Raw genomic sequence first — 114,066 nt, forward strand, 5'->3', positions numbered from 1 at the left:
AGACCACTCGAACTCCGTCAGATCGAAGCGCGCCATGAGAAACTCCCTCGTTTGGGAGTTTGAATCACGACACGCCCGATTCGGGAATCCCCTTTATGGGTTTATCACCTAAACTGCTTGACGCGCTTTTTCGCCCAGTCTCTTGTCGAATTGTCCGGCTCGGTCACCATGATTGACCCCGACGCGGTGCGGCGAGAGCTTGCCGCCAAGCTCGAAAGGATCCCAAGCACCCTTCTTTCATCGAGTGCAAAATCATGATCAATCATTATCGAACGCAGCTTGATGCGCACGATAACGATGCGTTCGCGGCCGCCTGCGATTGGCTCGACTTGGGGCCAGAGGACGCATTTGAGGGGCGCCTCACAGGAACGCGCCTGCTTTCCATGACGACGGCAGCCTACCGAAAGTCGTCGGGGACGCTTTTGCTGGCTTAAACATTCACCAGCGAGAACCGAACGCAAACGCGTGCTGCCGGTCCTCTTCCGCTACGCCGATGTCAAGCCAACCGTTCCCGTCAATCGACAGACGAAGGCGGCCTGCAGATGGTCATTCGGTCAACCAAGCTTGAGCTTGGGTGACAGCAGCTGAATTGTTTGCGACAACCCGATAAGGATAAGGAAGAAACGCCTTGTTGAGAAGGCTTATTGCTTTGACAGTTAGCGACGCTCGGCGACGGTCGTCAGGCTCGACCCGTACCGCCCCGGCACAAAGACGCTGCTGCGCTGCCCGGTTCCGCTTGAACCATTCGCGATAGAGCCTCAGGAATAACTTCGAATTCTGTGGCATGTCGGGGCCGTGCATGATCAGCACAAAACGTTCGTTGCGCGCAAGAAGCGCATCGAACTCGGCGATGCTCTCTTGGGCCAGATCGTCGGGCACCCGATCAGGCATGCGATAGCGTGCAATGGGCCATGAGGAATGGTCGAAATTTGGTGGTGAAGTCATGATCGTAGCCCCGGCCATTGGAAACATGATTACTCAATCGCTTCACCTACGTACGGCACGGCGCACGGCGCACGGACACGAGGGCGAAGGCGACGCGGATTTGTTTGGGGATGCATCGCTCCAGAGGTAACATGGAGCGATGCATCTGCTGGAGCGGCCCCGCCGTTAGAAGCGCTTGCTTATCGAAATTCCCACCAAGCGGCCCTCGCCAACAGTCGAGATGACGGCAGGGCTATAATCGAAGCTTGAGGTCCGATAAGCGGTATCCGCGATGTTGTCGACGAAGACCCGGAATTTGGGCCCGTTTTCCGGGACGAATTCAATGCCCGCATCGAAAGTGGCGTAGCCTGCTTGCGACAGTGTATTCGCAGGGTCAAAATAGACCTTGCTGGTGAGATGAGCCGCTCCCGTCACGGCCACTTCACCGGGAAGCAGCGACTGGTTCAGAACGTAACGCGCGGACAGGTTGGCCGTCGCGTTAGGCGCGTAAGGAACGGCCTTGCCGCTATAGGTAATTCCACTTAGCGGGTCGGTCATATCAACAAACGTCGATCGTCCGAGGTGTCCGCTTAACGTCAGGGTCAGGTTGTCAGTCGGCAGAAAGGTAGCTTCACTTTCGATGCCGTAGCTTTCTCCTTTCCCCGCATTGCGGATAACCTGATTGGCGACGGCTCCGACGTAAATCTGCTTGTCCGAAGACTCGATATAGTAAACCGCCGACGATATTTTCAGGATGCCGCCGAACAGCTCGGCTTTGCCGCCAACTTCATAATTGAGCGCGGTTTCCGGTTGGTAGGAGACGGCGTCCAGCGGGGTTGAGACGGCGTGGTTGAAGCCGCCCGCCTTGTAGCCTTGCGAGACGAGCGCGTAGACCCGCGTGGCGTCAGACACCTGATAGCCGAGAGAGACCTTCGGCTGGATGCCGGTGAAGTCGGCCGTGTTGTCGAATGAGAAGCCATAGCCGTTGGCGAACACGTCAGGGCGGTTGTAATCGATAGACGCCCAATCGTAGTTGGCACGAGCGCCCGCAGTAATATCGAGCGCGCTCGTCAGCGAGTAGGTCAGTTCCCCAAAGGCAGCAGAACTCCGACTTTCGACCTTGTTTTTTGATGATCCGTAGAAGCCGGGATAACCGTCCGCATCGCGAGTGAACCAGTCGTTCGAATAGGAGAGCCCTGCCACACCCTTCAATGAGGCGCTGACGTATGCCAGCTTCAATTCCTGATTAAAAAGGCTGTCCGTCTCCGGAAAATGTGATCCGAACAGAAGACGCTTCAGAGTAATGTGCTGATAAGACGACGTGTTGGAAATAGTGAAATCGCCGAAACGGTAGTTCCAGGAGAGCGCGCCGGTTGTGGTTTCGCGATTGAGGAGATTGTAACCGCCGAAAAGCGAACTTCGATATTTGCGCGCCTTGACGTCCTGATCGAGGATGAAAGTTTCCTCGCGCGATCGCAGGTAGTCATGCGAAACCCAGGCACTGGCATCGAACGGGCCCGCGGCGGGTGCATAGCGCAAACCGAGGCGGCCTCTCAGATCGTTCCACCCGTCGATATTCTCGTTATCGCGATCCACGTCGGTAATCTGCCCGAGCCTGTGAGTTTCCTTGATCGCGACATCGACGAAAAGGGTGTCAGGCACCACTACGCCGGTGGCGACCGCTCCGATCCCGAACAACCGATTGGAAGCTGTAGCGTCGACAGTCACCGTCTGTTCCCTGGGCGCTTTTGAAATGATGTTGATGACGCCGCCGAGGGCGCCGCGTCCGTACAACGTTCCCTGCGGACCTCGCAAAAACTCGACGCGTTCGACGTCGCCGAGAGTCTGCGACAGCACTGAAGCGGCTTGCGGCACTCCGTCGACATAAACCTGAACTGCGGGGTTGTAGTAATCCGGCGACGAGAGCCCGCGACTGGTTATGTTGGCGTAGGCGCTGTTACCCCGGTTATCGATCGTCAGTCCGGGAAAGACCTTTTTCAGATCCTCCACCGTTCGCACATCGTTCTCGCGAAGCTGTTGCGAGGTTACAACCGAAATGCCACCGTCGACCTTTTCAAGTGACTGCGGCCGCTTGTTAGCTGTAACGGTGATCTCCTCTAATGTAACGGTATTTGTTACCTCTTGCGCTAGAACATTAGAATTATAATACGTAGCAAAATAGCCAAACAAAACGGTGACGGCGAACCTTCGTGACAACATGTTAGACCCCATTCCCAAACTCAAAGTGCCCATGGAGTCGTAGACTATATTCTGGTTCTGTTGTCTAACGTGAACGGGTCTGCTATTGACAGAAGCGGAACAGAGTCTGAAGCTTACTCGTCATCGGAGCCGAGCGTGTCTTTTTATCAACAATCGGGTTTGCATCGGACGTGGCGGGAAGCCGTCGAATGCAGCATCGATGACGTGGGTTGGAGGCGCTTCACCCGTGTCGACCAGCCCGACAGGGATGTCACGATTTACACGGTTGACGTCGCCGCCCCCCGCGCTTCCAAGTTTCGAGCCGAAGGGCCGCCGACATTTTCCTTAAGTGTATGTCTCTGCGGCTCGGGGACATTCGCGATAGACGGTGCGCTCCCGTTGGCGGTAAAACCGGGCCTGGGGGTGCTTTTTGCGAGCAACCGCTATACGCTGGGCGAAAACACGGTCAAAGCGACCGAGCGGTTTCACGTCATCGATGTGCGTTTCGAAAAGCGGTTTCTGGTCAAGGCAGGCGGGGCTCCGCTCGCGCAACTCGGCTGCGATCTGTTGAGCGATCACAGCCTACCCGATAGAGGGCTTTTTCTCGTCGGATTTCCGGCACCCCCTCCGCTTCTGCAGGCCGCGCGCTGCATCGCCGGATGCCGAATTGCGGAAGGCACCGCTCGAAAGCTCTACCTCTACAGCAAGGCGATCGAGTGCTTAAGTCTCGTCATCCACTCGTTCTCGCTCCCCTCGCCACAAAGACCTGCGTTACGCGGCGAAGATTATCGGCGCGTCCAGCATGCGCGGGAGATTGTCGAAACGCAATATGACGTGGACTGGACCATCGCGCGTCTCGCGCGCGAGGTGGGGGTCAACGAACGCAAGCTCAAGGAAGGATTTCGTGAGATCGTTGGCAACTCGGTGCACGCCCATCTTCGCGACATTCGTATCGAAGCCGCAGCCGCGCTTCTAGATGAAGGAAAAACCGTAACCGAAGCCGCCCTCGCCGTGGGCTTCAGCAACCTGAGCCATTTCAGCAAGACATTTTCCGCAAAGAAAGGGATGCTGCCAAGCCGTTATCGCAGGTAGTCCCATGATCGCGCAGCAATGACTCAGTCATTGAGATTAATAAATCCGGTCGGCGCAAACGCGTAGTGCGCAGATTTATCGGGCCTTATTGACAATGCGCCGATGGCCCGGCCTTTTTCCGCTTTCGCAAGATAAAGCCTTGTCGTCAGCCTATCCGCCACTGCGCCGCTTCGGTCCAATGATGCCAGAGACCTTGATAAAGGCCACCCGCATCGACGAGCGTTTCGTGGCGGCCATGTTCGACGATCCGACCGCGATCCATGACAAGGATCTGGTCGGCGACGCGGATGGTCGATAGTCGATGAGCAACGACGATGAGCGTCTTGTCTGCGACGAGCGACTGAAGCGCCGCCTGGATGGCGCGCTCGTTGGTCGGATCGATCGCCGCCGTCGCTTCGTCGAGCAGCACAATGGGGGCATCCTTGAGGATCGCACGCGCGATAGAAACGCGCTGGCGTTCGCCGCCCGACAGCGCAGCCCCGCCTTCTCCAACCCGCGTTGCATAGCCATCCGGCAACGCCATGATGAAATCGTGCGCCCGAGCGGCGCGGGCCGCTGCCTCTATTTCTTCGAAGCTCGCGTCTTTTCGGCCAAAAGCGATGTTGTCGAGGATCGTGCCCGAGAAAAGGTAGACGTCCTGAAACACGACAGTGATGAGCCGGTTCAGGCTTTCTGCCTCAAGGTCGCGGATATCGACGCCGCCGACGGAGATTGACCCGCGATCGACATCCCAGAACCGAGGAATAAGATTGAGGATCGTGCTTTTTCCGGCACCGGAAGGGCCCACGATGGCCGTCATGGAGCGTTCCGGGATCTCGAAAGACACACCGTCGAGCACCGGGCTTGCTGCCGTATAGCCAAAGCCGACAGCGTCGAAAGATACGGCGAACCCCTTCGGCTCGCGGGCGGCTTGCGGTAGCGGCAAAGGCTTGGCGGTGAGAATGCGGTCCATGCGCGTCAGCGATGCATCGGCCATACGCGTCAGCTCCATCACGGCAACGAGACCGACGAGTGGGCCGTAGAGCGCAAACACCAGCATCAGGGCCGCGAGAGCAGTTTGCGTATCGATAGCCCCGCCAATAAGCCTTGTTCCGGCAACGCAAATCAGGAGCGGCACGCCGAGCATGATGGTGAGACCGAAGCCGATGAGCGGCACGGTGAGTTTCATCACCATGTTGACGGACATGTCGCGGAACGCCTTGAGAGCGGCGCGGAAATCTTCCTGTCCTTTGGCGATGCGGTTGAAGGCGCGAATGACGGCGATGCCCTGCGCATATTCGATCATGCGCGCGGCCGCTTCGGCTTGCATGTCTTGCCGGTGAATTCCGAGCGCTGCAAGGCGACGGCTCGACCACAAATAGATCGGCACTCCGGCGGCGATGGACGCTGTAGCAGCGAGTGCCACGGCCCAGTCGAGCCATGCAAGGTAGAGAAGCACCGCCAGTGGAAGCCCGAACGCTTGCGCGATGCGCGGCAAGGCGTCGGACATGAAGCTTTCCAACATCTGCATGTCGGAGGTCAGCACCGTGACCGTATCGCCCTTGTCGCGCGCAAGATGGAAGCCGAGCGGCAGAAGGCGCAGCCGGTCCAGCATCGAAAGTCGCAACTCGCCCGCAAGCTCAAAGCTCGCAAACCAGCTTCGCGTGGCGGAAAGATAGCCGAACAGCAACTGACCGGCGAGCGACAGCGCAACCAGCCCCGTGACCTGCCACGCCCAAGCGTAAGTTATGGTCGCCCCATCGGCCAGCGCCCCGACGACGGAGATCGCGGTGGCGAAGGCAAGCCCGAGGCAGAAGGACTGCGCGAAACGAAAGACGATGCCCGCAAGCACGCGCCCGCGCAATGGTCCCGCCAACGCCCAGAGCCGTTTGAAGCTTTCGAGATCGGAGCGGACCTCTGTTCCTGTGGGATCGGTCATAGCCGCGACTGTGTCAGTCATGATCTTGTCTCCCGCCTCTAGCGCAGCGCTTGCGAGCGCGCGGCCGTGTGATCGGCCCAAAGGCGCGCGTAAAGGCCGTCCTGCGCGACAAGGTTTTCGTGCCGGCCGGTTTCGGCGATACGTCCATGGTCGATCACGACGATAGTATCGGCGGCGGAGATGGTGTGAAGTCGATGGGCGACGATGATCAGGGTGCGCCCAGCGGTCAGTGCCTCAATCGCCTCCTGTATCGCTGCTTCGTTATCGGGGTCGGCGAAGGCCGTGGCCTCGTCGAGAACGATAATGGGAGCGTCCTTCAGAATGGCCCGGGCAATGGCAATGCGCTGACGCTCGCCACCCGAAAGCGTGGTTCCTTTCGCGCCGAGGCGTGTTGCGTAGCCATCCGGCAGCGCCATGATGAACTCATGCGCGCGCGCTACCTTGGCGGCGGCTTCAACCTCTTCGTCGGTCGCGTCGGGATTTCCGAACCGGATATTGGCGGCGATGGTGTCCGAGAACAGAAAGGTGTTCTGAAACACGAAGGCGACCGTATCCATGAGGTCGTCGAGGCTCATGTCGCGGACATCGACGCCACCGACGGTCACGCGGCCCGACCGCACATCCCAGAAGCGCGGGACAAGGCTTGCGATTGTGCTCTTGCCGCCTCCGGACGGCCCGACGAGGGCTGTCACAGCCCCCGCGCGCGCCGTGAAGCTGACGCCGTGCAACACGTCTTGCTCGCCATAGCCGAAGCGCACATTCTCGAAGGCGACATCGTTTCCCTTAGGCTTCGGCCCGTCCCGCCGGTCTGCCTGCGGGGCCGTATCGAGAACCTCCGCGATAAGCATCGACCCCATGCTGATATGGGCGAGGTCATGGAACTGGTTGAACAGCTTCAGCAGCGGCTGGCTGTAATTAGCGCCGAGGATGATGAAGAAGACGAGCGTGGGCAGGTCGAGGCTACCAGCCGCCATAAGGAACAGGCCGACGGGCAAGATGAAAACGATGTTGGTGAGAACCAGGCTGAAGAAGGTGCCGCCAAGCGGAAGATAGTCGCGCGCCCATTCCGTTTCGATCTTCGCGTAGTTTCGCACCGCCTCGCTGGTCGCGGCAAAGCTCTCGCCGGTGCGGTTGAAGATCTTCACAACCCCCATGCCCGCAAGATACTCGACAATCGCGGCGTTCATGCGTTGTTGAGCCGCCTGATAGGCGCCGGCGCGTCGGCCCCCCCGCGCCATCGCCGTGATGAGGAGTGCGAATGAAACGGGTGTCACGATGATCGCCGCAAGCGCCATGCGCCAGTCGACCACGAACAGCCAGACGGAAACCGCTAGCCACGTCGCCAGCGCGCTGACGCCTTCCGGCACACCGTGAGCAACGATGAGTTCGAGCTTTTCGGGCTCGTCGATGACAAGTTTCTTGGCGTCGCCGCTTGGACGGTCGGCGAAATAGCCGAGCGGCAGCCGCGCCATGTGTCGGGCCACGCCAAGACGCATGCGGTAGATGGCGTCGAAAGCAACGATATGTGACAGCGCCAGGGCGAAGCCCATCGCCGCAAATCCCATGAGGACCGCCAGCAGCGAAACTCCCGCATAAGCCAGGACCGAGGACCACGCCAGCGAACCCGCAATGATCTCGCAAACGAGCCGATAAACCGCCCAGACGGGGACCAACTCGCAGGTAACGGCGAAAGTCGCGATGACGACAGTCGCGCCGAGCTTGAGCCGCGCGCCCTCCATGAAGCGCCCGACAAGCCGCAGGCTCGCGAAATAGTCGGGGCTCGACGTTTCGCCGCTCGATGCCTTGGGATCTCTCGGGTCTGCGTCTACTTCGAAGCCGACACTTGTCGTTGTCATGGCTCACGCACCCCCGACGCCTGTTTCTTCCCGACTGAACGAAGCTCTTTTCGGATGGCGATGTCTAACGCGATCGGGACTTTTATTGATCGAAACGGACGACAAGGCCGAGCAGCCTATAGCCTTCAGTTCTTCGCCGACGCTCTTCTTGAGACACTTTTTACGTCTTTTCTTTTCGGACGCTACAAAGGAATGGTCTGGAACCTAATCGGACATTCCGCCATGATACGCAAAGCTCCACAGCCCAGAACCTTTGGTTACGCCCGCGTCAGCACAGCCGACCAGGATCTCACGATACAGCAAGCCGCCCTCGAAGGAGCGGGCTGCTTGAAAATCTTCTCGGAGAAGAAGAGCGGGACGCGCCGCGATGGCCGCACGGAGTTATCGAAAGACAACGCGCCATCGATCGTTGATGCGCCCGCCTGCGAGATGATGTCGTCACGCTGTCGCAGCATAAAACGGGCGTTCCGTTGCGCATTCCACTCCTACCAGAGCTTCGGGCGACGCTTGCAGCCGCGCCCATGATCGGAACCGAAACAATTCTTGTTACGGCGCTTGGACACCCCTTTTCTCAAAAAGGGTTTGGCAATTTTGTAAAGGATTCCTGCGTTGCCGCAGGTCTCCCTCATTGTTCAGCACATGGCCTGCGCAAGGGCGCTGCCGTACGACTTGCCGATGCAGGCTGCACCGCGCACCAGATCGCGGCGATTACCGGCCATCAAACTCTCAAAGAGGTGGAACGATACACCTGCGAGGCGAACCAGCTTCGCCTTGCCAAGGCGGCTTATGCGATCCTCGGTGAGAACGGTTGACGAACAAAGGGTGTGAAACCACGGCTCGATGGTTTCAAAAATGGAGAAGCAAGCCGTTGATAGCACGTATCTTTTTGGGATGGATGGCGGAGAGGGTGGGATTCGAACCCACGGTACGGTTGCCCGTACTCCGGTTTTCGAGACCGGCCTATTCAACCACTCTAGCACCTCTCCGCACCGAAAAAACTAGTGATTTCAAATACGTAACGCGTTCACGCTTCGCTATCATGCTTCAGTTTGCATTTCGGTTCGCGTTTCCTATCAGCGAAGCCGGATTTGCGCAACCCGTCACTGTCTCATTTTTCGCCTCGCGGCGTCGCTAAACGCGCGTCCATGCCAGGCCTTCCATTGCGATCCACATCCGGCATGGCGTGGCCGGTGGTGCCGATGATCTCGGGACGATGGAACCGTTCTCGCGAGTCACGACCTTGCCACCCCATTCGATACTTGTGCAAATCGGGAAGCTTTCGTTCCGGATTTGTGGATAGCTGCCATACGCGGAGTCTTGACGTCAGCGAATCGCGCTAGGCAACTTAGACATCGCTATGCCCTAATCTTGTGGTTGCGTGGTCGTCCGGGTGCGTTAGCGCATGTCTTATCATGATAGAACGGGCATTGCTTTCCCATGGGGCTTGGCTGCATCAGATTGTTTGTTGTCGTTTTCGGCTTGTCCTTCGGTCTTTCCGCAGGGTTGCCCTTGGGCTCGTTTAGCGGAGCCTTCGCGCAGAGCGGCGACAGTCGCGGTCTGTATCTCCTGAGCCGCGCAACCAGATCCTTCGACGCCGGAGCCTATTCGGACGCTTCGTCCCTCATCGACGCCGCCTTTCGCGCCGGTCTCAATGGAGAACTCGCGGCGCGTGCGATCCTGCTTCGCGCCCGCATCAACGAAAGAAGCCGCTCCTATGCCCGCGCGCTCCAGGATTATTCCAACGCGCTCTGGATGGAGAGCCTGCCCGCCGCCGACCGCAAGACGGCAACGGAGGGCAAGGAACGCGTCATGGCGGCAATGGGTTTGGCCCCGCAGCAGCAGCAGCAAGCGTCGGCGTTGCCGCAATCGCAGGCAGTTCAAGAGCGCTCCAGGCAGGCGGGGGCACCGCAGCCCTCTCCTTATTATGCGCAACAGCAGGCCCCGGCCTCCTCGGGCGGCATAGGCGGCTTCTTCGACAGTATTTTCGGCGGAGGATCGTCAGGCGGTCAGCAGGCCGCTCAGGCGCAGCCCCAGCAGCGGGGGTGGCAGGCATCCGCCGCGTCACAATCGGCTGCCTCCGCGGTTGTCATGAGCCCCGCGGCGACGCGCCGCGCCGCGCCAATTCGCGTCGATCCCTCGCTTCAGGCAGATGCTCCGGTGAGGCCCCCGCGGGTTGCGAAATCACCCCCCGCACCGACCGTCCGCACGTCCGCCGTGACCCCGGTTTCGACCTCGGCGTCGGCGGTCGTGGCACCGGCCGACGGGTTCCTGATCGTTTTCGGCTCTTCGCCGAGTCAGCAGTCCGGGCTTGCCACCGCTCGCCAGATCAAGGCGCAGCTTTCAGACATCCTCGTGAACCGCAATCTCGATGTCGAGAGGGGTTCGGGGGGCTACCGCATTCAGGCCGGGCCATACAAGGCGAAGACCGCGGCGACAGCGTTATGCCGGGCGATCACGCAGCGCGGCATCTCCTGCACTGTCACACCGTAAATCTGTTGACGTCGCGTAACGATTTCGGCGTGCGCGCACAGGCCATTAAGCTGATCGACAACAAAAATTTACAGCGTTGTGCCGCATCCGATCTGCGGCACGACGCTGTAGCCACTTCGCTAACGCGTCGCACGCGCTACATTATGTTCGTACTCTTTCACGGGAGCGGACCGCGTGCGCAATCTCATCACCGATGTGGAGGGGCTGAACGTCGGCAACGCCGAGGACGCCCGCATCGCTAGCGGCACAACGGTCATTCTGGCCGATGCGCCGGTGGTTGCGGCGGCGACGGTGATGGGCGGCGGCCCCGGCACGCGGGAGCGCGATGCGATCAGCCTCGAAGGGACGGTCGGCGCGGCGGACGCAATCGTGCTTTCCGGCGGCAGCGCCTTCGGCCTCGACGCGGCGAGCGGCGTGCAGATCTGGCTTCGAGAAAACGGACGCGGCTTTCAGATCGGCCCTGTGCGCGTGCCCATCGTCCCGCAAGCGATCCTGTTCGACCTCATCAATGGTGGAAACAAGGATTGGGGACGCGCAGCGCCCTATCGCGAGCTTGGTTTCAAGGCGGCGGAGGCAGCAGCGGGCGATTTCGCGCTCGGTTCGGCGGGCGCGGGCTACGGCGCGACGGTCGCGCGGGGGGCAGGGCTTTCCATGCGCGGCGGCCTCGGAAGCGCGTCGGAGCACCTGACGTTCGACGGCGGATCGGTGGTCGTCGGCGCGCTCGCGGCCGTGAACGCGGCAGGCGCCGTGACGGTCGCGGACACGCCGCATTTCTGGGCCGCTCCATATGAGCGCGGCGGCGAATTCGGCGGCCTCGGCCTGCCTCATCCGCTCCCGGCAGAAGCCGCGCGGCCCGTGCTTAAATATGGGGCGCTCGCTGGCGCAAACACGACGCTCTGTGTCGTCGCGACCGACGCGCCGCTGACGCAAATGCAGGCGAAACGCGTCGCGACGATGGCGGCGGCTGGCATGGCGCGCGCGATCCATCCGGTTTTCTCGCCGCTCGATGGCGACATCGTTTTCGCGCTGGCCACGGGCAGGGCAGGGCTTTCTGATCGCGACACGGCGCTGCCCTTCATCGGTGCTGCCGCCGCGAATTGCCTCGCACGGGCCATCGCGCGGGGCGTCCATGAGGCTTCCGCATCGCTGCCGGACGGCACGCAGAGCTATCGCAACCTTTTCGCAAGCGCATGAATGCAGTATGACTCGCGCGGATTTCGCGTGACCGCGCGGGGCTATCCCTGCGCGCGAAGGGCCGAGAGGCGACGGGCGACAGCATGAGCGACAGCAAACGCGCCGCGAGGCTTCTTTTCCTCGACTCGGGCCTTGGCGGTCTCACCGTGCTGAAGGCCGCACGCGCGGCCATTCCTGAGGCAGAAGTGCTGTTCATCGCCGATGACGCCGCCTTTCCCTACGGCTCGAAGCCCGAGGGCGAACTGGTCGAGCGGCTTCTCCATCTCGTCGGCGAAGCGCTTGCCGCGTTCGAGCCGGATTGCGTCGTCCTCGCCTGCAACACCGCCTCGACGGTCGCGCTTTCGGCGCTCAGGGCGGCCTTCGCCGTGCCCTTCGTCGGCACCGTGCCCGCGATCAAGCCCGCTGCCGCCATCACCCGAAGCGGCCTTGTTTCGGTGCTCGCCACGCCCGGCACGGTCGCGCGGGAATACACCCATACGCTGATCGAGACCTATGCCTCGGGCGTGCGCGTGACGCTCGTCGGCGCGGCGAACCTCGCGGAGCTTGCCGAAAGCTTTGCCAGCGGCGAGCCGGTTTCCGATGCCGCCATCGCGCGGGAGATTGCGCCGTGCTTCGTGGAAGACGGCGGGGCGCGCACCGATGTCGTGGTGCTCGGCTGCACGCATTACCCGCTTCTGCTCGAACGCGTCGACGCGCTTTCGCCGTGGCCCGTGATATGGCTCGACCCCGCGCCCGCCATCGCGCGCCGCATCGCGAACGTCCTTTCTGAGCGCGGCCACGTCGTCGGCGTCGGCGCGAAACGCGGTCACGGCACCATCGCGTTCACTTCGGGACGCACACCCTTGCCATCGCTGCTTGCACTTTTGCAGGCTCATCAGTTAAGCATCGCTGCAAAGATCGATGCAGAAGACGGCGCAGCCGCCGCAGCCTGAGAGTTTTTCCATGATCCCGCGCTATTCCCGCCCGCAGATGGCCGCCATCTGGTCCGACCAGTCACGCTATGAAATCTGGCTCGAAATCGAGACGCTCGCCGCCGAAGCGATGGAGCAGCTCGGCACGATCCCGGCGGGCACGTCCAAGGTTTTGCGCGACAAGGGCGCGTTCGACATCGCCCGCATCGACGAGATCGAGCGCGAGGTGAAGCACGATGTCATCGCCTTCCTGACGAGCGTCAGCGAACATACAGGCCCCGAGGCGCGCTTCATGCACCAGGGCATGACCTCGTCCGACGTGCTCGACACCTGCCTCGCCGTGCAACTGACCCGCGCCGCCGACATTCTGCTTGCCGACATCGACGCGGTGCTTGCCGCGCTGAAGCGCCGTGCGCTCGAACATAAATACACCGTCACCGTGGGCCGCAGCCACGGCATCCACGCCGAGCCGACGACGTTCGGCCTCAAGATGGCGCTGGGCTATGCGGAGTTCACCCGCGCGAAAGAGCGTCTCCTGCGCGCGAAGGAGGATATCGGCACGGCGGCGATTTCCGGTGCGGTCGGCACCTTCGCGCATCTCGATCCGCGCGTTGAGGCTTACGTCGCCGAAAAGCTCGGCCTGAAGCCGGAGCCTGTCTCGACGCAGGTCATCCCGCGCGACCGCCACGCCATGTTCTTCGCGACGCTCGGCGTCATCGCGTCGTCGGTGGAGCGGCTCGCGACCGAGATCCGCCACCTTCAGCGAACCGAAGTAGGCGAGGCGGAAGAGTTCTTCTCGGAAGGGCAGAAGGGCTCGTCGGCGATGCCGCACAAGCGCAATCCGGTGCTGACCGAAAACCTCACCGGCCTTGCGCGCCTCGTGCGCGGCTATGCGATCCCGGCGATGGAAAACGTGGCGCTGTGGCACGAACGCGACATCTCGCATTCGTCGGTCGAGCGGCTGATCGGCCCGGACGCGACCGTGACGCTCGATTTCGCGCTGGCACGGCTCGCGGGCGTGATCGACAAGCTCGTGGTTTACCCCGATAAGATGAAAGCGAACCTCGAACGCGGCGGCGGGCTCGTGCATTCGCAGCAGGTGCTGCTTGCGCTGACCCAGGCGGGCGTCAGCCGCGAGGACGCCTATCGCCTCGTGCAGCGCAACGCCATGCTCGCGTTTCGTGGTGAGGGCGAGTTCCTCGCCTTCCTCAAGGCCGACGCGGACGTGACGGCGGCGCTCCCGCCGGAGAAGATCGAGGCGCTGTTCGATCCGCAGCATCACATGCGCAATGTGGATGCGATCTTCGCTCGGGTTTTTGGTAACTGACGACGGGGGCCGCATTTACTCATGCGGCTCGTCGTACGGGATGCTAGAGGTTTCGCTTCGACATGGAAGCTAGGCGGAGTACCAAGCATGAACCGACATTCGTTGCATGTGGCGGGGCGCTCATTGCGTCAAAAGCTCCGCAGCGCGCCGGTGGCGGAAAACGTCATCGTTTCTCTGACGAGTTTCCCAAACCGATTCGGCAATTTGCATCTGTGTATCAAATCGCTTCTCACTCAGAACCTGATGCCCGAAAAGGTCATATTGTTTCTGGCGAAGAGCGAAGTTGAATCCGCGCAGATTCCCCGCTCTCTCCGAGCGCTTGAGGGCGAACGCTTCGAAATCGTCATCTGCGAGGAAAATTTTCGGCCATATAACAAGCTCGTACATGCGCTTGTGGCTGAACCCGACAAAACGATCATCACCGTAGACGACGATCTCGTATATCCGCCCTATCTCGTTCAACGTCTTGTTGAGGCTGGCGCCCGCCATCCGGGTTGCGCCGTGAGCCTCGGTGCAAAACTGATGGTGGCAAAAAACTACGAAGAATTCGTTCCGTACGACTGCTGGTCAGATGCCAGGAATATTGTCGGAATGCAGGTGTTCGGCAGAGGCGTGGACGGCGTTCTTTATCCGCCGCGTTGTCTTCACTCCGATGTTAGCCATGGCGAGTTGTTCATGGCGCTGGCTCCCACAACGGACGACTTGTGGTTCAAGGTGATGCTTATGATGGCGGGAACCAAAGTTGTGTCCATTGCTCGAAAAAAACGAGAGAAGCGTAAGTCGCTGCGCTACAGGCGACACAACGCTCTTAAGGATATAAACGGATTAGGAGCTAACGACAAAAATTTGGCGGCGATCATGCAGCACTACGACCTCGCCGCTCGCGACTTCCTATTCGCCGAAGAGCTTAACATCCAAACCCTTGTCCCGCCGCCGCCGAAACAGTTGCGTCTTTGACAACGTCGGCATATTCTCCCCGGACCGAGCCGCCCGGCGCATTTCAGGGCATGCCGTGGCGGCTTTTTCGTGCTTCTCCAAAAGCGAGACGCGCAAGCGGCTTCTTCAGCCGCAAAAGCTGTTTCGTGAGAGCGAACTAATAAGAAAGGAAGCAAAATGCCCAAGATGAAGACCAAGAGTGGCGTGAAAAAGCGCTTCAAGATCACCGGCACCGGCAAGGTTCTCGCCGGGCAGGCCGGCAAGCGACACGGCATGATCAAGCGGACACCGAAGTTCATTCGCAACTCGCGCGGCAGCGTCGTCCTCGAACCGGGCGATGCGAACCATGTGAAGAAGTGGGCCCCCTACGGGCTTGACTGATCACTCGAAAAACGCAACGATTGAGCTTGGAGACGACGAACAATGTCACGTGTGAAGCGCGGTGTAACCGCACACGCCCGTCATAAAAAGGTTCTTGAGCAGGCGAAGGGCTTTTACGGCCGCCGCAAGAACACGATCCGTATCGCGAAGCAGGCGGTCGAAAAGAGCCTGCAATACGCTTATCGCGACCGCCGGACGAAGAAGCGCAATTTCCGCTCGCTGTGGATCCAGCGTATCAACGCCGCCACGCGCGAGCATGGCCTCACCTATGGCCGCTTCATCGACGGCCTCAACAAGGCGGGCATCGTGATCGACCGCAAGGTTCTGTCGGATCTTGCCATCACCGATCCGGCTGGCTTCGCGGCGCTTGTCGGCAAGGCGCGCGAGGCTCTGCCCGCGGAGCTTAGGTCTGCATGAAACTTGACGAACTGACAGTGCCCGAGTTGCTTGCGCTGGCAAACATCCTCCTTCGGATTGCCGACGAAATTCCGAGGGAGGACGCCCGCGCCACGCGGGATGCGCGCGACGAGATCACTTATGTTCTGAAGCTGATTTCGGAGAAGGAGGGCAGGAAAGAGCCCTCCTCCCACGCGCGGCTGAATTAACGCTTTCGACTAAGCCCGCCTCAAAGAGTGCGCCTTCACCCCCCTTCCTGTTGCATCGATAAGGCCGCTTCCGGCGGAATAGCCGCGCGGGTTAGCGATTGGTCGTTGCCAAGAAAGACCGGGCTCGCTAGAGCTAAGCCGTTTTTATGACGCAGGCTCGCGTCTGGTTCGGTTTTTCAAACGTAGGGAAGCAACGATGCCCACTTCCGAGCAGCCCAAAGTACCTTTTGCGGTGGTTGTCTGCACCGACAAGAACATGCTGCAGCTTGCATGCGCGACCCTTTATTCGGCGCACCTCGCTTCTCCGGACATTGCGTTCGACAAGATCATCGTAGGCCTCGATATTCCGCCCGAACAGGAAGCCCAGGTTCTTGAATTTGCGGAGAAGAAAAATATTCCCATAAAGCTTATAAACCTCAAGAGAGACGAATTAGGCGAAGCTGCAAGGAAGTATGGGGGTACTGCTCTCCGCTTGCGGATCGATCAATATATACAAAATTCATACGAGAGAATTCTTTACCTCGATTGCGATGTGATTGTTGTCAAGTCTCTGTCCAATCTTTTTAAAGTTAATCTGAACGGCTATGCGGCGGCGGCCGCCGCCGATTTGATGAAACCGTGGAAGGGGAACTACGAGCGTTTAAACGCTTTAGGTCTCTCTTATGGCAATTACTTCAATGCTGGCGTAATAATGTTCGATATGGCGCGGTCTCGCGCCGAAGGAATATGGGAACGATCCGAGAGTGAACTGGAGCAGTTTCCCTGGAGACGGCGGGACCAGGATGTCCTCAACAAGGTTCTGGCCGGTCGATGGCTTCGGCTTCCCGTGATCTGGAATTTCACCAGCCCCTTTCATTATCGGCGCTCGATCAAGCCGGCGATCGTTCACTTCGCCGGGTTGGGCGAGCGTCCCTGGCACCCCGGCTCTTTGTGGCTTCACAGGGAGTACAGGAATTTTTACCGCGATGCATTCAAGGATACGGCTTGGAGCGACTACATCCCCGACTTGAGCTTTCGAGCGCAGCTTCGTGGGGAGTATCGCTATTGGCTGTCCACCCTTAGAAGGCATGGCCCCGTATCCTCCCACCTCAAGAGGAACTATTCCGGCAAGGAAGTCACGCCAGCCTGAACGCTTGCGCGAAAATCGAGGCCGCGAGGAATATTCGCCCTTAGCGCTTTGCGCCGCTGAAGCGACAGCCTTGACCCCTCCGGCCAAAAGTGGCACGCCATCGCACATCGCCTCACCATTCCCGAACGAGAAGCACCCATGGAAACGCTTGCGGAGTCCGCACCCGACCTTGACGCCCTGTCGAACCGGCTGCTTGAGGCGGTGGGGGGCGCGGGCGACCTCGCGGCGCTCGATGCCATCCGCGTGTCAGCGCTTGGCAAGAAGGGCGAAATCTCGGAGCTTATGAAAAAGCTCGGCGGGCTCCCGGCGGAAGAGCGCAAGAGCTTCGGGCAGGCGGTCAATGTCGTGAAAGACGCGGTCGCCGCCGCGCTCGATGCGCGCAAGGCCGAACTCGAAGCCGCAGCGCTTGCCGAAAAGCTCGCGACCGACCGCGTGGACGTGACGCTGCCCGTGCGCGCGAACCCCGCCGCCGAAGGCCGCATCCATCCCATCTCCCGCGTCTGGGAAGAACTGATGGTGATCTTCGCCGACATGGGCTTTTCGGTTGCGGAAGGCCCGGACATCGAGACCGACGACAACAATTTCACGCGGCTGAATTTCCCGGTCGGCCATCCGGCGCGCGAGGCTCACGACACGTTCTTCTTCAATCCGGACGAGCAGGGCGAACGCCTCCTGCTTCGCACGCACACCTCGCCCGTGCAGGTGCGCACCATGATGGCGAGCCAGCCGCCGATCCGCATCATCGCGCCGGGCCGCGTCTATCGCATGGATTCGGACCAGACGCACACGCCGATGTTCCATCAGGTCGAGGGCCTCGTCATCGACCGCGCCACGCATATGGGCCACCTGAAATGGGTGCTTGAGGAGTTCTGCAAGGCGTTCTTCGAGGTGTCGGACGTGAACATGCGCTTCCGCATGTCGCATTTCCCGTTCACGGAGCCGTCCGCCGAGGTGGACATCCAGTGCGACCGATCCGGGCCGGAGTTGAAGATAGGGCAGGGGAACGATTGGCTCGAAATCCTCGGCTGCGGCATGGTGCATCCGAACGTGCTGGGCTCCTGCGGGATCGACCCGGACGAGTGGCAGGGCTTCGCCTTCGGCATGGGCATCGACCGAATCGCCATGCTGAAATACGGCATGCCCGACCTGCGCGCGTTCTTCTCCGGCGATCTGCGCTGGCTCAAGCATTACGGCTTCTCGCCCTTGGCCGTGCCGTCGCTCGCCGGCGGCCTTTCTAACTAAGGAAAACCTTCCAGCAAGCGGCGAACAGGCGTATATGACTGTCTCTCGACCGGGAGGACAGCTGATGTACGATATTTCAATCAAGACAATCCAACCGAAGCATCTCGTCGGACTTAGCCATCGGGGACGTTATCAGGACATCGGAGCTACCTTCGGCCGTCTTGCCGAGATCGCGGGTGCCCGCGGAATCGACGCCGTTATGACTGGATGCGTGGGCGTCTATTACGACGATCCGGGCGCAGTTCCGGCTGAAGAGCTTCGCTCGCTGGCGGCGTTCGTCGTCGGTGCTCCCATGGCGGTCGAGCCTCCACTCGAGTCCGCGATGATCGAAGGCGGCCATTATGCCGTGCTGCGCTTTGTCGGGCCTTATGAAGGTTTGGGCGACGCTTGGGCCTGGCTTTATAGCGACGGGTTGTCGAAACTCGGCCGCCCTATGCGAGAGGGGCCCGCCTTCGAGGATTATGTCAACGATCCGATGAACACGAAGCCGACCGATCTTGTAACGGACCTTTACGTCCCGTTGGCTTGAAAACAGGCATCCAACGCTATCATCCCGCCTGCAACAGCCGCATGGCCTCGTCGCGCTCGAACAGCGCGAGGCAGGTGCGCGCGGCCAATCCCTGGTCCGACTTGAGGTTCGGATCGCGGCCCAGCAAGTAACGGACGGCGGTCGCCGCGCGTTCGATCAGCGGCGCGGCCTCGGGCCAGCCCGCGATGCGGAAGCCGGGATCGCCGCTCTGCTTCGCGCCCAGCACCTCGCCGCCGCCGCGAAGTCGCAAATCCTCCTCCGCGATCACGAAGCCGTCGTCCACCTGCCGCAAGATGTCGAGCCGCGATTTCGCCGTCTCGGATAGCGGCCCCTTGTAAAGCAGGATGCACGACGATTGTGCCGAGCCGCGCCCCACGCGCCCGCGTAGCTGGTGCAATTGCGCGAGGCCGAACATCTCCGCGTTCTCGACGATCATCACGGTCGCGTTCGGCACGTTCACGCCCACCTCGATGACGGTGGTGGCAACAAGGATCGACGTTTCGCGCGCGGTGAAAGCGGCAATCGCGGCGTCCTTCTCCGCGCCGGAGAGCTTGCCATGCACGAGGCCGACGCGCTCGCCGAAGATCTGGCGCAGATGCGCGGCGCGCTCGGTCACGGCGGTCATGTCGCGGGCGGTTTCGCTTTCGACGGCGGGACACACCCAATAGACCTGCGCGCCTTCGCCGAGCGCGCGATGCAGGCCCTCGATCACATCCTCCATGCGATCCTGCGGCACGGCGCGGGTGATGACGGGTTTGCGGCCCGCGGGCTTTTCGGCGAGTTGCGACACGTCGAGGTCGCCGTGCAGCGACAATTGGAGCGTGCGCGGGATCGGCGTCGCGGTCATCACGAGAATATCGGCGTCGCCCGCGCGCGCCTTTTCCTGCAACGCAAGCCGCTGCGCCACGCCGAAGCGGTGCTGTTCGTCCACGATCGCGAGGCCGAAATCGCGGAAAACCACATCGGGTTGAAACAGCGCATGAGTGCCGCAGATCGCGCGGATTTCGCCGCTCGCGAGCTTGCCGAGAAGCCGCCCGCGCGTGCGGCCTTGTTCGCGGCCCGAGAGATAGCCGAGCGGAATGCCTGCCGCCTCGCAGAGCGGCGTCAGCGTTTCGAGATGCTGACGGGCGAGAACGTCGGTCGGCGCCATCAGTGCAACCTGCGCCCCCGCTTCCACGGCGTTCGCCATCGCCAGCGCCGCGACGACCGTCTTGCCCGAGCCGACATCGCCTTGCAGCAGCCGCAGCATGCGCCGCGACGACGCCATGTCGGCCTTGATTTCGGCGAGCGCGGTTTCCTGCGACCGCGTCAGCGCGAAGGGCAGGGATGCGCGCATCTTCGCTGCGAGACTGCCGTCGCCGACGAGCGAGCGCCCGGCGAGCTGGCGGTGGCTACGGCGCACCAGCGCGATGGCGAGTTGCGCGCTCGACACCTCGTCACAGGCGAGCCGTTCGCGCGCCTTGTGCCACAGCGCGAGGTCGGCGTGGCTTTGCGGGCGGTGCAACGTTATGAGCGCGTCGCGGAAACCCGGCCAGCCCTGCGCCTCGACAAGGGCGGGGTCGAGCCATTCCGGGAAGTCGGGCAGTTTCGCGAGCGCGTCGCCGATGACGCGATAGAGAAATTTCTGCGTGAGGCCGAGCGTCAGCGGGTAGACCGGCTCGATGGCGGGCAACCGATGGCGCTCGTTCGGCGCGAGCACGTAATCCGGGTGCGTCATTTGCAGGCGCGCGCCGTGGCGTTCGACGCGACCTGAAACGAGGCGCGGCTCGCCGAGCGGAAGCAGGCGCTTGATCGCCGCGCGGTCGCCGTGGAAATAGACGATGTCGAGCGCGCCGCTTTCGTCCTCGCACACGATGCGCACGGGCGCGCGCGGTGCCGAGCGCGGCGGCGCGCTGTGCTTCACCGGCGTCACGACGAGCGTGACGATGCCGCCGGGGAGCGTTTCACCGACCGATGGCGTGAGCCTGCGGTCGAGCGTGCCGGTGGGCAGATGCCAAAGGAGATCGATCACGCGCGGCGGCGTCAGCGGCTTCGCGAGCAGCTTCGTCAAAAGCTCCGCGCCGCGCGGGCCGAGTCCCTTGAGGCTCGTCAGCGGCGCCTGCAGCGCGGCCGCATCGGTGCCATCTCGCGGGCGGTCTGTGTCCGGGGAAGCCATGCGTTCCAGAAATGTGGGCTTGGGCGCGCCCTGCCAAGGAACCGGGGCTTCAAACAACGCCATTTGCGACTGCGATTCGCTCATGCTCGCGAGTTTGGGCGCAGCGCGCCGCCCGCGCAATCCGGGCGGCGATTTTTGCACCGCGCCTTGCAGGTGCGGATCTTTTTGTCTCCCGGTGTTGCGGTAGCAACCTTGACCTTGTCCGGCTTTGTCGGTTGGGTGCGGGCTTGGGAGCGCTTTAGGGGATTGTCATGACCGAATTGCCTTTTGGGACGTATGTAAAAGATACACATTGGAAAATGCATTTTCAAAAAATCGCGGGGAATAAATCTCTACCTGGCTGGCTTCGGCGGTACCTCAAGTCCTATCCAGCCTCAATTGTGGCAGACGTCGAACTCGATGGAGTGAAATTTCGCTGCTTCCCCGGCCAGAACCATCACGACAAGCTCATATTTCTTGGAACCTTGTTTTCGTTAGAACGAGAAGAATTCGAGTTCATGACGACTAAGGTAAAAAGCGCGGAATATGTTGTCGACATCGGAGCCAATACAGGTACGATTTGTATCCCGCTTTCGTTCAAGATGCCATCGCTGAAGCGTATCCTCGCCATCGAGCCAGATCCGCTGACTTTGCAGAGGCTTCGATTTAACCTAGCAATCAATGGAATTTCGAATATTTCGGTCGTTCCGTGCGCCGTGGCGGATCGCGAAGGAGTTACGCGCCTTTGGAGGAGCAGGAAGGAAAATCTCGGGCAAAATTCTCTCCTCGATCCCAAACGTGACTCCAAGCATTACGTCGATATAGAAACAAAGACGCTGACGAGCATTCTCGCGGAGCATGACGTTCCGCGGATCGATATTCTGAAAATTGATGTCGAAGGATTCGAAGATCGGGCGCTTATGCCCTTTTTTAGGTCCAGCACGCGTGCTGTGTGGCCGAAGGCAGTCGTTATCGAGCATAAATCACAAGGTGAGTGGGCGGAAGATTGCATGGCCTTCATGATCGAGAATGGCTATTCGTTAGACGGGAAGAACGGGCAAAATTCGTTCCTGTCTCTTTCTGATGCCTGAGATCCCCGGTGATGAACCGGATGAAATAGCCGTTGGCTTTGTTGGCGGAAAGTGTGAAAGCCGGGGTATGAATGCGCCCGCTTGGCGACTATATTGCGAGCAACGGCGCGCCCGCGCGCCATCGCGTATTATACAGGGTTTTTCATGGACGGGCTTGAGCTGAGGCGCAAGCGCGCGGTTTATCGCGCGCTTCATCGCGGCACGAAGGAACTGGATCTCATTCTCGGGCGCTATGCGGAGGCGCGTGTGCCGGTCATGGACGAGGTGCAACTTGCGTCCTTCGAGACGGTGCTCGCCGCTCAAGACCCGGATGTGGACCTCTGGATCAGGAAGGGCGACGCGCCGGGCGAACTCTCGGCCATCGTCGCCGAAATTCGCGATTTCTACAGGCTCTGACGCTTCGCAATGATCCGCAAAAGGGAACGCCGGTTTGCGATAAGGATCATGCTCAAATAAATACGGCGCTCGCTCGATTCCCTCGACGGCGAAAACGCTCAACATCTCCAACGCGGCGGCCCGGGGCCGCACACATCATGCCAGGCGAAACCGATATATTGGACAAGAAGGCGGCGGGAAAGCCCACCGCGCTCGACAGGCTCGCGGGCGGAGAGGGCGCGATCCTCGCCTCCGGTGTGCCCGAGGGGCACGACGCGTTCCTGATCGCGGCGATCGCGCGCCGCCTTCCCGCCGACACGGCCTATCAGCAGGCCGTTCTGCACGTCGCGCGCGACGATCACCGCCTTGCCGAGATCAGGAGCCAACTCGAATTCTTCGCGCCCGGCGCGGATGTGCTCTCTTTTCCGGCGTGGGACTGCGTGCCTTACGACCGCGTTTCGCCCGACAGCGACATCGAAGCCCGCCGCATCGCGACGCTGGCGCGTCTTGCGCATGCGAAGGGCGGCAAGCCCGCGATCATCGTGCTGACAACGGTCAACGCGGTGCTTCAGCGCGTGCCGCCGCTCGCCGCGATGAAGAAGTCCGCCGCGCGGCTCACTGCCGGCGGGCGCGTCTCCATGGAACAGGTGATCGCCCGGCTCGAAGGCTCGGGCTTCATGCGCACCGGCACCGTGATGGAGCCGGGCGAATACGCCGTGCGCGGCGGCATCCTCGACCTCTACGTGCCGGGGCATGCGCGGCCCGCACGTCTCGACTTCTTCGGCGATACGCTGGAGACGATCCGCACCTTCGATCCCGTCACGCAGCGCACGCAAGCCGCGCGCGATGGGTTGACGCTGCTGCCCATCAGCGAAATTCCCTCGGGCGACGCAGCGGTGAAGATGTTCCGCCAGCGCTATGTCGAGCTGTTCGGGCCGAGCAAGGGCGACGACGCGCTTTACGAGGCCGTCTCGGCGGGCACGCGCTATCCGGGCGTCGAGCACTGGCTGCCGCTGTTCTACGACAACATGGACACGCTATTCGATTATCTGCCGAACGCTGTCGTGACGCTCGATCATCTGGCGCACGATGCAGCCCAGCGCCGCCTCGAAACCATCGCCGATCATTATGAGGCTCGCCGCGAGGGGCTGGAACAGCGCTCCTTCGGTGCCCCGCCCTACAAACCGCTGAAGCCGGAAGCACTCTATCTCACGGCAGAGGAATGGGACGCGAAGCTTGGCGAACGCAAGGTGCGCCGTTTCGAGCCGTTCCCGCAGCCGGACGCGAAGGCGCTCGTGCAGATCGACTTCAAGGGCAAGCAGGGACGCAGCTTCGCGCTGGAGCGCGCCGAATCTTCCGACAAGCTCATCCCGGCAGTCGCCGATCACATCCGCACGATGCAGAGCCTCGGCAAACGCGCCGTCATCGCCTGCTGGACGAACGGCGCGCGCGAACGCCTCGGCAACATGCTCTCGCCCCACGTCTCGCGTATCGAGAAGGTGGCGAGCATCGCGGACGTGCGGAAGGCCGACAAGAGCGCGGTCAGTTTCGCGCTGCTCGGCCTCGAGTCGGGCTATGAGACGCCCGACCTCGCCATCATCGCCGAACAGGACATCCTCGGCGACCGCCTCATTCGCCGCCGCAAGACCAGGAAGGCGAGCGACGTGCTGGTCGAGGCGTCGAGCCTTACGCCGGGCGACCTCATGGTGCATGCCGACCACGGCATCGGGCGGTTCATCGGGCTCAAGACCATCGACGCGGCAGGCGCGCCGCACGACTGCGTGGAACTCGAATATGCGGGCGGCGACAAGCTGTTCCTGCCCATCGAGAACATGGAACTGCTCACCCGCTATGGCTCGGACGAGGGGACGGCCCAGCTCGACAAGCTCGGCGGCGCGTCCTGGCAGGGCCGCAAGGCAAAGCTCAAGAAACGCATCCGCGCGATGGCGGAGGAACTCATCAAGGTGGCGGCGCTGCGCGAGATGAAGCCCGCGCCCGTGCTTCAGGTTTCAGACGGAGCCTATAATGAGTTCGTCACGCGCTTTCCCTATGAAGAGACAGACGACCAGCTCGCAAGCATCGAGGCGGTGGCGGACGATCTCGCCAAGGGTCGCCCGATGGATCGGCTTGTGTGCGGCGATGTCGGCTTCGGCAAGACCGAAGTGGCGCTCCGCGCGGCCTTCATCGCGGTGATGGAGGGCAAGCAGGTGGCGGTCGTGGTGCCGACGACGCTGCTCGCCCGCCAGCATTATCAGACCTTCGTCAATCGCTTCCACGGCTTCCCGGTGAAGATCGCGCAGGCTTCGCGGCTCGTCACAGCGAAAGAGATGGCGCTGATGCGCGAGGGGCTGAAAAGCGGGCAGGTCGACATTGTCGTCGGCACGCATGCGCTCCTCGCGAAATCCATCGGCTTCAAGGATCTCGGCCTCCTGATCGTCGACGAGGAGCAGCATTTCGGCGTGGCGCACAAGGAGCGGCTGAAGAATTTGCGCGAAGAGGTGCATGTGCTGACCCTCACCGCGACGCCGATCCCGCGCACGCTGCAACTCGCGCTGACGGGCGTGCGCGAAATGTCGGTGATCGCGACGCCGCCGGTGGATCGCCTCGCGGTGCGCACCTTCATCACGCCGTTCGATCCGGTCACGCTGCGGGAGGCGCTGCTGCGCGAGCGCTATCGCGGCGGCCAGTGCTTCTATGTCGTGCCGCGCATTTCCGATCTCGACGAGGTGGCCACGTTCCTGCGCGAGCACGTCCCCGAAATCCGTTACATGCAGGCGCACGGTCAGATGGCGCCGACGCAACTGGAAGACATCATGTCGGCTTTCTACGACAAGGAATTCGACGTGCTGCTTTCCACGACCATCGTGGAGTCCGGCCTCGACATTCCGAACGCGAACACGCTGATCGTGCATCGCGCGGACATGTTCGGCCTCGCACAGCTTTACCAGCTTCGCGGGCGCGTCGGCCGCTCCAAGACGCGCGCCTATGCCATGTTCACCATTCCGCCGAACGGCAAGATCACACCGCAGGCCGAGAAGCGGCTCAAGGTGCTGCATTCGCTCGACAGCCTCGGCGCGGGCTTCACGCTGGCGAGCCACGACCTCGACCTTCGCGGCGCGGGCAATCTGCTCGGCGATGAGCAATCCGGCCACATCAAGGAAGTCGGCTACGAACTTTACCAGTCGATGCTGGAAGAGGCAGTCGCCGCGCTGAAGGCGAATGGCGGCGAGGAGCGCGAGGAAGAAGAGCAGTGGTCGCCGACCATCAATGTCGGTCTGCCGGTGCTGATCCCGGAAGCCTACGTGCCCGATCTTCAGGTGCGGCTCGGCCTTTATCGCCGCCTTTCGGGGCTCCATGAGAGCGCCGACCTCGAAAATTTCGCCGCCGAGCTTGCCGACCGTTTCGGCCCGCCGCCGGATGAGGTGAAGCACCTTCTGACCGTGGTGCAGATCAAGAATTACTGCCGCAAGGCGGGCATCGCGCAGGTGGACGCCGGGCCGAAGGGCGCGGTGATCAGCTTCCGCAACAAGAAATTCGCGAACCCGCAAGGGCTGGTGAAATTCATGTACGAGCACGGTGCGCAGGTGAAGCTGCAAGTCGATCAGAAGCTCGTCTACAAGGAAGAATGGGACGACGGCGTGGAGCGGCTGCGCGGCGCGCGAGCGCTGGTGCGGGAGCTAGCGGCCATCGCGAAAGGCGAAGTCGAAACCGCATCCGGCGGAGCGGCAGGCGAGGGGAAAGCCGTCCACGAGATGCGCCTCGCGCTGCCGAAGAAGCCTGTAACGCCGCCCGCTCCGCCGAAGCATCAGCCGAGGCCGGGCGCGGGCGCGGCGCAGTTCCGCCACGCGGCGGCGGGGAAGGGCGCGCAGCCGAAGCCGCCATCGAAGGGCGGCAAGCCGCGCTATAATTAGATCGGCTATTCAACGCCAGCCATTGCCTGCTCTCGCAATGCGGCTTACCGCCCCAGAGCGCGGGCAAAATCGTTAGACTACGTCTGGCATCCCTTGCTCTTCATCTTTGTGAATTTGACCCAAAGGCTGCTGCCCAATTCATCGGAACTCGCTGCTGCTTTTCGCCAAATATTGACACGACGTGGAGCGGAAAGCGCGGCAAAGACTGCTCCGATGAGTTTGCCATAACTTGCCGACCTCAGTCTGCGTGACCAGTTCTCCATTGTCCCCTTTCGTTGGCTGCGGCGAAGGTAAGAGTAGGCGATATCTTCCTTAATGAAGCCACTAAGCGAGAAAGGCTCAGTTTCATGCAGATCTAGCCTGAGGCGATGCCTAGCCCCAAGCATTTGAAAGGCCACGGGGGACCAGAGACCTATATGGTTAGGTGGAACGTCAAGCAGACTACCATTCTGCTCGTTGAACTTAATACGTTTTGGATTTGGGACAGCGATGAACAGTAAACCGCCTTCTCGCAGTAAATACGAAATGCGATCGAAAAGCTCATCTAGGCCGTCCATGTGCTCTACGACTTGGAACAAAAAAATTGCGTCAAAACCTTCAACAAGATCGGCATTACGTAAGTCTTCTTGACGGGCGATGTATCCCTTGCTGCGAAGCGTCCTGATTGCCTCGTTACTGTAATCCAGTGCAGTGATTCCTGTTCTACGAACGTAGGTGTCGACAATCTTGTCGATGAAATAGCCAAATCCAGCACCCGCTTCCAACACGCGCTCCGCGTGGAATTCTATGGATGACAGCTCTTTGATCGTGCGTTCAAATTCCCATTTTTCGCCAGGATAGCTTGAACGCTCATAAGCGAGATTATAAAAGGTTGCGTCGCCAGAAACGTATGGGTCCGCGAAGCCGAACCCGCAATCTTCGCATTCACGAACGGCACAATCTCGACCGCCCCAAAGATTGCGAATGTGGGTTGCCAGCTCCAAATTACGTTTCGAATTACCCTCACTTAGAATGAAGTGTTGTGCCGCCTGTTCTGCGGACAAACTGAATCGCGTCGACGTATGCTGGGAAGAGCAAACAGGACACTTCGCCAAGGCAACCACGTTATGATTATCGTTCAAACAATCTACGTCCACCAGATGTCCTCCCATCGAGATCAATAAATTGCTTTTCTTTATGAATCGTATCGCCTTGGTAATTATATGGAAATCCCCGCCAAGCCAAGAGAAAGTTCCACAACTTGTGGCCATCCCCAGTAAGTGCAACGACATGAATCTCAGCAACAACGCGCAAGTAACTGCCTCAAAGCGTGTGCCTGGCTCCTGTCTTGGGCCGCCCGATGTCCCGCCAGCACAAAAAAAAGGCGCCTCGCCGAAGCGAAGCGCCTAATTGTCGTGGCGGCCGTTGACCGCGACGTTTGAAGCTCGAAATCTTACTGGATCTGCTCGTAGTTCTTCTTGCCCCAGCGATAGAACACATAGGACGGCAGGTTCGGGTCGCCCTTCGCGTCGAACTTGAACTTGCCGAGCGCGGTGTCGAACTCAAGATCCTTCATCGCGGCCACGACCTTGTCGCCGTCGATGGAACCGGCCTTTTCGGCGGCCTGCGCCCAAGTCTGGATCGCGGCGTATGTGTAGACGACATAGCCTTCCGCGTTCAAACCCTTCTTCGCAAGCGCTTCCACCACTTCTTTCGCGGCGGGGTTCTTGCGCGGATCGGGCGAGAAGGTCATCATCGTGCCTTCCACGTCCTCGCCCGCGATGGAGCCGAGTTCCGTCGAGACGAGCGCATCGCCGCCGACGAGGATCGTCTTCATGCCCTGCGCGCGCATCTGGCGGATGATGAGCCCGGCTTCGGTGTGGTAGCCGCCGAGATAGACGACATCGACGCCGTTCTGCTTCAGCTTGGTGACGACGGCGGTATAGTCCTTCTCGCCGGGCGTGATTGCCTCGTAGAAGACTTCCTGCTTGCCGGCGGCGTTCAGCGCCTTCTTGGTTTCGTCGGCGAGGCCCTGACCGTAAGCCGTCTTGTCGTGGAGGATTGCAATCTTCTTGTCGGCGAATTCCTTCGCGAGGTAGGCACCCGCGACGCCGCCCTGCTGGTCGTCACGGCCGCACATGCGATAGGTGAAATCGCCGGGCCGCTCGTCCGTCAGCTTCGGGTTTGTGGAGCCGGGCGAGATCTGCACGATGCCCTGTTCGTTATAGACGCTCGAAGCGGGGATCGACGAACTCGAACAGAAGTGGCCCGCGACGAAAGCCACGTCGGAGGACGAGAGCTGTTCCGCGACCGCGCGAGCCTGCTTCGGGTCGCACTGGTCGTCGCCCATTTCGAGTTTGAGCTGCTTGCCGAGGACGCCGCCCTTTGCGTTGATGTCGGCCACGGCTGCCTCGCCGCCCGCCTTGAACTGCGCGCCGAAGGTCGCCTCCTTGCCGGTCATCGGGCCTGCGATGGCGATTGTGATCTCATCATCGGCCCAGGCCGGAGCGGCTGCCGCCCCCAGACCGAGAAGGGCCAAACCTGCCAGAACTTTGCGCATATATCGTCCTCTCCAAGTGCTTTTGCTACGGAATGCGGTATGTCAGTCTCGCCGGGATTGCGGCAGGCTCTTGGCATCGGGCAACGGCCGCCAGGTGAGCGGACTCGTTTCCACAGCGAGCCAGCCATATTGGCGAAGCATTTGCACCGTGCGTTGCCGGGAAAACCCGATTGCCGCGAAAACGAGCAGTACGGCTGCATCGACGAGATAGTAATGCAGCGATAGTAGCGAGCCCTGCGACTGACGCCAGCTTTCAAGCGTCGCACCCGCGAACAGTCCCCAATGCAGGAAGCGCACGGCAGCCGACAGCAGCATCACTTGAAGGGCCGCTTGCCAGAACGGGTTCCAGCCGCGTGCCGCCGCGCGCCCGATCATGAAGGCCGCGCCACCGCCCGCGAATACGGTCACGAACAGGAACGCCCAGAACGAGGTTTCCCATATCACGCCCATGACGCGGCCTCCCTTGGCGGGGGGCTTACCGGCAGTCCCTCACGCATGAACGCCCCCTTCGAGATAGGCGGCCTTGATGTCGTCGCGCGCGAGAAGCTCGGCGGCGGGGCCGGACATCGTGATCTGGCCGTTGACCATCACATAGCCGCGATGGGCGAGCTTCAGCGCGTGGAAGGCGTTCTGCTCGACGAGGAACACGGTGAGACCCCGCCTGCGGTTCAGGTCGCGGATGACCGAGAAGATTTGCCGCACGATGAGCGGCGCGAGGCCGAGCGACGGCTCATCCAGAAGGAGAAGTTTCGGCCGCCCCATGAGCGCGCGGCCAATCGCGAGCATCTGCTGTTCGCCGCCCGACAGCGTGCCGCCGCGCTGGCCCTGCCTGCGTTCGAGCACCGGAAACAGGCTGAATACGGTGGCGAGGTCTTCCTTGACCGACGCATCGCCGCCGGGGCCGAGGAGCGCGCCCATCTGCAAATTCTCGTAAACCGTCATGCGCGGGAATATGCGGCGGCCTTCCGGCGACTGCGCGATGGACAGGCGCATGATCTCGTGCGTCGGCATGGCGGTGATGTCGCGGCCGTCGAACACGATGCGGCCGGAGCGCGCGCGCGGGTCGCCGCAGACGGTGTTCATGAGCGTGGTCTTGCCCGCGCCGTTCGAGCCGATCATCGTGACGATTTCACCCTCGAACACGTCGATGTCCACGCCCTTCAGCGCGCGGATTGCGCCGTAGTACGTCTCTACGCCGCGCACGGTGAGAAGCGGTTTCATAGGCCCACCTCCGCCTCAACGTCTTCCACTTCGTCGTCGGGCACGCCGAGATAGGCTGCGATCACGCGCGGATCGGCGCGGATTTCCTCGGGCGTGCCTCCCGCTATCTTCTGCCCGTAGTCGAGCACGGCGATGCGGTCGGAAATCTGCATGACGACGCCCATGTCGTGCTCGATGAGAAGGATGGACAGCGCATGTTCCTCGCGGATCTTGAGAAGGAGCGCGTTCAACTCGGCGCTTTCGCGCGGGTTGAGCCCGGCGGCCGGTTCGTCGAGGCAGAGCAACACGGGATCGGTACACATGGCGCGGGCGATTTCGAGCCGCCGCTGCGCACCATAGGGGAGGTCGCCCGCCGGGTCGTCGGCGCGGTCGATGAGACCGATTTCGCGGAGCCAGTAGGCGGCCTTGTCGATGGCTTCGGCTTCGGCGCGTTTGAAGCTCGCAAGGCCGAGCAAGCCGCCGATGGTGTAGCCCGATGCGGCGTTCAGCACCGTGTGTTGTGCGACGAGCAGGTTTTCGAGCAGCGTCATGCCCGCGAACAGTCGGATGTTCTGGAATGTGCGCGCCACGCGGGCGAGCCGCGCGATTTCGAAGCCCGGCATGCGTTCGAGGAGAAACACGGCACCCGCCCCCTCCGCCTTCGACCATTGCTTGCCGCCGAATGTGGCTGCGGGGAGCGCCTCGAAGGCGGCTTGCGAACCGTGAGCAAGCGCGACGCGCCCTTCGGTCGGCTTGTAGAAGCCGGTAATGCAATTGAAGAAGGTGGTTTTGCCCGCGCCGTTGGGGCCGATGATGGCGGTGATGTCGCCGCGCCTCGCGGTGAAGGACAGCTTGTCGACGGCGACGAGTCCGCCGAAGCGCATGGTGAGGTTCTCCACGCGCAGGAGATCGTCGCGGGTTGCGTCGCTTGCGCCGTCTGCCATCAGCCGCGCCCTTCCTTGACGAAGCTGCCCGATATGTTTTTCCTCGCCTTGAGAAAGGCCGACGGCGTGCGCCCGGACATGAGCCCGCGCGGACGCCAGATCATGACGAGCACCATCGAAAGCCCGAAGATGAGCATGCGGTAATCTTCGAGGTCGCGGAAGCGCTCGGCGCTGCCGATGAGGATCACGGCCGCGATCACGACGCCGAGTTGCGAGCCGAGGCCGCCCAGCACCACGATGGCGAGCACCAGCGCCGATTCCATGAAGGTGAAGGATTCAGGGCTGATGAAGCCTTGGCGCGCGGCGAAGAACGAGCCCGCGAAGCCGCCGAACATGGCGCCGATGGCGAACGCGGTGAGCTTCGTCGTCACCGTGTTGATGCCGACAGAACGGCAAGCGATTTCGTCCTCGCGAAGCGCTTCCCAGGCGCGGCCGATGGGAAGACGGCGCAGGCGCAAGGTGATGAAGTTGGTGAGGAGAGCGAGTGCGAGGATCACGTAATACAGGAACACCATGCGGTGGAGCGGGTCGAATTTCAGCCCGAACACGCTCGCGAAGGTGCCCTCGCCGGTACGATCGAAAGGCAGACCGAAGAAGGTGAGCTTCGGGATCCGATTGATGCCGTTCGGCCCGCCCGTCAGGCTCTGCCAGTTCAACAGCACGATGCGGATGATCTCGCCGAAGGCCATCGTCACGATGGCGAGGTAGTCTCCGCGAAGCCGCAGCACGGGGAAGCCGAGCGTGATGCCCCACAGCGCCGCGAAAAACCCCGCGAGCGGCAGGCAGACCCAGAAGGACCAGCCGAACTGCGTCGAAATCAGCGCATAGGTGTAGGCCCCCACCGCGTAGAACGCGACATAGCCGAGGTCGAGCAGCCCCGCGAGGCCGACGACGATGTTCAGCCCCCAGCCGAGCATCACGTAAATCAGGATTTGCGTCGCCGTGTCGATGGCGTAGCGCTGCGACGGCCCCGCCGTCAGCGCGGGCAGCACGAGCGCGATGAGGAGCAGCGCAATCGGGAACTCGCGCCCGAAATCGGCCGTGAAACGCCGCAGCATCCCTTGCCCGACCGCTTCCTCCGGCGTCTGCCCGATAATCAGGCGGGCTGCGCGAACGATGGCCATGGCGGCCATAACGAGGAACGTGCTTTCGCATGCGAAGGTGAGTAGATCGGCTACGGCACCGAGCGCGCCATGAACCGTACCGGCCCCGGCCACCAGCGACGCGCGGAAGCCCGGGATGCTGTAAAGTGCCAGACCGAATACCACGGCCAGCGCGCCCGCGCCCTTCAGGATCGGCAAGGCCGACGGGATGAGCGAGGTGAAGGTCCGCCCGTCCTTCATCCGCCGCCAGATGAAGACGTCGAGCAGGAGGCGGCCCACGGCGACGGCGGCTGCAAGCGCCAGCGCCTTGCCGAACTGCGGCATGAGAACCAGCACCCCGTTCACCGTCTCGGTTCTGAGACCCACGATGGAGCCGAACAGCAAGAGCGCGATGAGAAATGTGATGCCGGCGTCCTTGATGACGTCGGCGGTGATGGCGGCCCGGGGAAGAGTTCGGGTGACGGGCGACGTTTCGGGCTGAAGCGTGTCCGTCATCGCCTAGACCTTCTCTACTTCGGGACGACCGAGAAGGCCCGACGGCATGAAAATGAGCACGATTGCGAGAATGGAGAAGGCCGCCACGTCCTTGTATTGCGCGGTGAAATATCCGGCCCAGAACACCTCGATCAGACCGATGAGGAGGCCGCCCAGCATGGCGCCCGGCAGCGATCCGATGCCGCCGAGCACGGCGGCGGTGAACGCCTTGATGCCCGCCACGAAGCCCACGAAAAAGTCGATCACGCCGTAATAGGCGAGGAACATCAGCCCGGCGACAGAGGCCAGCGCCGCGCCGATCACGAAGGTCAGCGAGATCGTGCGATCCACGTTCACCCCGCACAGCGCCGCCATCTTGCGATCCTGTTCGCAGGCGCGCTGGGCGCGACCGAGCGACGTGCTGTTGATCAGGTAGGAGAACGCCGCCATGACCGCCACCGTCGTTACGATGATGATGATCTGCATGTAGGACAGGCTCACCGCGAAGCCGCTATCGCCTTCCGACAGGGTGAAGCCGCCGCGGATGACGGGCGGAAGCGGCTTCGAGCGCGCGCCCTGCGTCAACGCCACGAAGGTTTGCAGCGCGATCGACATGCCGATGGCGGTGATGAGCGGGGCGAGGCGGAAGGAGTTGCGCAACGGTCGGTATGCGAGGCGCTCGATGGCCCATCCCCAAAGGCCGGTGAGCGCCATGGCGATGACGAGCGCGAGAAGCAGCGCGAGCGGAACGGCCGTGATGCCGAGCGCGAACAGCGACAGGATTGCGATCAGCGCAATGAAGGCACCGATCATGAACACTTCGCCATGCGCGAAGTTGATCATGCCGACGATGCCGTAAACCATCGTATAGCCGATCGCTATGAGGCCGTAGATCGAGCCCAGCGTAAGGCCGTTGATTAATTGTTGGGCGAAATAATCCATCGAGAGTTCCGCTCAGGTGCGGCCGGTCTATAAACCGGCTCGAACCCACGATGTAGTCTATTCCGGGGGGCTGCGACAACAATTACCGGCAGTGGGTTGCGTATCACTATGCAGGATTCGGACCGACTTGCACCAGACCGGACGCCGCGTTTCACGCGCGGGTGTCGAGCGCCTCCGCAACGCCGGTGCGGCCCGCCTTGCGCGATGAAGCGGGCCGGTCGACATCGAGAATGTCGAGGATCGCGCGCGCCCGTGCGTTGCTGAACGAATAGATGACGTGATGGCCCTGCCGCTCGGCCGCGACGATCCCGTCGAGGCGCAGCCGCGCGAGATGCTGCGAGGCGAGGCTCTGGCGCAGGCTCAGACGCTCGCAAAGGTCCATCACCGTGTGCGGGGCCTGATCGAGAAGCCGCAGGATCTGAAGCCGGTGCGGGTTGGCAAGCGCACGCAACATGTTGGCGGCCTGCACCGGGCCGCGTATAACCGCTGCACCGTCCGCTTTTGCGTCGCCCGTCCTGTCGAGTTTTCCCATGTCCGTACCCCGTAAATCCTGAACGTTGTTCGTGTTAAGCTTTTAACGAACAATGATAGGGGGTTTCGAACATCGCCGGTTTCAGATGTTTGGCAGAAATGTTCAAATAAACGAGAGGTGGACTCTCAAACGTTCAGATCCTCATCGAAGGAACCGGGGAGGTTGAAGCGTCGTTGCACGATTTGCGAGGGGCGGCCGTGGAGGTGCATTTCGACGCCGTCATCGAGCGCGCGGGCATACACCGCAAGCGATGCATCCACCGCATCAAGCGTCCGCGCAATATCGTGCTCAGTGTGGGAATAGCAGACGGCGAGCGAGGGGCAGATGACGCCGCGACGGATCATCTCCTGAAGGAAAAGCGAACGGAATCCTTGCGAGGGTTTGCGGTCCCGGTCGAGCGTCGCGAAGACGAGGCAGCAATCGCGGCCAACGACAGAGACATATTCGCCGAGCCCGTGACGGCGGATGGCCTGTTCGAAGCCGTCGCGGAGCGCGGCGCCAAGCCGGTGCAGCGTTTCGACGACCGGCTGTTCCTTATAGGTCTCGATGGTGGCGATGGCTGCCGCGAGCGGCCCGGTTTCGCCGCCATGGGTGGTGGAAAGCAGGAAGACGCGCGGCTTGTCGTGGTGATGGAAGCCGCCGAGCCGCATGAACTCGCGTTTGCCGCACAGCGCCGACACGGAAAAGCCGTTGCCGAGCGCCTTGCCGAAGGTGCTCAGGTCCGGTTCTATGCCGTAATACGCCTGCCCGCCGCCGTTCGCCCACCTGAAGCCGGTGATCATCTCGTCGAGGACGAACAGCGCGCCATTGCGATGGCATAGCTCCTTCAGCCGATGCAGAAAGCCGTCCTTCGGATCCGCGCCGCGCGAAGGTTCGAGGATCATCGCCGCGATCTTGCCGGGATAACGGTCGAAAAGCGCCGCCGCGCTGTCGAGGTCGTCATAGCGGAACGTCAGCGTCAGGTCTTTCGTCGCCTGCGGCACGCCCGCACCCATCGGCGTTGTGCCCATGAACCAGTCGTCCACGGAGAAGAAGGGGTGATCCGAGCAGCAGGCGACGTAATCGCGCCCGGTATAGGCCCGAGCAAGTTTCATCGCGCCGGAAGTCGCGTCCGAACCGTCCTTGCAGAATTTCACCATGTCCGCGCCGATAAGGCTCAGGAATTGCTCGGCGCATTCGACTTCGATCTGGCTCGGCCGGGTGAAATTGCAGCCTTTCGCGATCTCTTTTTGCACCGCTTCGACAACCGCGGGAAACGCATGCCCGAGCGTGACGGCGCGGTTGCCCATACCGAATTCGATGAACTCGTTGCCGTCGACGTCCCAGACGTGGGCGCCGAGTCCGCGTGCAATGAAGCCCGGCGCGAGGATGGGATATTGATCGAGGCCCTTCGCATAAGTGTGGCAACCGCCCGGAATGAGATGATGGGCTTTCGCCTGGAGCGCCTTCGATCTGGAAAAGGATTGACCCGTCATATCCTGCCTCAACAATGACCCGTATTCGGATGGCTGCGAAAGATGAGTATTGACACAGTATTTATTAAAAATAATAGAGACACAGAAGGAATTCGACGTATCGGTCGCATCCACAGAACGACCGCATAATCCATCAGAGCCAAATGTAATAATCATCATGGCTACGCAACTGGTTCTCCACAAATTGGTTAAATCGCTGCTTTGTGATCTTTGACTTGAAGTAGCGCATGATTTGTGCCTACTGGTGCACGAGCGTTCATATGGCGATCAGCCAGTTGAACGGTAGCAAACAATTGTGCTCGCCCTCGGGTATTCACTTGGCTCACACTGAACTCTGATACATCTGACATTTGCTGATGGCTGTGGAGCGGCGAAAATCGGATGCAGGAATCAAATGAATGCTGGGTCGGGAATGATTTTGCGAGAGTTTGCGCTGGTTTTTGAGTTTGTCGATGCATAACGGTGTTGCCGCGCCCGACGATCGCGAGATCGGCTTCGGGAAAATTCTGGCCGCGCTTTCCCGCAACGCGCGTCTTCTCCTGGCCGCCGCCGGGACAGGCGTTGCGCTGGCCGTCCTTCTGATCCTGGTTTCGAACCCGGTCTACAAGGCGACGGCGAAAGTCCTGATCGACACGCGGCAACAAAACATCCTTTCGAGCGAGGAACTGGTCAAGAGCGCCATCTTCGACACCTCCGCGATCGACACGCAGGTAGAACTACTCACCTCGGGGAGCGTCGCGCGACGCGCGCTGGCCGAACTCTCGGACAAATCGTCGACCGGCGAGGTGAAGCGGGAAGCCTTCACGGATAAGGAGATTCGCGCCTTTCTGGCCAATCTTACGGTCGCGCGCAAAGGGCTCACCTACGTTCTCGATGTCACCTTTTCGGATCGCAATGCTGCCGATGCAGCCAATGCCGCAAACGTGATCGTGAAAGCCTACATCGACGAGGCGGCGAACGCCGACATGAACACCGCGCAAAAGGCCAACGCCTGGCTTCAGGAGCGGATCAAGAACCTCGAACCCGAAGTCATCAAGCTCGAAAAACAGATCCAGGACTACAAGGCGGTAAACGGCCTCGTCAGCCTTGGCGAGCAGACCGTCGAGGAAAGAAATCTCATCGAGTATATCGGCCAGCTCGGCCTTGCGCGGGCGGCCCTTGCCGAGGCGCAGGCAAAGCGCGACCTCGATCAGTCGAAAAGCGCCATGTCGCTTCAGTCGCAGGATGCCTATTCGGTGGCAAAAACCAAGGTCTCGCTGATGGAACGCGGCCTCGAAACGCTGCGCGGCGAAGTTGTCAACCGCCGGCAAAAGGAACTCCAGCTTCAGGAAATGGAACGCGAATCGACCGCCGCGAAGGAGCTTTACGCATCGCTTCTGAAGCGGCAGCGCGAGATCGAAGCGCAGGAAAGCCGCAGCGCCGCCTATGCGCGCGTGGTGCAGGAGGCTCTGCCGCCAGCCTGGCCGTCCTGGCCACCGAAAGCGCTGCTTCTTCTCGCTGGCGCGTTCATCGGCTTCGTGGCGGGCGTTCTGATCGTGGTGGCAAGGCTCGTGGCGGATGCGAGAGGGATCACCCTGCGGTCGCTTCGCCTCGCCCTCGACGGGGGCACCGGTCATGCCCGGCCCGCAGGACACGATGCGTAAGTCGATTTTTTACTCCGTCGTCGATCAGGCCGCGCTCAGTGCCTTCAACTTCGCGCTTGCCTTCGCGCTCATCCGTGTCTGGAGCGATAATCCGGAGGTGTTCGGGGTCTATTCGATGGTGTTCGCGGGCGCGCTTGCGCTGACATCGGTACAGAACGCGCTGATCAACGCGCAATTCACCATCCTCCGCCCCAAGGCGACCAGCGAAAGCGACGAGGCCACCCTTCTCTCGATGTTCTGGACGGTGAACGTCGCCGTTGTGCTCGGCGCGATGCTGCTGATGTTTGCCGCGATTCTCGCCACGGGCGGCCACCTCGCGCTGGCAGCCTCGGCCGCGGCCTATGTCAGCGCGACGCTCTTGCGCGAATACACCCGCAGCCTTCATTTCTCCAACATGAACGTGCGAGCCGTGCTCGCGCTCGACTGCATTTCGCTCGGCATAAGCATCGTTCTCATGGCGGCCGCCTATGCGTTCGGGCCGCCGCTCGGCCTGCCGATCCTGTTCGCGATCCTGGCAACGGGTCTCGTCGTCGCTTCCGCGCTCGCGGTCGGCGGTCAGCGCGCGCACTATCGAATCCTTGCGAACAGGGAGACCGCGACCTTCTATCGCGATGTGTGGCGCAAGCATTCCTTCTGGGCGCTGATGGGCGTGCTTACGTCGGAGTTTCAGCAGCGCGGGTATGTCTTCGTGGTGGCGGCGGCTTTCGGCGCGGGAAGCGTGGCGCTGATTCAGGCTGCGGCGCTCCTGTTCCGCCCGATCCAGCTCGTGACGCATGCATGGGGCAAGCTCGCGCGCGCGGTGCTCGCCGATCATCTGGCGAAGGGAGATGTCGCCCGCGCCCGCGCCTTCACGCTCGCAAGCTTCGCGGTACTCGGCGTTCTCTTCCTCGCCTTCAGTGCGGCATTGGCGCTTGGCTGGCCCTTCATCAGCGAGACCCTCTTTCGTGGGCGCTACACCGACCTCGGCGGGATCGTCGTGCTGTGGGGGATGGCAGCGGCCGTCATTATGGCCACGGGGATTTTCAGCCTCGAAGCGCAGACCCTCATGCGGTTCAAGGAACTGAGTTTCGGCGCGGTGCTGGGCGCGCTCGTTTGCGCGGCGGTGCTGGCCGTCGTGGTGGTGGTCGGCGATTTTCGCGCCTCGGTTCTTGCCGTGATCGCGGGGCAGCTGGCGTTCTTCGTCGTGGTGTTGCGCCTTCTGCCGAGAACGGCGTCAGTGCCAGCGGCTCCGTCGCAAAGCGCCCCTGACGCGGCCTTTGTCGCGCCGGTCGAAAAGGACGCAGCCAGACCATGACGTTAACCCGCCGCGAAATCCTCGGTGGTCTTGCCTCGCTCGCGGTCTTGAACGCGGCGCTCGATGGCGCAAAGGCCGAGGAAGGCGCTCCGGCGCTGAGGCGGCTCGGTGTGGAAAAGGGCCTCGTGATCGGCTCCGCGTTCTCGACGAACGAACTCAACCCCGCCGACGAAAGCTTTTTCCGGCGAGAAGTCGCGCGGATCACGCCCGAAAATGAGCTGAAGATGACCGCCATCAGGCCGGTGCGCGAGACATTCGACTTCGCGCGCGCCGATGTCATCGCCGATTTTGCCGCGCGGGGCGGACTCGAAATGCGCGGCCATACGCTCATCTGGAATAACGAGAAGCAGCCGGGGTGGCTTGCGACGCTCTCCGCAGCCGAAACGCGTGCGACCATCGAGGAGCACATCGAACGCACCATGGGCCGCTACGAGGGCCGCATCGAGGTGTGGGACGTGATCAACGAGCCCATCGGCGGCGTCGCGTTCGGGCCTTACATGTTGCGGGATGGGCCGTTCGTCCAGCGCCTCGGCCCGGACTACATCGCGCTTGTCTTTCGCACCGCGCGCGCCGCGGCTCCCCGCGCGAAGCTCGTCCTCAACGAGACGCACACCGAGCGCGACGACCGCTTCGGCCGCGACTATCGCAAGCGCCTCCTTTATGTGATCGACCGTCTTCAGGACGCCGGCGTGCCGCTCGACGGGATCGGTCTGCAAGGCCATCTCCAACCCGACAAGCCCTTCGATCCGGACGGATTCGGCGCCTTTCTCGACGAGATCGCACGGCGGAAGCTCTTCATCGAGATCACCGAACTCGACGTCAACGATGCGAGCTTCCCCGACGACATCGCCCAGCGGGATCAGGCCGTCGCCGCAACATATCGGCGCTTTCTTCGCACCGCGCTCGCCAATCCAGCGGTGAGGAGCCTCGGCTTCTGGCAACTCGGCGACGCCGCAAGCTGGTATGTCGCGGAGTCGGTCGAGGCAGATCCGTCAAGCCGGCGGCGCCCGCGCCCGCTTCTTTACGATGTCGACATGCGGCCGAAAACAGCCTTCGACGCGGTTGCGGATGAATTGCGGCGGATGCCCGCGCGTCCTCTCCGTTAGCCGCCAGACGGCCCGCCGCTTTCGCGCGGGGTCAATCGTCGCGCGGTCATGAAACACAGGGCGACCGTGATAATCCACGGCATTGCGAGGCCGCGCGCGAGCGACGATTCGGTGACGTTTTGCACGAGCAGGAAGATCAGCAGCGAAACGGCGAACAGGAAGAAAGCCTTGTCTTTGATCCGCAGCCGGTCGACGGCAAGCAGCACTTGCCAGAGAAAGGCGAGCATGAGCGCGAGCCCCGCCGCGCCGACGGTCAGCGCAAGGTCGAGATATCCATTATGCGATTGCGTCAGCAGGTGGATGAAGGGGGGGCTCGCCTGAAGGTTCGGCGCATCGAAGCCCACGCCCCAGAAGGAACCGTAGCCGAAGCCGAAAAGCCATCGCGTCTCCCACTGTTCGACGGAGAACGCCCAGATTTCGTCGCGCCCGGTAAAGGAAGCGTCCGGCAGGATTGTCCCGAGCGCTTCGGCCACGGTCATGTCGAGCACGACGGTCACGATGAGGAGCAGACACGCCGCTAGCGAGCCCGCGAGCGCCAGAAGCACGGGCATCCCGAGCCGTGTCTCCCTGGTCGCAAGGAGGATCAGCCAGGCGGCGGCGGGCGCGGCGATGGCGAGGGCGGCTGCGGTCTTGTTGCCCGACAGGATCAGCAACCCGACCCACGCTGCGAGATAGGCCGCGTTCATGGCGCGCGAGAACGATCCTGAAAGGCGTGTCCGCCACATTGCGCCGATGAAAAGCCCCGTCGCCGCGATCACGCCGAGGAAGTTCTTGTCGCCCGATACGCCGCGAAGAAGACCGCGATAATCGAAGGAGAACGGAAAGGCCATGCTCGCGATATTGGCGACGAGGGTGATCGCAAAGGCGATATAGGCCACACGGAGCACTTCGTCCTCCGACCGGCAATAAGCGGTGGCGCCCGCCGCGCAGTAAACGCCGATGATCAGCAGAAGAGTGCGCCGGAAGGAAATGTCGGGATGCGTCGCCCACGCCGCCGACATGAGGCAGAATGCGAGAAAGATCGGCAGGATCGAAAGCGGCGGCAGGAGGCGAAGCAGCCGCCCCGGCCCCTGCATCAGGATGACGAGCGTCACAAGGGCGGCGATCGACAGCCAGAACAGCTGGTTGGCGAGATCGCTGGTTGCCGTCGTGACGGTGAAGGCTCCTTTCTGGAGGTCAGTGAAATCGACAGGTGAGATGTCGGGCGGAAGCATCTCGGCGACACGAAGCAGAATGACGAGCCAGAGGAAGGCGGGCAGCCACGCAAGCGGCGCGGAGCGGGCGGTCGTTTCGCTCATGGCCTGCGGGCCTTCGCGACACGGGCGAGACAGTTTCGGTAGGCGGCGAGCGTTCGAGCGGAAAGGCTTTCCGGATCGTAAGCCCCGAGCGGGGCGGACGTGCCCCGGCGGGGGCGTTCCGCGCGGGCGACATCCAGTGTCTCGCGCAAGCCCTTGGGCGAAAGCGGTTGCGGCAGGGGGACGAACCAGCGGCGGCCAAGCTCCTCGGAAAGCGCCTTGAGCGAGCCGAGTTCCGGCGCGCACACCGGCACATCGTAGGACAACGAAAGAAGCACGCTGCCTGAGTTCAGGATCTGCTTGAAGTTGAAGGCGCCGAGGTCCGCAGCGGAGTAGATCGCCGCCATTTCGTCGTCCGAAAGGCGATGCGGGCGCACGATCAGGCGCCCCGCGCTTCCGCCCGCGAGATCAACGAGCGCCGAAAGATAGGCGGTATCGTCGCACGCACCGGCGATCACGAGCCGTTCGTCTTCGCGCGCAACCTGAAGAAACGCTTGCGCCAGTTCCAGAACGCCCTTGCCCGGCCGGATTGCCCCGACTGCGGCGAGAATGAAATCCGACGCCCCGATGCCGAGCGCATCGCGAGCGCGGGCTGTGTCGACGCGCGCGGGATAAGCGGTGCGATAATGCGGGTGCGGGATAACGACGCTTTCGGCACCCGCGAGTTCTGGATACGCGTCGTGGCAGCGCCGCTCCGCTTCGGCCGTCAGATTGATGACGAGGTCCACCTTCGCGCAGAACGCGGCCATATACGCGCGCCAGATGCGTTCGCGACTTTCGCCAAGCGGCTCGTGCGGTGCGATGTTGTGCGCCGTCCAGACGACGATGCCGCCGTGGCTTCTCACGCGGTCTATCTGCCGCAACATGCGCCCGGCGTAGAGGCGCGACAGCCGGGGATGGGCGCGCGAGACGCGGCCCCAGAAGATGCGCTCGGGCCAGTGGATGTGAAGGACGTCCGTATCGGCGGGGCAGGCGCGATAGAACGAAAATTCCGAGACGGCGCAGCCCCGTCTCGTCATGGGCTCATGGACAAGCCACGTATAGGGATTGACGGCGCGGTCGGCGAGGCCGGGGCAGGCGACGACGCGCAACCCGCAGACGCCCCCCACTTTGGAGCGTTCCGGCGGCGGCGCGGACAGTCTGGAAGCAAGATCCGGGGCGATCGACACGATTTCTCAAATATAATGAATGGATGTCCGACGAACCTTAGCATTTCAGCGCGCGTAGATCAGATCGCTTGCTCATTTCGGTTAAAGATTTAAATTTCGACAATTAACCACCTGCACAATACAACCGCCATCGGCCAGTCGCGACCATTGCGATGACCTTTGTATTTGACTAGACCGGACGAAGACGGAGTATGTGACATGAAAATATTCTTGACCGGACATTTGGGATACATCGGCACCGTCATGGCGCCGGTGCTTGCCGCCAACCGCCACAGCTTGACGGGTTGCGACGCCGATCTTTACGAGCGCTGCACCTACGCCGCGGGCGGCCGCATCGGCGATTTCCCCACACTGCGGAAGGATGTGCGCGATGTGCAGGTGGAAGACCTCAAAGGCTTCGATGCCGTCATTCACCTCGCCGCGCTGTCCAACGATCCGTTGAGCGACCTCAATCCCGACATTACCTATGCGATCAATCACAAGGCGAGCGTGCGCCTCGCGGAACTGGCAAAGCGGGCAGGCGTGAAGCGCTTTCTCATGGCGTCTTCTTGCAGCAACTATGGTCGCGCGGGCGAGGCTCTCATCGATGAGAGCGGCGATCTCAATCCCGTCACCGCCTACGGACAATCCAAGGTCCGCTCCGAGCGCGATATCGGCGCCCTCGCCGACGACAGCTTTTGCCCCGTCTTTCTCCGCCCCGCGACGGCCTACGGTGTGTCGCCGCGCATGCGCTTCGACATTGTGCTGAACAATCTCGTCGCCTGGGCGGTGACGAAGGGCGTCATCTACATGAAGTCGGACGGAACGCCATGGCGGCCGGTGGTCCACATCCGCGATATTTCGCAGGCGTTCATGCGCGCGCTCGAAGCCCCGCGCGACGCGGTCTGCAATCAAGCGTTCAACGTCGGCAGCACGGGGCACAATTACCGCATCCGCGACCTTGCCGAGGTGGTGGCTCAGGTCGTGCCCAACTGCCGAGTCGAGTATGCGGCCGATGCAGGCCCCGACACGCGGTCCTATCGCGTGAATTTCGGCAAGATCGAACGCGAACTTGGCTTCAAGGCGGAATGGGACGCGAAAATGGGCGCGGAAGAACTTTACAAGTCCTATCGCGAGGCGGGGCTGACGCTCGAAGACTTCGAGGGACCGCGCTATCAGCGCATCGGCCACATCAAGTCGCTGCTCGCGTCGGGGATCCTCGCGTCCGATCTCAGGCATGTGCCACAGGCGGCGGCCTGACCGTGCGCGAGGCGTCGAAACCGGCGGCCAACACATTCGCAGGCTTTGACGCGGACGCGGGCACGTCGATCCATGCGATTGCCGCCGAAATCTTTCCGCTTTGCCGCAGCATTACGGGCGAAGGCGTAAGGGAGACCTTGCGCCGCCTCGGCCGCCATGTTCCGCTCGATGTGGTCGAGGTGGGGAGCGGCTCGCCCGCCTGCGACTGGACGGTTCCGAACGAATGGACCCTCCGCGCGGCCCATATAGAAAACGCAGCCGGTGAGCGGATCGTCGATTTCCGCGCGAACCCGCTGCATGTGATGAGCTACAGCGTCGCCGTCGACGAACTCATGCCGCTCGGCGAACTCAAGCGCCACATCCACACGCTTCCCGAACAGCCGGATCTCATCCCCTATCGCACGTCCTATTACGAGCCGCGCTGGGGCTTCTGCATGGCGCATCGTCAAATGGAGGCGCTGCCGGACGGCCTTTACCGCGCTGTCATCGATGCCGATCTCGCGCCCGGCCATCTCACCTACGGCGAGTGCTATCTGCCGGGCGAAACGCCCGAGGAAGTGCTGCTCTCGGCGCATATCTGCCATCCCGGCATGGCGAACGACAATTGTTCCGGCCTTGCGCTGCTCACGTTCCTGGCGAGCCAGCTTGCGGGTGAGAGAAGGCGCTACAGCTACCGCTTCCTGTTTGCGCCTGGGACCATCGGCGCCTTGACATGGCTCGCTCGCAACGAGGAAGCCGTTTCGCGCATCCGCCACGGGCTTGTGCTGTCCTGCGTCGGCGACGGCGGCGGCCCGTATTACAAGCGCAGCCGCCGGGGCGATGCTGCCATCGACCGCGCCATGGCCCATGTGCTGACTCTCAACAGCGCCGCCCCGGAAATCGTGGACTTTTTCCCCTACGGCTATGATGAGCGCCAGTTCTGCTCGCCGGGCTTCAATCTCCCGGTGGGGCTGTTCCAGCGGAGCCGCTATGCGAGTTTCCCCGAATATCACACTTCCGCCGATACGCTGGATTTCATCACGCCCGCGCATCTCGCCGAGAGCTATGCGCTGGTGCGCGAAGCGCTTTTCGTGATCGAAAACGACCGGCCCTATCGCAATCTGTTTCCGAAGGGCGAGCCGCAGCTTGGTCGGCGCGGGCTCTACGATGCGCTCGGCGGCGATCCGAAGGGGGGCGAAAAGAACCTCGCTATGCTTTGGGTGCTCAACCTTTCGGACGGAGCGCATTCGCTACTCGACATCGCCGAGCGCGCGAACATGCCCTTCGCGACGGTCCTCGCCACCGCACAGCTTCTGGAACAGCACAGTCTGATTGCGCCCATCGCCTGAAGCGCGCCGAGGAAGCTCAGGCGGCCTTCCTTTGCTCGACATCGTCATGTTGCGCGACGACCATCGGCTCGACGCGTTCAAGCCATGCCTCTCGCCACCAGCTGAAGATTTCGCGCGGGCAGAACATGCGCTGGCCGCTGTATTTGGACTGACACACCACACCGTCGAGGATCACGGCAGGGGTCTTCAGAGTGCGCATCTCGCCACAGGTTTCGTCGACGAAACGTTCGACGCGCGTCCTCACCCGGAAAACCTTGCCGCAATAGGGGACGAGTTCGGCATCGAACATGAGGCCACGGTGGGAGCCGTCCTTGCCAAGCGTCGCGAGAATTTCCTCGAAAGGCTTGATACGGACGAACTCGCCGGGCTTGAGATTCAGGACGGGCACCGATGCCCCGGATTTCTTTTGCGGAAACAGATCGGGACGGCGAGGGAAGGGGATACCGCCCCACAGAAAGCGCGCCTTGTTGTACAGCCAGCGCGCGGGCGCGCCGATCTTGCGGCGATGCGCCCTCGTGCCGTAGGTGTAGCCGAGATAGGTCAGCCCTCGCAGAACCTGCGCGATGCTCCAGTTGCCCGAGCGGTAGGCGTTCGCATATTGGCGGACATCCCACCACGCCATGGGCCGGGTGAATTCGAGAAGGCTCGTCGCCTGACAGCGATAGAGTGTGCGGCCGTCCACTTCGTGCGAAGTGGCGGCGAGGACGTCGGCTTCGGTGCACCCGCGCGAGACGGGCGCAGGCGAGGGCAGGCAGGCGTCGCCCGCCTCGGACACCGGCTTCAACCAGGCCGTCCGCCAGAAGAGCAAACAGGCCGCCTGACAGCCGTCGAAGGCCTTACCGTCGCAACGGATGGGCAGATGCACGGTATCGTCGAGGTGGAGGCCGATATATTTGCCGCTCACTGTGTCGCAGGTTTTATACGCATTCTTGTAAATATGGAAACGCTGTCCGCAGTATTCGAACATCTGCGGCATGAATGGCATACCATCCAGCGCGCCATTCGTGTCGAGCGTCGCGAGGATTTCCGACTTGCTTCTGACTTCGAACTGCTCACCGGCTTTAATCATTTCACTATCCACTTCATGAATTCTCTTCGTTACTTATAACGGATATGTCTGTGTTATACAAAGAAATGTGAGTCGTCGGCCCGAAGCGGGCGATGAGTTCGTCGCGATTGCGGAGAAGCCAGTCGCGGTATGCGCGCTGATGCGCTGCAAGACGGACAATCCCGTCGCTGATGCTCGCGACCGAGCGCGGGTCGACCGGAACCGCCGCGTCGATCCCGTCGACAAAGCCATCGACGCCGCATCCCCTGGAATAGACGATCGGCACTCCGGCAAGCAGCGCCTCGATGAAGGACATGCCGAAAGTCTCGTTGCGGCTGGGGAGGACGAACCCGGAATACCCGCCGAGGCGTCCGAGAAGCTCCGTGTGCTCGACCGGACCGACAAGACGAACGCTGCCGCCGAGGTCCGCCTTGTCGATGAGGCTCTGAATGTGGGCCAGCCGCTCGGGAGTGCCCCGCCCGACGAGATCGAGCGTGATATCGGGGTGGGTTTTCAGCGCTCGTTTGAACGCGGGCAGAAGGCGGTCCAACCCCTTGCGCTTGTAAACCTCGAAACAGAGCACCGAAACAAAGGCGTTCGGGCGGCTTTCCACGTGCGGCTCGATGCTTTCGAGATGCACGAAATTGGGCAGCAGCCGCTGTTTTGCCGGGGAAGGCCGGAAGGCTTTATGCAGCGCCGGGCGATACCACGCGGACACGTAATAGAGGCGCGAGCAGCGCTCCACGACGCGCCGGTAAAGAAAGCGGTAGTGCGGCTTGACTGCGAGAACCTTGCTTTCCACCTCGCCGCGCAGGGAGCAGACGAGCGGCTTCTCGAACCAGAGGGAGAGCCAGTAGCCCGCGAGTCCTTCGAAAGTGAGCTTGTGCGCGTGGATGGCGTCGAAATCCCCGCCCCTCATTTGCAGGATGCGCCGGATCTGCCGGGCGACGAGATACATTGAGGCGGCCAGTTGGACGCCGAGCGGCAGGCCCCAGTAGCGGATGGACACCACGCGGGCGTCGCCATTGCCTCCGCCGGGCGTGACGCGCGCGCGCCATGGCAGCGACGTTCTGTCGAGCGTGACGATGATATGATCCGCGTCAGGATTGGCGTCGATGAAGTTCTTGACGGCCAGCGTGGTCAACGGCTTGTTGATGTTCGGGTAATCGCCCGTCACGTGAAGAATGCGGTGTCGTCGGCGAGGGGGCGCCGTTTCGAGCTTCGTGTCGTCGCCGGCGTTGGAAGAAGCCGGGCTTTCCTTCAAGTCCATGATTCAAACTCCGGTGGGGGCTGAAGGAGCGGCCGACGCGCTCACCCGGTCCCTGGCGACACGATGCAGGAATTTCCAGTTGCCGACGATGTAGCGGCGCCCGAGGCGGCGCGGCTCGCGTGCGAGACGATAGAGCCATTCGACACGGCCCGCCCGCGCCCAACCCGGCGCACGCGGAACCCGCCCCGAAACGAAGTCGAACAACGCGCCCACTCCGATCAAGACCGGGGCGGACGTCCCTTCGGCGTGGCGGTCGATCCAGAGTTCCTGCAAGGGATTTCCCATCGCGACGAGCACGAGATCGGCCCGCGAGGCGCGGATGCTCGCGCAAACCCCATCCGCCGAACCGGCCTCGAAATAGCCGTGGCGACAGCCCGCGATATCGTGGCGCGAGCCCGGGGGAACGAGCGCTCTTGCCGCCGCCTCGGCGACTCCGGGCGCACTGCCGAGAAAGAAGATACGGAGGGAGTGGCGCGTCGCGCCGAGATAATGCGGCACGAAGTCCGTGCCGTTGAGGTTAGCCGGAAACGGGGAGCCGAACTTGACCCGGCTCGCAATATCGACGCCAAGACCGTCGTTGAATACGAGAAACCTTGAAAGGGCGCGGCGGAAATCCTGCCGCTCGCTCGCGAGATTGAGCGTGTGCGCATTGGCGAACGCAATCTTCAGTTGTTCGCGGTCGTCGAAGGCGCGGTCGATGCGAGCCACCGCCTCGTTGCGCTCGCAAACCGTAAAGTCTACCCCGAGCAGGGTGCGGCGCTGGCTCATCCGGCCCGCCAAAGCACGTTCTTCATCTGTTTGAGGAGCGGACCGGCGGGTGAAGCGGCAACGCGTCTCTTCAGCAAGCCGAACGTGCCAACTCGGCTTACTCCCATGATGCTCACGGGGGAGCCGAAAAGCTCCGCCTCCTTCTCGTGATAAAGGCGGAGACGATCGCGCAGGGTTGTGCGGTAGAACGCGTTGTAGGCCGGATCGCACAGCAAGATCTTGTTAGGCGTCACGGCGAAAGGCTTGAGACGGCCGCCGTTGATAAAATACTCAACGGCGCCAACACAGACTTCGGGCCAGACCTCGTTGAAGAAATCGTCGAGGACGACCACGCCGCCGGGGTGAAGCGTGGCCTCGGCGAGTTTCAGATCGTTCAGCGCGCATTCCGCGGTGTGTCCCCCATCCACGGAGAAAACGGAAATCGGGCCGGCTAACGAAAGGATCTCTTCCGGAGCCACTTCGAGCGAGGATTTCTGGAGGATCGCAACCCTCGACGGGTCGCCGCCCCAACGGACAAGATTATCGAGAAATCTCTTCCTGTCGCCGCGACCGGACCTGTCGGTGTTCAGGTGCTGGTTGCCGAAAACGTCGATCGCCACAGAACGATCTTCGCTCGCGAGGTGCAACAGGATGAAAAGGCGACCGTGATGAACGCCGATTTCGGCGCAAGGGCCGAATCGTCCGCTTTCTCGCAGCAGGAAGATGAGTTCCGTTATGTATCGCGCGCTGAAGGGGTCGAGCCAACCTTCGACACGTCTTTGGCCCACACGCAAATAGCGGTTGAGCTGAGGCGACCGACGTTGCATCCGGCCTGAATAAACGAGTGAAGACTTGAGCGCCACATTTTGGATCGCGAATACTTAATTGCGGGTCGAACATTCGCGAACGGTGACGCATGACAGGTCGGCGCGGCGATCACCAGACGAGAGAAGCCACGAAGAGCCAGAACGCTACGCCGCCCGCCGCGCAAAGTGTCCACGCCAGCCACGCCGCTATACGGCTCGCCCCGCTTTCGCGCGGGTCGGCGGCCTCGGCCATGTCGAGCGGGTGAAAGGCGTCAGCCTCGAACCAAGCCATAGTGTCGCTGGTGTCCCTTTTCACAGCGGTCTCATCCGGCCGTTCAGGCGAGAAATGCGTCGTCTCTCCAGAATGAATCATGGGCTGCGATTTCGCCAATATTAGCGGGCTTTTTGGCGCGCTGAGTTCGACCGACCGGAACGCATCTTAACAGACTTTGTCAAAAAAAGAAAAAGAACATTCTCGGATCACGTGATGTGGTTGCGAATTAGTGAGTTGACTGTTTCGCATCTGAATTGTAGCAATACAAGTTCTGATACGCGTGTTAACCTTGTGTATATGTTGCTACGAAAGGGTTAACATATGACAAGTTTTATTTAAGGATCAGTACAAATGTATCGAAAATTGGCATTGTTAGTTGCCGCTTTCGTCGTTGTCCACTGCCTTGGGGGCAATGCATTTGCAGCTGATGGCAGCGAAGCCGCAATTCAGTTGTCGAAGGCTGGTGCTCGCGATGAACTCGGTATCGGTGACAAGCTTAAAATCAGCTTTTTCGGCAATATCGATCTTTCCGGCGAAGTGAACATCCAGCCGGACGGCACCATTACCTTGCCTGTGCTTGGTACTTTTCAATCTGCTGGAAAAACCGTCGGCGAACTGACGAAAAATATCTCCGAGCGCTTTTCGCAGGATGCAGCAAAGGCCGCGGGCAACGTTGTCGTGAGCGTCATCGAGTGGCGCCCCGTTTTCGTCACCGGCGACGTGACGACATCGGGTTCCTATCCTTACACGCCCGGCATGACTGTGCTCCATGCAGTTTCAGTGGCGGGCGGCCTCTTCAGACTGGGGATTTCCGACCCTGCAACGTTCGTCAATGTCGCGCAGAACACGTCGCGGTTGCGCGAGATACAGGAGCAGACCAAGCATCAGATTGTCCGCCGCGCGTCGCTTCTCGCCGAGAAAGCCGGCGAAACGTCGATCAAGCTTGCGCCGGACGTCTCCGGCATGGTCGACGAGCAGGCCGCGCGGAAGCTTGTCGAGGAAGAGACGCGAAGCCTGAGCCTCCGGCGGCAAGCCCAGCGGGACGAAATCGAGATGCGCCGGCGCCAGGTCGCCCTGACGCGTCAGGAAATCGCCGATCACACCGCCCAGTTGAAGCGTTTCGACGACGAATTGAAGGTGAAGAAATCGCATCTTGTGGAGTTGAACGGTCTTCTTGCCAAAGGCGTGTCAAAGCGGCCCGACATATTGAGCGTGGAAAGCTACATCGCGACGCTCGAAAGCAATCGGCGCGAGCTTGCCGCGTTGATATCGCGCGCCCAACGCGATCTCGTACAACTCGAGCAGACCATCACGGACGTTCCACTGCGCCGGCAAATCCAGATCGACGAAGAACTGACCGCCCTCGATGAGAGAATCCAGTCGAATATGGCGCTTTACGAAGCGGCTCGACAGATCGTCGAGCAGTTCAAAGGCCCGGAGAACGAGTTTCGAACGATATCGGCCGAGCCGCCGAAGCGCTCGCTTCAGATCATGCGCAAGACCGAAGGCGGGCAGATATTCATCGCGGCCGATTACGAAACAAGTGTGAGGCCGGGCGATGTGGTCGTCGTCGGAGGTCAGGTCAAGCAGGCGCCCGAGTTGTTGGCCTCATGGCGGCCAGGCGATGGGTCTGGTCGAAAGAAATGAAATAATGAATTCTTTCTGTAATGGAATAACTGCCTTGCGATCAAAATTGCAAAATGAAAGTATTAATAATACTGATCATTTCCGGCGCATGATCGACAGAACAGATCGCTTTTATGAAGCCTTGTGATAAAACGATATTGAGAACACTAACGTTTCATTAAGAAGGCGACAACAAGAGTTATGCATACCAATTCGTTCGATGCGTCGGAAATCGTCGCATCTGCCAGGCGGCAGGACCAGGCGATCACGCCAAGGATGTTTGAAGACATCGCAATGGTGGTCGATATTACTCTGGTAGTGATGTCCGGCATTTTAATCAAGTATATTTATATCTCATTATATCTCGATGCAGAAGCCTCTTCCTCCTACGCGAGTTGCATACTGATCGTTGCCGTCTCTCTTCTCGCAGGGCTCCGGCGGCAGAACTATTACGAGGACATCCTGAAGCCGGGCGTCTGGCGCGGCTATTTCAGCCTCTTCCTGATCGTCGCCTTCGCTTTCGGGCTCTCGCTTTTCGTCCTTTTCGCGATCAAGGTAAGCGCGCTGTTCTCGCGTGGCTGGTTCGCAAGCTGGCTGATCGCCACTTATGCAATCCTGCTCGTAACGCATGTCTGCTGGCGCACGGCCTACCGGCGCCTGATGCAAAACGGCTATCTTCGCACCGCCGTCATCGTGATCGGTTCAGGCGAGGCGCTTCAAAATACGATTGCCAGACTGAAGGACGAGGAGCGCCGGGGGCCCGTCAGCATAGCGGGCGTTTATACGCTCTGCTCCAATGACCGGATCGTTTCCGGAAGCAAGGCGCTCGATCTCAAATCGCAATTCGATTGCTGTCTCCAGCAAATCGTCATGCAATGCCAGACCGGCTCGGTCAGCGATGTGATCGTGGCACTCCCCGCATCCGAAAACGACACGCTGCGCAAGGCTGTCGAGCACCTGCGGCTCCTCCCGGTGAACGTGAACATCGTCCCCGACTTCGGCGAACTCGACCTGTCTTCGGGAACGATGCGTCGTTACGAGAATTTCGGCGCCATCGGGGTGCAGCGAATCCCGATTTCGGAATGGGGCGTCTTCGTCAAGAAGATCGAGGACATCCTCATCGCGACGATCGCGCTTTTCGTTTTTGCGCCCGCAATGGTTCTGATCGCCATTGCAATCAAACTGGACTCGCCCGGTCCCGTTTTCTTCCGCCAGCGTCGGCACGGCTTCAACAACAAGATCATCCACGTGCTGAAATTTCGCTCGATGACAGTGCAGGAGGACGGGCAGCGGGTCGTGCAGGCCTCGAAATCCGACAGTCGCGTGACGCGGGTCGGCCGCATCCTTCGCCGCACGAGCCTCGACGAACTGCCTCAGTTTCTGAACGTGCTCAAGGGCGACATGTCCGTCGTGGGGCCAAGGCCGCATGCGCTGGCCCACAATGATTACTATTCCCGCCTTCTTGCGAATTACGCCACGCGCCACCGCGTCAAGCCCGGCATCACCGGCTGGGCGCAGATCAACGGTTTCCGTGGCGAAGTGCTGGAGCCGTCCCAGATGGAACAGCGGGTCCGGCTCGATCTCGAATACATCGATAATTGGGCAATCTGGCTCGATATCAAGATCATTCTCATGACGCCGATCTTCGGCTTCATTTCCCGCAAGGCGTATTGATCTTGCCGAGTCTCGGAGGTTTGTGATGCGTTCATTGCCGAAAATCTCGATCGGCGTTCCCGTCTATAATGGGCTGCCCTATGTCGGCGAACTGATGGACAGCCTGTTGGGCCAGACGTTCGGCGACTTCGATATCGTCGTCTCGGACAACGCGTCCGATGACGGCACTGAAGAGTTGCTCCGCGCCTACGCCGCCGCCGATGCGCGCGTAAAATACTTCCGCAACGAGACGAATATCGGGCTGATCCCGAATTACAACCGCGTCTTCGAGCTTTCGACCGCGCCTTACTTCAAATGGTCCGCCGCCGACGATCTTTACGAGCCCGAATACCTCGCGGCGTGCTTTCCCGCGATCCGCGACGACACCTCCGTCTCGGTCAGCCACAGCGAAACCGCACTCGTCGGCGGAGACGGCCGCGCGCTACCCTACGACCGCGACCTTCACGCCTGCATCGACGCGGCGAACGGCAGAGCCTGGCTACTTGATCGCGACGATTGCGCATGTTCCGGGAGCCGCACGCGGCGTTTCCGTTCCGTGCTCGCGAAGCAGATCATGTGCGCGCCGATCTATGGGCTGATGCGCCGCGAGACGCTGCTGAAGACGGTGCTTCACCAGAGCTTCTTCGGCTCCGACAAGCTTCTTCTCGCCGAACTCGCGCTGCACGGGCGTTACGCCATCGCGCCGGGCAAGCTTTTCAAGAAGCGCATGCACGCTGAAATGACGAGCGTCATGGGCAAGACATCGGTGCAGTCGCGCATCGATCCGTCGATCCGCTTCAAGTCGGCCCAGCTCGTGAAGCTCGGGCACTACATGTCGATGCTGAGGAAAACCGATCTGAGCGCGGCCGAAAAGAGCCTGTGCCTCGCCTATCTCGCCGTCCATTCCGCCTCGTCGGTGATCCCCGAGACATTCCGCTACCGCCCCGAGCTTATGCTCGACCGCATTCCGTTCGCGCGCGCGCCCCGCGTCGAGGTGCAGAGCCGTTAGCGACGTCGCGGCTCAGGCGATGGCGAGTACGGATTTTCGAGCCATGAAGCCTTCCGCGAAACCCTCCGCGGCGCGGCATTCCATGCCGCGCAGGCGCGCAAGGCCCCGGAAGGTGGCGGCGTTGAACCAGTCTTTCGAACGCTGAGAGCCGAAATGACGGTCGAGAAGCTGGATCTTGCGCTCGACCGTCGCCGCCGGAAGCGGCACGAACATGTTGAGCGGGCGCAGATCGCCGTCCCACTTCGGGATTTCGTATTCGAGGATGGTGTGATCGCGAAAGCTGTTCCAGGTGAGCCCGGACACCGCGCGATGATCCTGATGCGCATCCTCGCGGGCATGCGTGAAGATGATGTCAGGCGAGACGCGCCGCTTCAACCCCTCGAACCAGTCTTTCAGGTCGGCGCCTTGGTAGTCGAAATAGCCGTCGCGAAACGCGTGCACCTCGACCGTGGTCTTCTTCGCGCCGGTGAGGAAGTCCGCAGCCGACGCTTTCGCCTCACGGGCGCGCTCACCGTTTGCAGCCAGAACCGCCCAGTGTACATGAAGATCCGCGCCGCTCGCGATCCAGTGAAGCAGCGTTCCGCCGACGCCGATCTCGATATCGTCGGAATGCGCACCGAGGCAGAGCACGTCGAGCCGTCGCTTCGGAAGCGCAAGCTCAAGCACGCGAGACCTCCGACAACGATTGCGACAGCTTGCCGGGGCCCTTGCGCTCCACGCACCACGGCATCTGCCCCTTTTCGACCATGTCTTCCAGCGTCTGCCGGTCGCGCAGCGTGTCCATCGACCGCCAGAAGCCGTCATACCGGTACGCCATCAACTGTCCGTCGTCGATGAGGCGCTGGAAGGGCTCCAGCACCAGTTCCTCACCCGGCTGCATGTAGTCGAAGATCTTCGGCGTCATGATGAAGAAGCCTCCGTTGATCCACATTTCGGACCTGTTCGACGACCGAAACTCGCGCACGTTTCCGGCGCCGTCCATGTCGACGAGATGGTAGGTCAGGGGAGGGCGCGTCGCGAGGAAGCAGGCGACCTTGCCGCTCCGCTTGAACTTGTCGATCATGTCGTCGAGATCGACGTCCGAGAGACCGTCGCTGTAATTGGCGAGGAACATGTCCTCGTGCATGAGATGCGGCCGCACCTCCATGAGGCGTTCGCCGATGTTCCGCCAGATGCCCGTGTCGATCAACGACACCGACCAGTCGGCGGGCATAGCAGTGAGAAATTCGACCTTCTCGCCATGATTGGACACGACGCAATCCGTAAAGAGCTGCGGTTTGTAGTTCAGGAAGAATTCCTTGATGATATTCGCCTTGTAACCGAGGCACAGAATGAAGTCCCTATGCCCGTACGTGCTGTAATACTGCATGATGTGCATCATGATGGGCTGAGAGCCGACCGGTATCATCGGCTTAGGCACTTTTTCCGAGTATTCGCGGATGCGCGTGCCAAGTCCGCCGCAGAACAGAACAACTTTCATCAATGGACGTCCTTCGGATCGACGATTTGCGGGTTCGGAATGGGCACGATGAACTTTCCGCCCCAGTCGGCGATGTGGCTCATCTGGTGCATGATTTCCGTCTTGAGGTTCCACGGGAGGATAAAGAGATAGTCGGGCTTCGCGGCTTCGATCTTCTCGACGGGGAAGATCGGAATGCGCATGCCCGGCGTGTAGCGGCCATGCTTGTAAGGGTTCCTGTCGACGGTGAAGTCGAGGAAGTCAGGGCCGATGCCGCAATAGTTGAGAAGCGTGTTGCCCTTGCCCGGCGCCCCGTAACCGCAGATGCGGCCACCCGCGTCCTTGATGTCGCTCAGGCAGCGCAGAATGCCGCGCTTCGTCTTCTGCACCTTGTCGCCGAAGCCCGTATAGAAGCCGATGTCCGAGAAGCCCGCGGCGTTCTCGCGCGCCCGAAGCGCCGCGACCGCGTTCGTCGCCGTGCGCCTCGATGTCTCGCGCGCGAAGTGAACGCGAAGCGATCCGCCGTGCGTCGGCAGTTGCTCGACATCGACGACCTTCAGACCATGCAGCCGGGCCAGGATCTGGATGGTCGTGAACGAGAAATAGGAGAAATGTTCGTGGTAGATCGTGTCGAACTGGTTTTCGTCGATCAGCCGTTCGAGATGCGGAAATTCGAGGGTTGCGACGCCCTCCGGCTTCAGCACGATGGGGATGCCGGCGACAAAGTCGCTCAAGTCCGGCACCTGGGCGAGAACGTTGTTCCCGACGACAAGATCGGCTGCCTTCCCCTCCGCGACGAGCTTTCGGGCGAGCGCCACACCGAAAAACTCGGTGATCGTCGGGATGCCCTTGTCGATGGCAACCTTGGCCACGTTGATCGCGGGCTCGATGCCAAGACAAGGAATGCCGAGCGGTGGGAAGTGTTGCAGCAAGTAACCGTCGTTGCTCGCCAACTCGATGACGAGGCTGTCACGCCCAAGCGAAAGTCGTTTCGCGATCGTTTCGCAATAGGCTTTCGCGTGCGCCACCCACGACGACGAATATGACGAGAAATATGCGTATTCTCGAAAGATATCATCGGGCGTAACATACTCACGAAGCTGGACCAGAAAGCACTCGCGACAGACAAGCGCATGAAGCGGATAATATGGCTCCATCGCGTCGACTGCGTCTTTCGCAATGAAGCTTTCGCAGAGAGGAGACATGCCAAGGTTTACGAAGGTCTCTCTGACAGGCGCGCCACACAGACGGCACGTAAATTCCTGACATGAGTCCGAACCGGATTCCCTCATTTGTGGAGCTATCCTTCATCATTCAAATTTTAATCATCTAGCTAACTCGGCAAAAGTAACAAAAACAACGGCACCGTGGCCGTTCTCTTGTCCTCATGGTAAACCTGCGCACCCGCCGCCCAAATCCCGAGATTTAAGACATGCTTTTTCAGCAGGCCCTGCTTGGGGGCGCTTTCATTATCGACCCGGAGCTCCACCACGACGAACGGGGCTTTTTCGCCCGCTCTTTCTGCACGCGCGAATTCGGAGCGAAGGGCCTCGAATCCCATTTCGTGCAGCACTCGATATCTTCGACAGCTCGCAAGGGCACGGTGCGCGGCATGCATTTCCAGAAGCCGCCACACGCCGAAGTGAAAGTGGTGACATGCACGCGCGGCGCGATTTTCGACGCGGTCGTCGACCTGCGCCCATCATCGCAGACCTATCTCAAATGGCAGGGCTTCGAGTTGACCGCCGATAACCGCAGGCGCCTCTATATCCCCGAGGGTTTCGCGCACGGCTTTCAGACGCTCACCGACGATGTCGAGGTTTCCTATCTGATTTCCGCGTTCTATGCGCCCGAAAGCGCAAGCGGCGTCCGTCACGACGATCCGCTGATCGGCATCGAATGGCCGCTGTCCATCGGTCTGATCTCGGAGAAGGACAGGCAATGGCCACCTTTCGAGGGGGCGCCATCAGCCGGATAGCGTGCCACCGCGGCTACGGGCCGGATTCGATTGCGTCCATATCGTCGTCGGAGAAGCCGAAATGGTGGCCGATCTCGTGGATGAGGACGTGGCGGATCACGCGACGCACCGGCTCGCCGTTTCGGCGGGCGTAATCCAGAATGGGCAGGCGGTAGAGAAAGATCCTGTCCGGGAACGGCGCGGGATCCCACACGCTTTTCGACGGCAGTCCGACGCCATGATACAGGCCGAGCAGGTCGTAAGGATCGCGAATGTCCATGGCGGCGAGCGTTTCCGCATCGGCGAAATCGGCCACTTCGACCGTCACGTCGCCCAAAGCCGCGCGGAACTCTTCGGGCAGGCCGATCCAGATTGTCTGAGCGGCCGCTTCGAAATCTTCGTGCGTCCTTGGCCCGCTCCACGGCATTGGCAGCCTCCCTTTCCGACATAGCCCTCGCAAGCCGAATCTGGGCTGGCCTCCCTGAAAGCCCAAGAGAGCGCGCCCGATTTTCCGCGCGGAGGGGAAGTCTGGCGCAATCTTTCCCCAATAACCTTGCCGCTGCGACGGACCCCTCCCGTCGTTCCCGCCGTTATCGGATCTGTCAGCGAAAGCAGAATCGTCCGGCCACGCCGAAAGGAGCCAGCATGATCGCCGTGAACCGCAGGGCCTTGCTCACAGGAGCAGCCGCCTTTTCCATGATGATGATGATCGACCGTTCCCTCGCCCAAAGCTCGGGGCCGTTCAAACTTCCCCCGCTGCCTTACGCATTCGATGCGCTTGAGCCGACCATCGATGCCAGGACGATGGAATTGCACCACGACAAGCATCATGCTGCCTACGTGAACAATCTGAACGCCGCGCTCAAGGATCATCCGAGGATCGCCGAGTGGCCGCTTTCGCGCATCCTCGCGAAACTCGACGAGATTCCCGACTCGATCCGCACCACCGTGCGCAACAACGCGGGCGGCCATGCCAACCACTCGATGTTCTGGGAGGTGATGGGGAAGGATGGCGGCGAGCCACAGGGCGATTTGAAGGCCGCCATCGACCGCGATTTCGGCGGGCTCGACAAGCTGAAGGAGGCCTTCAATGGCGCGGGCGCGAAGGTTTTCGGCTCCGGCTGGGTGTTTGTCACAGTCGACAAGGACGGGAAGCTGGCTCTTGCCTCCGCTCCCAATCAGGACACGCCGCTGATGAAGGAGACGCGCGTCCTGTTCGGCAACGATGTGTGGGAACACGCCTATTACCTGAAATATCAGAATCGGCGTCCCGATTACCTGAAAGCGTGGTGGGACGTGGTGAACTGGAAGGCGGTCGGCGACCGTTACGCCGCCGCGAGGGCAGGGGATCTGGATATATAGATCCGGGGTTAGCCCCTCGATCGGGATCGCCGAAATTGGGAAGTTAATGAGCTTTCAACCAATTTTCTACAATGCTCCGTTGCCTGAGAATTTGACGCGGCGGCGCGGGATGCGGCTCATTGCGATACCATCGGTCGGCGACTACCTCTTTTTGAAGTGAACGCGTTCAAACCAAGCGAAACGGGGCCGCTCCATGCGGCTCAAGCCGCGGCCGGAAAGGAAAATCTGCCATGATCGGCTTTCTGTTCATCGTCCTCGCGGTCGCGGCGGCCTTCGCGCTTGCCATTCTGCGAAAGCCGCTCTGGATGTGGGCGGCGTGGTTCGCGCTGGTGACGCTGTTCTGGAAGGTCGGTCTGTTTGGCGGAGAGTTGCATGGGCTCTCCTTCTCGACCTGGGCGCTGCTTGGCTGGCTTCCCGCCGTGGCCCTCGGGCTTCTCGCGTGGCGGCCGGTGCGCCGTGCCGTGGTGACGCGCCCCGCGTTCAAGACGGTCAAGCGCGTGCTTCCGCCCGTGTCGAAAACCGAGCAGGAGGCGCTCGACGCGGGCACTGTCGGCTTCGACGCCGAAATCTTTTCGGGCCGCCCCGACTGGAACAAGCTTCGCGCCGTCGATCCCGTGGTGCTCACGCCCGAAGAACAGCATTTTCTCGATCACGAAACCGAGGAGCTTTGCAAGAAGCTCAACGATTGGGACATTCGCCACAATCGCCACGGCATCCCCGACGACATCCTGACCTTCATCCGCGAGAAGGGCTTTCTCGGCATGCTCATCTCGAAGGAGCATGGCGGGCTTGGCTTTTCGCCACAGGCGCAATCGCTCATCCTCGGCAAGGTGTCGTCGCGCAACCCGGACGCGTCCATCGTCGTCATGGTGCCGAATTCCCTCGGGCCCGGCGAACTGATCGAAGAATTCGGCACGGACGAGCAGAAGAAGCGCTGGCTCGAACCGCTGGCGAAGGGCAAGGAAATCCCGTGCTTCGCGCTGACGAGCCCCTCGGCCGGGTCCGACGCCGCCGCCATGCGCGACGTGGGGTATGTCACAAAGGGCAAACATCAGGGCAAGGAGACGCTCGGCATCCGCGTCACCTTCGACAAGCGCTACATCACGCTCGCGCCCAGGGCGACGCTCGTCGGCCTCGCCTTCCACCTGCTCGACCCCGAGAATATCCTCGGCAAGGGCGACGACATCGGTATCACGCTGGCGTTGATCCCCGCCGACCATCCCGGCGTCGAAATAGGCAACCGGCACCTTCCGGCGGGTTCGTCCTTCCCGAACGGGCCGGTGCGCGGCACGGATGTATTCATCCCCATCGACTGGGTCGTCGGCGGCAAGGACCGCGTGGGCCAGGGCTGGCGCATGCTGATGTCGTGTCTCGCGGCGGGGCGCGCGATCTCGCTTCCGGCATCGGCCACGGCGGGCGCGAAGCAGCTTCTGCGCGTGACGAGTGCCTATGCCCGCGTGCGCAAGCAGTTCTCGATCCCGATCGGGCGCATGGAGGGGATTCAGGAGAAGCTCGCCGATATCGTGGAAACGGCCTATACGCTCGAAGCGGCGCGCGCTGTGACGTCTGCCATGATCTCGGCCGGAGCGAAACCCGCCGTCATCTCCGCCATCATGAAATATCAATCGACGGAGCGCATGCGCCACGCGCTCGACGCCGCGCTCGACATCCACGGCGGCAAGGGCATCTGCGACGGGCCTAAGAACTATCTTCAGGCCGCGTTCCAGATCTCGCCGGTGTCGATCACGGTGGAAGGCGCGAACATCCTCTCGCGCAGCCTCATCGTGTTCGCGCAAGGAGCGCTGCGCTCGCATCCTTACCTTTATTCCGAAATCGAGGCCGCGCAAAATCCGGATCAGGCGCAAGGTTTTGCCGCGTTCGAGGATGCGTTCGAGAAGCACGCGGCGTTTTCCGTTTCGAACGTCTTCGGCGCGGTCTTCCATAACCTCACGGCGGGTATTTTCGCCCAGTCCCCCATCAACGCGCCGGTGCCTTACTATTATGCACAGCTTGAGCGCGCCGCGACCAACTTCGCGCTCGTGGCCGACTTCTCGGTGATGACGCTCGGCGGCGGCCTCAAGGTGAAGCAGCGCCTCACGGGGCGGCTCGCCGATGCGCTCTCCGAACTTTACTTCATCGCGTGCCTGTTGAAGCGCTACGAGGACGACGGCGCGCTGCCGAGCGAGCGGCCCGTGTTCGACTACGCCGTCAAGTCTGCCTTCCATCGCTTCTATGCCGCGCTTTCGGACGCCTTCGACAATTACCCGTCGAAGGCGGGCGGCTTCTTCCTGCGCGCAATCGTCTTCCCCGTCGGCAACCACTGGGCGAAGCCGTCCGATGCGCTCGCGAAAGAGATTGTGCAGGCCGTGCTGGAGCCGGGCGAGCTTCGCGACCGTCTTACGCGCTACATCTATGTGTCGAAAGATGAGAACGACCCGACCGGCGTTCTCGAAGCGGCGTTCCTCAAGACATTCGTCAGCGAGGACGCGGACAAGAAGCTCGACAAGGCCGTGCGTGCGGGTCTCGTGAAGCGCTATCTCGGCAACGACTGGTTCAAGGAAGCGGTCGACAAGGCGATCCTGACGCCGACCGAAGCCGATGCGTTGCGCGAGGCGGAGCGACTCGTGGCGAAGGTGATCGCGGTGGACGATTTCGAGCCCGCCGAGCTTGAGCCGCATTATACGAGTGCGACCCGGAAAGGCGCGCAAAAGGGGCAGGACAAGCGCGCGCCCGACCGTGCAAAGGCGGATGCACCCGCCGCCGAATAACACCGAGGCGGGCGCGGGGGCCGCTCGCAGCCCGCGCTTCGCGCGGAGAGAGACGAACGAGGGAGTAGGAACGGACATGTCAGCCGATATCGCGAACCTCAAGCATTGGCAGTACACGATCGATCTCGAAAAGATCGCCTGGGCCGTCTTCGACGTGAAGGGTCAGTCGCACAATACGCTCGGTCGCGAACAGTTCGAGGAACTCGACCGGATCGTGACAGCGGTGGCGCATGGCGCGCAGGATCGCACCGTGCGCGGCCTCGTCATCATGTCCGGCAAGGACAAGAGCTTCATCGCGGGCGCGAACATCAAGGAATTCGACGACCTCAAGACCGAAGAGGACGTGATCGAGGCGGTGCGCGCGGGAACCGCGGTGTTCGACCGCATCGAGGCGCTGCCCGTGCCGGTGGTCGCCGCGATCAACGGCGCGTGTCTTGGCGGCGGCCTCGAATTCGCGCTCGCCTGCCATTATCGCATCGCGACGCGCGAGGACGCCACACGCATCGGCCTGCCCGAGGTGAAGCTCGGCATCATTCCGGGGCTGAACGGCTCGGCGCGGTGGCTGCGCCAGGCGGGGCCGATGAGCGCAATGCCGCCCATGCTCGCGGGCAAGCTGCTCCGGCCAGGGCAGGCGAGGGCTGCGGGTGTCGTCGATCAACTCGTGCCGACGCGCCATGAATTGAAATGGGCGGCGCGCAAGGCCGTGCTGAAGAACGCACACTCGCAGCCGTATCGCGCATGGCAGCCGCTTCTCTTGTTCGAGCCGGGGCGCGCCTTCCTCGCAAACCGCATGCGCAAGGAGACGGCCGCCAAGGTGCGCGCCGATCATTATCCCGCGCCGTTCAGGCTCATCGAGCTGTTCGAGAAGCACGGCGGCAGCTTCGACGACATGAAGCGCGCCGAGACGAAATTCTTCGCGCCGCTGATGATCTCGGACCAATCGCGCAATCTGCGCCGCGTGTTCCGCCTCTCGGAGATGCTGAAGGCCGAAGCGCCGAAGGATGGCTGGCGTCCGGCGCGCGTGCATGTGATCGGCGCGGGCATCATGGGCGCCGATGTTGCGATGGTCTGCGTGCGGGAGGGGCTGGAAGTTTCGCTTCAGGACACTTCCACCGAGGCGGTGGAAAAGGCTTTGAAGCGGGCCGACGCGTTCTTCAGGAAGCGCATGCGCTCGCCGCTCGAAGCCGAGAAGGCGAAGGCGCGGCTGCTGGCCGACCCGCAGGGCGCGCAGATCCACCGCGCCGACGTGGTGATCGAGGCGATTTACGAGAACCTCGATGCGAAACGCGCGGTCTTCGCCGAGGTCGAGCCGAAGCTGAAACCGGGTGCGCTGCTTGCCACCAACACCTCGTCGCTCCAGATCGAGGACATCGCGAGCGCGCTGCGGGATCCGTCGCGCCTCATCGGACTGCATTTCTTCAACCCGGTCGCCGTGCTGCCGCTCGTCGAGGTGGTGAAGGGCGCCGACAGCCGCGAGGATGAAATCGGGCGCGGCGCGGCCTTCGTGACGCGCATCGGCAAGCTGCCGCTCATCGTGAAATCGTCGCCGGGCTTTCTCGTGAACCGCACGCTCGCCCCTTATATGTTCGGCGCGATGCAGAAGCTCGCCGAGGGCACGCCGAAGGAAGAGATCGACGCGGCGGCGGAAGAATTCGGCATGCCGGTCGGCCCGATTGAGCTTGTCGATATTGTCGGCCTCGACGTGGCGTTGAGCGTGGCGAAAATCCTGAAACTGCCGACGCCGGACGACCACCCGCTGATGCAACTCGTCGCCGAGAAGAAGCTCGGCAAGAAGACAGGCGAAGGCTTCTACAAATGGGTGGACGGCAAGCGCGAGAAACCGGCCGCCGCGCCGAATTTCGCCAAGGCCGATCTTTCGGTGCTCGGCCGCGAGTTGATCGCGCCGCTGATCGACGAAAGCGAAAAGGCGCTGGCCGATGGCGTGGTCGCGGATGCGGATCACGTCGACGCGGGCGCTGTGTTCGGCGCGGGCTTCGCGCCGTTCCGGGGCGGGCCGCTGCATTATCGCGCGTCGCTCAAAGCGAAGGAAAACGGCGCGGCGAAGACCGGCGGCGAGCCGGTTCACGCGGCGGGATGACGTGCGACAAGACTTGCGGGCGCGGGCGCGCCGAAACCACAACACGCGCCAAGACCACAACAGATGTGCGGGGAGACTTCCATGGGTGAGACATTGCGCAAGGTGGCCGTGATCGGCGGCGTCCGCACGCCCTTCTGCCGGGGCAACACGGGCTTTGACGATCTGACCAACCTCGACCTGCTCACGGCGGCGCTGAACGGGCTCGTCGAGAAATATCGTCTTCAGGGCGAGCATATCGACGAGGTGGTTGGCGGCGCGGTCGTCACCCATGCGCGCGACTTCAACCTCACGCGCGAGGCGGTGATCGGCACGAAGCTCAACGAAGATACGCCCGGCGTCACGTTGAGCCAGGCCTGCGGCACAAGCCTTCAGGCGGCGCTCGGTTCGGCGGCGAAGATCGCCATCGGTGCCATCGACAGCGCCATCGCCTGCGGCACGGACACGGTTTCCGATCCGCCCATCGAGCTGAAGCGCGCGCTTGCGAAGCGGCTCGCCAAGGTGTCGAGCGAGAAGACCGTGAAGGGCAAGGCGACGTCGCTTCTCTCCGGCTTTTCGCTCGGCGACATCTCGGTCAGCCCGCCCGCCAACGCGGAGCCGCGCACGGGCCTTTCCATGGGCCAGCATTGCGAACTCATGGCGAAGGAATGGCAGATCGCGCGCGAGGATCAGGACAAGCTTGCCCACGAGAGCCACAGGAACGCGGCGGCCGCCTACGATTCGGGCTTCCTCGACGATCTGCTGGTGCCGACGGCGGGCGTCTACCGCGACAACAATTTGCGCCCCGAGATCAGCCTCGAAAAGCTCGCCACACTGAAACCCGCCTTCGACAAGGAAAACGGCACGCTGACAGCGGCGAATTCCACGCCGCTCACGGATGGCGCGTCCGCCGTGCTGCTGGCGTCGGAAGACTGGGCGAAGGCGCACGGGCTGAAGCCGCAAGCCTATCTCACCTTCGGCCAGCATTGGGGCATCGACTTCGTGGACGCCCGGCGCGGCCTTCTCATGGCGCCGACCGTCGCCGTGTCGAAGATGCTCGACCGCGCGGGGCTGACCTTGCAGGACTTCGACTTCTACGAGATCCACGAGGCGTTCGCCGCGCAGGTGCTGTGTACGCTGAAGGCGTGGGAAGACGCCGACTATTGCAAGACGATGCTCGGCAAGGACAAGCCGCTCGGCTCCATCGACCGCTCGAAGCTGAACGTGAAGGGATCGAGCCTCGCCTACGGGCACCCCTTCGCGGCCACGGGCGCGCGCATCGTCGCGCAGCTTGCGAAAATCCTCGAAGAAAATGGCGGCGGGCGCGGGCTGATTTCGATCTGCACAGCGGGCGGCATGGGGGTCTGCGCGATCCTCGAACGCCCGAAGGGCGACATCCGCGCCGAACAGACGAAGCCCGCGCATGAGGACGAACCGGCCGAGCCGAAGGCGACGGCGGGCGAAGCGGCCCGCGCCGAGGTCGCGCCCGTTCCGCCGCCGGTGCCCGATGAGCAGCCCGCGCCGCCGGAGGTGCCCGGCGATCCGACGAGCGAGGCTGTGCGCAAGCAGCTTTATTGACAGGGGAGGGCGGCACGGCCGCTCTTTTTCTCGATTGGAGCAAGTGCATCGAGTTCGCTCGCCTTTGCTGCGGTGTCGCGCATCGCCCCGCAAAATGCGCGCCTGAATAAGGGCATCAACGTTCTTTACGCGCTTTTGCGTTCGCTCTAATGCTAGGAACAATTTTCCATGACCTGCGGCGCACGCGCCGCGTTAGGCTATTCGATGACGAAGAAAGACGAGGCCGCCCGGCCGACGAAAAACGGCCCGGCGAAGGACGGCGTTTCCGCCAAGGCGAAGAACGCCGATGCCGGAGCGCAAGGTGGGCGCGACTGGTCGAAGACGCTGTTTCTGCCGAAGACCGATTTCGGCATGAAGGCGGGGTTGCCGAACCTCGAACCGAAGCTTCTCGACCGCTGGGAAAAGATGGGCCTCTACAAGCGCCTGCGCGAGGACTCGGCGGGCCGCGAAAAATTCGTGCTGCATGACGGCCCGCCCTACGCCAACGGCAACATCCACATCGGCACGGGCCTTAACAAGATCCTGAAGGACGCCATCGTCCGCTCGCAGCAGATGCAGGGCAAGGACGCGAACTATGTGCCGGGCTGGGACTGCCACGGCCTCCCCATCGAATGGAAGGTTGAGGAGCAGTACCGCGCCAAAGGCAAGAACAAGGACGAGGTGCCCGTCAACTCATTCCGCCGCCAGTGCCGCGAGTTCGCCGCGAAGTGGATCGGCGTGCAGATGGCCGAATTCAAGCGGCTCGGCGTCGAGGGCGACTGGCCGAACCATTACTCCACCATGGCCTTCGAGGCCGAGGCGACCATCGCGGGCGAGTTGATGAAATTCGCCATGAACGGGCTGCTGTATCGCGGCTCGAAGCCTGTGATGTGGTCGGTGGTCGAGCGGACCGCGCTCGCCGAGGCCGAGGTCGAATATCACGAGCATGCGAGCGCGGCGATCTATGTGAAGTTTCCTGTCACGAGGGGTGAAGGGGCGGAAGGCGCGTCCATCGTCATCTGGACCACGACCCCGTGGACGATCCCGGCCAACCGCGCGATCTCCTATTCGCGCCGAATCGCCTACGGCCTTTATGAGGTGACGGCAGCGCCCGAGGACAATTGGACGAAGGTTGGCGAGCGCTTCATCCTCGCGAAGTCGCTTTCGGAGAATTTCTTCAAGGCGGCGCGCGTCGATGAATGGACGCTTGTCGACGAGGTCGATCCGGCCGCCCTTGTCGCGGCGCATCCGTTCCACGCGAGCGAGGGCTACAAATTCCGCGTGCCGCTGCTCGAAGGCGATCACGTCACCGAGGACGCGGGGACAGGCTTCGTGCATACCGCCCCCGGCCACGGCGCGGACGACTTTGAAATCTGGATGGCGAAGGGCCGCGAAATCGCGGCGGCGGGCATCGACACCACGGTTCCCGATACGGTCGGCCCCGACGGCTTTTATCGCGCGCATGTCGGCCTGTTCGGCGGCGCGGATCCGAAGCGCGTGGTCGACGACAAGGGCAGCTTCGGCAAGCTCGACGATACGAGTTACGCGAATGCCGCCGTGGTCGAGGCGCTGAAAGCGGCCGGCGCGCTCGCGTCCATGAACCCGCGCCACAAGCACGATTACCCGCATTCCTGGCGGTCGAAGGCGCCGGTCATCTTCCGCAACACGCCGCAATGGTTCATCGCGATGGACAAGCCGTTGTCCGTGCCGGGCGAAGTCGCCGCCGGAGAGGACGCAACTTTGCGCGCGCTGGCGCTCGCAGCCATCGACGACACGCGCTTCGTGCCGCCGCAGGGCCGCAACCGCATCGGCGGCATGGTCGCCGACCGCCCTGACTGGGTCATCTCCCGCCAGCGTGCGTGGGGCGTGCCGATCACCGTTTTCGTCCACAAGGAAACGGGCGAGGTCATTCCGAACGCGGGCTTCAACGGCGCGGCGGAGCTTCAGGCGCGGATCGTGGACTCGTTCGCGGCCGAGGGCGCGGATGCGTGGTTCGCGGACGGCGCCGCGACGCGCTTCCTCGACGGCCTCGTCGCCAACCCGGACGAGTGGGAGCAGGTGCGCGACATCCTCGACGTCTGGTTCGATTCAGGCTCCACGCACGCCTTCGTCCTCGAAAAGCGGCCCGATCTCAAATGGCCCGCCGATCTCTATCTCGAAGGCTCGGACCAGCATCGCGGCTGGTTCCACACCTCGCTGCTGGAAGCATGCGGCACGCGCGGCCGCGCGCCCTTCGACGCGGTGCTCACTCACGGCTTCGTCAATGACGAGCAGGGCCGCAAGATGTCGAAGTCGCTCGGCAACACGGTCGCGCCGCAGGACATCATCAAGCAGTCGGGCGCGGATATCCTGCGTCTTTGGGCGCTGTCGTCGGACTATACCGAGGATCTGCGCATCGGCCCGCAGATCATCCAGTCGGCGGTCGATGCCTATCGCAAGCTGCGCAACACGCTGCGTTATGTGCTCGGCAATCTCGCGCATTACGAGCCGGGGCACGACATCGCCGTCGCCGACATGCCGGAGCTTGAGCGCTACATCCTCCATCGCGTGGCTGAGATCGACGCGGAGCTTCGCGCGGCCTACAACGCTTTCGACTTCCGCAAGGCATATCGCGTGCTCGCCGAGTTCTGCTCGAACGACCTTTCCGCGATCTATTTCGACATCCGCAAGGACACGCTTTATTGCGAGGCGCATTCGAGCGAGAAGCGGCGCGCGGCGCTGTCGGTACTGAACACGCTGTTCGACGCGCTGACCGCGTGGCTCGCGCCGATCCTACCGTTCACGGCGGAAGAGGCGTGGCTTGCACGGCACGGCGCGGAGGCTGAAGGCTCGGTGCATCTGAGCCGCTTCCCCGCCATCCCGGCGGACTGGCGCGACGAGACGCTGGGCGACAAGTGGGAGAAGATCTTCGCCGTCCGCCGCGTCATCACGGGCGCGCTTGAGATCGAGCGGCGCGAGAAGCGCATCGGGTCGAGCCTCGAAGCCGCGCCCGACATCTACATCGGCAACAAGGAGCTTGCGGCGGTGGCGAAGGCCGCCGACTGGGCCGAGATCGCTATCACGAGCGGCTTTGCGATCAAGTCGGGCGACGCACCCGAGGGCGCGTTCACGCTCGATGAGATTGAGGGCGTGGCGGTGGTGCCGAAGCGCGCCGAGGGGCGGAAATGCGCACGCTCCTGGCGCATCACCGACGATATCGGCAGCGATCCGGCCTATCCCGAGCTGTCGGCGCGCGACGCGGCGGCGGTGCGCGAACTCGACGCGCGGGCATAGCGCCTTTGGCTGGACGCGTGTGGCGACAGCGTCCGGGATGACGCGCTAGCCGCACGCTCCGGCGATTTACATATCATGAGCAGCGCGGGATGCCCGAAGCTACCGCATTCGGCGTCGCTACGCCGTGTCTTTCGCGCGGAGGGCTTCAAGCGCCTCGACCAGAAGGGCGCGAGGGATGACAACCGCCGCTTCGCCCGCGCCGATCCGCTCCCGCACCGAGGCAGCCTCGATCAGCCGCGAGGCCGCGTCTCCGACGATCACCACATCGTCGCCGCTCTGCATGATGGTTGGGCAGCCGCACCCGCAACCGCCATCGCCGCAACGACCGGCAAGAATCTCAAAGGTCTTTTCCCGCATGTTACCTCTCCCATTCAACAAACTAACTTTACCTTAACGAAGGCGTCGCGGAAAGCGGGAAAGACGAATCAACTCGCGCAATGGGCGAGCGGAACACGGGCTCCACGTTGAAAAAAAGGCCGGGACATGCCCGGCCTTCGACGCGTCTGGCTGTGATGCGGCCTGGTCAGCCGACGATTTCGCTTTCCTGGAAGACGAGGCCGATTTCCTGCGCCGCGTTGTCCGCGCTGTCGGAGCCGTGCACGGAGTTGCGCTCGATGTTCTCGGCGAACAGCTTGCGGATCGTGCCTTCGGCAGCGTTGGCGGGGTTCGTCGCGCCCATGATCTCGCGATACTTCGCGACCGCGTTTTCACCTTCGAGGATCTGAACCACGATCGGCGCGGACGTCATGTAGGAAACGAGGTCGGTGTAGAACGGGCGCTCCTTGTGGACGGCATAGAAGGAAGCCGCGTCGCCCGCATCCCACTTCACGCGCTTCTGCGCGATGATGCGAAGGCCCGCGTCCTCGATGACGGCGTTGATCTTGCCGGTGATGTTACGCTCGGTGGCATCGGGTTTCAGAATGGAAAGGGTGCGCTCGACGGCCATGTGCTCGCTCTTTTTTCGGGTTGGTCGGGATGTTGGCTTTCGTCGGATGTAGTGCCGACGGTGCGAATCTTACAGGGCGGTGTATAGCGGAGCGGATCGTGGCGGGCAAGCCGGCGCATGCCAATGCCATAAAACCCCCGCCTGGTTCTGCGATCCTGTCCGCAGGCGGCGCTTTATTTGGCTTTAACGCAGGCTGAACTAGCGGAACGCGGCGGCCTCTGGCGACAGATCCCCGATCGAGCTCGGCGTCGTCTGCTGGCCGAAGCCCTTGATGCCGATGCGGACCATCACGGACGTGTCGGGCTTCAGGTCGGCGTATTCCACGAAGGTTCGCTGATAGGTGACCGAGTAGATGAAGCACTCGTCCGCATACTGGACGCCCACACTGTTGCGAACGAATTGCGACAGTTCGAGGTTGTAGCGCGCATCGCCGAAAACGGTCCATTCGTCGGTAAGCTTGACAGCTCCGAAGCCGGCGACCTCCTCGCGAGGCGAGTCGAAGCCGAGGAGCGGCTGCGACGACACGGCCACGTAGCTCAGGGCGCCTTCAAAGATACCGAGCTTCACCTGCGCGCTGTAATCTTGGCGCGCGACGGCGAAGTCGCTCTCGTCGAGGCGGAACTGCGTCACGAAGCGGAACATGTTGAGGTAATCGACATAGCCGCCGACCACATAATCCGACCGCGTAGTAGAGAGGCCGGTCGATGGGTCGTAGGAGTTTTTCCCGGCGACCTGGAAGCTTTCACCGCCAACGGCGCGCACGCTCACGCCGTTATAGGTCTGCATGGTGTACTGCACGCCCACATTGGCGCGTGTGCCCGTTTCGATCCGGTCGTAGCCGGAAAACTTGTTGATGTCGAACAGCAGCGTGTCGTCGAAAACGAGGCTCTGCGAGTCGATGTTCGGCATTCTGTCGTTGTTCGCCACATGGGTGCGCGTGACGATCTGACCCACAGGTTCGATGACGTGCGAGGCCGTGTCGGTATGCGCCACGAAGGGATACCGATAGTCGAGGCCGCCGCCGACCATCTGGCGGGTGAAGGTGTCGCTGTCGCCGGCGTCGCCGCTCACGTCCTTGAAGCTTGATACGTTGTAGATGTCTCCGCGCCCAAAGACGAAGGGCGTGAAGCGCTGGCCGAGGTCGTCAGTCAGCGTCCGCCGCCACTCCGCCGAGGTCACGATGTGGTCGGTGCGGTCGAAATAGGGATTGACGACACTGCCCGTAAAGGTTCGCCTTTCATCGGACGACAGCGCAACCACATTCGCATCGAACTTCAGTTCACCGCCGAACACCGGTTTGTCGTGGACATAGTTGTAGTCGATGCTCGGATACGCCCACGACGCTCCGGTGTTGCTCAAATAATCCCCGGTCGAGTAATCATAAGGCTGGCCGCCGAGATTACCGTAGCGGCTCACGGACATGTTGAAGTAATTTCTCTCGCCCATCCCGGTGAGATAGACGCTGGAAACGCGCTCTGTGGAGTAAATGCTATCGATGTGGTAGAAGCGGCGGAATGTGTCGTCGCTTTCGAGGATCGCGTTCCAGCCTACTTTCCAGAACTTGTTCAGCTCGAACTCGCCCTTCGTCTCGAAGCTGCCGCGCCAGTCGCGCTGGCGAGCAAAATCGTTCGCATTATCGTTATAGACACCGGCGAACTTCACTTCGTATGCGCCGTTCCACAGGCGCTGCCGCCAGTCGGCCTGCATGAGATAGCCGGCCTTTGTGGTAAAGGTAGGCGACAGCGTCAGGTCGTAATTCGGCGAAATCGCGTAATAATAGGGCACCGTCAGCGCGTAACCCGTCGTCGTGTCGTGCCGATATTGAGGCGCGAGAACGCCGGAGCGCTGCTTCACGCTCGGATCGGGGACGTAGAAATACGGCAGCCACGCAATCGGGACGCCGAAAAGCTCGAAGCGGGTGTCTTCGAAATAGATGTTCTGATCCTGCTTGTCCTGGATGACGCGCGTCGCCTTGATGCGCCAGATCGGCGGACGCTCGGGATTGGCCTCGCAGGGCTTGCAGGACGTCACCACGCCGTTCTCATAGACGGTCTTTCCGTCCTTGCGGTATGCGTTCGATGCCGCGATGCGACTGTCGTCCTGCGTCAACGCCTTCATCGATCGGATGAAACCGTCGCGGAAATTCGAACTGAGTGTCAGACGTTCGGCGTTCACGACCGCGCCGTCTGCCTCCTTGAGCCGGACGTTGCCGATGGCCGTCAGCGTATTCGAGGACTTGTCGTAGATGACCTCGTCGGCGAGCAGGATGTTTTCGTCGTAATAGATTTCGACGCTCCCGCGGGCGATCACGCGGTTGTTGCGGTGATCGTAAACGAGGTCGTCCGCCTGAAGCAGCAACGGCGACGCCTTGTCGGGCGACACCTTCTTGGCCACGGTGGTTTCACCACCGCGCGTCTGATTGCTTGGCGTCTGCGCATGCGCGATGCTGCCCAAGCATATCGGGCACGCCAATACCGCCGCCAGCAGTTTGCTAGGCATCGCTCGCCGCTCTCTTACTGAAAACCGCCACTCTCAAGCCCCCCGGCCATTCCACACCTCTGCCGTGCCTATCCATCCTCCTGATAAAGAAGGACGGTCGCAGAAAGGAGAAGGGCGACAAGCGCCGGTCCCCAAGCCGCCACCGTAACAGGAACAAGACCCGACGCGCCCACCTTTCGCGAAAGTTCAGAGAATATGAAAAAACCGAACCCCCCGGTTAATCCCGTCAGAACCATAGTTTGGATTTTGCCAAAACGAAAGGCTTTCAGCGAACAGGTTGCAGCGATTAACACCATCGCGGCCATAAGAAGAGGGCGAACGAGGAACAGCTCATATTGCAGTTCATATTGGGTCGTCGGCAGACCGGCCTTCCGCGCAAATGCAATGAATCCGGGAAGCTCCCAAAACGACAAGGTTTCAAGGGATCCAAGGCTATTCATGATCTGGGCAGCACCCAGATATGTACTGATAAAATATTCATTATAGTGCTGCACAGCCTCGCCGGAGCTTTGCACTGTTACGTCTTCAAGCCGCCAGTAACCTTGCCGCAGTTCGGCCTTGCTCGCTTGAATCTGTTCATAAAATCTGTTGGCGGGATCAAATTGCAACAGCGTCACGCCAGCCAGCGTCAGCCCTCTGTCGGCGGACGTTTTGGCGTGCAGGATCGTCGCCCCGTCGACGCTTTCCTGACGCAGCCAGGAGCCGGTTCCGCGCGAGGTCGCGAAAGACTTCTCGGACTGAAAAATCTCGGCCTGAATCTTCTCGGACTTGGCCTTCATGGCGGACGCCACGGGATTGTAAACCGTCACCGCGAAGACACCGAAAACGATCGCGACGATGAGCGCGGGCTGAACGAACTGCCAAACGGATAGACCGGCGGCCCGCATGATCGTCAGTTCCGAGGTGCGGCTGAGACTGAGAAACGCGGCAATCGTACCGATCAGGATCGCAAAGGGCAGCGTAAGTTCCGCGAAAATGGGGATGCGCAGCAGCGTCACCAGCGCGAGCGCGCCCGCGCTCGCGTCCTTTCGCGCGCCGGCCCTGAGCACCTCGACGAAGTCCACGAAAAAGATCAGCAGCAGCGTCACGAAGAAGACGCCGAGGATGGTGATGGCGAACCTTTTCGCCATGTAGCGCCCGACTGTGGTGAAGATCATCATCGCGCAAGTGTCCTCATGACGCCGACGTCGCGGAAGCGGAACCGCCGCGTTTCAGGAATGACGGCAGACGCAGGCTCGGCAGCGAAATGACGGGCGCGCGGATATCGAACCGCAGCATCACGAGCCCCGCCACGATAACAGCGAGGGGTATGCCATAGATCAGGCCGAGCGCCCACGCCTTCTTGCCGACGATATTCACGCCCGCGATCCCCGCGATACGGATCGCGGCGCCAAGCGTGAACGCCGTGAACAGATTGCCGGCACGGCCCTCGCGCGTGGTTTTCGGGCGTCCGAGATACAGGACGGCGATGATGGCGAAGGCGATCGGATAAAGCGCCCCGGAGAAGCGCTCGTGGATTTCGGAGCGGAAAGACACCTTGTTATTCTTGTAGGCGACGGTTTCCGCGCTGGGAAACAGTAGCTCGCCGATATCGCGCTCGCGGGGTTTCCTTTCGCGCGGCCCCTTCTTTTCTGAAAAATCGCCGATGTCGAAAGCGTAGCTCGTAAAGTCCACAACCTGCGCGGACGTCTTCTCGGCCTGCTGGCGAATGATCTTGCCTTCGTGAAGGATCATGGAGGCGCGCCCGCCATCCTGAATGATCTGCCCCCGCTCCGCGATGACGGTGGTCACCGACTTCGGATCGCGCTCGTCGCGCACGACGACGCCAAGAAGCTCGCCGTCGTCGCTCTTCGCGCGCATATGGAAGGTGAGGCCCGGCTCGAAGTCGGAAAACTCGCCCGGCTGGAGCACCTGCGAAAGCACGTCCGCGCGAACCTGCGAGACGGTATCGCCGAGGAGCCGCGCGGCTTTCGGCAATACGAACAGGTTCGCGGTCAAAACGCACATCGAGACGACCACGGCGAGGAACAGATAGGGCGAGAGCAGCCGCCACACCGAAGAGCCCGCGGCCGAAAGGACGATGAGTTCGCTGTCGCCGGAGAGGCGGTTGAGGCTGTGAAGCGCGGCGATCAGGAAGGCGACGGGCGCCACGGTAACGATCAGGCTTGGGATCGCGAGCGCGGTGATCTGGAGGAACAGAAGGAACGTCTGGCCTTGCGCGGTGAGAAGCTTGATCTCGCGCAGGAGCGACGTCAGCCAGACGATGAGCGTCAGCGAAACCAGGATCATGATGAGCGCCGACGCCGTCTGACGAAAGATATACCGGCTAATCAGCATTCACGATCACTCCACGGGCGGATCACGCTCCGGCTTCGCTCGACACACGCGCACGGTGTTGCGGCACTTGCCGGTGGCAACGAGTTCGAGCCAGCATCAGACCCTTCACTACGCACGGGTTCATGGCGCATTTTCGGCGCGATTTCGAGCGATGTTTCGTATCGAGCCGGACTTTGCAAGTCCGCGCGTTTCCTGTACACTTTTCAATCTCGATTTCCCGCCATCACGGTCCCGCTCACTCGATGACAGAACTTCCAGCCGTTTCGTTCGCCTCGCTGCAACCGGAGCCGAAGGCCTCGACCGCGGTCTATTTCGTGACGGCGGGAGAGGATCTGCCGCCTCCGATCAAGCGGCTCGACAAGGCAAGCGCGGGCGCGATCTCGCGCGCGATCGAGGTGGCGGAATTCAAGCCTAAGCGACGGAATTTGCTGGAGATTCTCGCCCCGCACGGCCTCAAGGCGTCGCGCCTCCTCCTCGTCGGCATCGGCGACGCGAAGACGCTGACACATCGCGACTGGATGGACCTCGGCGGCTTGGTGCGCGGAAAGCTGCCGAAGAAGGCCGCCGAAGTCGACGTTGTTTTCGCGGGCGTCGATCACCTGCCGGAAGACGCACCGCTCGGCTTTGCGGAAGGTTTCGGCCTCAGGAGCTACACCTTCAGGAAATACAAGTCGAAAGCCGCCAAGAGCACGGAAGGCGGCGAAGACGAGCACGACGAAGACCCCGCGCCGCCGAAGCTTGCGATCTTTTCCTGCTGGGGAAGCAAGCTTACGGCAAAGCTCGAACACACCGAGGCGCAGCTTTCCGGCGTGTATCTCGCGCGCGATCTGGTGAATGAACCGGCGAATATTCTGACGCCGCCCGAATTCACGGCGCGGCTGCGCGCGCTCGAAGCGCTCGGACTGACGGTCGAGGTGCTGGACGAACCGAAGCTCAAGTCGCTCGGCATGAACGCATTGCTGGCGGTGGGGCAGGGGAGTGCGCAGCCGACATCGGTGGTGGTGCTGAGGTGGAACGGCGCCGCCGGTCGCTCCGCGGACGCGGGCAATATCGTGTTTGTCGGCAAGGGCGTCTGCTTCGACTCGGGCGGCATCTCCATCAAGCCCGGCCCCGGCATGGAAGACATGAAGGGCGACATGGCTGGCGCGGCCGCGGTTGCGGGCGCGATGAGCGCCCTTGCGCTGCGCAAGGCGCCCGTGAACGCGGTCGGCATCGTCGGTCTCGTGGAGAACATGCCCAGCGGCACGGCCATGCGCCCCGGCGACATCGTTACCTCGGCCTCGGGCCAGACCATCGAGATCCTCAACACCGACGCCGAAGGCCGCCTCGTGCTGGCGGATCTCCTGTGGTACGCACAGGAGCACCTCGAACCGAAGCTCATGATCACGCTTGCCACGCTGACGGGCGCAATCCTCGTCGCGCTCGGCAAGGAATATGCGGGGCTATTCTCGAACGACGACAAGCTCGCAAGCGAGATTACCGACGCCGGTGCAGACTCAGGCGAACTCGCGTGGCGCATGCCGCTTTCCAAGAAATACAACAAGCTGATCGACGGGAAGTTTGCCGATATCAGGAACCTCGGCGGCCGCGACGCAGGTTCCATCACCGCCGCGCAGTTCTTGCAGCGTTTCGTCCGGAACGGCACGCCCTGGGCGCACCTCGATATTGCCGGCACCGGAATGGCATCGCCGTCCACGGACATCAACCAAAGCTGGGGATCGGGCTATGGCGTGCGGCTGCTGGATCGGTTTTCGGAGAAATTCCACGAGACGTCGTCTGCCGAGAGCTAGTGCATCGAATCTAACGCTTGGCGCCCGCGCCTGACGGCGGCGATGATTTTGTCGGGATCGGCGACCCATTGGAAGGGCTTGGGCTTGGCCTGAGCGGCGGGGTCGTCGAGGCAGCGATTGATTGCGGCCTGGAGGTCAGGGGGTGACGCCGGTTTGCATGCCGCTGACTCGCACGCCGTCTGCGGCCAGGGAATGCCTCGAGAATCAAAGGTCAGGGGCGAACCACAAGAAGCGACTACTCGCGCGCGTTCATGACCCGATATCGGCCTACTAACCTTTCATGATCTTCTCGAAACGGAATCCCTCGTCAGCGCCCGGGAATTCGCTCGAATTCGGCCCGTGTGGATCTAGGTGGCGGTCGTTGAAGAATTCGACAATCTTGAAACCACACTTGTTCACGTAGAAGTGGATGTTCCTTTTTTCGAAATATGGCGTGTGCGTATGCCAGACGAGCGTCTCCGGGTAGCGGCGCTCGATGGCCTCCCAAGCCAAGTACCCAAGACCACGCCCGTGTTTCTCTGGGCAAAGGAAGAAGAGCCCGAGCGAATTGTGCTTAGTCTCTTCATTGATCGACAGGACGGCCCCTCCTATCGGCCGATGATCGAATTGGATGCGGAGCACCACGGCGTCTGGCGCGCCCATGGCGGCGTCGAGATCGGCGTCAGACGGAATAGGGCCATCCGGCAGTTGGCCGTATTCATCAACCACGGCCACAGCGAATGCTGTCTGAAGCTCGCTTTTGAAGCTCGGAAAGTCGCCGACTTCGGTTTCGACGAGAGTGATGCGTTTGTGAATCATTCCCCATTCGTAGCTAAACAATGCGGCGGTCATTATGGCGGTCAGATGTCGGAGTCGGGCCGATGGCGGCTGACGGTCGGCTTATGGAAACTGTCTATCCGACCCGCTCCGTGTGATTCGCATAAGATGCATTATGGAAAGTTTAGCGGCGCGGCCCCGGCGGGCCTGTTCGTCGACCGGGCGGCAAATTCGCCGTGACAGCCTCAGCGGCTGCGGGGTCACCCTCGCGGCGTCTGTGGCGTGCATGTTTAGGCTGAGTTGGGACGCGACTCGAAACGGCGCGTGACGAGGCGCCCAAGTTCGCCATCTGTTCCAGCCCGCGATCTCGATAGTCTCCACGAGCGTCAGCGAAACTTTTGCTCCGATTGACTTTTCCCGGCGACCGCGCTGCGAAATAGGGTGTCAATAGAACGGCGCGAAGTTCATTAAAATGCGCCCGAAGAACTCCGCAGACAGAACTTTTCGAGAACTCCGCCACACCACGGGGACAAACGCCACCATCCGCGTTTCGGCAATCCGAAAAACGGGCGCAAAACCTCCCTTATCGTTCGAACCATCTCTGGCGACGATTGCCGGGACGAAATCAATTGTTTGGCGTGGGCTCCGCAAGCCGGACCTTCGCGGTCAAAAACCCGGCGCTGACGCGGCTCGGGCGGCGGGCAAGGAACGAACGGCGAACGCGAGAAAGCGGGCGGTCCATTTCCTTTGCCGCCAAGGGGGGCCGATGGCGAAAGGACCGAAGAAAAAGCGGGCTGGAGAGGTTTGCGGCCCGGCTATCCGTAAGGATACGGGAGCGCGCAAGGCGGCGTTCAGGCGCCGGGGATGGCGACGCGTTCGGATGAGCGCCACGATATGCGCCGCGTCGACAATCAATATGACCGCAACCTGATCGTCCAGGGCGCCTGTCGGCGACGGGACGACAGGGCTTGGCGATACAAGTCGCAAGGAAGCCGTCGGCGCGGCAAAAAGCGCCCGCCAGCGCGTGACCGCCCGGTAAAAAAAGCGGAAGATGGTTGCGACGAGCCGCATGACGCGTCCTTGCACGGCCTTTGCCGAAGGATATAAACCCTAGGGTGATTTGGTCTTGACCGTCAATCGCTCTTGAGCGCGGAGGAAGCGTGACGAACGAATCGGAAACGCAGGCGAATGAGGACGCGCAGGACGCGTTTTCTGCCGAAGCGCAGCTTTTGCGGCTCATTGCGATCATGGCGCGCCTTCGCGATCCCGAGAGCGGCTGCCCGTGGGACGTGAAGCAGTGCTTCGCCACGATCGCGCCTTACACGATCGAGGAAGCCTATGAGGTGGCGGACGCCATCGAGCGCGGCGACATGGACGACCTCAAGGACGAACTGGGCGACCTCTTGTTGCAGGTGGTCTTTCATGCGCGCATGGCCGAGGAGGCCGGGCATTTCGCCTTCGCCGATGTTGCACGCTCGATCAGCGAGAAGCTCATCCGCCGTCATCCGCATGTTTTCGAAGGCACCGGCGGCGACGCGAAGGCGACTTTGAACGCGAAGGCGACTTTAAACGCAAAGGCGACTTGGGACGCCATCAAGGCCGAGGAACGCAAGGCGAAGGCCGTTCGGCGGGGAACGGCCGACGCAGCGGCGGCGGAGTCGGCGACGCGCGATCTGTTCGACGGTATCGGCGCGGGCCTTCCCGCACTCCTTCGCAGCTTGAAGTTGCAGGACCGCGCGGCCCGCGTCGGCTTCGACTGGCCGACTGTCGCGCCCGTGCTCGACAAGGTCGACGAAGAGCTAGCGGAGCTTCGCGCGGAAGTCGCGGCAGCCCCCGGCCCCGAAACCGACAAGCGTCGCTTCGAGGAATTCGGCGACCTCATGTTCGTCGTCGTCAATCTCGGGCGCCGGCTCGATATCGACCCCGAGGCGGCGCTGCGCTCGGCCAACACGAAGTTCGTTCGGCGCATGGGCGAGGTCGTGAAGGGCGCGGCGGAGGAAGGCCGCAAGCTCGAAGACATGCGCCTCGACGAAATGGGCGTTTACTGGGATCGGGCCAAGGCGATCGAGCGCGAACAAGGCGGGAAATAACCGGCTCGCCCTGAGTATCTGGCGGACACCCGTCGGCCGAACAAGCTTGATTATGAGGCTCAGGCAATCATCCGGACTGATCAGGGTGATCGTCTGAGGCTTGCGCTGATAGTCCCGTCGCTCTCAAGAATAAGGGTCTCCACATCGGAGATTTGTCTTCCGCCCGAGGAGCGGACCGCGCTCAACGCTTCATCCTCGGTTATTCGCGCCTGCCTCATTGCGGCTTCGCAGAAAGCGCCGTGTCTTGCCAACAGCGTCGGTTCGGACCGGACGAGCCTTGCAAATCGTGGCGACCGCACCGAGAGGGAGGCGACCAAAAATTGCAGGAAGATCAATAAGGCCAATGCAGTCGCACCTTCAGCCAAGGCAACCGATTTCTGCAAGAGTACGGTGGCAAGCGTGGAGCCAAGAGCGACGGTGACAACCAGATCGAATGCGTTCAGCTTCGCGAGGGTGCGCTTGCCCGATATCCGCAGAAAGAGAACGAGAGCGGCGTAGGCCAATGCGCCGACGATTATCGTGCGGGCGATCCCCTCCCAGTCCCGAAAAAACATCTCTCCCCAGTTCATGCCTTTGTTCGCTCGTTTGCGCAAGTGCAGCGCCGGTGGCGCGCCTGCCGCTCATTATCAGGGAAACCTTCTGAACCCAGGTTAAGATCGCGGTACGAGATCACGAGAAAATGGCAGGCAGCCAGAAACGGCGGACGAGGGCTTCAGCCCCCTCCACCGGTTGAAATAGGCCGGCTCTGTATTCGTTCCCAGGATGCGGAACCATGCGTGAGCCGGAGCGGGCAAACTCCGCCGCGCCTTGCCTCAATGCGGCTTCGCGCCCTCCTCCGCCTTCAGTTCCTTCTTCGAGAGCTTGCCGATCAGCGTCTTCGGCAGTTCGGCGCGGAACTCGATATCGGCGGGCAGTTCGATCTTCGAGATGCGCTCCTTGAGGTAGGCGAGCATTTCTTCCTTCGTCACCTTCTCGCCTTCGCGCAGCTTGACGAAAGCCTTCGGCGCCTCGCCGCGATATTTGTCAGCGACGCCGATCACCGTGACCTCATCCACCGCCGGGTGCTCGTAGATCGCCTCCTCGATGCGCCTCGGATAGACATTGAAACCGGAGCAGATGATCAGATCCTTGATGCGGTCGACGATGTAGGTGAAGCCGTCCTCGTCCATATAAGCCACGTCGCCGGTGCGGAAGAAGTCGCCGACGAATGTGTCGGCCGTTTCCTTCGGCTTGTTCCAGTAGCCTTTCATCACCTGCGGGCCACGGATACAGATCTCGCCCTTCTCACCGAGCGGCACTTCTTCTTTCGGATCGCCCAGCTTTCTGAGCGACATTTCCGTGCCCGGCACCGGCAGGCCGATGGAGCACTCCTTTTTCGGGCCCGCAAGCGGGTTGATGTGCGAGACCGGCGACGTTTCCGAAAGGCCATAGCCTTCGACAAGACCGCATCCGGAGACGCGCTCGAAGTCGCGGCGCACTTCAAGCGGAAGCGCCGCGCCGCCCGAGATGCAGAACTTAAGCGACGACAGGTTGTGAGTCTTGATGTCCGGCACCTTCGCCATGGCGTTGAAAAGCGTCGGCACGCCCGCCATGATGGTCGGCTTCGTCTGGTCGATGGTCTTCAGCGCGAGCTTCAACTCGAAGCGCGGCAGCATGATCATCTGCGCGCCCTTGAGGATCGCGAAATTCATCAGGCCCGTCATCGCAAACGAATGGAAGAACGGGATCACGCAGAAAAAGCGCTCCTCGCCGGGGATCGCGAGCCCCGGGAACCAGGCCGCCGCCTGCTGCACGTTGATGGACAGGTTCGCATGCGTGAGCATCGCGCCTTTCGGTGTGCCCGTCGTGCCGCCCGTGTATTGCAGCGCGGCCACAGCGTTCACATCGATGGCGCGGCGGTCGTAATGGCCGTCGTTGTTCAATAAATCCTGCGCGCTGACGAGGCCCTTTCCGGGCGTCCACTTCGCGAGATCCTTGCCCTTGAACAGGCCGAAGAGGAACCCCTTCAGCCCCGGCAGCATCTTCTTGAACGGCGCCACGACGACGGTTTCGAGCGTGCCATTATCGACGAGCGCTTTCGCCTTCGGAAGCGTGGCCGCGAGATCCGCCGTCACAACGATTTTCGCGCCCGCGTCCTTCACCTGATAGGCGAGTTCCGGCACGGTATAGAGCGGGTTGAGGCTCACGACGGTGCCGCCCGCCTTGAGCGTCGCATAATAGAAGATGACGAAAGCCGGGCAGTTCGGAAACAGAAGCCCGACGCGGGTGCCTTCGCGCACGCCGAGGCTTTGCAGCCCTTTCGTCGCGCGATCCACGGCCGCGCCGAGTTCGGCATAGGTCATCGTCTTGCCGAAGAACCACGAAGCGGGCTTGTCGGGAAAGCGCGCCACCGTCTCTTCGAGCGTCACCGGCAGCGGTTTCGGCTCGAAAGCCTGAAACCAGTCGATCCCAGGCGGATAGGACCTCAGCCACGGACGGGACGCCGCCGCCGTACCCGCTTGAGCTTCCTTGCCGTTCGTCTCCAAGACATGCGGTTGATCGTGCCCGTCCATTCCCGTTTCCATCCCTGACAACATGCGTTTTTCTTGTTTTTTCGACGAGTACGGTATCATCTAAGTAAACAGGCCGAAATGCCTACCAACGGCGAAGGTTCACCTCTGCGACAACGAGGACGCGCCCCGACCGCTGCGCGGGAATTGCTCACATTTCCCCAGCCCGGGCGGCGTCCTTGGCGAGTTCGCTGGACTTGGCACCGGATTGCCGCTAATCGTTCCCGACGCGCCATAAGGAATCGAAACCGCAGCATGAATTGCGGTTCCGCCAGGGAGCCTCGAATGGACGACGTCGCCGAAAAGATCATTGCGATCCTGCGCAAGAACATGCGCCATCCTGAGAAAGAGATAGCCCTCGATACCAAGCTGGCCGATCTTGAAATCGAGTCGCTGGATCTCGCGGTTATCGTTTTCGATATCGAGGATACCTTCGGCATTCAGATCCCCTACAACGCCAACGAAGAAATGGCCGATTTCGCCACCGTCGGCTCCGTAGTCGACAAGGTCACGACCGTGCTCGTATCGCAAAATGCGTCAGGCGCGGCGGCTTGACGGCCCGCGCGGCCGATCGTGACCGCGCTCCCGCCCATCTGTCGGTACTGGGGAGTCCTGAATGAGCGAGAGGAATTGCGGTCGCCGCGTGGCGATCACAGGGACAGGCGTCGTCTCGGCTCTCGGCACGGGCGTCGAGAAATTCTGGAGCGCCATCAAGGCGGGCGAGAACGGCATCGCGCCAATCGCCGGTTTCCCGCTGCAAGACCTCTACATCACCATCGGCGGCGAGGTGCGCGACTTCGATGCGCGCGATCTTTGCAAGAGCCGTGGCGCGCAGCTTTCCGATCCCTTTACTCAATACGCCGTTGCGGCTGCATGGGAAGCCGTGCGCCAATCCGGGCTTGAAGGCCCGCTCGGGGAGCGCGCGGCGTGCATCGTCGGGTCCGGCGCAGGCGGTGTGACGACGCAGGAAAAGGCATACGAGGATATTTTCGTCCACAAGAAGAAGGCGACGCACCCGCTTACGCTACTGAAAACCATCATCAGTTCTTCGCCAGCGCATATCAGCATCGAGCACGGCATCAAGGGGCCGGTTTTCGGCACTGTCAGCGCTTGCTCCACAGCGGCGCATGCCATCGGTCTCGCCTTCCAGATGATCCGCTCCGGTATGATGGACGTAGCGGTCGCGGGCGCTTCGGAAGCTCCGCTGAATTACGGTTGCATGCGCGCATGGCAGGCAATGCGGGTGCTTTCGCCGGAAGGGTGCTATCCGTTCGCCAAACGGCGCAACGGCACGGTGATCGCCGAGGGCGCGGGAATCCTCCTGCTCGAAGATCTGGAGCATGCGAGGGCACGCGGCGCGACCGTGCTCGGCGAGGTGCTGGGTTTCGGCATGACCTCCGACGCGGCCGATATGGTCAACCCCGACATCGAAGGCCCGACGCGCGCGATGCAGATCGCGCTCGACGACGCGAAGCTCTCACCCGCCGATATCGACTATCTCAACGCCCACGGCACCGCCACAGCCGCGAACGACATCAACGAGACGCGCGCCATCCGCAAGGTCTTCGGCGCGCATGCGGACAGTCTCGCCGTTTCATCGACCAAATCGATGCACGGGCATTGTCTCGGCGCGGGCGGCGGCGTGGAAGCGGTTGTCTGCGTGCAGGCGATGCGCGACGGCTTCATTCCGGCGACCATCGGGCTGGACGAGCCGGGCGAAGGCTGCGACCTCGACTATGTGCCGCGCGAAGGCCGCTATCGCGCCCTCGGTTACACGATGTCGAATTCCTTCGCGTTTGGGGGCCTCAACGCCGTTCTGGTTTTTGGTTCCGCCATAAACTGACCATAATTCAGCTGATTTCCGGCCCGATTTCTCCCATCGTCTGAAGTCTGTCGCGGTGGAACTGGAAGGTCACCATCGCGGCACCCAATTCCGGGAGCGACAGAAACGAACCGGCGTGGTGGTCTGGTGTATCGCTGGATTTGTTTCCCCTTGGCCTCGTTTACCCGCTTCGATGGCGAGCTGGAGGCGGCAGGCGTCGCCAGAGCCGGTCCGGCCGGACTGCATCGCAACCGGATCGGACAAGCAGCAGGTCCGACCTCTCGAATTCGGCTCTTGTAAATTCTGTCGGTTTTCGGATAAGGCGAACCTGAAGCAACTGTGAACGCGTGCGTTCCGAAGGACTCTCATTTCGATGTTTGAAGAGCATTCCATCTGGGCGTGGCTTGGATTCACCGCCCTCATTCTCGCGATCCTCACCGCGGATCTCGGCCTGTTCCACAGGAAGGCGCGCGCCATTCCCGTGCGGGAAGCGTTGATCATGACAGCGTGCTACATCACGCTCGCCCTCTGCTTCAATGTCTGGATCTACTTCGAGTTCGGCAACCAGAAAGCGGTCGAGTTCCTGACAGGCTATTTCATAGAATACGCCCTGTCGATGGACAACATTCTGGTGTTCGTTATCATATTCACCTATTTTCAGGTGCCATCGCATTTGCAGATGCGGGTGCTTCTGTGGGGTATTCTTGCCGCGCTCGTACTGCGCGCGGCGTTTATTCTCGCAGGCTATGCGCTGATCGAGAACTTCCACTTCACCGTGCTCTTCCTCGGCGCGTTCCTCATCTATACCGGCATCAAGACGATGGCATCCGGCGAGGAAGCGGTGGACCTCGAAAACAGTCGCATCGTCAAATGGACGCGGCGCGTGCTGCCGATGACGACGGAATATCACGGCGAGCGGTTCTTTGTGCGGCTCGCCGGCACCGGCAAGCGTGTCGCGACGCCGCTGTTTCTCGTGCTGATCGTGCTGAACATCACCGATATCGTCTTCGCGCTCGACTCGATCCCGGCCATCTTCGCGATCACGCGCGACCCGTTCATCGTCTACACTTCGAATGTGTTCGCGATCCTCGGCCTTCGCGCCCTGTTTTTCGCGCTGCGAGGCATGGTCGACAAGTTTCGCTATCTCAAATACGGCCTGTCGCTCACGCTGGTCTTCATCGGCATCAAGATGATCTTCAACTATCCCGAAGACTGGCCGGATATCCCGACGGAATGGGCGCTTGGCATGACTGCGCTCCTGATCTTCGGATCGATCGCGCTGTCGCTCCTGAAGAACCGCGCCGAGGAAAAGGCGGCCTCTCAATAGGCTGCGGCGCAGCAACAAAAGCCGCGCGGGATCTCCGCGCGGTCCTTTGTTCATCGCGTCGAACGGAGCCAACCGCCGTTCAGAAGAAATATTTCGCCGTAATCGCGATGCGCGTGTTGCCCGCGATCTCGAAAGCGCTTTTCGCGAATTCAGGCTTGCCGAAAAGCGTCGGATTGTTTGAAACGCCGATGCCCTCGGTCGGGATCCCGACCAGATTGGTGCCGAGCTTGCCGTCGCCATTCTCGTCGTGAATGGAGGCCACGGCGTAAATGCCTGGCTTCAGGCCGCTATAGGTCACGATCGCCTTGCCGCCGCGAATGATGGCGCTGCCCTGCTTCACCGGGCGCCCGGTGAAGCAATCGGGGAAAGCGGCCCTGTTGGAAACCTCGGCCGAAAAGACGCACAGCTTGATCTCGCCCTTGTCGGAGCGAAGCCCGTCGATGGCGATGGTCAGGTCGGCGGCGGCGGCGGCGCTCGCCAGACCGATGCCGAGAAACGCAGCCGCGGCCGCCGGAAGAATACGCAGTGACATTGGAGACCTTGGGTTGAGGTGGGATCGCCGCAGCCAAGCCGGAATAGCCCGCGAAGTCAAGTTCGTCGCCTGGCGTTCGGTCGGGCTCCGGGCGGCGCCGCGAACCGATCAAGTTCGGGTGCCCTTGCGCTCGACCAGCCCAGGCCACGGCACCGTGCATCGCCGTTGCCGACGCCAGCATGAACAGCCGTTCAGGGCGCGATATATCCTGTTACAGACCGCCACCCCGCCGCGACCCAACCGACGCGATTAGCCTTCGTTACGGCGAAATGCAGCCGGAATTGTCTGGCTTCATAGGCTCAGTTCCGCACGCGCCGGTAGAGGCGCGCGCCCCCGGAGACTCCAATGTTCAACCCCGCAAAATACGTGTTCCTTGCCGGCCTGATTGCCGGTTCCTCTGCCGCCGCCGCAGCCGACCTGCCGCCGGAGATCCTCGACAGCGTCATGAAGTCCTGTCGGCCCGATTACCACAGGCTCTGTTCCGATGTCTTGCCGGGAGAGGGTCGCGTCTGACGCTGCCTGCTCGACAACGAGGCGCAGCTCAATCCCGGCTGCCTCAAGGCGATCAAGTTCGCCTATGCCATCGAAGTGTGCATGCCGGACTACCGCCAATTCTGCAACGGCGTGCGGCCCGGTGGCGGTCAGATCGTCGAGTGTCTGGGCGAGCGCATCGAGAGCCTCAATTCCGAATGCCGCCGCGTCGTGATGGCGAACCTGCCTTATGCTTCGCCGCGCCGCGACTTCAGCTATTACAATGATAATCAGCGCTATTCCCGTGAGGAGCGCTTCGACGGCGAGCGCTATCGCGACGTTCCGCCCCCTCCCCCGCCGCCCTACGATTCGGATAGCGACGACGACGGGCCAGACGACGACCGCGATCCGATCAAATAGATTACGAGATCAGCCGGCTGGGCTGCCGCCCTTCTCTCCCCCGCGAGAGGGGGGCGGATTTCGTTTCGAGGCAGATGGGCGCGGCGAACGCTTCTATTCCATGCGCGGCCCAGCCTCGCCGCCGCCGCTTGCGTGCAGCCGCTCCACCCTGAAGCCCCGCGCGCGAAGCGTCACGACGATCTCCTCGGCGTGGCGGGCGTCCTTCGTTTCGATGACGACATCCACGAGTGTCGATTTCGCGGGCACATAGAGATGGAAGCGGCGGTGATGCACTTCGAGGATGTTCGCGCCGCAGCGACCAAGCTCGCTCGTAAGCTCCCCGAGCATGCCCGGCCGGTCGTCGACCTGGATGCGCAGCGACAGGATCTTCGATTCGCGTTCGAGACCGCGGATGATGATCGCGGCCAGCACGCGGCTGTCGATGTTCGCCCCCGACTGGAAGAGGCCGACACGCCTCCCGGAGAACCGGCGCGGGTCGGACAGGACGGCCGCGAGGCCCGCGGCACTTGCACCTTCGGCCACCGTCTTTTGCAGGCTGGCGAGCAGAAACACCGCGCGTTCGATCATGGATTCGCTGACGAGCACCACATCGCTCACGAGGTCGCGCATGACAGGCAGCGTATTCGCGCCCGGTGCCTTCACCGCGATGCCTTCTGCCAACGTCGCGCCCCCGCATTCGGCGATGCGCCCGCGCAGCGCCGCGTAGGTTGAGGGATAACTCTCAACCTCGACGCCGACGATCTCGATTTCGGGCTTCAGCGCCTTCGCCGCGATGGCGACGCCCGAGATGAAGCCGCCGCCGCCGACAGGCACGACCAGACAATCGAGGTCCGGGCAGTCTTCAAGGAATTCGAGCGCGGCGGTCCCCTGCCCCGCGATCACGGCCGGGTCGTCATAGGGGTGAACGAGGGTGAAGCCGTGCTCGACAATGAGCCGGTCGGCCGCTACGCGCGATTCGGCGACGCTCTCGCCGTGAAGGATCACCTTTGCGCCCAAGGCTTCCGTGTTGCCAACCTTGGTGAAGGGCGTCCCCTCCGGCATGACGATAATTGCCGGGATGCCGAGCCGAGCCGCGTGATGGGCGACGGCCTGCGCGTGATTGCCTGCCGAAATCGCGATCACGCCACGCTCGCGCTGCGCCGCGTCGAGCGACAAAAGCTTGTTCAGCGCGCCACGCTCCTTGAAGGAACCGGTCGCCTGCATGTTCTCGTATTTGATGAAGATCTGCGCGCTCGAAAGCGCCGAGAGCTTCGGTGCCTCGACGGCGGGCGTGCGGATGATCGCGCCGCGCAAACGCTGCCGCGCCGCCCGGATGTCGTCGAGGCTGATGCGCGGTTCATCTGATTCCCGTGCGGCGGGAGCGGTCATCCGCGCATCTCCTCCGGCGGCGAAGTGCCGCCACGTAAGTGCGTGAAAAGATGACCTTCCCCGGTTACGCCTTCAAGAGACGGGCGGCTTCCGGCGCGAAATAAGTGAGGATACCGGACGCGCCCGCGCGGCGGAACGCCATCAGGCTTTCGAGAACGACCTTATCGCGGGTCAGCCAGCCATTCTGACAGGCCGCGAGCAGCATCGCGTATTCGCCAGACACCTGATAGACGAAGGTCGGCACCTTGAATTCATCATGCACGCGGCGCACGATGTCGAGATACGGCATGCCGGGCTTCACCATCACCATGTCCGCACCTTCGGCGATGTCGAGCGCAACCTCGCGAATCGCCTCGTCCGAGTTCGCAGGGTCCATCTGATAGGTGCGCTTGTCGCCCTTGAGCGTGCCGGACGATCCTACAGCGTCGCGGAACGGGCCGTAGAACGCGCTGGCGTACTTCGCCGAATAAGCCATGATCAAGGTATTGTGGAAGCCGCGTTGCTCAAGCGCGGAGCGGATCACACCGATGCGACCGTCCATCATGTCGGATGGCGCGAGCACATCGCAGCCCGCTTCCGCCTGGTTGATCGCCTGACGCGTCAGCGCTTCGAGCGACAGGTCGTTGACGATCTCATTGCCGACCATCAGGCCGTCCTGGCCGTGGCTCGTATAGGGATCGAGCGCCACGTCGCAGATCACGCCCATGTTCGGCACGCGGGCCTTGATGGCGCGCACCGCACGGCAGACGATATTTTCCGGGTTGAAGGCTTCCGCCGCCGTCTCGTCGCGAAGATCGGGGCGCGTATAGGGAAAGAGCGCGACGGCGGGGATGCCGAGTTCGGCGGCCTGTTCGGCGGCTTCGGCGGCGAGATCCACCGACATGCGGTCGACGCCCGGAAGCGACGGAACGGGCTGCTTGGCGCGCATGCCGTCCATCACGAAGATCGGCCAGATCAGGTTCGACGCGGTCAGCGTCTTTTCGGCGACGAGCGCGCGCGACCAGGGGGCCTGTCGCGTCCGGCGCAATCGCGTGAGAGGAAAGCCGCCCGCCGGGGCGTTCTGAAGCGCTGCACCTGCATCGTAACAAGCGGCTGGTTTTTCTTTTTTCACGGCTGACACCTCCCGAAAAATTGGCTGTTCTGTACGCCCGAAATTTGCTTGACACAAGCCTGAACCGCCTTTAGAACAAAAACAGAACATCGGTGGTGGCCGCAAACTCCGTCCGATGGTTGCAGCAAGCAGGCGAGCCAGCACCGGCGCCCCCAATCGAAGCCGGCATCGTGTCTTCTTCGCCCCCGCGGGAGAGACGATAGCGTCCCCACTGGCCGCCTGCTTGCTTTTTTTCCCGGAGTCATCCAAACCTCGCGCATGGCAAAAATCGACATCATCGGCGCTGGCGCCGCCGGAATGTGGCAGGCTTTTATCCTGTCGCGCCGTGGACACAAGGTCACGCTTTACGACCCGGCGGGCACCCCGTCGCAGAACTGCGCGAGCGGGTGCGCGGGCGGCATGCTGGGCTCCTATTGCGAGGGCGAACCGGGGCACGAAGAGGCGCGCGACCTCGGCCTCGAAGCGATGGAGATCTGGAAGGAGCATTATCCGCATCTCAAGCTGAACGGCACGCTCGTCGTCGCGTCGCCGCGCGATGTGGCCGACCTCCAGCGCTTCGCCGCCGTCACGCAGGGCCACACCCGCGTCGGAGTGGACGAGATTTCCGCACTCGAACCAGCCCTCGAAGACCGCTTCCGCGACGGCCTTTTCTACAAGGACGAGGGCCATATCGAGCCGTTCGTCGCGCTCGAATATTTCATCCGGGAAGCCGCAGCGGCGGGCGCGAAGCTCGTCGCGGAGGCGTGGGAAGAGACCGACGCCGATGTCGTGGTCGACTGCCGGGGCCTCGCCGCGCGCGATCACCTGAAGACGCTGCGCGGCGTGCGTGGCGAGCGCGTCGTGGTGGATTGCCCCGGCGTCACCCTTTCGCGGCCGGTGCGCATGACGCATCCGCGCATTCCGTTCTACATCGTGCCGTGGTCGAACAACCAATTCATGATCGGCACCACCGCCATCGAGAGCGACGACCGAGGCCCCGCGACGCTTCGTTCTGTCACCGAGATCATGGCGGCGGCTTATGCGCTGATTCCGGCGCTCGGCGAGGCGCGCATCGCCTTCATGGATGCGGACGTCCGCCCCTCTTTCCCGGACAACGCGCCGAGAATCATTATCGGCAAAACGCAGTCCGGTCGGCCGCGCCTTTACGTGAACGGCCTTTTCCGTCACGGTTTTCTGCTTTCGCCTATCCTCGCGAAGATCACGGCCGACTATATAGAGTCGGGTGTAAAGGCTCCGGGAGTTCTGCTTGAAGATCACGGTGAATGGTGAGGCGCTGGCGACCGACGCGGCGACGCTCGAAGAGCTTTGCCGCGAGCTGGGTTTCGCCGACGCGAAGATTGCAACGGCTTTGAACGGGGCGTTCGTGCCGAAAAGCGAACGGACCGGCGCGGCGCTCGCCGATGGCGCCGCCGTTGAAATCCTGTCGCCCCGACAGGGAGGCTGAACGAATGACATTCGCTGAAACCAAAATCGCCGATGCGTTTTCGATCTATGGCGAGACCATCGGCTCGCGGCTCTTGCTCGGCACGTCGCAATATCCGTCGCCCGACACCCTCCGGCGGTCTGTGGAGGTAAGCGGCGCCGAGATCGTAACCGTATCGCTCCGGCGCGAATCGAGTGGCGACGGGAAGACCGGCCAGCGCTTTTTCGACCTTCTGAAAAGCTTCGGCGCGCGTGTCCTGCCGAACACGGCGGGCTGCCACACCGCGCGCGAGGCGATCACGACGGCCCACATGGCGCGCGAAGTGTTCGAGACGGACTGGATCAAGCTCGAAGTCATCGCCAATGACGACACGCTCCAGCCGGACGTTTTCGGCCTCGTCGACGCGGCGGAGAAGCTCACGCGCGACGGCTTCAAGGTGCTCCCTTATTGCACCGAGGATCTGAGCGTGGCGCAGCGGCTCGTCGGCGCGGGCTGCCAGGTGCTCATGCCGTGGGCCGCGCCCATCGGCTCGGCGCGCGGGCTGATGAACCCCTACGGCCTCAAGACGCTGCGCGCGTTCTATCCCGACATGCCGCTCATCGTGGACGCGGGGCTCGGCGCGCCGTCCCACGCCGCGCTCGCGCTCGAAATGGGCTATGACGGGGTGCTCATCAACACGGCCGTCGCGAAAGCCGCCGATTCGGTGGCGATGGCGGTCGCCTTCGCAAAGGCCGTGGAGGCTGGGCGCATGGCGTATTGGTCGGGCATCATGCCGCCGCGCGACATGGCGAGTCCGTCGTCGCCCGTGGCGGGGCTCGCGCTTCTGTAGCGCGACACCAGATGCATGTTTGGTCCGGCTGCGCATGCCCTCAGGACCATTGGCGTTGGCACGCAACTTATTAGATCAGCCTGCGTCAAATCGGACTCGATTTGACGCAGAGAAGTTGATCGACAACAACGATTCAGCGTTGTGCCGCGTCCGATTTGCGCGCACGACGCTGTAGATCCAAAATCGGTTCAGGAATGGGAGCCCACAACGGGCGTGAGCCAATCTTTGCTGTAAATCAGACGTGGGGCGGTTTGGTTCGGTGTGATCAGCTTCTTGGCAGCCATCGAGTTCGATTAACGCAGCCGAACTGCGAGGCCAATCTTTTCGTGCGAGGTTCCCGATGACCAACGCCCTGCCCCGCTTTTATCCGGTCGTGCCCGACGTTGCTTTCGTCGAGCGTCTCGCGCGCGTCGGCGTGAAGCTGATCCAGCTTCGCATGAAGGATGCGGAGGCCGCCGACATCGCGCCCGCGATTACGCAGGCGCTTGAAGCTTGCCGCTCGCACGGCGCAGCGCTCGTCGTCAACGACCACTGGCGCGAGGCCATCGCGTGCGGCGCACCGTGGGTGCATCTCGGCCAGGGCGATCTCGACACGGCGGACATTCCCGCCATCCGCCGCGCCGGGCTCAAGCTTGGCCTTTCGACGCACAGCCACGAGGAACTCGACCGCGCCCTGTCGTTCGATCCCGATTATGTCGCGCTCGGCCCCGTCTATCAGACGACGCTGAAGGTCATGCCGTGGGCGCCGCAAGGGCTCGCGCGCGTCGGCGAGTGGAAAGCGCTGGCGAAGCGCCCGCTCGTCGCCATCGGCGGCATAACGCTGGAGCGCGCGCCCGATGTCTACGCGGCGGGGGCTGACAGCATCGCGGTCGTCTCGGACGTGGTGTTCGCGCCCGATCCCGAGGCGCGCGCGAGGGATTGGCTCGCGCTCGTGGAATCGCGGAGCCGCTAAGGTTCGGCACGAGGGCCACATCGGCCGCCCTGTTTGGCAATCAGGCCATGGGAAGAAGCGCAACACGAGACCCGTTTCCATCTCCTCGCGAGGATGTGCATAGCACTCGCTTGCGAAAAGCAGAAAGCTTCCTTTCTATGACAAAGCGACTGGGCCACCCATGCGCCGGAGCATCATGCGCCCCGGCCGATGCGCAGGAGGCCGAGTCGCGACATTGCTTCGGGAGATAGAATGGCTTTGCAATTTCTTGGCCTGACGGCGGCGCTCACCGCGATCATCGCAGCGCGCTATCTCATGCTCTCCGGCCTGTTTTACTGGCTGTTGTGGCAGCGCGGCGGCGAAAAGTTGCGCGCGAAGCGGCTCAACCGCGACCGCCCCATGCGGCCCATCGTCATGAAGGAAATTCGCCTCTCGCTGCTCTCGTCGGCGGTTTACGCGGCTCCCGCCGCTTTCGCCCTCACCGTTTTCCTGAACGGCGGCACGGCGATCTACACCGACTGGCGCGCTTACGGCGGCGTGCCCTATCTCTTCCTCAGCTTCTTCATCTATCTCGTCGTGCAGGACACCTATTATTATTTCGCGCATCGGCTGATGCATCATCCGAGGCTGTTCCGCTGGATGCATGCGGGGCACCACCGCTCGCGCCAGCCGACGCCGTTCGCGTCCTTCGCTTTCGATCCGGCCGAGGCGGCGCTGACGGCGTGGCTCATGCCCGCGATGGTGTTCGTGGTGCCGATCCATGTCGGCGTGCTCATCGGGATTCTGATGTTCATGAGCTTCGTGGCGGTTTGGAATCACTCGGGCTGGGAGGTGCTGCCGCGCTTTCTCGTGCGCGGGCCAGTCGGCGGCCAGCTCATCTCGGCCACGCACCACTCCTATCATCACATCCGCTTCGACCGGAATTACGGGCTCTATTTCCGGTTTTGGGACAAGGTCATGGGCACGGACACGATGCCGGACGAGGCGCGCGACGGCTCGCGGCTTTCGATGCGGCCCGAGCGGGCGTGACCCGCAGAGACGCTGGCAGGCAGGTTGACCCGGTGGTCAGCTTCCCGTTTGCACAGGCCGCAGGCGCGCCAGCCACCGGTCAGTTTCATCAGGGGCGGCGCTCGATGACGCCGTTCGGATAAAGGTTGAAGCTGAAATAGCCGGGAGAGCTTTGGTCGCCATCGCCGCCCGCGCCCTGTCCCTGCCAGAAATCGAGGCTCTGGCGCTTCAGCGTATATTCGCACGAATAGGAGCAATAGACCCACGAGCCGCCGGGCAGCCGCACCTGATCGCCATGTGCGGCGCGGCGCACGGGCGCGATAACGCGTTCGAAGCCGTACCAGCTTTCGGCGTAGATGACGCGGTAGGCGCCGCAGCAGTCCTTGCATTCGCCGCAGAATTTCTGCGAGCGGGGCGACGTTGCGCGGACCTTCTTGATGTGCGGGACGGCGGCCCCGTCGGAGCGCGGCGTCAGGGATGCTCCGGCTTCGGCCGAAGCGGCGAGGCCGAGAAGGGCGGCGCCGGTTAACAGTGCGCGAAAGATCATGTCCATTCCCCCGAAAAGACGTCGAATGTCGCTATCCTACTGTAGGCTGGTTAACCAACTTAGCCAACTGCCGAAGAGTAACGTTTCGCAACGCGGCGCTGGCGACGGCCCCCGAAATGCTATTTCTCCGCTTGGGAAAACCGGCGCGCGCCCTGGCTTTTCGTTTGTCTTTTCGTGAAAATCCGCCTCCCCTGTATCGGTGCGCCGCGAATGAGGCAAACCGGGAGCAAGCCATGCAGGGAGCGACGATCTTCGCCTATTGCGAGCGGGGCATGAGCCCGGCCTTCTGGGCGGAGCCGTTGAACGCGATCACGAATGCGGCGTTCGTCGCGGCGGGGATCGCGGGCGCGGTCATGATCGCGCGACAAGGCCCCGGCGAGCGCTCGGCCTGGAGTATCTTCTTTGCGCTGAACTTCGTCGCCATCGGCATCGGCAGTTTTCTGTTCCACACCGTGCCCAATCCGACGACGGGCGCGGCGGACACGATCCCGATCGGCATCTTCATGCTGACCTATCTCGTCTTCGCGCTGAGGCGCTTTGCGGGCGCGGGCGCGGCGCTCACCGCCGGACTGATCGCGCTGTTCGTCGCGGCGATGGCGCTTTCCGGGCAGGTGCAATGCTACGGCGGGCGCATCGGCTTCGCGCTCGACGTGCCCGAAGGCGCGCGCGCCGCGTGCCTCAATGGCGGCCTCGCCTATGGCCCGGCGGTGATCGCCCTGTTCCTGATGGCGGGCTGGCTCGCGATCCGGCGGCATCGCGCGGCAGCGCTCGTCTTCGCGGCGGCCGTCACCTTCGCCGTGTCGCTCACATTCCGCACGCTCGACCCGACGCTCTGCAACAGCGTCACGCTCTTCGGCTATCGCCTCGGCACGCATTTCCTCTGGCATCTTTTGAACGCGACGACGCTGTGGCTGCTGCTCCTCGCCGCGATCCGCTACGGCAAACCCGCCGCGCCGAGAGCGGAAATCATCCCGCCTCGCCCGGCGGCGTTGCGCGGGCCGCGCTGAAGGGTGGCAACCCGGATCGGTGACATTCCCTCGGCGCGAGCATGAAACGGCTGCGGGAAATATCGGCGGCACGTGCAAGACAAGTCGGCTTGTTTGCTCATCGCGCATCGGCAGTTGCGAGTCGGTCGTGCTTCGCATACTCCTTTGATGCATGCGGGCGTGGCGAAATGGTAGCCGCAAGGGACTTAAAATCCCTCGGCCGTAAGGCCATGCCGGTTCGAGTCCGGCCGCCCGCACCACCGCTTGCCCGCCGCCGCCGCGCGGGAATCGGCGGATGATGCGCGGCGCGCTGCTCCGTCCATGTACATTACGCCGAGGTACATCGCGGTCGTGGCCCTGAAGCGTCTTGATGGGAGGAAATAGCCCGAGCGCGGGGCTCGCCTCAAACCGGAAGCGCGGCGGCGATATCGGTTTTCGCGAAGTCGTCGCCCTTGAACAGCAGCGGCACGCCACGCGAGCGGGCGAGCGCATAAGCGGCGCAATCGCCGAAATTCAGCGCGGCCGGATGGCGGCCCTTGCCGTAGCGCAGGAAGGCGGCGCGCGCGGCGGCGGCCTGGCCCGCGTCGAAGGAAACGATTTCGATTCCAGCTTCGGCGATAAAAGCATCGAGCGGGGCGAAAACCGATCCGTCGCCCTCCCGGCCCGCCAGCACCAGCGAGGTTTCGAGCACATTCAGCGCGGAGATGACGCGCCCCCGCGCCGCGACGAGCGCGCCAAGCAGCGCCTTCGCGTCGGGCTCAAGCCGAAGGATCGCGACCAGCGCCGACGAATCGACCGCGATCACGCGGGCAACCCGTCATCGCCATAAAGGTCGGCATCGGTGAGCGGCTGTCTCGCGCGAAGCGCCTCGGCGCTCGCCTCGGCGATGGCGTAAAGCTTCGCGAACAGCGCATCCGCGTCATGCGCGGGCTTCAACCTGACACCGTCATGAATGAATTCCACGCCCGCCTCCTCCAGCGCAGCCCGCACTCCGCCTGCGGTCTCCTCCGCCACGGCGTAATCGCCCGCAGCTTCGAGACGCCGGACGGTCGTCACGGAAATGCCCGCCCGTTTCGCAAGCTCGTCCTGCTCCATGCGCAGGAGCGCGCGCGCCGCCTTGATCTGTTCCGCTGTTGCCATGACATAAAGCTATCACGCAAGATCGCTTTACGTCAAGCATCCTTCTTCTGCAAATTCAGCCGGATGTGGAGATCGCGCAATTGCTTCGCGCCCGCTTCGGACGGCGCGCCCATGAGCAGGTCTTCGGCCTGCTGGTTCATGGGGAAGAGCGAGATTTCGCGCAGGTTCTTCGCGCCGGTGATGAGCATCACGATGCGGTCGATGCCGAACGCCATGCCGCCATGCGGCGGCGCGCCGAACTGGAACGCCCGGTAGAGACCGCCGAATCGCTCTTCCACATCCGCCTTGGTGAGGCCGACCTTCTCGAAAGCCGTCACCATGGTTTCGGGCGACTGGTTGCGAATCGAGCCGGAGGCGATCTCGAAGCCGTTGCAGACGAGGTCGTACTGATACGCCTTGAGTTCCAGCGGGTCGCGCGTTTCGAGCGCTTCAAGCCCGCCCTGCGGCATGGAAAACGGATTGTGCGCGAAGTCGACCTTCTTCTCGTCCTCGTTCCACTCGTAGAACGGGAAATCCACGATCCACGCGAGTTCGAAGCGCTCGCGGTCCACGAGGTTCAGGTCCTCGCCGACGCGGGTGCGCGCCTCGCCCGCGAATTTGTAGAACTTCGCAGGGTCGCCGCCGACGAAGAACACCGCGTCGCCATGTTCTAGGGCTAGGTGCTTTAGCAGTTCTTCCGTCTTATCTTCGCCGAGGTTCTTAGCAACCGGTCCTTTACCAATCCAATACCACTCTGGCTTACTAACTAGATCCGGATTCTTTTCGGCCATCTTAGCCGATGCGCGTTCGAATGCGCCGGCTATACCTTTCTCTGGGTCCTTCGTCTTTTCGACCGAAATCCAAGCCAAGCCTGGCTGTCCCTGCTGTTGCGCCCAGGAATTCATGCGGTCGCAAAACGCTCGGGAACCCCCGCCGCGAGCGGGGATGGCCCAGACGCGGGCTTTCTTGTCCTTCTCCAGCATGCCCGCGAATACCTTGAAGCCGGAGCCGCGGAAATGCTCGCTCACATCCTCCATCTCGATGGGGTTGCGCAAGTCGGGCTTGTCGGTGCCGTATTTCGCGATGGCGTCGTCATAGGCGATGCGCGGGAAAACGTCCGTCACGGGCTTGCCGCCCGCGAAACCGTCGAACACCGCGCGGATAACGGGCTCCATCGTGTCCCACACGTCTTCCTGCGTGACGAAGCTCATTTCGAGGTCGAGCTGGTAGAATTCGCCCGGCAGCCGGTCGGCGCGCGGGTCTTCGTCGCGGAAACACGGCGCGATCTGGAAATAGCGGTCGAAGCCCGCCACCATGAGAAGCTGCTTGTATTGCTGCGGCGCCTGCGGCAGCGCGTAGAACTTGCCCGCGTGGATGCGCGACGGCACGAGGAAGTCGCGCGCGCCTTCGGGCGAGGACGCGGTAAGGATCGGCGTCGAAAATTCGGTGAAGCCCGCGTCCACCATGCGCTTGCGCATGTCGGCAATGATCTTCGTCCGCTGGATGATGTTGCGATGCAGCGTCTCGCGGCGCAGGTCGAGGAAGCGATAGCGCAGACGCACGTCTTCAGGGTATTCCGGCTCGCCGAACACGGGGAGCGGCAGTTCCTCGGCCTTCGACAGCACGTCGAGCGTGCCGATGCGCACCTCGACCTCGCCCGTCGGCAGGTTCGGATTCACGGTGTCGCCCTCGCGGATCACGACATCGCCGTCGATGCGGATCACCCATTCGGCGCGCACCGCTTCCGCCGATTTGAACGCGGGCGCGGACGGGTCGACCACGCATTGCGTCAGGCCGTAATGGTCGCGCAGGTCGATGAACAGAAGCCCGCCATGGTCGCGCACGCGATGGACCCAGCCCGAAAGCCGCACGGTCTTGCCCGCGTCGGCTCTGCGCAGCGCCCCACAGGTCGTCGAACGATAGGCATGCAGCTTCGCCGCGCCAGAGTTCGCCTCCGCCCCTTTCGCGTCCACCGCCTCAAGTTCGGGTTCCTGCTTTATTTTCTTGCCGGAAGCGGCGGACTTCGCCCGCCCGCCAGACGCGGTTTTTTCCACAGAAGTCATCCTTCAGGATCGGAGCCGGCGCCGTTCAGCAATTCTTGACCGAACGGCGGCAAAGCGGCTTAAAAGAGACACAGTTCTGGTCGCCCACTGTTTCAGAGCGCTTGAATCGCGGGACAAACCAGCGCATGGACCGCGATGTTTGTCAAGAATGCGAGCCAGTCATGAGAGCCGCCCCACAGCCCGAGCTACAATAATAGAATGATTGATCTGCCGCCCGTCATTACCTCCATCAAAGACCTCAAGACGCTTTGCGATGCGCTGGCGAAGCAACCCTTCGTCACCGTCGACACCGAGTTCATGCGGCAGACGACCTACCGCCCGAAGCTCTGTCTCATCCAGATGGCCGCGCCCGGCATCGAGGCCGTCGTCGATCCGCTGCCGAACCTCGACCTGACGCCGTTTTACGCGCTGATGGCCGACACCGCCGTCGTGAAGGTCTTCCACGCCGCTCGTCAGGACATCGAAATCGTCTGGCAGGAAGCGGGTGTGATCCCGATGCCGCTGTTCGATACGCAGATCGCGGCGATGGCGCTCGGCCATGGCGATGCGATCTCCTACGGCGCGCTCGTCAAGAAGCTGCTCAAGAAGAACCACGACAAGACCTATCAGGCCATCGACTGGTGCCAGCGCCCGCTGGGGCCGAAGCAGCTCGAATATGCGCTCGGCGACGTCACCTATCTGCGCGATGTCTACGCCAAGCTGAAGCAACGGCTCGAACAGACCGGCCGCGAACCCTGGCTTGAGGAAGAAGTCGCCGTTCTCACCGATCCCAAGACCTACGCCTTCGATCCGGCCGACGCGTGGAAGCGCCTCAAGCTCGGCGGCAAGTCGCGCACCGCGCGCGCCATTATCATGGAGCTTGCCGCCTGGCGCGAACGGGCCGCGCAGGACGAGAACGTGCCACGCGGCCGTGTGCTGAAGGACGAGGCGATCTACGAGGTGGCGAAGCACGCGCCGCGCACGCTCGAAACCCTGTCGCGGCTCCGTTCGGTGCGCGACAGCGTGCGGTCGCGCGGCGACGCGATCCTTCGCGCCGTCGAGGCGGCGCTTGTCCGCGATCCGGGCGACGTGGTGAACGCGGCGGCGCATATCGATCTTTCCGCCGGCGCATCCGCCACCGTCGAGCTTCTGCGCGTGCTGCTCAAGGCCGTATCCGCCGAACTCGACATCGCGCCGAAACTCCTCGCCAGCGCCGAGGATCTCGAAAAGCTCGCGCAGTACGACGCCCCCGACGTGCCCGCGCTGAAGGGCTGGCGACGTCCGCTGTTCGGCGACAAGGCGATCGCGCTGAAGGAAGGCCGCCTCGCGCTCGGCATCAGGAAAAACGAGGTCGCCGTCTTTCCGCTTTGAGGCACACTCTTAGCTGCCCTTCGACGCGAAGCGCGCGCTTCAACTCAGCCGAGGAGCGCGCGCAATTTGGGTCCGCTTCGTCACAACCAGGAGATGCCGAATGAGAATTTTTCCACTTTAGGGGGGTCTAAGCCGCAACCGCCGGGGATTATGGCAGAAGCAGGCACACTGTTGCCGCAAATGAAATCCAAGTTTACTGCATGAGAATCGCAAAGCTTCATCGCGCCGCCACGCTTGCGGTCGCCGCCGTTCTGACGGTGCTGGCCTCGGCAGCCCCGGACTCCAGAGCGCAGAGCATCGTCGTCCTCGTCAATGACGAGCCGATCACGTCAGGCGACATCGCGCAGCGGACGCGATGGATGGCGCGAACGAGCGGCTTCGGCGATCGCATGAAGGCGCTGCTGACGGGGAATGCGGTCAAGGAGCGCTTCCGGCAGCTCATGGTCAAGGCGAATCCGCGCTCCCAGGCAGAGGCGGAACAAGCGGCCGAGCGCATCAAGGGGCAACTTATCGAGGAAGCGAAAGCCCGCGTCCTTTCCGAAGGCGGGGGCACCTCGCGCAAGCAGGTGATCGAGACGCTCATCGAAGACAAATTGAAACTTCAGGCCGCGAAGACTCTTAAGATCACGATCTCCGACAAGGAGGTCGAGGAAGTTCTCGGGCAGCGGGCGGGAGGCGGCAGTGGCAAGAAGCCACTCCTCAACGAATTCTACCAGCAGTTTGAGGCAGACGGCATCAGCCGCAAGACGGTGAAGAACATCATTCGCGCGCAACTCGCCTGGCGTGACGTGATTCGCCGCCAGTATGGCCCCCGCATCGCGGCGATGATCGCCTCGGCGCCGTCCGATGACAGTAAAACCGCCGATGGCGATATTCAGTTCGACGTTCGCGTTCTAAGGCTGGCCGTCGCTGGCTCGGACCAGCGCGCGGTGAGCCAGCGCATGATGGAGGCCGAAAATCTCCGTGCGAAGTTCACCTCATGCGCCGACCTGCCCAAGCGGGCGAAACTCGTGGCCGACGCATCTGTCAAGGCGGTTCATAAGGCGAAGCTCGCTTCGTTCAACAAGGACGCGCAACCCTTGATCCTCAAGGCCGCCGAAGGGCAGATGACGCCACCGATCCTCGTTTCCGGCGCGGTCGAGTCCTACGCCATCTGCAAGAAGGGTGTGGTGGCGAAGAAAACCGTCGCGGAAGAGAAGCCGGATGCGCGCCAGCAGGAGTTCGAACGGTTCTCGCGGCGCTATCTTTATGAGTTGAGGAAGTCGGCTTCGATCGATTACCGGACAAAGGTGGACTGAGCGATGTCCGCGCATCGAGCGGGCCTTGAGCGTTGAGTCGGCAACCAGGCAATCGAGGCTTTCCGTACCTGCCGCTTCGATGGCGCTCGCGCGGCGTGATTTTCCGAGGCGTTTTGCGGTCCGTCATTTCGTGACGCAGCCGAAGACGCTATAATCTCGCGTCCGCGCTGCCGAATTGCGCCTTTTCCTTATAGCCTGGAGCCAGTCCTTGGCGATGTCGCCTGCGCTTTCCGATTTGCCGCTCGCCGTCACCATGGGCGATCCCGCCGGGATCGGTCCCGATGTCACGCTCGCGGCATGGGCGCGGCGGAGAGACTGCGCGCTCGCTCCGTCCTTCGTCATCGCCGACCCTGCCCTTTTCGAGGCCCGCGCCGCACTGCTCGGCATCGCCGCGCGCGTCACAAGAATTGCCCGCCCTGAAGACGCCGCCGCTGTGTTTGATGACGCGCTGCCGGTTCTGCCCCTTCGCGCACAACTGCCGCCCGTCGCGCCCGGAAAGCCGTCCGTGGCTCACGCCGCCGCTGTCATCGAATCGATCGAAGAGGCCGTCACACTCGTGCTTTCCGGCCGCGCCGCCGCCGTCGTCACCGCGCCCATCGCGAAGTTCGTGCTCATGCAAACGGGCTTCGCCCACGCGGGCCATACCGAATTTCTCGCCGAACTCGCGGTGCGCCATGGGCATCGGCCGCGACCGCCGATCATGCTGATGGCTTCGCCGCGCCTGATAGCGGTTCCCGTCACGGTGCATATTCCGCTGAAAGAGGTTGTCGCGGCGCTCACACAGGACGTCATCATCGGCACCGCGCGGACCACAGCGGAAGGGCTGACGCGCTTCTTCGGCATCGCGCGCCCGCGCCTCGCCATCTGCGGCCTGAACCCCCATGCGGGCGAAAACGGCGCGCTCGGCCACGAGGAGACCGACATCATCGCGCCCGCCATCGAGCATCTCAAGGCGGACGGCATCGACGCGACCGGCCCGCACCCCGCCGACACGCTGTTTCACGACGCCGCGCGCGAAACCTACGACGCGGTGCTCGCCATGTATCACGACCAGGCGCTGATCCCGTTCAAGACGCTCGCCTTCGACGACGGCGTGAACGTGACGCTCGGCCTGCCCTTTATCCGCACATCGCCAGATCACGGAACCGCCTTCGCGCTTGCCGGCACCGGCAAAGCCAACCCGACAAGCTTTATCGAAGCGCTTCGTCTCGCCCGGCGCATGGCCGCGAGTGCGGCGGAAACCGGCGCGGTACGCGCCTCATGAGCGTAGCCGCCATCGAATCGCTGCCGCCGCTGCGCGAGGTGATCAAGGACGCGTCGCTATCCGCGCGGAAGTCCCTCGGCCAGAATTTCATTCTCGACCTCAATGTGACGCGCCGGATCGCCCGCGCGGCCGGGCCGCTCGATAATGCAACCGTGCTCGAAATCGGCCCCGGCCCCGGCGGCCTGACGCGCGCGCTCTTCATTGAAGGCGCAAGCCGCGCCATCGCCATCGAGCGCGACGAACGCTTTCGCCCTGCCCTCGACGAGATTGCGGAGGCGAGCGGCGGCCGTTTCAGCGTGACCTTCGCGGATGCGATAAGCATCGATTATCCCGCCTTCGCCGCCGAGACGGGCGCGAATCGCGTCGTCGCCAACCTTCCTTACAACATCGCAACGCCGCTCATCGTCGGCTGGCTGACGGAGACGCGCTGGCCGCCGTGGTTCGACCGAATCGTCGTCATGGTGCAGAAGGAAGTGGCCGAGCGGCTGGCGGCGGAAGTCGGGAGCGAGCATTACGGGCGGCTTGCGGTGATCGCGCAGTTTCGCGCGCGGCCGCGCATCCTGTTCACCTTGCCGCCGTCCGTATTCACGCCGCCGCCGAAGGTTGCGTCCGCGCTGGTTGAGATCGTGCCGCGCCCGCAAGCGCCCGACGCGGTGCCTACGGCGTGGCTCGAAAAGGTGACGGCGGCGGCTTTCGGCCAGCGTCGGAAGATGCTCCGGTCGAGCCTCGCCTCGCTCGGAGCCGACACGGCGCGCCTCTTGGGCGACGCGGGGATCGATCCGGTCGAACGCGCGGAGCGGCTTACAGTGGAGGATTTCGTCCGCCTCGCGAGCGCGCTTCAACGCCAGCGTGGCGGGTGAGGAAACAGGGCGCGCGCCCCTGAAAGCAGGAACGCAACCGCCAAACGCAAGAGCCCCTTTTCAGACACGGCCGAAAAGATGAGACATGCGAAAGACAATGAGCAAAATAGACTTCGATCCCTGTGCTTTTATCCGGAAAAATAGATCTGTTTTTTAATCCACCCTCTTTATTACTTCATCTTGTCGTCATAAATATAAACGATATTGAAGCGCCGTGAGACACACCTCGCTGCGGAATCGCGCGGTATTACTTTCTTATGTCTCTGCGCGCTTCCCGCTTTACAACAAAAACAGCCCAAATTATATCAAAAGCCCGCCACCGACGCGGAACCGAAACCGGGATGAACCATCTCCCTCCTGCCCCCAGGAAAAACGGACAGAAACACCCATGAACAACGTTCTCATCATCGGCGCCGGCGCGGCCGGCGCGGTAGTGACCAAGAAATGCGCGATGAATCGGGACATTTTCGACGGGACCATTCATCTTGCGTCGCGGACCTTGTCGAAGTGCGAAGAAATCAAGAAGCAATGCGTCAGTGAAATCGAGATTTCGCAGATCGATGCCGACGACACCGCCGCTGTCGTGAAGCTGATCGAACACGTGAAGCCGCGCCTCGTCATCAACATGGCGCTGCCCTACCAGGATCTGACGATCATGGAAGCGTGTCTTCAGACCGGCGTCGATTACATCGATACGGCGAATTACGAGCCGAAGGACGAGGCCAAGTTCACCTACGAATGGCAGTGGCCGTTCGACGAGAAATACAAGGCTAAGGGCAATCTCGCCGTGCTCGGTTGCGGCTTCGACCCCGGCGTGACGAACGTTTTCTGCGCCTATGCTCAGGAAAACCTGTTCGACGAGATCCACGAGATCGACATCATCGATTGCAACGACGGCAGCCACGGCAAGAGCTTCGCGACCAACTTCAACCCGGAAATCAACATCCGCGAAGTGACCCAGCGCGGCAAGTATTGGGAAAACGGCGAATGGGTCGACATCGACCCGCTCAGCATTTCATGCATGATCGATTACCCGGAAGTCGGCCCGCGCAAGTCCTACCTTATCTATCACGAAGAAGAGGAATCGCTCGTCAAGAACATCCGCGGGCTGAAGCGGATACGCTTCTGGATGACGTTTTCCGACAACTACATCAACCATCTCGACGTGCTGCAAAGCATCGGCATGACGCGCATCGATCCGGTGAAGTTCAAGGGAATGGACATCATCCCGATCGAATTCCTGAAGGCGCTGCTGCCGGAGCCTTCATCGCTCGCACCGGACTACACGGGAAAGACCTCCATCGGAACCGTGATCAAGGGCGTGAAAGACGGCAAGCCCCTGACGAAGATCATCTATAATGTCTGCGATCACGCCGAGAGCAACCGCGAAGTCGGCGCGCAGGCCGTCTCCTACACCACGGGCGTCCCGGCGGTGACGGCGGCGATCATGATCCTGAAGGGTATCTGGAGCGGCAAGGGCGTGTTCAACATCGAGCAGATGCCGCCGAAGCCGTTCCTCGAAGAGCTGGCGAAGCAGGGGCTGCCCTGGCACGTGAAGGACGCACCCGAGTTCCCCTGCTGACGGAGGTAGAATGACGCTTCTGGACCTGCTGGCCGACATTCCGACGCCAGCTTACGTCGCCGACATCGCGCGCCTCAAGGCCAATCTGGCGACGGCCGCGAAGGTGCGCCGCGAAACCGGCACGACCGTGCTTCTCGCCACGAAGGCGTTTGCGATGCCCGCGCTGTTCCCGCTGTTCCGGGAAACGCTCGACGGCAACACCGCAAGCGGCCTGTTCGAGGCGCGCATGGGCCGCGAGGAATTCGGCAAGCAGGTCCACGTCTATTCGCCTGCGTACAAGGACAGCGAGTTTGACGAGATTCTCGGTCTCGCCGACGATGTCTATTTCAACTCGGCCGATCAGGTCGAGCGCTATCTGCCCCGCGTGAAAGCGGCGGGTCGGAAAGCGGGCGTGCGGATCAATCCGGGCTTCTCGAATTCGACCGTCGGCGGCGACCTCTACAACCCCTGTTCATCGGGCTCGCGCTTCGGCGCGCCGGAGCCTACGCTTGGCGATATCCCGTGGGGCGAAATCGACATCCTGCACGCGCATGCTCTGTGCCAGTCGGGGCACGCAGCATCGGTCGGGCTCATAGAGCGGATCGCGGGCGCGTTCGGGCATCTCGTCAACAAGGTGAGCGCGGTGAATTTCGGCGGCGGCCATTATCTGAACGATCCCGCCTACGATGTAGATGCGCTCATCGCCGCGCTGAACCGGTTCCGCGCGACGTTCCCGCATGTCGAAACCATCGTGGAGCCCGGCGGCGCGCTTGTCATGGATGCGGGTTATCTCGTGGCGACCGTCCTCGACGTGTACCGTAACGACAAGACCATCGCCATTCTCGACGCCTCCGCGCCGTGCCACATGCCGGACGTGCTCATCGCGGGCTGGCATGCGCCCGTCATCGGCGCGGGCGGACCGGGCGAGAAGCCGCACACCTGCACGCTTGCGGGCAACACCTGCATGACCGGCGACATCATCGGCGAATATTCCTTCGACGCACCGCTTAAGCCCGGCGACCGCGTGCTCTTCGGCGATCAGCTCCAATACAGCTTCGTTCAGACGAGCACGTTCAACGGTGTGCCGCTGCCCGATTTCTATGCGCTGCACGAGGACGGGCGCACCGAGCGCCTCAGCCGCTTCTCTTACGACGATTTCCGCTCGCGGCTCGGCAGCCGGGCGGAATAGGCGATCCGGCGGCTCGGCTGGCGCTCGTGTGCATATCTCCGCTTCGTTAAGCCCGAAACAACGCCGACGGCGATATTGTTATTCGCGATGTCACCGAGTATACGCATCTTTCATTCATGGTCGTTACGCGATATCGATCTCTCAAGGCACGCGCCGCTCCCTTTTTTGAGGATGGAAAATGTCTGGCATTACGCGCAACACCAACGTGGTCATCCTTGTGCTTCTGGCTGTGGGCGCGGGCATCCTTCTGCTTGCTGGCCGTCAGGATGGCATTCGGCCCTGGGACAGGGATGTCGCCTTCGTGGCGGGCGCGGGCGGCTTTTCGGCCGAGGGCAGCGTCAGGGATTACAAGAGCGTCGTGCGCTTCAATCCCGAATCGCCCGAGCAAGCCTTGATCGACCTCACGCTCAACATGCGCAGCACCACCACCGGTTTCAGAGCTGCGGACGAAGTGGCCCTGTCGGAAGAATTTCTCGACGTGGAACGTCATCCCGTAGCCAAGCTGACGGCAAGCGGCGCAAAGCCCATCGGCAACGGCAAGTATGTCATGGATGCGGAACTGACCCTGAAGGGCATCACGAAGTCCGTGCGGCTGCCGCTCGTGGTTCAGATCAAGGAAGGCTCCCCCGTTCTTAAGGGCGCGGCGTCCGTCAATCGTCTGGAATTCGGCGTGGGGGCGGAAACCTACCGGGGATATGCCCTCGACAAGGAAGTGAAACTGGCGTTCGCCCTGGTCGGCGATAAGCTCGTCGAGGTGATTACCCCGCCGAAACCTTGAATTAATCAGACCGAGCAGCGCCCAGCGCGGAGTTCGTGTCGGCAAGAGCGACGCCGATACGCCTGCCACTTTGTTCGTAACCCCTTGATCGAAGGATCAGCGACCGAGCCGGCCAACCCGGCGCGGTTCTGGAGCCCGTTTCGATCCGATTGAATCGCAATCAGATCGGTGATCCGTCTCTTCCTTGAAATCTAGAACGGATTCACCGATCTGGTTGGGTCCACCTGGTCGGTGAATCCGTCTCTGAAAACATCACGCGCCCGAGCCGAAGGGCTGCATGAGAACGGGGTCACGGCCGGAGAGTTCAAGAAACAGTCGGCGCCACGCCCTCATTGCCGAAGCCTGCTGCTTCGCAAGGCGCGGACGCGGAATCAGTACCACGGTCATTCGCGCCGCGCTCAACGCGGGTCGCACCTCGGCGAGCAAGCGCTCGCCCAGCGCGTCCGGGGTGAGCGTGCCGTTATAGGCCGAAGCGCCGGGGCCGTGTTCCATCATGTCCGACACGAGGATGATTTTGAGAGGCCCGTCCGGCTTCGCATCGAGACCGTGCACACCGAGCGCCAACGCCTCCGCAATCGGCGAAGCCGTCGCGTTGCCTTCGCGCCCGAGCGCGGCCAGCGCTTCCTCCACCGGCTGAAGAAAGGCGTTGTCATAGCGTGCAACGATCCGCTTCGGATTCTCGAAGAACGGGTTCGCCTCCGCCCCCGGATTGCAGAGATCGACCAGCGTTTCGAGGGTCACGCCGGAACCGTTCTCCCGCAAAACCTTGACGGCAAGCCGTTCTCCGCGCGCCGCCGCATCGCGCTGCGCCGCAATCAGATCCCTCGCGAAAATTTGCTCGATCGGCGTCAGCGGATCGGTCCGGTCTATCAGGATCAGTGTGGCACTTGTCGCCCCGTTGCGCGGACAGAGCGTGACCTGATCGATCATATCCGCCTTGATGCTTGCTGCTGCGTAAAAGCCGCCCCCCGCGAGCGCCGCAGTGCACGCGATGAGAAGAACTCCGAGGACCGATCTCAGCATGAGGCTTCCCCCGCGACCGCGGCGCTTCGAACCGGAGCCCGCGCACTTTCGAAGCTTGCTCGAACTGCCTCGGCAAGGAGCGCCTCAAATCCGTCGGCTGCGGAGTCGAGAAAGCGGCAGGACTCGTCCTTCTCCTTCTGGACGGCTTTTTGCAGCGCCTTCAGCTTACGCTCCTGCGTATCGAGGAACTTGCCGCGCTCCGCGTCGATCGAGGGAAGCGGCTTCGTTGCGAGCGCATATACGAAAGCCCCTCGTGGACCTTTTCGGGAAAATCGTTCCAGGCTTTCGATCTCGGCCTCGGCACGGCGGGCGGCTGCGTCGAGACCGGCCTGCATGCGCCGACGCTCGGCGTCAAAGGCGTCATGCCGCGAAGACAACTCGGCAACCGCCGTCGCGTAACGGTCAAACTTTCGGTCGATGGCCTGAAATGCAGCCGTCGCGCCCCCCCCGGCCCGATGCATCGCCCGGCGCAGGGTTGCCGCCGTCGCCGCGCGCGCTTGCCGATAGCTTCGATGCCGCCGCCCATAACCGGGGATCGGATCGTCGAACCTGTAGCCGTCGGCCGCCGCGATCAAGGCGGCGCAGAGGCCAATGATCAGGAGGAACAGGCTGGAAAAGCCTCCGATTCGGAACGGGTTCTCGGAGAGCTTGCGAAGCGCGTCGGCTTCCGCGCTCTTCGCATTGGCAGAGGAAAGCGGCACCTCTCTTGTCTCGCTCGCCGATTTCGCCGGCAACGACACAAGCCCTTGCCGCGTCGCGCCAAGCGGCGCCGTCGCCTTTGGAAGCGGGCGCCTCGCCTCCTGTCGCGCGATGGAGTCGTTGAAGGCGCGTTCCCGGTAATCTCGATAATGCGCGCCGAACAGGTTGATCGCGAAAATCGCGGCGACGGCGGCCAGCACGAAAAGACTTGCACCTACCTTCGCAACAAGTGACCGGCGGTTGAGTTGCGGCAGCACGAAATAGCCGATGAGGAAAGCCGCGCCTGCATTTGCGATGGCGAGCACAAGCGCTTCGAGCCAGCCGCCGAAAAGCCCCTGCTCGCTCGTCCCCGCGAACAGCACGCCGTTGACGACGGCTTCGGCAAGGATAAGCGCGCAGAGCACGCCGAGCCCCAGAACCGACGAAGCGGCATAATGCGGTTCGCGCGTGATGCGGCGTTCGGCCTTGAATGCCTCCAGGTCCGCGAGGCGGCTTTTCTCCTCGCGCACACGCTCGGCGATTGCGGGCCCGTTTTCAATGAGCATGGATTGCCGCGCAAGGCGCGCCTCACGCATCTCGGCGTCGAGGCTCGGGGCGACGCATTTTCTCTCCTGCGCCACGATCGAATCCGAGAGCGTGGAAAGACGGTCGGCGGCCTTGGTGTAAACTACGTCGATCTCGGCCTGGAGACGCTGCACAGTCGCTTCGAGTGGCGCAAGTGACGCCTGCTCGCGCGCTTCGCGCAAATGGACCACACCGCCGCGCTGCGCCTCAGCCGCAGTTGTCGCCGGCGCTCCGCCGCGGAAGGGCACGATGGCGGAGGCCGAAAGGCCGATTTCGTCCGGCGGCCGCTGGTCGATGTCGCCGGACCTGTCGATGACGCGCTCGCCGTTCAACTCATCCATACACATAAAAACGCTCGGTCACTTTTGCCTAATATGAAACAGTTTTATGCATTAACTGACGCAAAAGGAAGCGCGACTCGTCGGGATTGATTTTTTTCGGCGGCCTGATGCGTGCCTGCAACGACGCGGGAGCGGTCGAACAATTGGGACCGAACATGAAACTCTGGCTCGCAACGGCAGCCGCGCTGATGATCGTGACCGCGCCGGAGATTTCGACCCAGGCGGCCTCGCTCCGCGAAGGCGGCAGCCATGCCCCGTGGCTCGCACGATTCTCCGTTCCCGGCGGTCGTTGCCCGAAACTGTGCGTCGAATGGTTCGACGGCTGCAACAATTGCAGCTGCGGGCGTGGGCGGATCGACGTCTGCACACAGCATATATGCCTCGGGCGAAAGCGGGCGCGATGCCTGCGCTGGGGGTTCTGACCGCCGCGCCCGCGAGGGCGGCGAACGATGCGCTTGCGCCTTCCCCTCTCATCCGCGCCGTGGTCGTGTCGGTCGACCGCTCGAAGGCGCGCCTTGCCGATTGCAGTCCACTGAAATTGACCTAAATTGCGATTGGGACGTGCGTCATGTTCGCGCGCCCGGCCTCACGGTCCAGCCTTGGAAGGAGAACCATATGTTTGTTGCCATGAACCGGTTTCGCGTGAAAAAAGGAAGCGAGCAGGATTTCGAGGCTGTCTGGCTCAAGCGCGATGTCCATATCAATCGTGAACCGGGCTTCGTCGCGTTCCACCTTCTCAAGGGACCGGAGGCGGAGGACCACACGCTCTATGTCTCGCACACAATCTGGGCGAGCAAGGAGGCTTTCGAGGACTGGACACGTTCGGAAAGCTTCCGCGCGGCGCATCAGGGGGCCGGAGAGCGCAAGGTGTTCTATCTCGAAGGACCGCATTTCGAAGGCTTCGAGTCGATTCAGGAAGTGAAGCCCGCCTGATTGGGCGATTGGACACCGCATCTCGGCCGGGACATCGATAAAGCCCGATCCGCCCGGCCGGTTCGCTTCTCCGTAAACGTATAATGCCACACCGATAACGCGCCGCCTGACTGACAAGGGCTCGCGCGCCGCGCTTTCGGAAGGCTTCGCCGCTTACTTCTTGGCGGCGGATTTCGCAGGCTTTGCCTCGGCCGCGGGCTTTGCCTCTGCCTTGGCCCCCTTCGGCGCGGCGGCCGGTTTCACAAGCCCTTCCAGCTTCTTGAAGTGCTCGGCGAGCAGATAATAGACCGTGACGCGCTCCTTCGAGCGGTCGCCCTTCATCTTTTCCATGACCGTCTGGATAGCAGCGTCGAGCGCTTCGTCGTTCTCGGTGAGCGCCAGCTTCTTCTTGAGCCAGCTTTCACGGACGCGCTTCAATTCCTCGGGATCGGTCCCGGAAACGAGCGCCGAATCGCGGTTGCGCAGCGCGATACCACAATGGCGAACAATCGCCGCGACGGCGTCCTCATTAGGATTGCTCACGTACTTCTTCACATGTTCAAGATATTTTTCTGCGTCGGCCATGTTGCGAATCCTTTTTGGCTGTCACGACGTGCAGAAGATGGCGCGCGGTCTTGAGCGCTACAAGAGTCTTCGCTGAATCGGGCGCGGTTATTCAACGACTTTGCAACCAAGAGCCAAACGCTGCGAATCGTTCTGCCCCCGAATTGTCAGGAATCGGCGCATGAACGCGGTTTTCCGCGGCGCGCAGTGTGGAACGCTCTAGCCGTGAACGCGTTCACAGATTGACGACGGGCGCGGATTTGCCCGGCAGTAGATCAGCCCCGCAACCAATGGATCATTCGGGCGCGGAAATCGATCGAAATAGATACGGACAAGTCGAAAGGACTATCAGCATGGCCAAGGAAAGCATCCACGAGATCAACTCCACGACGGACTATGCCGCGGACAAGAGCAAGAACGAAGTCGACGATCTTCGCGCGCAAGTGAAGGAACTCACCGACAAATATGGCGCTCAAGCTCAGAACAAGCTTTCAGAAGTGAAGGATTCGGTGCAGCAGAACATCGGCGATGTCGAAAAGCAGATTCGCGACAAGCCGGTTCAGGCAACCCTCATCGCGGCTGGCGTCGGCTTCCTCGTCGGCGCGCTTTTAACCCGCTGAAGGAGTAACGCCCATGTTTGGAGCAGCTCTGAGGCTAATGGCCGTCGGCGAAGCGGGTCGGCGCGTGGGCGATTACGCAAAAACGATGGTCACGAGGTATCTCGTGCTGTCAGTGGCGGGGACGGCGTTTCTTGGGGCGATCGTCTTCGCGCTGTTGGCGGGTTTTTGGGAGTTGACCTCCCGGAACAACGATCCCGTGACGTCGGCGGCGATCATGGCGGCAGTCCTGACCGGAGTTGGATTGCTGATAGCATTCGTAGCTTATGGAACTACCAGGGAGACACCAAGCGTAACTGAAGCGTTCGATCGTCCCGTTCAGGCTTTCAAGGAGCAGGTGCCGGCGACCGTGAACGACATCGGTCGGCAGATCGAATATGCCGTGCGGACTTATGGCCCGGTGAAGGTCGCGACAGCGGCTGCGGCAGGCGGTCTCGTGGCCGGATTGCTCGCCAGGAAATTCCGTCAGATTTGAAAACCACCCGCCGCGTTGAATTATCGACGCGGCGGCTCTTTCCCCTCTCCGAAAGGCAAGCCCATGTGGCCCGATTGATCGCAAACCGCGAGGGAAACCTCGCGGTTTCCTTTTGCGCTCGTGGTTGCACCGTAACGCCCTATCCGCCGATGGTGCCGCTTTCGCGCAGCGCCGCGATAGCATCTGCGTCGACGCCGATATCGAGAAGCGTTTGATTCGTGTCGGCGCCCAGAAGCGGCGGAGCGCGCTCATAGGCAACGGGCGTCCCGGAAAATTGCAGCGGATTGCCGACCAGATCGACGCTGCCCGCCGGATGTTCCATACGGACCGCCATGCCGCGATGACGAATCTGCTCGTTCGCGAAGACCTGCGCGACATCGTTGATCGGGCCGCACGGCACACCCGCCGCATCGAGCGCGCCGATCCAGTCCGCGCTGTCACGACCCGCGAGGATCGGCTTCAGGAGCGCGACGAGTTCCTCGCGATGGCACACGCGCGCGGCGTTGGTCGCGAATTTCGCATCGCCCGCCAGCGCTTCGCAGCCTGCGGCCGCACAGAACCTTGCGAATTGAGCGTCATTGCCGACGGCGACGATCACATGGCCGTCGCGCGTTTCGAAAACCTGATACGGCACGATATTCGGGTGCGCGTTGCCAAGCCGCTTCGGAACGACACCACCGACGAGCCAGTTCGTCGCCTGATTGGCTAGCACGGCGGCCTGCACATCGAGGAGCGCGAGGTCGATATATTGCCCCTCGCCGGTGCGATCCCGATGCGCGAGCGCGGCGAGTATACCCACGCTCGCATACATGCCGGTGAAAATGTCCGCGAAGGCGACGCCGACTTTCATCGGTTCGCCGCCTGGATCGCCGGTCAGGCTCATAAGCCCGCCCATGCCCTGGATCATGAAATCGTAGCCCGCGCGCGGCGCATAAGGCCCGGTCTGGCCGAACCCCGTGATCGAGCAATAGACGACGTCAGGCTTCACGGCTCGGATTGCCGGATAGTCGAGGCCGTATTTCGCCAGGCCGCCGACCTTGAAGTTTTCGAGGAACACGTCGCAGGTGGCGGCGAGGCGGCGAACGAGCGCGCTTCCCTCCGGCGTCGCGATGTCGATGGCAACGGAGCGCTTGCCTCGATTGGCGCAGAGGTAATAGGCGCTCTCGTTCGTGTCCGCGGCGCTCGCGTCCTTCAGGAACGGCGGGCCCCAGCGGCGTGTATCGTCGCCATCGCCCGGCTTTTCGATCTTGAAGACGGTTGCGCCGAGATCCGCCAGCAACTGGCTCGCCCACGGCCCCGCGAGCACGCGGCTGAGGTCGAGCACGCGCAAATGCGCGAGCGGCCCCGGTTTCGTATGCGCTTCCGCTTCATCCCCGCTCATATCATCTTCGCCGCATCCGCTGATGCCGCCTTCACCGCCTCCGCTCATGCCGTGAACGCCTGGATGCCGGTCTGCGCGCGGCCGAGGATCAGCGCGTGCACATCCTGCGTGCCCTCATAGGTGTTCACCGTTTCGAGATTCGCCATGTGCCGCATCACGTGGAAGCTGTCGGCGATGCCATTGCCGCCGTGCATGTCGCGGGCTTGGCGCGCGATGTCGAGCGCCTTGATGCAATTGTTGCGCTTGATGAGCGAGATTGCCTCGGGCGCGGCGGTTCCTTCGTCGAGCATGCGCCCGACGCGAAGCGCGGCTTGCAGGGAGAGCGCGATTTCCGTCTGCATGCCCGCGAGCTTGAACTGGATGAGCTGGTTCGCGGCGAGCGGGCGGCCGAATTGCTTGCGGGCGAGCGTATAATCGCGCGCGGCGTGCCAGCAGAATTCCGCCGCGCCGACGACGCCCCATGCGATGCCGTAGCGCGCCTTGTTGAGACAACCGAACGGACCGGCGAGACCACTCGCGCCCGGCAACAGGTTCTCTTCGGGCACGAACGCCTCGTCGAGCACGATTTCGCCGGTGATCGACGCGCGAAGGCTGAGTTTGCCCTCGATCTTCGGCGTGGAGAAGCCCTTCGCGCCGCGCTCGACGATGAAGCCCTTGATCTTGCCGTCATGCGCGTCGGACTTCGCCCAGACGACGGCGATATCGGCGATGGGGCTGTTCGTGATCCACATCTTCTGGCCGGAAAGCAGATAGCCGCCGTCGACCTTCACGGCGCGCGTGCGCATGCTTGCCGGGTCGGACCCGCTGTCCGGTTCGGTGAGGCCGAAACAGCCGACGATTTCGCCCTTCGCGAGCCCCGGCAACCAGCGCTTCTTCTGCGCGTCGGTGCCATAGGCGTGGATGGGATGCATCACGAGCGAGGATTGCACGCTCATCGCCGAGCGATAGCCGGAATCGACGCGCTCCACCTCGCGCGCGATCAGCCCATAGGCGACATGGCCCACGCCCGAACCGCCAAAGTCTTCCGGGATCGTCGGGCCGAGAAAGCCGAGTTCGCCCATCTCGTCCATGATTTCGCGGTCGAAGCGCTCTTCGCGATAGGCCGAGAGCACGCGCGGCTGCAATCGCTCCTGACAGTAGGCGCGCGCGCTGTCGCGGATCAGCCGCTCGTCCTCCGAGAGTTGGTCTTCAAGCAGGAACGGGTCTTCCCAGCTGAATGATTGCATGGCGCGTCTCCTCGCTTGTTCCCGCGCTGGATATTGGCAGAGCCAATCGCAACGGAAGATTATCATGAAAGGCGCCCCGGAAGAGCCCGCACCCATATCATGATGAAGGCGTCGGCTTACCGCGAGCGCGGCAGTGCCCTGCCCTTGCCCAGCGCCTCGAAAGCGAACCGCGCGGCCTCGACGATCGCGGCGCGATCGACGCCCGTCTCGAAACCTAGGCCATCAAGAAGATAAACCACATCCTCCGTCGCCACGTTCCCCGAAGCGCCGGGCGCATAGGGGCATCCGCCGAGGCCGCCCGCCGCGCTGTCCACCACGCGGACGCCCTCTTCGAGGCAGGCGTAGATGTTCGCGACCGCCTGCCCTTTCGTGTCGTGGAAATGGATGGCGAGGCTTTTCATCGGCACGCGCTCCGCCACTGTCCGCAGCATGGCGCGCGCGGCGTTCGGCGTGCCCGCGCCGATCGTGTCGCCGAGCGAAATCTCGTAGCAGCCGAGTGTCGCGAGCCTTTCGGCAACGTCAACCACGCGCGCGAGTGGCACCGCGCCTTCATATGGGCAGCCGAGGACGCATGACAAATAGCCGCGCACGCTTACGCCTTCCGCGCGCGCGCGCTCCACGACAGGCGCGAACCGCTCGAAAGACTCGGCAATCGAGCAATTGATGTTCTTTCGCGAGAAGCTTTCCGATGCCGCCGCGAAGATCGCGATTTCGCGCGCGCCCGCCGCAAGCGCGGCCTCAAGCCCGGTCATGTTGGGCACGAGCACGGGCAACGAAACGCCGCCCTGCCCTTCGAAGGCTTTCAGCACCGCCGCCGTGTCTCCCATTTGCGGCACCTTGCGCGGCGAGACGAAGCTGCCCGCCTCGATTGTCGTCAGCCCGGCGGCGATCAGCTTCTCGATGAAGGCGACGCGCTTGGCCACGGCAAGCGTCACCGCCTCGTTTTGCAGGCCGTCGCGCGGAGCCACCTCGACAATGCGAACGCGTTCAGCCATCGCGCGCCTCGTCGGCCTCGAACTCCATCAGCGCCGCGCCCTCGCATACGAAATCGCCCACGGCTACCGCATAGCGTGCAACCCGCCCGCGCGTCGGCGCGCGCACCGTGTGCTCCATCTTCATGGCTTCGAGGATGATGATAGGCGCGCCCGCTTCGAGGCTGGCGCCGGGTTCGGCGAGGAGCGCAAGCACCGTTCCCGGCATCGGCGCCAGCGTGCCCGCCCCGTAGTGGTGCGTGGCCGCTTCCGCCGCGAAAGGATCGACGAGCGCGAGGCGGATCGGCTGTGGACCGTCGAAAACGGTCACCGCGCCGTCGCGAGCAACCGCGCCGATGCTGTGCCGCGCACCGCCGAGCGTCACCGCAAAGCGATGCGGATCGCCCACGTCGCGCTCGAAGGCGAAGGGCACCGGCGCGGCTTCGATGGTGAGAGTCATGCCGCCGCGCCCCTGTTCGAGGCGGACGCTGAACGCATCGTCTTCCCGGCCGCGAAATTCGAAAACGCGGGCGCGCGCGCCGAACAGCGCCCAGCCCGCGCCCGCCACCCATGGCGACCAGGGGTCGGCGGCGTCGCGGCGCGCCTCGTCCGCCTCGCGCGCGAGGATCGCGGCCACCGCCGCAGCAAGGTGCAGCAAC

104 protein-coding genes, 2 tRNA genes and 1 pseudogene (1 of these 107 only partly in view) are annotated in these 114,066 nt (G+C 62.3%); 57 read left to right on the forward strand and 50 right to left on the reverse strand.

The window, feature by feature from the left end:
* Positions 1-546 precede the first annotated feature (546 nt).
* On the reverse strand, positions 547-945 hold the full coding sequence (locus tag KKP04_RS02740; RefSeq protein WP_215026324.1) for a hypothetical protein: 399 nt from the start codon (positions 943-945) through the stop codon (positions 547-549).
* Between the two features lie 165 nt (positions 946-1,110).
* Positions 1,111-3,177 (reverse strand): TonB-dependent receptor, encoded by a 2,067-nt coding sequence (locus KKP04_RS02745; protein ID WP_215026327.1) that lies wholly within the window; start codon positions 3,175-3,177, stop codon positions 1,111-1,113.
* Positions 3,178-3,213: 36 nt separating this feature from the next.
* Between KKP04_RS02745 and KKP04_RS02750 the strand changes: the two genes are divergently transcribed.
* Positions 3,214-4,215, forward strand: coding sequence for a helix-turn-helix transcriptional regulator (locus KKP04_RS02750; protein ID WP_371818691.1), 1,002 nt, complete (start codon positions 3,214-3,216; stop codon positions 4,213-4,215).
* A gap of 145 nt (positions 4,216-4,360) precedes the next feature.
* Here the strand turns inward: KKP04_RS02750 and KKP04_RS02755 are convergent, their stop codons facing one another.
* Together KKP04_RS02755 and KKP04_RS02760 are read right to left on the reverse strand one after the other, a co-directional pair.
* The gene (locus KKP04_RS02755; protein WP_251133866.1) at positions 4,361-6,154 is read right to left on the reverse strand and encodes an ABC transporter ATP-binding protein; all 1,794 of its coding nucleotides are present in this window, start codon (positions 6,152-6,154) and stop codon (positions 4,361-4,363) included.
* 17 nt (positions 6,155-6,171) lie between these two features.
* Positions 6,172-7,989: an ABC transporter ATP-binding protein gene (locus tag KKP04_RS02760; RefSeq protein ID WP_215026330.1), complete on the reverse strand. Its 1,818-nt coding sequence runs from the start codon at positions 7,987-7,989 to the stop codon at positions 6,172-6,174.
* 54 nt (positions 7,990-8,043) lie between these two features.
* Between KKP04_RS02760 and KKP04_RS15870 the strand changes: the two genes are divergently transcribed.
* Positions 8,044-8,514: a recombinase family protein gene (locus tag KKP04_RS15870; protein WP_371818684.1), complete on the forward strand. Its 471-nt coding sequence runs from the start codon at positions 8,044-8,046 to the stop codon at positions 8,512-8,514.
* A complete protein-coding gene (locus KKP04_RS02770; RefSeq protein ID WP_251133867.1) occupies positions 8,460-8,801 on the forward strand; it encodes a tyrosine-type recombinase/integrase in 342 nt (113 codons plus the stop codon). Before KKP04_RS15870 ends, KKP04_RS02770 begins: the two co-directional genes overlap by 55 nt.
* 84 nt (positions 8,802-8,885) lie before the next feature.
* On the opposite strand, the gene KKP04_RS02775 is transcribed toward KKP04_RS02770, so the two are convergent.
* Positions 8,886-8,975: transfer RNA gene (locus KKP04_RS02775), tRNA-Ser, on the reverse strand.
* Between the two features lie 523 nt (positions 8,976-9,498).
* Here KKP04_RS02775 and KKP04_RS02780 point away from each other — a divergent pair.
* From KKP04_RS02780 to KKP04_RS02830, 11 genes are all read left to right on the forward strand, one after another.
* Entirely contained in the window at positions 9,499-10,479 is a 981-nt protein-coding gene (locus KKP04_RS02780) for an SPOR domain-containing protein (protein ID WP_215026345.1), read from the forward strand.
* A 174-nt stretch (positions 10,480-10,653) separates the two neighbouring features.
* Positions 10,654-11,673 (forward strand): P1 family peptidase, encoded by a 1,020-nt coding sequence (locus KKP04_RS02785; RefSeq protein ID WP_215026349.1) that lies wholly within the window; start codon positions 10,654-10,656, stop codon positions 11,671-11,673.
* Between the two features lie 83 nt (positions 11,674-11,756).
* A complete protein-coding gene (gene murI, locus KKP04_RS02790; RefSeq protein WP_215026351.1) occupies positions 11,757-12,605 on the forward strand; it encodes a glutamate racemase in 849 nt (282 codons plus the stop codon).
* A 10-nt stretch (positions 12,606-12,615) separates the two neighbouring features.
* Positions 12,616-13,911 carry an adenylosuccinate lyase gene (gene purB / locus KKP04_RS02795; RefSeq protein WP_215027030.1) on the forward strand — a complete coding sequence of 432 codons (1,296 nt, stop codon included), beginning with the start codon at positions 12,616-12,618 and terminating at the stop codon, positions 13,909-13,911.
* Between the two features lie 87 nt (positions 13,912-13,998).
* Positions 13,999-14,868, forward strand: a complete 870-nt coding sequence (locus KKP04_RS02800; protein WP_215026354.1) for a glycosyltransferase family A protein — start codon at positions 13,999-14,001, stop codon at positions 14,866-14,868.
* A gap of 156 nt (positions 14,869-15,024) precedes the next feature.
* Positions 15,025-15,228 (forward strand): 50S ribosomal protein L35, encoded by a 204-nt coding sequence (gene rpmI / locus KKP04_RS02805; protein WP_013418491.1) that lies wholly within the window; start codon positions 15,025-15,027, stop codon positions 15,226-15,228.
* Positions 15,229-15,270: 42 nt separating this feature from the next.
* On the forward strand, positions 15,271-15,645 hold the full coding sequence (gene rplT / locus KKP04_RS02810) for a 50S ribosomal protein L20 (protein ID WP_215026357.1): 375 nt from the start codon (positions 15,271-15,273) through the stop codon (positions 15,643-15,645).
* On the forward strand, positions 15,642-15,833 hold the full coding sequence (locus KKP04_RS02815) for a hypothetical protein (RefSeq protein WP_215026361.1): 192 nt from the start codon (positions 15,642-15,644) through the stop codon (positions 15,831-15,833). The genes rplT and KKP04_RS02815 overlap by 4 nt, the downstream gene beginning before the upstream one ends.
* 196 nt (positions 15,834-16,029) lie before the next feature.
* Entirely contained in the window at positions 16,030-16,962 is a 933-nt protein-coding gene (locus KKP04_RS02820) for a glycosyltransferase family 8 protein (protein WP_215026364.1), read from the forward strand.
* Positions 16,963-17,100: 138 nt separating this feature from the next.
* On the forward strand, positions 17,101-18,204 hold the full coding sequence (gene pheS / locus KKP04_RS02825; RefSeq protein WP_215026367.1) for a phenylalanine--tRNA ligase subunit alpha: 1,104 nt from the start codon (positions 17,101-17,103) through the stop codon (positions 18,202-18,204).
* A 64-nt stretch (positions 18,205-18,268) separates the two neighbouring features.
* Positions 18,269-18,733, forward strand: coding sequence for a GyrI-like domain-containing protein (locus KKP04_RS02830; protein WP_215026369.1), 465 nt, complete (start codon positions 18,269-18,271; stop codon positions 18,731-18,733).
* A 19-nt stretch (positions 18,734-18,752) separates the two neighbouring features.
* Here the strand turns inward: KKP04_RS02830 and recG are convergent, their stop codons facing one another.
* Positions 18,753-20,888 (reverse strand): ATP-dependent DNA helicase RecG, encoded by a 2,136-nt coding sequence (gene recG, locus KKP04_RS02835; protein ID WP_215027033.1) that lies wholly within the window; start codon positions 20,886-20,888, stop codon positions 18,753-18,755.
* Positions 20,889-21,139: 251 nt separating this feature from the next.
* Between recG and KKP04_RS02840 the strand changes: the two genes are divergently transcribed.
* The 3 genes from KKP04_RS02840 (at position 21,140) to mfd (ending at position 26,244) form a co-directional block, all read left to right on the forward strand.
* Entirely contained in the window at positions 21,140-21,958 is an 819-nt protein-coding gene (locus KKP04_RS02840; RefSeq protein ID WP_215026372.1) for an FkbM family methyltransferase, read from the forward strand.
* 144 nt (positions 21,959-22,102) lie between these two features.
* The gene (locus KKP04_RS02845; RefSeq protein WP_215026375.1) at positions 22,103-22,354 is read left to right on the forward strand and encodes a succinate dehydrogenase assembly factor 2; all 252 of its coding nucleotides are present in this window, start codon (positions 22,103-22,105) and stop codon (positions 22,352-22,354) included.
* A 137-nt stretch (positions 22,355-22,491) separates the two neighbouring features.
* Positions 22,492-26,244, forward strand: a complete 3,753-nt coding sequence (gene mfd / locus KKP04_RS02850) for a transcription-repair coupling factor (RefSeq protein ID WP_215026378.1) — start codon at positions 22,492-22,494, stop codon at positions 26,242-26,244.
* Between the two features lie 77 nt (positions 26,245-26,321).
* Here mfd and KKP04_RS02855 read toward each other — a convergent pair whose 3' ends face one another.
* The 9 genes from KKP04_RS02855 to KKP04_RS02895 all read right to left on the reverse strand — a co-directional run bounded on the left by KKP04_RS02855 (position 26,322) and on the right by KKP04_RS02895 (position 35,453).
* Positions 26,322-27,287 (reverse strand): bifunctional 2-polyprenyl-6-hydroxyphenol methylase/3-demethylubiquinol 3-O-methyltransferase UbiG, encoded by a 966-nt coding sequence (locus KKP04_RS02855; RefSeq protein ID WP_215026381.1) that lies wholly within the window; start codon positions 27,285-27,287, stop codon positions 26,322-26,324.
* 389 nt (positions 27,288-27,676) lie between these two features.
* Positions 27,677-28,783 carry a branched-chain amino acid ABC transporter substrate-binding protein gene (locus KKP04_RS02860; RefSeq protein ID WP_215026384.1) on the reverse strand — a complete coding sequence of 369 codons (1,107 nt, stop codon included), beginning with the start codon at positions 28,781-28,783 and terminating at the stop codon, positions 27,677-27,679.
* Between the two features lie 42 nt (positions 28,784-28,825).
* The gene (locus KKP04_RS02865) at positions 28,826-29,233 is read right to left on the reverse strand and encodes a DUF6867 family protein (protein WP_215026387.1); all 408 of its coding nucleotides are present in this window, start codon (positions 29,231-29,233) and stop codon (positions 28,826-28,828) included.
* A 39-nt stretch (positions 29,234-29,272) separates the two neighbouring features.
* Entirely contained in the window at positions 29,273-30,004 is a 732-nt protein-coding gene (locus tag KKP04_RS02870) for an ABC transporter ATP-binding protein (RefSeq protein ID WP_215026390.1), read from the reverse strand.
* Positions 30,001-30,927 carry an ABC transporter ATP-binding protein gene (locus KKP04_RS02875; RefSeq protein WP_215026393.1) on the reverse strand — a complete coding sequence of 309 codons (927 nt, stop codon included), beginning with the start codon at positions 30,925-30,927 and terminating at the stop codon, positions 30,001-30,003. The genes KKP04_RS02870 and KKP04_RS02875 overlap by 4 nt, the downstream gene beginning before the upstream one ends.
* Positions 30,927-32,525: a high-affinity branched-chain amino acid ABC transporter permease LivM gene (livM, locus tag KKP04_RS02880; protein ID WP_215026396.1), complete on the reverse strand. Its 1,599-nt coding sequence runs from the start codon at positions 32,523-32,525 to the stop codon at positions 30,927-30,929. Before livM ends, KKP04_RS02875 begins: the two co-directional genes overlap by 1 nt.
* A gap of 3 nt (positions 32,526-32,528) precedes the next feature.
* Positions 32,529-33,446 carry a branched-chain amino acid ABC transporter permease LivH gene (locus KKP04_RS02885; protein ID WP_215026399.1) on the reverse strand — a complete coding sequence of 306 codons (918 nt, stop codon included), beginning with the start codon at positions 33,444-33,446 and terminating at the stop codon, positions 32,529-32,531.
* A 151-nt stretch (positions 33,447-33,597) separates the two neighbouring features.
* Positions 33,598-33,978, reverse strand: coding sequence for a helix-turn-helix transcriptional regulator (locus KKP04_RS02890; RefSeq protein WP_215026402.1), 381 nt, complete (start codon positions 33,976-33,978; stop codon positions 33,598-33,600).
* Between the two features lie 125 nt (positions 33,979-34,103).
* On the reverse strand, positions 34,104-35,453 hold the full coding sequence (locus KKP04_RS02895; protein WP_215026405.1) for a glutamate-1-semialdehyde 2,1-aminomutase: 1,350 nt from the start codon (positions 35,451-35,453) through the stop codon (positions 34,104-34,106).
* Positions 35,454-35,905: 452 nt separating this feature from the next.
* Here KKP04_RS02895 and KKP04_RS02900 point away from each other — a divergent pair, with 452 nt between their 5' ends.
* From KKP04_RS02900 to KKP04_RS02910, 3 genes are read left to right on the forward strand one after another with little or no spacing between them, the layout of a single operon-like run.
* Positions 35,906-37,096, forward strand: coding sequence for a GNVR domain-containing protein (locus tag KKP04_RS02900; RefSeq protein ID WP_215026416.1), 1,191 nt, complete (start codon positions 35,906-35,908; stop codon positions 37,094-37,096).
* Positions 37,089-38,390, forward strand: a complete 1,302-nt coding sequence (locus KKP04_RS02905) for a lipopolysaccharide biosynthesis protein (RefSeq protein ID WP_215026419.1) — start codon at positions 37,089-37,091, stop codon at positions 38,388-38,390. The genes KKP04_RS02900 and KKP04_RS02905 overlap by 8 nt, the downstream gene beginning before the upstream one ends.
* Positions 38,387-39,496 (forward strand): endo-1,4-beta-xylanase, encoded by a 1,110-nt coding sequence (locus tag KKP04_RS02910; RefSeq protein WP_215026420.1) that lies wholly within the window; start codon positions 38,387-38,389, stop codon positions 39,494-39,496. The genes KKP04_RS02905 and KKP04_RS02910 overlap by 4 nt, the downstream gene beginning before the upstream one ends.
* Here the strand turns inward: KKP04_RS02910 and KKP04_RS02915 are convergent.
* Positions 39,493-40,794: an O-antigen ligase gene (locus tag KKP04_RS02915; protein ID WP_215026422.1), complete on the reverse strand. Its 1,302-nt coding sequence runs from the start codon at positions 40,792-40,794 to the stop codon at positions 39,493-39,495. The two genes, KKP04_RS02910 and KKP04_RS02915, sit on opposite strands and share 4 nt — an antisense overlap.
* Entirely contained in the window at positions 40,791-41,960 is a 1,170-nt protein-coding gene (locus KKP04_RS02920; RefSeq protein ID WP_215026425.1) for a hypothetical protein, read from the reverse strand. Before KKP04_RS02920 ends, KKP04_RS02915 begins: the two co-directional genes overlap by 4 nt.
* A gap of 198 nt (positions 41,961-42,158) precedes the next feature.
* On the opposite strand from KKP04_RS02920, the gene KKP04_RS02925 reads away from it, so the two are divergent.
* Together KKP04_RS02925 and KKP04_RS02930 are read left to right on the forward strand one after the other, a co-directional pair.
* Positions 42,159-43,199 carry an NAD(P)-dependent oxidoreductase gene (locus tag KKP04_RS02925; RefSeq protein WP_215026428.1) on the forward strand — a complete coding sequence of 347 codons (1,041 nt, stop codon included), beginning with the start codon at positions 42,159-42,161 and terminating at the stop codon, positions 43,197-43,199.
* Positions 43,200-43,201: 2 nt separating this feature from the next.
* A complete protein-coding gene (locus KKP04_RS02930) occupies positions 43,202-44,527 on the forward strand; it encodes a DUF4910 domain-containing protein (protein WP_215026431.1) in 1,326 nt (441 codons plus the stop codon).
* Between the two features lie 16 nt (positions 44,528-44,543).
* On the opposite strand, the gene KKP04_RS02935 is transcribed toward KKP04_RS02930, so the two are convergent.
* From KKP04_RS02935 to KKP04_RS02950, 4 genes are read right to left on the reverse strand one after another with little or no spacing between them, the layout of a single operon-like run.
* Positions 44,544-45,596: a hypothetical protein gene (locus tag KKP04_RS02935; protein WP_215026434.1), complete on the reverse strand. Its 1,053-nt coding sequence runs from the start codon at positions 45,594-45,596 to the stop codon at positions 44,544-44,546.
* 13 nt (positions 45,597-45,609) lie between these two features.
* Positions 45,610-46,845 carry a glycosyltransferase gene (locus KKP04_RS02940; protein ID WP_215026436.1) on the reverse strand — a complete coding sequence of 412 codons (1,236 nt, stop codon included), beginning with the start codon at positions 46,843-46,845 and terminating at the stop codon, positions 45,610-45,612.
* A 3-nt stretch (positions 46,846-46,848) separates the two neighbouring features.
* A complete protein-coding gene (locus KKP04_RS02945; RefSeq protein ID WP_215026439.1) occupies positions 46,849-47,613 on the reverse strand; it encodes a WecB/TagA/CpsF family glycosyltransferase in 765 nt (254 codons plus the stop codon).
* Entirely contained in the window at positions 47,610-48,239 is a 630-nt protein-coding gene (locus KKP04_RS02950; RefSeq protein ID WP_251133886.1) for a class I SAM-dependent methyltransferase, read from the reverse strand. Before KKP04_RS02950 ends, KKP04_RS02945 begins: the two co-directional genes overlap by 4 nt.
* Here KKP04_RS02950 and KKP04_RS15465 point away from each other — a divergent pair.
* A complete protein-coding gene (locus KKP04_RS15465; protein ID WP_251133892.1) occupies positions 48,183-48,428 on the forward strand; it encodes a hypothetical protein in 246 nt (81 codons plus the stop codon). The genes KKP04_RS02950 and KKP04_RS15465 overlap by 57 nt on opposite strands.
* A 100-nt stretch (positions 48,429-48,528) precedes the next feature.
* Here KKP04_RS15465 and KKP04_RS02955 read toward each other — a convergent pair whose 3' ends face one another.
* A complete protein-coding gene (locus KKP04_RS02955) occupies positions 48,529-48,771 on the reverse strand; it encodes a hypothetical protein (RefSeq protein WP_215026458.1) in 243 nt (80 codons plus the stop codon).
* A 252-nt stretch (positions 48,772-49,023) separates the two neighbouring features.
* Here KKP04_RS02955 and KKP04_RS02960 point away from each other — a divergent pair, with 252 nt between their 5' ends.
* From KKP04_RS02960 to KKP04_RS02970, 3 genes are all read left to right on the forward strand, one after another.
* Positions 49,024-50,319, forward strand: coding sequence for a polysaccharide biosynthesis/export family protein (locus tag KKP04_RS02960; RefSeq protein WP_215026460.1), 1,296 nt, complete (start codon positions 49,024-49,026; stop codon positions 50,317-50,319).
* A gap of 180 nt (positions 50,320-50,499) precedes the next feature.
* Positions 50,500-51,972 (forward strand): undecaprenyl-phosphate glucose phosphotransferase, encoded by a 1,473-nt coding sequence (locus KKP04_RS02965; RefSeq protein ID WP_215026463.1) that lies wholly within the window; start codon positions 50,500-50,502, stop codon positions 51,970-51,972.
* A 25-nt stretch (positions 51,973-51,997) separates the two neighbouring features.
* The gene (locus KKP04_RS02970; RefSeq protein WP_215026467.1) at positions 51,998-52,960 is read left to right on the forward strand and encodes a glycosyltransferase family A protein; all 963 of its coding nucleotides are present in this window, start codon (positions 51,998-52,000) and stop codon (positions 52,958-52,960) included.
* Between the two features lie 12 nt (positions 52,961-52,972).
* Here KKP04_RS02970 and KKP04_RS02975 read toward each other — a convergent pair whose 3' ends face one another.
* Genes KKP04_RS02975 through KKP04_RS02985 form a run of 3 tightly spaced genes read right to left on the reverse strand, consistent with a single transcriptional unit; the run spans position 52,973 to position 55,711 of the window.
* Positions 52,973-53,626, reverse strand: coding sequence for a PIG-L deacetylase family protein (locus tag KKP04_RS02975; RefSeq protein WP_215026470.1), 654 nt, complete (start codon positions 53,624-53,626; stop codon positions 52,973-52,975).
* Positions 53,619-54,440, reverse strand: coding sequence for a glucose-1-phosphate cytidylyltransferase (locus KKP04_RS02980; RefSeq protein ID WP_215026473.1), 822 nt, complete (start codon positions 54,438-54,440; stop codon positions 53,619-53,621). Before KKP04_RS02980 ends, KKP04_RS02975 begins: the two co-directional genes overlap by 8 nt.
* On the reverse strand, positions 54,440-55,711 hold the full coding sequence (locus KKP04_RS02985; protein ID WP_215026477.1) for a class I SAM-dependent methyltransferase: 1,272 nt from the start codon (positions 55,709-55,711) through the stop codon (positions 54,440-54,442). The genes KKP04_RS02980 and KKP04_RS02985 overlap by 1 nt, the downstream gene beginning before the upstream one ends.
* Before the next feature lie 140 nt (positions 55,712-55,851).
* Here KKP04_RS02985 and rfbC point away from each other — a divergent pair, with 140 nt between their 5' ends.
* Positions 55,852-56,397, forward strand: coding sequence for a dTDP-4-dehydrorhamnose 3,5-epimerase (gene rfbC, locus KKP04_RS02990; RefSeq protein ID WP_215026480.1), 546 nt, complete (start codon positions 55,852-55,854; stop codon positions 56,395-56,397).
* 13 nt (positions 56,398-56,410) lie between these two features.
* Here rfbC and KKP04_RS02995 read toward each other — a convergent pair whose 3' ends face one another.
* Positions 56,411-56,803 (reverse strand): metallopeptidase family protein, encoded by a 393-nt coding sequence (locus tag KKP04_RS02995; RefSeq protein ID WP_215026483.1) that lies wholly within the window; start codon positions 56,801-56,803, stop codon positions 56,411-56,413.
* A gap of 218 nt (positions 56,804-57,021) precedes the next feature.
* On the opposite strand from KKP04_RS02995, the gene KKP04_RS03000 reads away from it, so the two are divergent.
* The 5 genes from KKP04_RS03000 to ileS all read left to right on the forward strand — a co-directional run bounded on the left by KKP04_RS03000 (position 57,022) and on the right by ileS (position 67,410).
* A complete protein-coding gene (locus KKP04_RS03000) occupies positions 57,022-57,738 on the forward strand; it encodes a superoxide dismutase (RefSeq protein WP_305848956.1) in 717 nt (238 codons plus the stop codon).
* A gap of 230 nt (positions 57,739-57,968) precedes the next feature.
* Positions 57,969-60,506 carry an acyl-CoA dehydrogenase gene (locus tag KKP04_RS03005; RefSeq protein ID WP_215026487.1) on the forward strand — a complete coding sequence of 846 codons (2,538 nt, stop codon included), beginning with the start codon at positions 57,969-57,971 and terminating at the stop codon, positions 60,504-60,506.
* Between the two features lie 76 nt (positions 60,507-60,582).
* Entirely contained in the window at positions 60,583-62,604 is a 2,022-nt protein-coding gene (locus KKP04_RS03010) for a 3-hydroxyacyl-CoA dehydrogenase NAD-binding domain-containing protein (protein ID WP_215026490.1), read from the forward strand.
* Positions 62,605-62,685: 81 nt separating this feature from the next.
* Positions 62,686-64,158: an acetyl-CoA C-acetyltransferase gene (locus KKP04_RS03015; RefSeq protein ID WP_215026493.1), complete on the forward strand. Its 1,473-nt coding sequence runs from the start codon at positions 62,686-62,688 to the stop codon at positions 64,156-64,158.
* A 204-nt stretch (positions 64,159-64,362) separates the two neighbouring features.
* Positions 64,363-67,410 carry an isoleucine--tRNA ligase gene (ileS, locus tag KKP04_RS03020; protein WP_251133868.1) on the forward strand — a complete coding sequence of 1,016 codons (3,048 nt, stop codon included), beginning with the start codon at positions 64,363-64,365 and terminating at the stop codon, positions 67,408-67,410.
* Between the two features lie 117 nt (positions 67,411-67,527).
* Here the strand turns inward: ileS and KKP04_RS03025 are convergent, their stop codons facing one another.
* The 5 genes from KKP04_RS03025 to lptF all read right to left on the reverse strand — a co-directional run bounded on the left by KKP04_RS03025 (position 67,528) and on the right by lptF (position 73,192).
* Complete coding sequence (locus KKP04_RS03025; RefSeq protein WP_215026496.1) at positions 67,528-67,767, reverse strand: hypothetical protein; 240 nt, start codon at positions 67,765-67,767, stop codon at positions 67,528-67,530.
* 166 nt (positions 67,768-67,933) lie between these two features.
* Positions 67,934-68,356: a nucleoside-diphosphate kinase gene (gene ndk / locus KKP04_RS03030; RefSeq protein WP_215026500.1), complete on the reverse strand. Its 423-nt coding sequence runs from the start codon at positions 68,354-68,356 to the stop codon at positions 67,934-67,936.
* Between the two features lie 198 nt (positions 68,357-68,554).
* On the reverse strand, positions 68,555-70,750 hold the full coding sequence (locus tag KKP04_RS03035) for an LPS-assembly protein LptD (RefSeq protein ID WP_215026503.1): 2,196 nt from the start codon (positions 70,748-70,750) through the stop codon (positions 68,555-68,557).
* A gap of 173 nt (positions 70,751-70,923) precedes the next feature.
* Positions 70,924-72,015 carry an LPS export ABC transporter permease LptG gene (gene lptG / locus KKP04_RS03040; protein WP_215026505.1) on the reverse strand — a complete coding sequence of 364 codons (1,092 nt, stop codon included), beginning with the start codon at positions 72,013-72,015 and terminating at the stop codon, positions 70,924-70,926.
* 13 nt (positions 72,016-72,028) lie between these two features.
* Positions 72,029-73,192, reverse strand: a complete 1,164-nt coding sequence (gene lptF, locus KKP04_RS03045) for an LPS export ABC transporter permease LptF (RefSeq protein ID WP_215026519.1) — start codon at positions 73,190-73,192, stop codon at positions 72,029-72,031.
* 242 nt (positions 73,193-73,434) lie between these two features.
* On the opposite strand from lptF, the gene KKP04_RS03050 reads away from it, so the two are divergent.
* Complete coding sequence (locus KKP04_RS03050; protein WP_215026523.1) at positions 73,435-74,982, forward strand: leucyl aminopeptidase; 1,548 nt, start codon at positions 73,435-73,437, stop codon at positions 74,980-74,982.
* On the opposite strand, the pseudogene KKP04_RS03055 reads toward KKP04_RS03050, so the two are convergent.
* Positions 74,979-75,119: pseudogene (locus KKP04_RS03055) on the reverse strand (IS630 family transposase); the annotation flags it as partial. The gene KKP04_RS03050 and the pseudogene KKP04_RS03055 overlap by 4 nt on opposite strands.
* 133 nt (positions 75,120-75,252) lie before the next feature.
* Positions 75,253-75,813, reverse strand: a complete 561-nt coding sequence (locus KKP04_RS03060; RefSeq protein ID WP_251133870.1) for a GNAT family N-acetyltransferase — start codon at positions 75,811-75,813, stop codon at positions 75,253-75,255.
* 1,154 nt (positions 75,814-76,967) lie between these two features.
* Here KKP04_RS03060 and mazG point away from each other — a divergent pair.
* The gene (gene mazG, locus KKP04_RS03065) at positions 76,968-77,828 is read left to right on the forward strand and encodes a nucleoside triphosphate pyrophosphohydrolase (protein ID WP_256437966.1); all 861 of its coding nucleotides are present in this window, start codon (positions 76,968-76,970) and stop codon (positions 77,826-77,828) included.
* An 80-nt stretch (positions 77,829-77,908) separates the two neighbouring features.
* Here mazG and KKP04_RS03070 read toward each other — a convergent pair whose 3' ends face one another.
* The gene (locus KKP04_RS03070) at positions 77,909-78,397 is read right to left on the reverse strand and encodes a DUF421 domain-containing protein (RefSeq protein ID WP_215026528.1); all 489 of its coding nucleotides are present in this window, start codon (positions 78,395-78,397) and stop codon (positions 77,909-77,911) included.
* A 243-nt stretch (positions 78,398-78,640) separates the two neighbouring features.
* Positions 78,641-80,380, reverse strand: a complete 1,740-nt coding sequence (locus KKP04_RS03075) for a long-chain fatty acid--CoA ligase (protein WP_251133871.1) — start codon at positions 80,378-80,380, stop codon at positions 78,641-78,643.
* Between the two features lie 282 nt (positions 80,381-80,662).
* Between KKP04_RS03075 and KKP04_RS03080 the strand changes: the two genes are divergently transcribed.
* From KKP04_RS03080 to KKP04_RS03090, 3 genes are all read left to right on the forward strand, one after another.
* On the forward strand, positions 80,663-80,932 hold the full coding sequence (locus KKP04_RS03080; protein ID WP_215026531.1) for an acyl carrier protein: 270 nt from the start codon (positions 80,663-80,665) through the stop codon (positions 80,930-80,932).
* A gap of 61 nt (positions 80,933-80,993) precedes the next feature.
* Positions 80,994-82,220 (forward strand): beta-ketoacyl synthase, encoded by a 1,227-nt coding sequence (locus tag KKP04_RS03085; RefSeq protein ID WP_215026534.1) that lies wholly within the window; start codon positions 80,994-80,996, stop codon positions 82,218-82,220.
* A 352-nt stretch (positions 82,221-82,572) separates the two neighbouring features.
* A complete protein-coding gene (locus tag KKP04_RS03090; RefSeq protein ID WP_215026537.1) occupies positions 82,573-83,526 on the forward strand; it encodes a TerC family protein in 954 nt (317 codons plus the stop codon).
* Positions 83,527-83,605: 79 nt separating this feature from the next.
* Here KKP04_RS03090 and KKP04_RS03095 read toward each other — a convergent pair whose 3' ends face one another.
* Positions 83,606-84,058: a DUF2141 domain-containing protein gene (locus tag KKP04_RS03095; RefSeq protein ID WP_215026540.1), complete on the reverse strand. Its 453-nt coding sequence runs from the start codon at positions 84,056-84,058 to the stop codon at positions 83,606-83,608.
* A gap of 345 nt (positions 84,059-84,403) precedes the next feature.
* Between KKP04_RS03095 and KKP04_RS03100 the strand changes: the two genes are divergently transcribed.
* Both KKP04_RS03100 and KKP04_RS03105 read left to right on the forward strand, forming a co-directional pair.
* Positions 84,404-84,571, forward strand: coding sequence for a cysteine rich repeat-containing protein (locus tag KKP04_RS03100; protein WP_215026542.1), 168 nt, complete (start codon positions 84,404-84,406; stop codon positions 84,569-84,571).
* A gap of 81 nt (positions 84,572-84,652) precedes the next feature.
* The gene (locus KKP04_RS03105) at positions 84,653-84,949 is read left to right on the forward strand and encodes a hypothetical protein (RefSeq protein WP_215026545.1); all 297 of its coding nucleotides are present in this window, start codon (positions 84,653-84,655) and stop codon (positions 84,947-84,949) included.
* A 93-nt stretch (positions 84,950-85,042) separates the two neighbouring features.
* Here the strand turns inward: KKP04_RS03105 and KKP04_RS03110 are convergent, their stop codons facing one another.
* Complete coding sequence (locus KKP04_RS03110) at positions 85,043-86,317, reverse strand: threonine ammonia-lyase (protein WP_215026548.1); 1,275 nt, start codon at positions 86,315-86,317, stop codon at positions 85,043-85,045.
* A gap of 64 nt (positions 86,318-86,381) precedes the next feature.
* A complete protein-coding gene (gene hemB / locus KKP04_RS03115) occupies positions 86,382-87,428 on the reverse strand; it encodes a porphobilinogen synthase (RefSeq protein ID WP_215026550.1) in 1,047 nt (348 codons plus the stop codon).
* 258 nt (positions 87,429-87,686) lie between these two features.
* Between hemB and KKP04_RS03120 the strand changes: the two genes are divergently transcribed.
* From KKP04_RS03120 to KKP04_RS03140, 5 genes are all read left to right on the forward strand, one after another.
* The gene (locus tag KKP04_RS03120; protein ID WP_215026553.1) at positions 87,687-88,697 is read left to right on the forward strand and encodes an FAD-dependent oxidoreductase; all 1,011 of its coding nucleotides are present in this window, start codon (positions 87,687-87,689) and stop codon (positions 88,695-88,697) included.
* On the forward strand, positions 88,675-88,872 hold the full coding sequence (gene thiS, locus KKP04_RS03125; RefSeq protein WP_215026556.1) for a sulfur carrier protein ThiS: 198 nt from the start codon (positions 88,675-88,677) through the stop codon (positions 88,870-88,872). The genes KKP04_RS03120 and thiS overlap by 23 nt, the downstream gene beginning before the upstream one ends.
* 4 nt (positions 88,873-88,876) lie before the next feature.
* Complete coding sequence (locus tag KKP04_RS03130) at positions 88,877-89,680, forward strand: thiazole synthase (protein WP_215026569.1); 804 nt, start codon at positions 88,877-88,879, stop codon at positions 89,678-89,680.
* 340 nt (positions 89,681-90,020) lie between these two features.
* Positions 90,021-90,632: a thiamine phosphate synthase gene (locus tag KKP04_RS03135; protein ID WP_215026572.1), complete on the forward strand. Its 612-nt coding sequence runs from the start codon at positions 90,021-90,023 to the stop codon at positions 90,630-90,632.
* 231 nt (positions 90,633-90,863) lie between these two features.
* A complete protein-coding gene (locus tag KKP04_RS03140; RefSeq protein ID WP_215026575.1) occupies positions 90,864-91,640 on the forward strand; it encodes a sterol desaturase family protein in 777 nt (258 codons plus the stop codon).
* Positions 91,641-91,728: 88 nt separating this feature from the next.
* Here KKP04_RS03140 and KKP04_RS03145 read toward each other — a convergent pair whose 3' ends face one another.
* A complete protein-coding gene (locus tag KKP04_RS03145) occupies positions 91,729-92,166 on the reverse strand; it encodes a hypothetical protein (protein ID WP_215026578.1) in 438 nt (145 codons plus the stop codon).
* Between the two features lie 233 nt (positions 92,167-92,399).
* On the opposite strand from KKP04_RS03145, the gene KKP04_RS03150 reads away from it, so the two are divergent.
* Complete coding sequence (locus KKP04_RS03150) at positions 92,400-93,173, forward strand: ceramidase domain-containing protein (RefSeq protein ID WP_215026607.1); 774 nt, start codon at positions 92,400-92,402, stop codon at positions 93,171-93,173.
* Between the two features lie 153 nt (positions 93,174-93,326).
* A tRNA-Leu gene (locus KKP04_RS03155) sits at positions 93,327-93,412 on the forward strand.
* Positions 93,413-93,555: 143 nt separating this feature from the next.
* On the opposite strand, the gene KKP04_RS03160 is transcribed toward KKP04_RS03155, so the two are convergent.
* From KKP04_RS03160 to aspS, 3 genes are read right to left on the reverse strand one after another with little or no spacing between them, the layout of a single operon-like run.
* Positions 93,556-93,957, reverse strand: coding sequence for a type II toxin-antitoxin system VapC family toxin (locus tag KKP04_RS03160; RefSeq protein WP_371818687.1), 402 nt, complete (start codon positions 93,955-93,957; stop codon positions 93,556-93,558).
* On the reverse strand, positions 93,954-94,292 hold the full coding sequence (locus KKP04_RS03165; RefSeq protein ID WP_215026610.1) for a helix-turn-helix transcriptional regulator: 339 nt from the start codon (positions 94,290-94,292) through the stop codon (positions 93,954-93,956). The genes KKP04_RS03160 and KKP04_RS03165 overlap by 4 nt, the downstream gene beginning before the upstream one ends.
* 32 nt (positions 94,293-94,324) lie before the next feature.
* A complete protein-coding gene (gene aspS / locus KKP04_RS03170) occupies positions 94,325-96,202 on the reverse strand; it encodes an aspartate--tRNA ligase (RefSeq protein ID WP_215027051.1) in 1,878 nt (625 codons plus the stop codon).
* A gap of 330 nt (positions 96,203-96,532) precedes the next feature.
* Between aspS and rnd the strand changes: the two genes are divergently transcribed.
* The 7 genes from rnd to KKP04_RS03205 all read left to right on the forward strand — a co-directional run bounded on the left by rnd (position 96,533) and on the right by KKP04_RS03205 (position 104,634).
* On the forward strand, positions 96,533-97,684 hold the full coding sequence (gene rnd, locus KKP04_RS03175) for a ribonuclease D (protein WP_215026613.1): 1,152 nt from the start codon (positions 96,533-96,535) through the stop codon (positions 97,682-97,684).
* A 200-nt stretch (positions 97,685-97,884) separates the two neighbouring features.
* Positions 97,885-98,982 carry a SurA N-terminal domain-containing protein gene (locus tag KKP04_RS03180; RefSeq protein WP_215026615.1) on the forward strand — a complete coding sequence of 366 codons (1,098 nt, stop codon included), beginning with the start codon at positions 97,885-97,887 and terminating at the stop codon, positions 98,980-98,982.
* Between the two features lie 214 nt (positions 98,983-99,196).
* On the forward strand, positions 99,197-100,246 hold the full coding sequence (gene pdxA / locus KKP04_RS03185; RefSeq protein ID WP_215027053.1) for a 4-hydroxythreonine-4-phosphate dehydrogenase PdxA: 1,050 nt from the start codon (positions 99,197-99,199) through the stop codon (positions 100,244-100,246).
* Positions 100,243-101,106, forward strand: coding sequence for a 16S rRNA (adenine(1518)-N(6)/adenine(1519)-N(6))-dimethyltransferase RsmA (gene rsmA, locus KKP04_RS03190; RefSeq protein ID WP_215026618.1), 864 nt, complete (start codon positions 100,243-100,245; stop codon positions 101,104-101,106). Before pdxA ends, rsmA begins: the two co-directional genes overlap by 4 nt.
* A gap of 388 nt (positions 101,107-101,494) precedes the next feature.
* Entirely contained in the window at positions 101,495-102,688 is a 1,194-nt protein-coding gene (locus KKP04_RS03195; RefSeq protein ID WP_215026621.1) for a saccharopine dehydrogenase family protein, read from the forward strand.
* A gap of 10 nt (positions 102,689-102,698) precedes the next feature.
* Complete coding sequence (locus tag KKP04_RS03200) at positions 102,699-103,856, forward strand: carboxynorspermidine decarboxylase (RefSeq protein ID WP_215026624.1); 1,158 nt, start codon at positions 102,699-102,701, stop codon at positions 103,854-103,856.
* A 178-nt stretch (positions 103,857-104,034) separates the two neighbouring features.
* Positions 104,035-104,634, forward strand: a complete 600-nt coding sequence (locus KKP04_RS03205) for a YceI family protein (protein WP_215026627.1) — start codon at positions 104,035-104,037, stop codon at positions 104,632-104,634.
* Positions 104,635-104,886: 252 nt separating this feature from the next.
* Here the strand turns inward: KKP04_RS03205 and KKP04_RS03210 are convergent, their stop codons facing one another.
* The 3 genes from KKP04_RS03210 to KKP04_RS03220 are packed head-to-tail and all read right to left on the reverse strand — an operon-like array spanning position 104,887 to position 107,628.
* On the reverse strand, positions 104,887-105,657 hold the full coding sequence (locus tag KKP04_RS03210) for a hypothetical protein (RefSeq protein WP_215026630.1): 771 nt from the start codon (positions 105,655-105,657) through the stop codon (positions 104,887-104,889).
* Positions 105,651-107,261, reverse strand: a complete 1,611-nt coding sequence (locus KKP04_RS03215; protein ID WP_215026633.1) for a hypothetical protein — start codon at positions 107,259-107,261, stop codon at positions 105,651-105,653. The genes KKP04_RS03210 and KKP04_RS03215 overlap by 7 nt, the downstream gene beginning before the upstream one ends.
* A gap of 28 nt (positions 107,262-107,289) precedes the next feature.
* A complete protein-coding gene (locus KKP04_RS03220) occupies positions 107,290-107,628 on the reverse strand; it encodes a hypothetical protein (protein ID WP_215026636.1) in 339 nt (112 codons plus the stop codon).
* A gap of 33 nt (positions 107,629-107,661) precedes the next feature.
* Here KKP04_RS03220 and KKP04_RS03225 point away from each other — a divergent pair, with 33 nt between their 5' ends.
* Both KKP04_RS03225 and KKP04_RS03230 read left to right on the forward strand, forming a co-directional pair.
* Positions 107,662-107,808, forward strand: coding sequence for a hypothetical protein (locus tag KKP04_RS03225; protein ID WP_215026640.1), 147 nt, complete (start codon positions 107,662-107,664; stop codon positions 107,806-107,808).
* A 68-nt stretch (positions 107,809-107,876) separates the two neighbouring features.
* Positions 107,877-108,194, forward strand: a complete 318-nt coding sequence (locus KKP04_RS03230) for an antibiotic biosynthesis monooxygenase (RefSeq protein ID WP_215026643.1) — start codon at positions 107,877-107,879, stop codon at positions 108,192-108,194.
* A 153-nt stretch (positions 108,195-108,347) separates the two neighbouring features.
* Here KKP04_RS03230 and KKP04_RS03235 read toward each other — a convergent pair whose 3' ends face one another.
* Entirely contained in the window at positions 108,348-108,758 is a 411-nt protein-coding gene (locus KKP04_RS03235) for a DUF2853 family protein (protein ID WP_215026646.1), read from the reverse strand.
* A 332-nt stretch (positions 108,759-109,090) separates the two neighbouring features.
* On the opposite strand from KKP04_RS03235, the gene KKP04_RS03240 reads away from it, so the two are divergent.
* The gene (locus tag KKP04_RS03240; RefSeq protein WP_215026649.1) at positions 109,091-109,357 is read left to right on the forward strand and encodes a YqjD family protein; all 267 of its coding nucleotides are present in this window, start codon (positions 109,091-109,093) and stop codon (positions 109,355-109,357) included.
* Positions 109,358-109,394: 37 nt separating this feature from the next.
* Positions 109,395-109,829: a hypothetical protein gene (locus tag KKP04_RS03245; RefSeq protein ID WP_215026651.1), complete on the forward strand. Its 435-nt coding sequence runs from the start codon at positions 109,395-109,397 to the stop codon at positions 109,827-109,829.
* Between the two features lie 139 nt (positions 109,830-109,968).
* Here the strand turns inward: KKP04_RS03245 and KKP04_RS03250 are convergent, their stop codons facing one another.
* The 4 genes from KKP04_RS03250 to KKP04_RS03265 form a co-directional block, all read right to left on the reverse strand.
* Positions 109,969-111,210 (reverse strand): CaiB/BaiF CoA-transferase family protein, encoded by a 1,242-nt coding sequence (locus tag KKP04_RS03250; RefSeq protein ID WP_215026653.1) that lies wholly within the window; start codon positions 111,208-111,210, stop codon positions 109,969-109,971.
* 44 nt (positions 111,211-111,254) lie between these two features.
* Complete coding sequence (locus KKP04_RS03255; RefSeq protein ID WP_215026656.1) at positions 111,255-112,436, reverse strand: acyl-CoA dehydrogenase; 1,182 nt, start codon at positions 112,434-112,436, stop codon at positions 111,255-111,257.
* A gap of 116 nt (positions 112,437-112,552) precedes the next feature.
* Positions 112,553-113,431 carry a hydroxymethylglutaryl-CoA lyase gene (locus KKP04_RS03260; protein WP_215026659.1) on the reverse strand — a complete coding sequence of 293 codons (879 nt, stop codon included), beginning with the start codon at positions 113,429-113,431 and terminating at the stop codon, positions 112,553-112,555.
* Positions 113,424-114,066 carry the 3' portion of a biotin carboxylase N-terminal domain-containing protein gene (locus KKP04_RS03265; RefSeq protein ID WP_215026662.1) on the reverse strand. The gene runs 1,376 nt beyond the window's last position, so only the last 643 of its 2,019 coding nucleotides appear in the window; the start codon falls outside the window, past its right edge; the stop codon is at positions 113,424-113,426. Before KKP04_RS03265 ends, KKP04_RS03260 begins: the two co-directional genes overlap by 8 nt.

Origin of the sequence: Rhodomicrobium sp. Az07, from assembly GCF_018619475.1 — a bacterium.
GTDB lineage: Bacteria > Pseudomonadota > Alphaproteobacteria > Rhizobiales > Rhodomicrobiaceae > Rhodomicrobium.

Bases quoted from the DNA above. Each gene is read 5' to 3' on its own strand.
- pheS (WP_215026367.1), top strand. From the start codon at position 17,101: ATGGAAACGCTTGCGGAGTCCGCACCCGACCTTGACGCCCTGTCGAAC.
- KKP04_RS03210 (WP_215026630.1), bottom strand. From the start codon at position 105,657: ATGCTGAGATCGGTCCTCGGAGTTCTTCTCATCGCGTGCACTGCGGCG.
- rfbC (WP_215026480.1), top strand. From the start codon at position 55,852: ATGCTTTTTCAGCAGGCCCTGCTTGGGGGCGCTTTCATTATCGACCCG.
- KKP04_RS02910 (WP_215026420.1), top strand. From the start codon at position 38,387: ATGACGTTAACCCGCCGCGAAATCCTCGGTGGTCTTGCCTCGCTCGCG.
- KKP04_RS03060 (WP_251133870.1), bottom strand. From the start codon at position 75,813: ATGACCGCCGCATTGTTTAGCTACGAATGGGGAATGATTCACAAACGC.
- murI (WP_215026351.1), top strand. From the start codon at position 11,757: ATGAGCGACAGCAAACGCGCCGCGAGGCTTCTTTTCCTCGACTCGGGC.
- KKP04_RS02905 (WP_215026419.1), top strand. From the start codon at position 37,089: ATGCGTAAGTCGATTTTTTACTCCGTCGTCGATCAGGCCGCGCTCAGT.
- KKP04_RS02925 (WP_215026428.1), top strand. From the start codon at position 42,159: ATGAAAATATTCTTGACCGGACATTTGGGATACATCGGCACCGTCATG.
- KKP04_RS02800 (WP_215026354.1), top strand. From the start codon at position 13,999: ATGAACCGACATTCGTTGCATGTGGCGGGGCGCTCATTGCGTCAAAAG.
- rnd (WP_215026613.1), top strand. From the start codon at position 96,533: ATGATTGATCTGCCGCCCGTCATTACCTCCATCAAAGACCTCAAGACG.
- KKP04_RS02945 (WP_215026439.1), bottom strand. From the start codon at position 47,613: ATGAGCCAGCGCCGCACCCTGCTCGGGGTAGACTTTACGGTTTGCGAG.
- mfd (WP_215026378.1), top strand. From the start codon at position 22,492: ATGCCAGGCGAAACCGATATATTGGACAAGAAGGCGGCGGGAAAGCCC.
- lptF (WP_215026519.1), bottom strand. From the start codon at position 73,192: ATGCTGATTAGCCGGTATATCTTTCGTCAGACGGCGTCGGCGCTCATC.
- KKP04_RS03225 (WP_215026640.1), top strand. From the start codon at position 107,662: ATGCCTGCGCTGGGGGTTCTGACCGCCGCGCCCGCGAGGGCGGCGAAC.
- KKP04_RS03195 (WP_215026621.1), top strand. From the start codon at position 101,495: ATGAACAACGTTCTCATCATCGGCGCCGGCGCGGCCGGCGCGGTAGTG.
- KKP04_RS02980 (WP_215026473.1), bottom strand. From the start codon at position 54,440: ATGAAAGTTGTTCTGTTCTGCGGCGGACTTGGCACGCGCATCCGCGAA.
- KKP04_RS02885 (WP_215026399.1), bottom strand. From the start codon at position 33,446: ATGGATTATTTCGCCCAACAATTAATCAACGGCCTTACGCTGGGCTCG.
- KKP04_RS02875 (WP_215026393.1), bottom strand. From the start codon at position 30,927: ATGGCAGACGGCGCAAGCGACGCAACCCGCGACGATCTCCTGCGCGTG.
- KKP04_RS02940 (WP_215026436.1), bottom strand. From the start codon at position 46,845: ATGGACTTGAAGGAAAGCCCGGCTTCTTCCAACGCCGGCGACGACACG.
- KKP04_RS03090 (WP_215026537.1), top strand. From the start codon at position 82,573: ATGTTTGAAGAGCATTCCATCTGGGCGTGGCTTGGATTCACCGCCCTC.
- ileS (WP_251133868.1), top strand. From the start codon at position 64,363: ATGACGAAGAAAGACGAGGCCGCCCGGCCGACGAAAAACGGCCCGGCG.
- KKP04_RS02860 (WP_215026384.1), bottom strand. From the start codon at position 28,783: ATGCGCAAAGTTCTGGCAGGTTTGGCCCTTCTCGGTCTGGGGGCGGCA.
- KKP04_RS02755 (WP_251133866.1), bottom strand. From the start codon at position 6,154: ATGACTGACACAGTCGCGGCTATGACCGATCCCACAGGAACAGAGGTC.
- KKP04_RS03180 (WP_215026615.1), top strand. From the start codon at position 97,885: ATGAGAATCGCAAAGCTTCATCGCGCCGCCACGCTTGCGGTCGCCGCC.
- KKP04_RS03205 (WP_215026627.1), top strand. From the start codon at position 104,035: ATGTCTGGCATTACGCGCAACACCAACGTGGTCATCCTTGTGCTTCTG.
- purB (WP_215027030.1), top strand. From the start codon at position 12,616: ATGATCCCGCGCTATTCCCGCCCGCAGATGGCCGCCATCTGGTCCGAC.
- livM (WP_215026396.1), bottom strand. From the start codon at position 32,525: ATGACGGACACGCTTCAGCCCGAAACGTCGCCCGTCACCCGAACTCTT.
- KKP04_RS03010 (WP_215026490.1), top strand. From the start codon at position 60,583: ATGTCAGCCGATATCGCGAACCTCAAGCATTGGCAGTACACGATCGAT.
- KKP04_RS02935 (WP_215026434.1), bottom strand. From the start codon at position 45,596: ATGATTAAAGCCGGTGAGCAGTTCGAAGTCAGAAGCAAGTCGGAAATC.
- KKP04_RS02960 (WP_215026460.1), top strand. From the start codon at position 49,024: ATGTATCGAAAATTGGCATTGTTAGTTGCCGCTTTCGTCGTTGTCCAC.
- KKP04_RS03080 (WP_215026531.1), top strand. From the start codon at position 80,663: ATGGACGACGTCGCCGAAAAGATCATTGCGATCCTGCGCAAGAACATG.
- KKP04_RS02895 (WP_215026405.1), bottom strand. From the start codon at position 35,453: ATGACGGGTCAATCCTTTTCCAGATCGAAGGCGCTCCAGGCGAAAGCC.
- rpmI (WP_013418491.1), top strand. From the start codon at position 15,025: ATGCCCAAGATGAAGACCAAGAGTGGCGTGAAAAAGCGCTTCAAGATC.
- KKP04_RS03260 (WP_215026659.1), bottom strand. From the start codon at position 113,431: ATGGCTGAACGCGTTCGCATTGTCGAGGTGGCTCCGCGCGACGGCCTG.
- KKP04_RS02745 (WP_215026327.1), bottom strand. From the start codon at position 3,177: ATGGGCACTTTGAGTTTGGGAATGGGGTCTAACATGTTGTCACGAAGG.
- KKP04_RS03120 (WP_215026553.1), top strand. From the start codon at position 87,687: ATGGCAAAAATCGACATCATCGGCGCTGGCGCCGCCGGAATGTGGCAG.
- KKP04_RS03235 (WP_215026646.1), bottom strand. From the start codon at position 108,758: ATGGCCGACGCAGAAAAATATCTTGAACATGTGAAGAAGTACGTGAGC.
- KKP04_RS02915 (WP_215026422.1), bottom strand. From the start codon at position 40,794: ATGAGCGAAACGACCGCCCGCTCCGCGCCGCTTGCGTGGCTGCCCGCC.
- KKP04_RS03245 (WP_215026651.1), top strand. From the start codon at position 109,395: ATGGCCGTCGGCGAAGCGGGTCGGCGCGTGGGCGATTACGCAAAAACG.
- rsmA (WP_215026618.1), top strand. From the start codon at position 100,243: ATGAGCGTAGCCGCCATCGAATCGCTGCCGCCGCTGCGCGAGGTGATC.
- ndk (WP_215026500.1), bottom strand. From the start codon at position 68,356: ATGGCCGTCGAGCGCACCCTTTCCATTCTGAAACCCGATGCCACCGAG.
- KKP04_RS02840 (WP_215026372.1), top strand. From the start codon at position 21,140: ATGACCGAATTGCCTTTTGGGACGTATGTAAAAGATACACATTGGAAA.
- KKP04_RS03105 (WP_215026545.1), top strand. From the start codon at position 84,653: ATGCCGGACTACCGCCAATTCTGCAACGGCGTGCGGCCCGGTGGCGGT.
- KKP04_RS03165 (WP_215026610.1), bottom strand. From the start codon at position 94,292: ATGGCAACAGCGGAACAGATCAAGGCGGCGCGCGCGCTCCTGCGCATG.
- KKP04_RS02985 (WP_215026477.1), bottom strand. From the start codon at position 55,711: ATGAGGGAATCCGGTTCGGACTCATGTCAGGAATTTACGTGCCGTCTG.
- KKP04_RS02845 (WP_215026375.1), top strand. From the start codon at position 22,103: ATGGACGGGCTTGAGCTGAGGCGCAAGCGCGCGGTTTATCGCGCGCTT.
- KKP04_RS02995 (WP_215026483.1), bottom strand. From the start codon at position 56,803: ATGCCGTGGAGCGGGCCAAGGACGCACGAAGATTTCGAAGCGGCCGCT.
- KKP04_RS03070 (WP_215026528.1), bottom strand. From the start codon at position 78,397: ATGAACTGGGGAGAGATGTTTTTTCGGGACTGGGAGGGGATCGCCCGC.
- KKP04_RS03100 (WP_215026542.1), top strand. From the start codon at position 84,404: ATGTTCAACCCCGCAAAATACGTGTTCCTTGCCGGCCTGATTGCCGGT.
- KKP04_RS02865 (WP_215026387.1), bottom strand. From the start codon at position 29,233: ATGGGCGTGATATGGGAAACCTCGTTCTGGGCGTTCCTGTTCGTGACC.
- KKP04_RS03240 (WP_215026649.1), top strand. From the start codon at position 109,091: ATGGCCAAGGAAAGCATCCACGAGATCAACTCCACGACGGACTATGCC.
- KKP04_RS03095 (WP_215026540.1), bottom strand. From the start codon at position 84,058: ATGTCACTGCGTATTCTTCCGGCGGCCGCGGCTGCGTTTCTCGGCATC.
- KKP04_RS02760 (WP_215026330.1), bottom strand. From the start codon at position 7,989: ATGACAACGACAAGTGTCGGCTTCGAAGTAGACGCAGACCCGAGAGAT.
- KKP04_RS02900 (WP_215026416.1), top strand. From the start codon at position 35,906: ATGCATAACGGTGTTGCCGCGCCCGACGATCGCGAGATCGGCTTCGGG.
- KKP04_RS03140 (WP_215026575.1), top strand. From the start codon at position 90,864: ATGGCTTTGCAATTTCTTGGCCTGACGGCGGCGCTCACCGCGATCATC.
- KKP04_RS03255 (WP_215026656.1), bottom strand. From the start codon at position 112,436: ATGCAATCATTCAGCTGGGAAGACCCGTTCCTGCTTGAAGACCAACTC.
- KKP04_RS02955 (WP_215026458.1), bottom strand. From the start codon at position 48,771: ATGATTCATTCTGGAGAGACGACGCATTTCTCGCCTGAACGGCCGGAT.
- KKP04_RS02965 (WP_215026463.1), top strand. From the start codon at position 50,500: ATGCATACCAATTCGTTCGATGCGTCGGAAATCGTCGCATCTGCCAGG.
- recG (WP_215027033.1), bottom strand. From the start codon at position 20,888: ATGGCTTCCCCGGACACAGACCGCCCGCGAGATGGCACCGATGCGGCC.
- KKP04_RS03130 (WP_215026569.1), top strand. From the start codon at position 88,877: ATGACATTCGCTGAAACCAAAATCGCCGATGCGTTTTCGATCTATGGC.
- KKP04_RS03215 (WP_215026633.1), bottom strand. From the start codon at position 107,261: ATGGATGAGTTGAACGGCGAGCGCGTCATCGACAGGTCCGGCGACATC.
- KKP04_RS15870 (WP_371818684.1), top strand. From the start codon at position 8,044: ATGGCGATGTCTAACGCGATCGGGACTTTTATTGATCGAAACGGACGA.
- KKP04_RS02820 (WP_215026364.1), top strand. From the start codon at position 16,030: ATGCCCACTTCCGAGCAGCCCAAAGTACCTTTTGCGGTGGTTGTCTGC.
- KKP04_RS03015 (WP_215026493.1), top strand. From the start codon at position 62,686: ATGGGTGAGACATTGCGCAAGGTGGCCGTGATCGGCGGCGTCCGCACG.
- KKP04_RS02830 (WP_215026369.1), top strand. From the start codon at position 18,269: ATGTACGATATTTCAATCAAGACAATCCAACCGAAGCATCTCGTCGGA.
- KKP04_RS03200 (WP_215026624.1), top strand. From the start codon at position 102,699: ATGACGCTTCTGGACCTGCTGGCCGACATTCCGACGCCAGCTTACGTC.
- KKP04_RS03025 (WP_215026496.1), bottom strand. From the start codon at position 67,767: ATGCGGGAAAAGACCTTTGAGATTCTTGCCGGTCGTTGCGGCGATGGC.
- KKP04_RS02740 (WP_215026324.1), bottom strand. From the start codon at position 945: ATGACTTCACCACCAAATTTCGACCATTCCTCATGGCCCATTGCACGC.
- KKP04_RS02890 (WP_215026402.1), bottom strand. From the start codon at position 33,978: ATGGGAAAACTCGACAGGACGGGCGACGCAAAAGCGGACGGTGCAGCG.
- KKP04_RS03250 (WP_215026653.1), bottom strand. From the start codon at position 111,210: ATGAGCGGGGATGAAGCGGAAGCGCATACGAAACCGGGGCCGCTCGCG.
- KKP04_RS03050 (WP_215026523.1), top strand. From the start codon at position 73,435: ATGACAGAACTTCCAGCCGTTTCGTTCGCCTCGCTGCAACCGGAGCCG.
- pdxA (WP_215027053.1), top strand. From the start codon at position 99,197: ATGTCGCCTGCGCTTTCCGATTTGCCGCTCGCCGTCACCATGGGCGAT.
- lptG (WP_215026505.1), bottom strand. From the start codon at position 72,015: ATGATGATCTTCACCACAGTCGGGCGCTACATGGCGAAAAGGTTCGCC.
- KKP04_RS03085 (WP_215026534.1), top strand. From the start codon at position 80,994: ATGAGCGAGAGGAATTGCGGTCGCCGCGTGGCGATCACAGGGACAGGC.
- KKP04_RS03145 (WP_215026578.1), bottom strand. From the start codon at position 92,166: ATGATCTTTCGCGCACTGTTAACCGGCGCCGCCCTTCTCGGCCTCGCC.
- KKP04_RS03005 (WP_215026487.1), top strand. From the start codon at position 57,969: ATGATCGGCTTTCTGTTCATCGTCCTCGCGGTCGCGGCGGCCTTCGCG.
- KKP04_RS03075 (WP_251133871.1), bottom strand. From the start codon at position 80,380: ATGGACGGGCACGATCAACCGCATGTCTTGGAGACGAACGGCAAGGAA.
- KKP04_RS03135 (WP_215026572.1), top strand. From the start codon at position 90,021: ATGACCAACGCCCTGCCCCGCTTTTATCCGGTCGTGCCCGACGTTGCT.
- KKP04_RS02870 (WP_215026390.1), bottom strand. From the start codon at position 30,004: ATGAAACCGCTTCTCACCGTGCGCGGCGTAGAGACGTACTACGGCGCA.
- KKP04_RS03000 (WP_305848956.1), top strand. From the start codon at position 57,022: ATGATCGCCGTGAACCGCAGGGCCTTGCTCACAGGAGCAGCCGCCTTT.
- KKP04_RS03230 (WP_215026643.1), top strand. From the start codon at position 107,877: ATGTTTGTTGCCATGAACCGGTTTCGCGTGAAAAAAGGAAGCGAGCAG.
- KKP04_RS03150 (WP_215026607.1), top strand. From the start codon at position 92,400: ATGCAGGGAGCGACGATCTTCGCCTATTGCGAGCGGGGCATGAGCCCG.
- KKP04_RS02815 (WP_215026361.1), top strand. From the start codon at position 15,642: ATGAAACTTGACGAACTGACAGTGCCCGAGTTGCTTGCGCTGGCAAAC.
- rplT (WP_215026357.1), top strand. From the start codon at position 15,271: ATGTCACGTGTGAAGCGCGGTGTAACCGCACACGCCCGTCATAAAAAG.
- KKP04_RS02970 (WP_215026467.1), top strand. From the start codon at position 51,998: ATGCGTTCATTGCCGAAAATCTCGATCGGCGTTCCCGTCTATAATGGG.
- KKP04_RS03110 (WP_215026548.1), bottom strand. From the start codon at position 86,317: ATGACCGCTCCCGCCGCACGGGAATCAGATGAACCGCGCATCAGCCTC.